The organism is Streptomyces cinnamoneus (genome assembly GCF_014650495.1).
In the GTDB taxonomy this organism is placed as follows: Bacteria; Actinomycetota; Actinomycetes; order Streptomycetales; family Streptomycetaceae; genus Streptomyces; species Streptomyces cinnamoneus.
On sequence record NZ_BMVB01000006.1, the window covers coordinates 170835 to 286177 of the forward strand.

The window sequence follows — 115343 nt, forward strand, 5'->3', positions numbered from 1 at the left end:
CGTGGCGGCCGGACCGGTCCTGAGCGCGATCGTGACCACCCTGTACGAGCGGATTCCCGGCAGCACCGCGGGGATCGACACCTGCGGCGTCCACCAGATCCGGGTCGTCGCCACGGCCGACGCCGAGGGCAACCCGGCGCCGGAGGGCGTCCACCAGGACGGGCACCACTACGTGGGCCAGGTCCTGATCCAGCGCGACAACGTCCGCGGAGCCGAATCGATCCTGTACGACCTGGAGCGCAGACCCGTCCACCGGGCCGTACTGAGGGAACCCTTCGAGACCATCCTGCTCGACGACCGGCGCGTGCTGCACGGCGTCACCCCGGTGACCCCGGCCGCGGATTCCCGCGCGGGAGTGCGCGACATGCTCCTCGTCGACTTCTTCCCCGGACCGCACCGCTAGACCGCACGCCCGGCAAGCCGGCCCGCGGCCACCCACCCCCACATGCCCTTCGGCCCGGTGACGAAAGGTGATCCGCCATGACCGCACTCCAGGGCGCCGCCCGGACCGGCTTCCGTCCGCTGTCCGGCCTGCACGCCACGACCTGCACCGTCGCCCCGGCGGCGGTACGCACCGAGCCGGCGCCCGGCCCCGCCGCCGTCAGCTCCTCCGCCCGTTCGTCCGCCCGCTCTCCGGTCCGTCCCCATCTGCTGCTGGTGGGCGGGAAGGACTCGGGTTTCGCGTCCCTCGCCGAGCTCGGCATCCGGATCACCCTCCTCCAGGAACGCGGCAACCTCACGGCACTCCAGGCCGAACGGGCCGACACCCTGATCGTCCACGACCGGGTCGACGCCAACCGCGCGGAGACCACCGCGGTCTTTCTCCACGAGCACGGTGCCGTCCCGTTCGACGCGGTGCTGTCCTTCGCGGAACAGCATCTGCTGACCGCCGCGCGCATCGGTGAGCGGCTCTCGCTCGTGCACAATCCGTTGCCCGCCGTGCGTGACAGCCGCGACAAGCTCCGCATGCGCGCCCTGCTGGACGAACACGGGCTGAGCAGCGTTGCCTACCGCGCCTGCGGCTCCCTCGCCGAGGCCACCGCGTTCCAGGATCGGCTGGGAGCGCCCGTCGTCCTCAAGCCCGCGGCCGGCTCCGGCAGCCGCGGCGTCTGCCTGGCCGACGGAGCCGACGGGCCCGACGGACTGGCCGCGGCCTGGGAGAAGGCATCGGCGGGAGGCGGCGCGGTCCTGGCCGAGGAGTACGTTCCCGGGCAGGAGGTGAGTGTCGAGACGCTCACGCTCGACGGCAAGCACGAGGTCCTGGCGGTCACGGAGAAGGCCACCACCGGGCCGCCCGCCTTCGTCGAGACCGGACATCAGCTGCCGGCGCGGCTCGCCCCCGCCGTCCAGGAGGCGGTGACGTCGGCGGTCACCGCGCTGCTCGATGCCCTGGGCCACCGGTGGGGGCCCGCGCACACCGAGTTCAGGATCCGCCGGGACGGCACGCCCGTCGTCATCGAGACCCAGACCCGCTTCGGCGGCGACCAGATCTGGCAGATGGTGGAGCTGGTGACGGGGGTGCGTCTCGCGGCGGCGACGGCCGCGGCGATGCTCGGTGTGGAGGGACCCGTCAGCACGGCCCCGCGCGCCGGGGCCGCGGCGATCCGCTTCTTCGCCCACGAGAACACCGTCGTCCGGGCGGTCGGCGGTGCCGAGGCGGCCCGCGCACTGCCGGGAGTGGTGACCGTGCAGCTCACCGCGCGAGCGGGCCAGGCACTGGGCCGGCTCGAAGGGTCCGGCAGCCGGCAGGGGTACGTGCTGGCGACCGGGGCGGACGGGAAGGAGGCCGCCGAGCGGGCGGAAGCGGCCCACAGGGCGGTCGGCTTCGTGGTGGACGCGTGAGGGGGCCGGGGCCACCGCCCTCACCACGGCGATGGTCTGTCACACCCTGGGTGAGACCTGGCAGTCGGCCGGCGGCCGGGAGATCGGTGACGCGCTGAGCCCGGGGGACGTCAGTCCTGCATCGACTGCAGGGCGAGGAGCACGGCGTCGGTGGAGTCGATGCGGGCGATCATCGGCAGGATGCGGGTGATCGCGAATTCCTGGTGCTCGGCGGAGAAAGTGCTGGTGGCGTCCTCGGTGACGACGACGTGGTAGCCGTGCTCGTAGGCGCAGCGGGCCGTTGACTCCACCGCCAGGTTGGTCGCGACACCGGTCAGCACGATCTCCTCGATGCCGCGGCGGCGCAGCTGGATGTCGAGTTCGGTGCCGGTGAAGGCGCCCCACTGCCGCTTGGTGATCAGCAGGTCGGTGGGGTGCGGCGCGAGCTCCGGGGCGAGTGCGGAGTACTCGGGGTGCAGAGCGGGCGGGTTGTGGGGAACGTCGGCGCGCGGCCGGAGCGCGGCACCGCCGTCGGGGCCGTGGGCGACGTTGACGAGGACGACCGGCAGGCCGGCGGCGCGGAAGGCGTGCGCCAGGCGGGCGCTGTTGTCCACGACGCGAGCGGCCGGGTGCGGCTGGAGCGGGAGGCCGAGGATGCCCTGCTGCACGTCGAGGACGACGAGGGCGGTTCGGGGGCTGAGGTCGGTGACCGGCATGGAAGGTGTCCTTTCCTGCGTGCGTGGGTGCGCACGCTCGGGTGGGGCCGGGCGGGTCAGTCGCGGGGTCCGGCGGGCTTGAGGTGCGCGGTGGTGGCGGCGTTCATGAGAAGTACGGCACTGATGCCGGTGAGCACGGCGGCCAGTACGTGGAGGCCACCGTCGTCGGCCTGCCCGCCGACGGCGATTCCCACGAGGGCGGACGCGAGGTTGGCTCCGACGTACTGGGCCGTGCGGTAGAGGCCGGAGGCGGTGCCGATCCGATCGGCCGGTGCGGTGCGGTACATCAGCGTCTGGTTGCCGAGGCTGTTGAAGCCGTTGGGCAGGCCGAGCACGGCGGCGATGACGAGCACCACCCACAGGGGCACGCCCGAGCCGATCAGGCCGAGGGCACCGCTGCCCAGGCACAGGGCGGCGGACCCGGTGATCAGTACGGCCCGCAGGCCACGGTCCACGATCCGGGTGGCGCCCATGGTGGTGAGGAAGCCCAGGAGGGCGACGGGCAGCATGACCAGCCCGGACTGGGACTCGGTCAGCCCCCGCCCCTGCTGGAGCCACTGGGGCAGGGCATAGGTGACGGAGTAGAAGACGACGTAGGTGGCCGCACAGCGGACGTACGTCGCGGCCAGCGGCCGGTTGCGGCCGATCATGCGCAGGTCCACGAAGGGCCGGACGGCACGCAGCTCACGGACGACGAGCGCGGCGGTCAGCACGACGAAGACGGCGAGCGCCCACCACCGGGGACGGTCCGGCAGCGAGAGCAGGAACAGCATCAGCCCGCACAGCTCGCCCACGAACAGGGCCATGCCTGCGAGGTCGAGCTCGCGGAGGGCGGCGACGACGCCACCGTGCCGCACCGGCCGGTCGGCGGGCAGCCACGCGAGCGCCATCACCATGGCCGCGAGTGCCAACGGGACGTTGACCCAGAAGATGGCGCGCCAGTCCGCGTACTCCACGAGCAGGCCGCCGAGCGGCGGGCCGAGCGCGACGGCCACCTGGGAGGCGGCGGAGATGACGCCGAGCCCGCCGGTGGGCACGGCACTCGGGCCGGTGTGTTCGGTGGCCCGGGCACGCAGCATCGACATGCCGGCCGGATACGCGGCGGAGGTGCCGATGCCGAGCAGGACCCGGGAGGCGATCAGCCAGCCGAGGCCGGGGGCGAAGGGCGCGGCGCCGGCCGCCGTGAGCACCAGGCCCAGGCCGAGGAGGAAGACGCGGCGGGCGCCGAAGGCGTCCGCCAGCCGGCCCATGGTGGGCTGGGCCACGGCGGTGGCCAGGTACAGCCCGGACACCAGCCAGATCACCTCGGACCCGGCGTGGAACGCCTTCCGGAGGGAGAGCAACGCCACGGCGATCATCGAGGAGTTGAGCGCGTTGAGCAGCGTGCCCAAGGCGATCGGGGCGAGGAAGCCGAGCGGTGTGCGGACGCGGTCCGTGGCTTCGGTCGCGTTCCGCGCTGTTGGTAACGCCACGGCGCCTCCTGGGGTCTCCTAGGTTTCGGACAGCAGGTCCAGCAGTTTGTTCGCGGCCGCGAGCACGTCCCGCTCGACCGGTGTCAGCCGCCGGGCAATGGCCTGGGCCAGCCACTCGTCGCGCGTCCTGCGGTCGTCCTGCACCAGGCGGCGGCCCTCGTCGGTGATCTCGACGACGACCTGCCGCCCGTCCTGGGGGTGCGGGCGACGGGTGAGGAGGCCGCGCTCCTCCAGGGAGGCGAGCTGCCGGGTCAGGGACTGCGGCTGCACGCCTTCGAAGGCGGCGAGGTCCTTGGGGCTGAGCGGCCCCAGCCGGTCCAGCCGGCTCAGCACGGACGTGCTCGTCAGGCCCAGGCCGTGTGCGGGGCGTTCCTGGCGCATGCGCCGGGCCAGGGCGGACACGCTGTCGCGGGTCCGCCCGGCCAGGTCGGTGAGGTCGGGTGTCTCGTCCATGAACGAAGCCTAGCTTATAAGCACAGCTTCCTATGCCGTCAAGCGACCACCCCACCCTTCCCTCGTAAAGTCACCACAAACCAAGGCACTTATGGAGAGTCGAGCGCACACCCCGGCGCGCATTTACTTCGCTTCGCTTATCACTATTGACCTGTCGATCGTGATCCACTACCGGTCCTCCGGCCCCTACGAAACCGTCACTTCCGCAATGCCCGTACGGGACGTGGCGCCGGAGTCGCCGTGCACCACCACCCGTACGTATCGGGCCGCACCGGCTACGGCGTCGCGCCAGTGCCGCCCGTCGGTGGACAGCTGGACGTCGTACGCATCCGGCGCCGGACCGTTCCACGTGGGGGTGACCTTGGTGACGCGTACGGCCTTGCCGAGGTCGGTGGTCAGGCTGCCGCCCGGCCCGTCGGGCACCCAGGCCGTGGCGGGGTTGCCGTCGACGGCGGCGGCCGCGTACATGCCGGGCTCCTCGGAGGAGGCGGTGACGGTGGTACAGCGGGCCAGGTTGTCCGTGGGGGCGAGGTCGGGGCGGCGCGTCTCCAGGACGGCCGGGGCGGCCTTGGTGAGGACGCGTTCGCCCTGCGGGGTGTCCAGGGTCATGGGCGCGCCGTCGGTGAGCCGCACGGTGGTGTCGTGGGCGCCGAGTTCGACGTCGTACGTGCGGCCCTGCCAGTGCAGCCCGCGCAGGGTGACGCCGCGGCCGAGCTGCGGCGGCAGCATCGGGTCGAGGCGGAGCCGGTCCTCGCGCATCCGCATGCCGGTCAGGCCGTTGGTGAAGATCTGCAGGAAGCCGCCCTTGCCCGTGAGGAAGTCGTGCGCGGGCGAGCCGGCCAGCGGGTCCTCGGCACCCGCCTTGGCGCCGCGGGCCTCCGAGAACAGGGCGAAGGGGCCGCGGACGAACGGCCTGATGGAGCGCTGCAGGTAGGTGTACGTGGAGCAGCCCGCCTCGCCCGTGCCGGCGGCGGCGATGGCGTGCACCGAGTCCGTCATGGCGGGGCCGTCGGGGTCGGTGCGCTGGGCGTAGTAGTCCAGGGTGCGGGCCGCGGCGTCCTTCGGCATCGGCCATTCCAGGGGGTACGTCAGCAGCACGGTGTCGGCCTGCTTGATCTTGCTGCCGCGGTAGCCGTCGTACTGCTGGAAGACCTGGTGTTCCGCGTCGTACGGGATCCTGATCCGGTCGGCGATCGCCGTCCACTCCCCCGGGGCGCGCTCGCCCAGCAGCTGCGCGGCACGGGTGGCGTTGCGCAGTGCGGTGACGGCGCCGGCGTTGGTGAAGACCGCGTCGTCGACGCCGTTGCTGTACTCGTCGGGGCCGGCGGTGTCCTTGATGGAGTAGCTGCCGTCCGCGTTGCGGCTGACCCTCCCGGCCCAGAACTCGGCTATGCCCCGTATGACCGGCCAGCCGCGCTCGCGCAGCCAGTGGGTGTCGCCGGTGGCGAGGTAGTACTGCCAGGTGGCGAGGGATATGTCCGACTGGAGGTGGATCTGGGTGCGGCAGTGGGGCGGGTCGACGCTGTGGCACTCCTGGGCGAGGTCGCCCTTGCTGCCGCTGTTCCAGGGGTAGAAGAGCCCCTGGTAGCCGAGCTTGCGGGCGTTCTCGCGGGCTCCTTCGAGGGTCCGGTAACGGTACTCGACGACGGTCCTGGCGAGGTCGGGCGAGGTGGCCAGGAGGGCCGGGTACATCCAGGTCTCTGCGTCCCAGAAGACGAGGCCCGCGTAGTTGTCGCTGGTCAGCCCGGCCGGGGCGATGCTGTTGGCGGCGCCTTCCCGGGTGCTGGACAGCAGCCCGTACCGGGCGGAGCGCACCCATGCCTGCAGCTCGCGCTGCCCCGGCACCTCGATGTCGGAGCGCCACATCCGGGCCCAGGCGGCGGTGTGGGCGCGCAGCAGCCCGTCCCAGCCGCGCCGGGCGGCGAACAGGGAGGCGGTGGTGGCGTCCTGGCGGGGCGCGTGCGAGGTGAGGGCGGTGTCGACGCCCACGTACTTGGTGAGTTCGTACGCCTGGCCCTTGCGGACGGGGAAGGTGAGGGACTGCCGGACGCTCAAGTCCTCGGCGGCCGACGCGCCTTGGGTCGTGGCCGGGCGAACGCCGCGCCCGGCGCGCAGGGTGGAGGCGACGGCGCCGTCGGTGTCCGTGCCGTCGGTGCGGAAGGTCACGTCCATGGTGCGGCCGTCCCGGCCGGACCCCGCGATCCGGTCACCGCCCCCGGTCTGCCGGATGCGCCGGGCGCCGCGCCCGTCGAGCAGATCGGTGACGGTGGCGTCGCCGCTCCAGCGCGGGGTCATGCTCAGCCGTACGGCGCCCGCGTGCGGATTGGTGCGGTCGGCCAGCACTTCGTAGACGAGGTCGGTCTTCCGTCCGTCGGCAGCGGTCCAGGTCAGGGAGGTCCGGACGATGCCGCAGTGCAGGAAGAGGGTTTGGCGATACCCGGATATTCGGCCCGGTTTCGTCAAAGAGTTGAACGTATCGCCGTGTTCGCCGCCGGTGCCGACGGTGAGGCCGGTCCAGGTGGGCAGGGCGGCGACGGCCTGCCGGTCCGCGGCGGTCTGCTGGTTGTGCGCGTAGAGCCCGGACACGAACGAACCGTCGTAGCTCGGAGTGAAGAGCGGCCACCCGGTCTTGGCGCCGCTGTCGGTGTAGCCGGCGCCGTTGGGTGGTATGCGCTGCCCCAGGTAGCCGTTGCCCACGTAGGCGTGGTGGGTGTCGTCCGTGGTGAGGCGGGCTGTTTCGAGTGTCCACCCGTCGCCCGTCCGGCAGTTGCCGGCGGGCGGGGCGGCGGCGGGGAGATGGTCGGCGGTGGGAGGTTGCGGTGCTGGCGCGGCGGCCGCGGGCGGTACCGAGGCGACGAGCGCGCCTGCGAGCAGCAGTGCGGACAGGCGGGTGGGACGCGGTCGCGCACCGGGAGAGTACGTCATTGTTCTCCGTCGGTCTGGATCTCCTGCGAGAGTCCCGCGACCCTAAATTTAGTGAACGGAAAACGTCAACAGCAGTTGCTGTTCATGCGACTTCCGAAGGCGACGATTCGACTGCGACGCACCAACCCCTTCCCAAGCCGGACATGCCTCGCATGACGGCCCTCCGCATGACGGCGGGCGCGGTGCGAAGATTCGCCACCGGGCGCCGGCCGTGTGCACCGTGGCCGGTGGCCACGGGAGGAGGACGAGCCGCCAGGCGCGGTCGCGCAGTCCCGCCGCGACGGCGGCGTCGACCACGCCGCGCAGGGGGTCCCGTTCGGCGGAATACCAGGCCGGCGTGTCCCGTACGCTCCGTGACGCCCCGGATCGCGGCGGACCACGGGCCCCGGGCGGTCTGCCCCGTCGTGGTGGAACCGCATCGGTGAGGCGCCCGTCGGCTCACCCGGGGCCGGCCTGGATCTCCGTCTCGATGCGGTGACGCACGCGGGCGGCAAGCCCGATGAGCGGATGCGAGCGAACTGCCGTGGGAGCAACGGGCGATGTGGAGAGATAGAAGGCCCGCAGGAGTCCGCGGTGGAAGCGGCCGATGAACTCCGCCCCGAGGCAGGGGCCCATGCCGGGGAGGCTGTTGATCACCTTGGCGTATTGGTGCTGGTGAAACCGGGCCTCGATGAGGGCGTCGATCTCGGCGATCTCCTCGTTGAGGGCGATCACCCCGTTCGCGAGGCGGGCCACCAGCGACGCGGCCGGCTTCTCGCCAGGCAGGGCGGTGTGCTGGCTCTGAGCCGCCTCGACCGCCGTCCGGGCCGGCTCAGCGACGCCTCTGACCTTGCAGGTCTTCAGCCAGGTCTCGATGCGCTTGGCGCCGGTGCGGCGGATCGCCGCCGGCGTCTGGTAGCAGGTCGGCAGCATGACAGGCCCCTGGTTGGTCAGCGTTGGCGCACGTTCGAGCGCAGGGAAGATCGCCAGCAGCTGGGCGCGGAGCCGATTGATCTGCCGGCCGCCGCCCACAGCACGTCCTCGGAGAGGGCCAGGACGTCGCCGTGAGGCCCGGCAACTCAGTTTCGTCGTTGAGGACTCGGCGCGAGAGCAGCCGTTCCCCTGCCGCGTCGATCACTACACAGTGGTGGTGTTCCTTGCCGATGTCCAACCCGGCCCAGATCTCGGGCACGGTCACTTCCGCCGGGCCGTCGTCACGTTCACCCTGCAGACGACCTCGCCGGCACTGTCCTACGAAGCGATCAAGTCGCGTATCCCCATCAGCGGTCAAGTCGTCGCGGGCCCCGGGCGGCCAAGTTTCGCGCGTCGCGGCGAAGCTGCACGCCGACCAGCCTGAGACCTACCCCGCACGCACCTGGGCAGCCTGGCTGTGCGGGGGAGCACGCCCCCGAGCGCTGGCGCAAAGTCCTGGCAGGGTTCGGCGCCACCGCGCGGTCCACTCGGGGCGGAGGCGACCGGGTTCCCTGGGATCGGGGAGGCAGCGGGGGTACGGCCAGGGCCTGTTGGGCCGAGTGAGCCAATGAGATGATCAAGAGGGAACTTACTTGGTTATGTAGGGGGTTGACCATGGCCACAGGTGCCGCGCTGCGTGGATATTTGTTGGAGGAGGCGCTGACCTGGCTCCTGAGGTCCTCGGGCTACCGCTTGCTCGTGCATGAGAGTCAGGATCCCGAGGAACTGGTGACCGACGGCAACACGCTTCGGGTGCGGGGCCGGGGCGCACTGCATCAGGTGGATGCGCTCGGGGAGTTCGCGTTCACGCCGGCGTTCTCGATGCCGGTGCGGCTGTTCCTGGAGGCGAAGTTCTACCAGGAGCGCTGCGGACTCGAGATCGTGCGCAACGCCCACGGTGTGGTGCACGACGTGAACGAGAACTTCATGATGCACGCTGGCAGAAGGCCGCGGCAGCGCTATCAGTACGCGTACGCCCTGTTCTCGACGAGTGGCTTCACGGCAGACGCCCAGAAGTACGCCTTGGCACACCAGATCTCGCTGGTGGATCTGTCGGGTGCCTCGTTCGCCTGGCTGCTCGGGGCGATCGGTACCACTGCGTGGACGCTGGAGCAGGCGCAGTTCCACCTCGGTGCGTCCGGGACGTTCCCGGTGACGTGGGTGCGTACGGAGCTGCGCAAGGAGCTGGGGACCTGGACTGCGTCTCCGGGGCTGCTACCGACGGCGGCGCCGGCGGACAGCAGATTCCGGGACGAGGCCGAGGCGGCCATCGCCGGCTTCGCAGCCGCGCTCCAGCAGAACAGCGGCGCTGAATTGCTTCTGGGCTTCCCGTCGGCGCCGTTCATCCTGCCTCTGGCCGTCAGCGACCACCTGGCGTTCACCACATACGCGGATGCCCAGCCCGACCATGCAGTGCGTATTCGGCGTCGTGGCAGCGGCGGCTCGGCGGAGTGGACGCTGTCGCCGTTGGCTGAGGAGGACGCGTACGAACTCGCCTTCAAGCTGCCGGAACAGGTGGAGGACTGGATCGGCGACATTGAGGGGAAGGAGCGGCATCGCACCCTGGAGGTGAAGGAGCAGTTTCTGTCCGCGATCACGATCTACCGTATGAACGGCGGTGGCGTGCGGGCGTATCAGCTGCGCTACGAGGCGAGCTCTCTCTCGCACTTCTGATCCCGGCACGAGAGAGATGTCGGCCTCCCCGAAGGGCGGGGAAGCCGACATCCATTTCAGACCGGCAGGTAGGGGCTGGGCTTGCCGTGCCAGCTGATGTTCAGCGCGTCACGGGCCCGGGTAGTCGCTACGAACAGCAGGGAACGGGCCTTGCGCTGCTCGCGCTCGTAGCGGGGCGGATCTTCAGTGCGGTAGCGGTCGATGACGTGGGTGCGGGGGATGATGCCGTCACTGGCGCCCACGATGGCGAGGCGCTGGTACTCCAGGCCTTTGAAGCGGTGCATCGTGCCGACGTGGACCTCACCGTCGCCCTTGGGACCTTCCTTGGTGAGTTCCGCACAGGTGATGCCGGCCTTGGTGACCAGGTAGTACATCGTCTGACTGACCATGTCGCGGTCGGCGACGCAGATGGCGATGTTGCCGCTCGGATCTCTGGGCGAGCCGTTCTCGTCCGTGGAGAGCTCCTCGCGCCACGTGGCCAGGGTGGCGGCGAGGCCGACGAGCTCGTCGTCCCAGGAGTCGTACGGCGTGAAGGCCGGGGCGGGGCCGTGAAGGACGGAACGGTATCCGGCAAGATTGTCGGTGCCGTCGTCCAGGTCGTCGTAGCTCACTCTCTGCCCGGTCTTCACGGGGTCGACCACGCGCAGGGCCTTGGTGAGGATCTCCTTGGTGGTGCGGTAGCTGAGGGTCAGGCGGGAGGAGCGGCCACGGATGTTGATGCCGAGGGCGCCGAGGGCCACCTGGTGGTCGTAGATGCGCTGGTGGGTATCGCCGGCGATGAACATGTCGTTGGGCAGGTCCGGGTCGGCCATGGCCCGGAGCATCTTCCAGTGCGCCGGGCTGAGGTCCTGGGCCTCGTCGACGACGATATGGCGGTAGCGGTAGTTGAGGTAGCGCATGCCGGAGCTGTTGTCGCGATGGATGAGGTCCTTGCCGCCCACCTCCTCCTTGTACTCGCGCCGGGCCCGGATCTTCGCGGCACGCTCCATCTCGAAGCGGGCCGCGCGCTCGGACGCCTGGCCCCAGGTCTCCACGCCGAGCTTGTCGAGACGGGCGGTGAACTGCTCGACGAGCTTCCAGATGTGGTTGCGCTCCGGTCGGGTCAGCGAGCGCCCTCGGCCTGCCCGGCGGGCCTGGAAGTAGGCGGAGCGGGTGGGAACGGACTGCCCCAGGATGACCTGTTCCCACTCTTCCAGGAGGAACTCGGGCTCCCAACGGCGGTCATCGAGTTCCGCGAGGAGCTGGCGCATCTCGTTCAGCGCCACGTGGTCGTAGACCCGCTGCCGGCCCCGGCCAGGTGCGGTGTTTTCGCCCAGGACGCGGGCGGCGAGCTGGTCGATGTGAGCGATCTCGACACGGGCGAGGAGCGCGGGATCGACCAGGGACGCCAGACGCAGGCGCAGGTCCGTCGTGAGGTTCTTGGTGAACGTGGTCAAGAGGATGGCCTTGTTACTACCGGGCGGCAGCTGCTCGGCCAGGTGCTTGACCCGGTGCAGGGCAACGATGGTCTTTCCGGTTCCAGGACCGCCTGAGACACGAGCAGGGCCGTTGTAGTGGCGGCGGACGATGCGTTCCTGCGTGGGGTGCAGGAACACCTTCCAGGCCCGGAAGTCCCCTTCATCGATGGCCGCCTGCACGGCCTCGTCGACCGCGGTGACCTTGGTACGGCTCAGGGCCGTGGCGAAGTCACCGAGATCGGGCTCGTGGCCGAGCTCGACGGGCTGGGTGATCTCCTTGCGGACCTCGTCGATGGGCATACCGGCGGCGAGGCCGTAGAGGACGTCCTTGGACAGCAGAGGGGCGCCCTCGACGAGCTGGTCCAGCTCGGCGCTGTCGGTGACGGCGAGGGCCAGCTCGATCAGCTGTTCGGCGACGCCCAGCTCACGCAGCTGGTCGGCGCTGTACGCGGCGAGCAGAGGAGAGATCTCCGCAGGCGGCGCGGGCATCGGTACGGGCTCGGCGGACGGCGCGGTCTGGTCCGGTTCGGCCGGGGTCAGGGTGATGCCGGCACGGCGCAGAGCGCTGTCGCCGACGACGGCGAGGTCGACGAACTCGATCTCGCCGGTGACCCGGTTGACCGCGACCTGGAGCTCTTCGTAGACATCCTTGCGGTGGCGGACGGCGATGACCAGCCAGCTCTCGGTGCCGTCCGTGTCCCGCCCGGCCGGGGTCAGCAGGGTGCGGTAGGAGTCGTTGACCCGCGCGGACCAGACGCGCGAGTCGCCCTTGAGTTTCTTCAGCTTCAGGCCGGGCTGGTTCGGATTGTTCCGGAAGACGTGGCAGAAGTCGTAGAACTGGGCCTTGACCGAGCGGTCGAGCTTGTACAGCTCCTGTTCGGCCTTGCGGTACAGGCTGAGCCGGGCGGTCATCGGGTGGTGCCTTCCGTGTCGGGGAGCTGTTCGAGCAGGGTGTCGAGGTGGACGAGCCATGCAGCGGCGGTCCGGACGGTCCAGCCGTGCTCGGCGTAGACAGCGTCGCGCCGCTGGGCCTCGATGTCCTCATCGCCTTGGTGGGCGGCGACGACGGCGATCTTGAGGCCGGGAGTCTCCCAGGCGAAGTCCGCCTGCCAACGGCTGCTTCCGAGTTCGAATCCGAAGACCGGAGCCTGCTTGCCGTGCTCGGCGAGCGTCTCGGCGAGGCGAAGGAGATCGGGTGCCTCGCCGGGGTCTTCGCGAAGGATCTCAAGGATGTCCTCGTCCCAGACCACGTCCCGGATGATCTGCCGGAGGGCGGCTTCGGCCGGCGAGTCGGCGCTCGGCTCGGAGGCCGCAGGCCGTACGGCAGGCGTGGGCATGGGCGAGGATGCAGGTGCGAGGGCGGCGGAGAGTGAGTCGAGTTCGCCCAGTCCACCGCAGACGTCGAGGACCTCGACCTCGAAGTCTGCGGCGCGGCTGGCGGCGAGCTGTACTCCGTCCCCTCCGGCGAGGGACAGGAACTGGGTGATGTTGGTCCAGTACAGCCAGGACCGCCACCGCAGCTTGTGTTCGTCGGTGTCGAGGACAGCGTCGCTGTCGTCGAGGACCGTCAGGGCGGTCCACCGCAGGTCGTCGGGGTCTGCGGCGTCCAGTGCGATCACGATCGGAAGGCCGTGCTCGTCCTGGGTGCGGAACACGTGGACCGGGCCGATGCCGCTACTGTCGGGTGCCACCGGCTTGTCGTCCCGTCGGCCGGCTCCGACGGCGCCGAGCTGTTCACGCAACGCGGCGACGAGCTCACTGCGCTTGTCCGTGGCGGCCACGGCGGTTGTGGCGGGAACGGCGGTGAGCCCAGTGACCAGGGCGCGCGCCCGGCGGGCCCAGCGGGTGGCATCAGGGTTGCGCAGATAGGCGATGAGCGTGTCGATCGGGTTGGCGAAGACGGCTTCGCCGAAGTGGGCACGGTTGCCCCCATACTGCTCATACGCGGCCTTGGCCTGCTCCTGAGCGGTGCCCCGGTACGGTGGCCAGACAGGCTTGGTACGGCTCGGCGGCTGTTCGAACAAGTCGATGTCGGCCCAGGTGATCTGGAAGACGACCTTTCCGTCGGCGCGGAGCCGGGTGCGCTGGGCCGCGTTCTTGGCGATGAGGTTGTGCTCCCGGCTGGCGTGGAAGCGGAAGCCTTCCAGATAGACGTGCACGCTCTGCACCGGACCGCCGACTCGGGTGAAGGTGAAGTCCGTTCTGGTGCCTTCGAGCTGCCGCTGGGCGGTCAGCCTCCAATGCATCACGCCCGAGCCGTCCGTGAATCGCAGATGCCCGCTGGCGTGGCCGTCCTCGTCCAGGGCCGCGTCGTCGGTGGCTTTCACCCAGTCCCGCAGGATGGCCAGGAAGCGGGCCTCCAAGTCGGATTCGACCTGGGCGTCCAGCCCGACCAGCCCGGTGTGCTCCACATCGCTGATGTCCCAGCCGTCCTCGCCGTCCCCCTTGAACAGCAGCGACTCCAGCATGCTGAGCGCCGCCTGTCGGGAGACGATGTCCTGGAACTGCTCGGGTGTGTAGCGGTGCAGGCAGCGGTGGCAGGCACGCCGCTGTTCTTCCGCGCACGGACATGCCTTGAGCTGTTCGTACGCCCGAGTGAGGGTGTCCCGGAAGGCGTGGCGGTCGGTGAGCCGGTCCAAATAGCCGGTGCCGCCCGGGAGAGAGTCGAAGAGCACCAGGAACCAGCGGCGCTCGCCGCTGTCTAGGTCCGGCATGGACGCCACCGTGGTGTCCAGGTGCTGTGGGTCGCCGCCGAAGTGCAGGTCGACACCGAGCCGCAGGGCGGCCCGGAAGGAGTGCACCCGTGCGTCCACGTCGGCCGTCGCGGCCGGGATGAGGATCCGCAGGGCCTCGGTCTGCAGCTGATGGGCGAGCAGCACCTGCTCCTGCGTGACGCCGTCCTTCTTGCCGCGGCGCAGCGGGCACCACGGGCGGTGGTGCTTGAGCTGGGGGGCACGGGCCGCTGCCGAATCCAGGGCATCGGCGTCGTGGTCGAAGACAGGACGGCCGTCCGCGCTCGCTGCACCGCAGGCCGTACACACATGGAACGGGTTCAGCCGGACCAGATGACCGGCGAAGTCGTCACGGGCGGGAGCGTCGTAGCGGACCGGCCCGACGTTGATCCGGCGGATCATCGCCGTGCGGCAGAAGTCCACGCCGAAGGTCTCGCGGTCGTGCCGCCAGGACTTCCCCCGCTCGATCGCCGCGACGGGAATGTCCACCGCGTCCACGACGGTGTAAGAGCGGCGATCGCGGTCGTCCTTGTCGTCGCGGATCCGGGCGTCCTCACGCTTGTCCCGCGACGTCACGGTGGCAGGCTCCACGACCTGGAACAGGCAGGAGCCGTCGTCGGCGATCTGGCTCGTCTTGCACCGGGGACACGGCGAGCGATCGGCGGTTGCGTTCTCAGTGCGTACGTACCCGCAGCCCGGGCACACCCTCCAGGTCTGCCACTCCTGGCGCCCGCCCGTCGACAGCTCCAGGCCGGTGACCTCGTGCCGGTAGCCGTTGACGTAGAAGGTGTTGCCCGGTGCCAGCTCTTGGATCGCGAGGCGGCGGGGACGCTCGTACGAGAGGGTCTCGGACGTGTACACCATCTTGCCCGTCTTCGGGTCGATGCCATCCTCGCCGTACAGCGTCGCCGACAGTGTCGTCGTCGAGTCGATGAGGGCGTAGTTCGGCAGCAGACCCAGGTCACACAAGGCGCTTTGCGCCGAGGCGTCACCCAGGTGGAGTAGTTGCCTGCCCACCCCCCGCCGCTCGGCGTCCAGCTCCGCCTTCTGACGGGCCTGGTCAGGGTCGCTGTCGTGGAGCTCGCCGTGGGCCTCGTCGATCTCGCGGAGCCGCGCCCGCAAGGCGTCCTCGGCACGCCGCCACTCGCGTTCCGCCCTCTCTACGGCGCTGCGCAGGCCGTGCGTCGCGTACGCCTCCAGGTCGGCCTTGGCCTGCTCGCTGATGCCGGTCGGGAACAGTCGCAGGAACCCCTTGACCAGTTCCTCGCCCTGGTCGAGGGCCAGCTCCACCAGATCGGTCAGATAGCCGGACGGGCCGAACAGGCGAGGCGCCTTGTACGGCAGTGGCCGCAGCACGATGCCGTCCGCGCGGACGAGGCGGCCGGCCGCGGCGAGGTCCAGCAGGTGCGCCAGGTACTGCCGTCGCAGGATCTCGATGGCCGACAGATAGGACCCGGGCGGCACGATCGTGCCCGCGATCAGGTCCTTCGGCCGCTCCAGGAAGTACAGGTCACGACGCCGCCGGTCGGGGATGGTCAGCAGGAAGGCATTGCCGGTACGGCGGCCGGCGCGGCCGACCTGCTGCGTGTAGGAGGCGGGGCGGCGTGGTAGCGCGGCCAGCACGACGGCGGACAGGTCGCCGATGTCGATACCCATCTCCAGCGTCGGCGTGCACGAGAGCACGTTGGGGTCCTTGAACCCGCCGCCGCGCTTGAACGCCTCCTCCACCTTCTCGCGCTGGTGCCGCGTCAGCATGCCCGTGTGCTCGGCGGTGACCACCTGATAGGTGCCCGCGCCGAGGTAGAGCCGGCGGTAGTAGTCGTCCCTGTAGTCACGGTCGCGGTGGTGTATCCCGAGACCCTCGGGCCGGTCACCGGCCACCAGGCGACCCCGGCGGCACCGGTAGGAGGGACAGGGCTGGTCGTGCCACTGGTCCAGCAGGGACGGGTGGACTGTCTGCTCCCAGAAGCACACCGGGCACCGCACATACGAGACCCGCACCTGCTCGTCGTCCAGCAGCCGGGCCTCGATGTTGCCGGGCTTGAGCCCGTACACCCGCACCGAGGTGTCGTTCGGGGTGCGCACCGATAGCAGTCCCATCGAGGCGAGCTCGGGCAGCAACCGGCTCCACAGCTCGGGCGCAAGCTCACGCGGCAGCTCCAGGCACCGCCCGGCCCACCGCTCGTACCAGGACAGCCGACCGGTCGCGAAATCGAACTCGCTGCCGTTCTTTGGCTGCCCGAGCAGGAAGACGGGGGCGGCGATGCCCTTCGGGAACGCCCGCATGCCCGGAGCCCGCTTGCCCCAGATGTAGTACCGGCTGGTGCCCGCCTCATCGACGTACTTGTCCAGCCACCGGTGCGCGACCGCACCGCGGGTACGAAGCCGCTCCAGGAAGATGCGTACGAACGCCAGATAGCGGGCGTCGTCCTGCGCCACCAACGGCAGCCCGTCCCGCACGCACTCCTCGTGCAGATGCTTGACCAGTGCGATCACGGCCGCCGGGTCGTCGATGCGGACCTGTGCGGCGGCTGTCCGGGTCAGCTCCAGCGTACGGCCGTTGCGGGACCGGAACCCGAACTCCATCAGCGCCTCGAACGCCAGCCTCTGGCCGACCAGTCGCCACGTCTTCAGGTCCCCACCTCGGCCCTGCCCGGACAGCAGCCGGTCCACGCCCTTGAATCCGTGCAGGTCCGGTGGCACCACTGCGGAGAGTGTGTCCTTGTCCGTCGTAGCAGCGACGACGTTCGCGATCAGGTCGTTCAGCGCGGTCGGTTCGTCGTGCCGCAAGTGGTCGGCGAGGAGGGCGCGGAGGGAGAAAGTGTACGAGCGGTTGGCGACGAATCCGGCCCGGTGCGCGGCATCCTGCACCGAGTCGTTGAACATCAACGTCTTGTCCTCGTGGAGCTCCTTGTCGAGCTCCCCGCCGGTGAACAGCTGAGTGATGGACGCCGCGGCCATCGCGGCGGCACCCGTACCGAGATAGCGGATCGCGTTGCGCTCACCGCAGGCCGGACACCAGTCCTCCTTGGCCGCGGTGTTCGCGGTCTCGCCGAAGTTCACTAACACGAACGCGGAGTCACGGGCCGCCAGTCGCGGCTCCTTGGTCTCCCGGTCGTAGTCGTTCAGCGGATCAGGCAGCCGCAGCCGCTTACGGGTGCCGTCCAGCACCATCAGCAGCCCGCCGGCACCCTGCGACGCGGCCGACCCTCCCTTGCCGCTGGTCGCGGTCAGCAGCGTGGCCCCGGAACCCTCCCGGGACTCCCGGTCCGTCGCGGCGATCAGGTTCCGCACCCGGGCCTTGTCCTGGCCGAGCGACGCCCGCCGGATCTTGTACGTGTCGAACTGGACGTCGTGATCGTCACTCTCCGGGGAGAACACCGCCCAGCCCGACCGCCCACAGTCACGACAGTAGATCGCCGGAAGGAACAGGTTCGCGCTCTGCCCCGACGTCGCCGTCGTCACCGGCGCCGCACGGCCGCTGTCGGCCGCGCTCGCGTCGGCCGTGCCGGCCGTGTCCCAGCGGAACTCCGCCTTCGGCCAAGGCAGTACACCGCGCAGCAGCCGCGATACCGAACGCGCCCACTGGTGCACCTCGACGTGTACGAAGGGCCGGGGCTCGGCGAGGGAGGAATCCGGGTCACGCGCGTACGACAGCAGCGCGGCGAACCGCGCCAGCGCTTCGGCCGCCTTCTCCGGCTGCCGCGCCACGGCCTGGGACCAGCCGGCCGCTCCCGCCCGCCACATCACGTCCAGCACCTCGGCGCTGGTCTTCACCCCGCCGCCGAGGGCATGCATCACCGCGCGAGTGAACAGATGCCGCTTGAGGTTCCCACCGAGCACGAAGGGATCGAGGTCACGGACGTCCGTCACCTTCTCGATCAGAGCCGACAGCGCCTCGTCGCTGGTCGCCGGATCGGGTAGCGCCAGCAGCTCGTCGGGCGTCGGCATCGGCTGCATGGTCAGCTCGCCGAGCGGGATGAACCCCTCGACCGTGAGCCGGTTCTCCCCGACGATGGAGTCCTTCGTGAACTCCGTGCCGAAGACGTGGGTCGCCACCTCCAGCAGCTGCGCCGTGCCGTCCTCGTCCGTACCGGAAGCGAGCGTCGCCGACGTTGCCACCGGGCAAATTCTCCCCAGCGGGCGGCCGTCCTCGGCCGCCCCCACGGCAGCGGCCAGCCGACGCAGCAGCATCCCGACGTCCGTGCCCTGAGCGCCGTCGTACGTGTGGAACTCGTCCACGACTACGTAGCGGATGTCCGACTCCCGCCACAGGGGAGCGTCGTCCGCACGCTGGAGGAGGAGGTCCAGCATCTTGTAGTTCGTTATCAGGATGTCCGGCGGGGACATTTGCATGTCCGAGCGGCGGGTTCGCACCTTCTCGTACTGCGTCGCCGCACGCTCACCGATGTACAGGCCGGCCGATAGCCTCCCCAGTTCGGCGTTCTCCGTGAGGAGCTCGTTGATGCGCTGCGCCTGGTCGGTGGCCAGGGCATTCATCGGGTAGAGGAAGACCGCCTTCACTCCGGTCTTGTCCGCGGCCCGCTCCCGACGGCAGTGGTCCAGCACGGGGTAGAGGAACGACTCGGTCTTTCCGGAACCGGTACCGGTGGTGACCAGCGTGGGTTGCGGGGTGTGGCCGTGCGCCGAGGTCAGCCGCGCGAACGCGACCGCCTGATGCGCGTACGGCTTGAAGCCCTCCCTCTGCCACTCGAGGTGCTTGCGCCACTCCTCGCCGGCCACGGTGAATGGTGTCCGGATCCGCAGATACGGGCCACGGAACATCCCCGACGTCTCGTCCCCGAGGAACCGGTGCAAGGCCTCACGCGCACCCTCGTCGGTGAGCGCGTACGTCGTCGACAGATACTGCAGCAGGCTCTCCTTGAGCCCGCGCGCCTGAAGCGTCGGCCTCACGGCTTCGGCACCTCCTGCTTCACCGGATCCCAGTCGCCACGGGCGATGGCTTCGTCGAGCCGCTTCTGGAAGTAAGCGTGTGCCGCGCGCATTTCCGCCTCGCGATCAGCCTTGTAGAACGGCGCGGTGTACCCCTCGGGCACGGGTGTGTTGGAGGGGTCCGCCTGGTACGCCTCGAACTGCGCCCAGCTTTCCTTCGTCTGTCGCTGTCCGATCGTGCGGGCGTTCCCCGCGATCTTCCAGCCCTCGGCGTCGAACCAGGTCACGGCCTCGTACTTCTGCAGCACGGGGAAGCGGCCTCGGTACGCGGCGATGAGCGCGTCGGCGTCCATGCCGAGCCAGACGGCTACCAGCGCGTCGATCTCGACCAGGGCGGAACGGCGGGCCCGCTCGGTGCGGAGAGGTGTGTCGGGTCGCCAGTCCGGGGTGACCTCGTGGAGGGACTGGAGGCCAGGCCAGTCGCATGCCCAAGGCTCGTAGGCGGGCCAGGTCGGGTCGTAGAGCTCGGTCCAGAGGTCAGCGTAAGCGCGGGTGAGGCAGTTGAGGCGGAGGGTACGGAGGAGGAGGGCGGAGGCGAGGGGGTGGTCGGCTGCCGGGGCAGGCATCGCGTTAGCTCGTCCGACGTCCAGGTGACCAGTGCCAGTGACACGCAGCAGGTAATCAACAGGAAGGCCAGCCCACATGCCAGCCTGGAGAGCGGTACTCCGGTTATCAAGAATCCACGCGCTCCGAACGACGTTCGTATGTGCAGTGCCAGGCGGAACCAGGGCAGGGTAGAGGCTTCGTTCAGTATCCGGAGCGATCATTTCACGCCAGGCAACCCTGTAAAAAGTTGCGGACCGCCTTCGGGCCCTCCGCGTCAACGCTGCGTCGACGCTTTCCTCGGATACCTGCTCCGAGGAGGTGCCTTGCGTACATGCAAGCTGTTCACGTGCTCTACTGATCGCGGTGTTGTTTGCCCGAAGCCGAGCGAGAGCTTGGTAGTCGATCCACCGCTCCTGATCGGCCAGATAGGCGGCTGTTCTACCGGGCACGCGAACGTACTCGGAGTCGGGTACGAAGTCGGCGGGCAGGGTCACTAGATTGGCGCCGTAGGGATCGTTGCTGTTCGCGTCGTGACGCTTGAAGATGGGTGTAGCAACACTGAGTTGGGTTCCCTTTAGGATTACCTGACGCCAGCGCTGAGGCTGGAACTTCACGCCAGTAGTAGGGTCCGGTCGGTTGTAATCGATTAGGTTATCCTTTTTTGCGCCACTCTCGTGATACCCCCTCGAGATCTGTGGTGATAGGTTGCCAAGCCGCACCGGGTAAGCCGCGAGAGCCTCGATTGCTGATGTTTCCCCTGTGCTGACCGGGAAGAGCAGACGGGCTTGTTCGAGTGGCTGGCTGGCCTCATCCAGTAGGCGCTGCCAGATGGAGAGCTGAGTGGTGTCGACCCGCACGACGCGAGCGTAGTGAGGACGCTCGTCAAACTCGCCGTTTCGGTATCGGACCCCTGGCACCTCACCCGAACCGTCATGGTCAGCGGAATATCGCAAGGCGTCCGCAGAGACCAGCCAGGACAAGTGATTGAAGGAGATTTCCCCTGGCTTTCCGTAGATGTGCACACCGAAATGCGCGGCATCGCCGACAGGCTTAGGGAAGAATCGCTGGCCAGCGTTGACGAAATCGCCGTGTACGCGTAGGCGGCCGTAGGCCGCCTCGCGGAGGCTGCCTTCTTTGTCTCCCGTGAAGTGGGTGTCCGGGTGAACCATCCCCACGGTTCCGTGAAGCGAGGAGTGCGCCCACACCTGGGACATGAAAGCCCGGTACAGGTCGGGCTGTGTTCCCGTGAGCAGTGGATACATCTGCGGCGAGCCGAACACAGCGACCTGGGCGGTGGTGTTGGTCAGCTCGCTGATCACGTATCGGTGAGCCTCAGCGCACTCAAGAACCTTCTGGCGCCGTTGCTTCTTCTCGGCAGCCGATGATTTGTCCTGCAGCTCGAACCACGGTTCGTGCTCGGCGAGCACAGCAGACTCGTTCCAGCGAGGGCGTACCCACGGCGGGTTGCCCACCTGGAGGTCGAAGCCACCGCCCCGAGCGAAGACCAGAGCGAACTCCAGCTCCCAGTGAAGGAAGCCCTGGTCCTCCGCGATATCGAGCACCTCTCGGAGCCACGGGAAGCGGTCCTCCGGGTTGCCAGCGTCCATTCCCATGAAGCTGGGCAGCGTCTCTTCGAAGCTCTTGAGCGCGTCGAGATCCTTGAAGCTGTCGATGAGCGTGCCCTCGGGCACGTCGGCCCTGCCGAGCATGGCCTCCACGAACTCCAGCCAGTCGTCCAAGTCCTTGAGCGGGACGATCGGCCGACGCTCCGGGGCCTTCGGCTTCAGTGCTGAGGTCTGGGTCCTTCCCCGCGGCCTGATCTGCTTGACTTCCACGACCGAGTCATCGGCGCTCAGTTCGAGGTCTTCGAAGCTGGTTTGCTCGGGACCGAAAGCGAACAGGGCCGTCGCCTCGACGTACCGCGGAGCAGGTGTGGGCGCGGGCACAGCGACCGGTCCCGGATCGGCTGGGGCCTCGGGGGGCTGCGCCACAAGCGCCGCACCGTCGAGCAGGCGGCTGAGGCTGTCCGCTCCCGTCACCTCCAATCGCGCCGCGTATTCCCCAGCCGTGCCGTCGAGCAGCCCGGCCTTGTCCACGGGCCAGAACCACAACGCGCACCAGGCGTCCATGATCTTCTTCAAACGCCAGTAGGGGGTGTCCGCGGCGTTGAAGAGGTCCTCGATGACCTGTTCCTTGGTGACGGCCTGGTCAGGACGGTGGAGGAAGGCATACTCCGGGTCGGTCGGGTCGGCGCCCCAGACCTCGATCCGGCGGGCGATCGCCTGCTCGGAGAGCTCCATGCGCTTGGCGACAAGCGACCAGAGGAGTTCGACGCGACGGGCGGCGTCCCGGAGCCGGGTGAACTGGGACACCGGCTCCTTCTTCGACTTGCCGACCTTGCCGCGCTTGGGGCGCTGAAGAATGCCCTTCTTCCAGGCGGCGAGCTGTTCGACACCCTCCTTCGCGAGCTCCTTCGCCTCTTTCGAGCCCGCGACCGCGGCCCACCCGGGGCTCGGCAGCAGGAACTGGTGGACCGCATCCTGGGGAAGCGGCTGGGGCTCGCCGTCCTTGAGGAAGGGCAGCAGGGTGGGGGCCAGGGCGCCCTTGGCCTTGAGCCATTCCTTGCCGGTGACGTCGTCGGCCGCGTAGACGGCGCGGCGGGCACCGATGAGGCTGTTGCCTCGGCGCAGGTGGAGGCCGAACCAGGGGGCTCGCATGCCGGGGTGCATGGTGTTGAGCCACAGGGACACCTCGGCGAGCTCGACGCCGGTGGCGTTGAGGTCGACGCCGTACGCATTGTGCAGAGCGATGTACGCCTTGGCCTTCTGCTTCTCGGTGAGGGCGTACGCGGTCGGGATGGCGACGCCCAGCTCGTCCTGCCTGCGGCGCAGATACTCCTCGGCGACCTGGTTGATCGCCTCGTTGAGGAAGGCGCCGGAGCCGAGGGCCGGCTCGCAGATCTTGTACTTGAGCAGTTCGGACGCGCGGGTCTTGATGATGTTGCCGTCGGCGTCGCGCTCCTGGTCGAGGCGGTGCTTGAGAGTGAGCTCGACCGTGACCTGGGTCAGCGACTCGGGCGTGTAGTACGAGGCGGAGGTCTCGCGGTCACGGCCGGCGAGGCGGTAGACGAAGGAGCCCTTCTCGTACTTCTTGACGCCGCGCAGGCCCTTGCGGGCGTCCTCCTCGTCGTAGTGGACGAGGGTCTTGTCGGGGTACTGGTCCTGCTTGTGGGAGGGGATGAGCCAGGAACCCTTCTCCGGGTCGCCGCCCTTGGCGACCTCGCACAGCTCCTCCTCGGCGATGATGCCGGTGTACGACATCAGGCCTTCGTAGACGGCACCGAGTTGGTTGATGCCGAGGTTGCGGTAGGAGATGAAGCCGCCCCGCTCGCCACGCTTGCCCTTCTTCATGGTGAGCAGGCGCAGCACCTCGTGCAGGGCGGCGTTGCGCAGCCGCAGGTCGAGCCAGCGCGGGGCGTCGTCCTCGTCGCTGCGGGGGTCGAGGACGCCCCTGCCGATGAGGCGTACCGAGCCGGGCTCGAAGAGTTCGCTGCGCAGGGGTTCGAAGCGCAGGCCACGGTCCTCGCTGCGGCGGGCAGCCTTGGCCTTGCGGGTCTCCTCGTCGTCGCCGGGCTGGTCGTCGTCGTCCTCGGTGCCGTACTCGCGGTGGCCGAAGTTGACCTTGTTGAAGAGGACGTCCAGGGATTCGTGCAGGTGGAAGCCGTTGCGGGCCTCCTCCTCGACGAGTTCCTCGTCGCGTTCGACGAGTTCGCGCAGGCGGGCCATGGAGTAGCCGGCCTCGTAGCTTCCGTCGTCGGCGGGGAGGATGCCGAGTTCGGGGCGGGCCTCGGCGTAGAGGAGGAACAGGATCCGGTAGAGGTAGCGGAGGGACTCGCGGGTGAGTTCCCGGGCGAAGGGGATCTTGGGGCTTTCGATGTCGGCCGGGGTGACGTTGTTCTTCGGCTCGGCCATCCGCGCGAGGACTTCGTTGGCGATGACCTCTACCGAGCGTTGGAGCCCGTGGCGCAGTTCGCCGGAGACGCCGGCGGCGTTGGCGCTGGATGACTTCAGCAGGGCATCGATGGCCCGGCTCTGGTCGTTCTCGCCGGGCCGGAGCATGTCCAGGCTGAACAGCGCGGCGATGATGGCGAGTTCGCCCTGCTGGGTGCGGTCGTTGCGTTCCAGGGCCGCGTCGAGGTTGACGGCGAGGTAGCGGCCTTCGTTCCAGGACTGGCGGTCGGCGAGGACGAGCACGCCGCCGCACAGCAACAGGACGAAGCGGGGGCGGGGCCCGCCGGCCTCGCCGAGCTCGCTCTGGAACAGCCAGGCCGCCAGGGCCGGGCCGGTCTCGTACGTCTCGCTCGCGCTGACCCAGAACGGGTGCAGCAGTCGGCCCGGTCCGGTCGCGTTGAGGGCGGCGTCGTTGTCGGCGGCCCAGCCGCAGTCCAGGGCTATGATCCCGTGGCCGTGGTAGGCCACAGGCAGGGAGTGGTCGCGTCCGGCGCGGTGGACGGTGATCTCGGTGGGAGTGGCCTCGAAGCCGAGGGCTTGCAGGACTGTCTGGTGCCACTCGGCGAGGCGCTTGCGCCACTCGAAGTTGTTGTGGGTGTTCGGCCGGACCTCGTCTCCTGCGTCGCGCACGGCGGCCTCGGCGAAGTAGCCACGCACGTCTTCGGAGAGGTAGGCGCCGCGCAGCGAGCGGAGCAGTTCCCGAGGTGTCTTCCGCGGGTCGTTCTCATCGCCTTCGCGCAGGGCCCAGGTGGCGAACAGACCCTTCTTCAGGTCAGTTCCGAGCTGCTCAGCGAAATAGTGCGCGGCGAAGTACTCACCGCGGTTGCTGAAGGAGTCGAAGTCGGTGCTCATCGGTCGGTGCCTCCTTCAGCGGCGTTGAGCGGTTCCAGGACGGCGAGCAGGCGCAGCATCGGCTCGCCCGTGGTCTGCAGGGACTTGAGAAGGCTCAGCCGCCTGCTGGCGCTGAGGTTCACTCCGCGTTTGCCCGTCCCGTCAGAGGAGAACAAGGCTTCCTGCTGCCAGTGCACGACGCGCTTGCGAGACGGGGCCAGGATCGCCTCGATCTCCTCGCCGTACGCCTCCCTCAGGTCCCGGAGGTGCTGTTCCGCCCTGTCGATGGCCGCGGGCACGAGCTCCGTCAGGCCGCCGAGGTCGTGCGGTACGGCGCGGCCGGGCATCGTCGGACCCACGCCGTAGTCCTCCAGGACCTCCGGGGTCAGAGGCGTCACCCGGAAGTCATTCGGGTCGCCGTAGACGGCCATCCACTCGACGATGGTGGGCCGGCCCAGCGCGTTGGAGCAGATGCCCTGCACCAGGAACGTCGGTGAGTCCACGGAGGCGGCGAGCACAGGGGCCTGATGACGGCCGACTTCGACGAGCACCTTGTCGGTCAGCCAGTCCAGGACCGGGTGGACGTCGGTGACGTAGGAGACGTTCGGCCACTGCGACTTGGACGACTCCCGCGCCGCCCTGAGACGCCGGTCTGCGAGGTCCTTGGAGAAGGTGATGCGCATCCGTCCCGGCTCGGCCTTCCGGGGCATGATCCGCTGTTCGTCGAGATACGACTTCGGCAGCGCCTTCAGCCGGTACAGCAGGTCGCGCGGAGGCTCGAACGCGATCGTGCCGTCGTCGTCGCGGCGCAGCGAGAGCTGGTCCTCGGGGTTGGGACGGCAGACCTGACGCAGTGCCTCGTCGAAGTAGTCAGCGGTGGACGAGAACAGGTGCGGCACGTACGCCCGCCGCACCTCGGGATGCTCCGGAACGGCGCCCACCTGGCCGAGCAGTCCGGAGAGGAACGCGGCGCCCCCTTGCTGGGACTGCTTGATGGACTCCTCGACGGTCCGGCCGGCGATCAGATCCTGGGTGAGGCGGTTCTCCTCCTCCTTGGCCCGGTACAGGCCGGTGACCGCCTCCACCGAGCCTTCGATCTTGTGCGCTTCCTCCTCGCGCTTCAGCAGTTTCTCGCCCACGAGGCGGTCGTCCAGCGTACGAGGCTCCCCGGTCGCCTCGTCCGTCCGCCAGGGGATGTTGCTGGTGAGGATCAGAGCCCGGAACTCAGGCTGATGCTCTTGGCCGTAGCGGTCGATACGGCCGTTGCGCTGCTCGATACGGATCAGGGACCACGGCAGATCGAAGTGGATCAGCCGGTGGCACTGCTGGTGGAGGTTCACGCCTTCGGAGGCGACGTCGCCGGTGAACAGGATACGAACGGGGTCGTCGCGTAACCCGAACTTCTCGACGATGGCCTGCTGCTCCTCGTCGCTGGTGGCGTCCCCGTGCATGACCTGCACCGCACCGCCGAAGGCCAGCCAAGGCTTGTTCTCGTCGGGGCCAGCACCGCGCCGGAAGCCGAGCGAGGCCGGAACCGTCTCCGCGAGCCACTTCAGCGTGGGTATGCGCTCGGAGAACACCACCACGCGGGTCTCCGAGCCGGGTCCGACGCCCATAATGCGCAGCTCGTCCAGGAGGGCCGTGAGCTTCGCCGAGTCCTCGTCCTGGATCTGCTCGGCCACGTCCCGGAGGTCCAGCAAGGCCGCGCGCTCCACCTGCCTCGCGGCCTCTCGAACCGCCGGGTCGACTGGTCGGGCCGTCCTCTGCCTGCTTTTCGTCGATTCGGCGGTCGGCTGCTTGTCCAGCGTTGCCAGGCGCGTCTTCACGGTCTCCAGCAGTGCCTTGTGTGAGGACAGGAAGGACTTCAGCAGCTGGTACGGGACCAGTTGGTGCCGGCTGACCGACGACTGGTCCGGATTGGCTGGGATCCAGCGCGTGGCGAGCTCCTGGAAGACAGCGAGCTCCTTCTCGCCGGCCGGTGCGTGGATCGGCTGGGAGGGCCCACGGTCCGCCCAGGCGCCCTTCAGCGAGTCGCGCACCTCCGCCGTCGTCTTCGTACGCCGGATGTAGAGGTGCTCGAGGTCCTTCACCTCGTATTTCGAGGGGTTGGCGATGGCCGCCTCGTCCAGCATCTTGATCAACTCGGCGAACGACTCGGCACGACCGTTGTGGGGAGTGGCCGACGCCAGCACCAGCGCGTCGGCCTTCCTGGCCAGCAGACGGGCAAGCTCGTTGTTCTTGGTGCCCCGGTTGACCAGATTGTGGGACTCGTCGATGACGACGGCGTCCCAGTTGGTGTGCTCCAAGTGGTGCGCGTAGACGTCGCTCTTGAGCGTGTCCACGGAGATGATCGCGCGCTTGAAGTACGCAAACGGGTTCCGGCCGGCCGGGATGTCCTGCTGGATACGCTGGATACCGGTGGAGTCCAGACGGACGAGCGGAATCGCGAAGCGGGTCCACAGCTCCCGCTGGAACTGCTCCAGCACATGCTGGGGGGTCACGACCAGGATTCGCTCCCCGCGCCCGCGCCGGATCAACTCGGCCAGCAGCACCCCGATCTCCAGGGTCTTGCCCAGGCCCACCACGTCGGCGATCAGGATCCGCGGCTGCGGGTTCTTCTCCAGCGACAGCGCCAGCTCGGCAGGCCGCAGCTGGTGCACCTGCTGGTCCATGAGGAACCCGTCGGCCAGCGCGAGCCCGTGCTCGGTCTGTGGCAGGAACGTCTTGCGCATCACCGCTTCAAGGAACAGGCGGCCCCGCCGGTGGTTGGGCGAGTCGTCCGGAACGAGTCGCGTCTCCCGCGGGTCCAGGACCTGGATCGCGTCGAGTCGGCTGTAGAAGACTGCGTCGGTACCTCGTACGAAAGACGAGATGCCGGTGGCCTCCACCATCCACCCGTCTGTGCCGACGTCCTTGGAGTTCCGGACGAGCCACAGCTCGTCACGGATCAGTACCTGGGATCCCGGGGCATAGCCGGCGGACCCACTGGTTCGCTGCGAGGCTGGAGCATGCTCCGGCTCCCAGGCGTCCCACACCGCATCGCCCTGGCCACCCACGGCTTCCGCCTCGACGCTCAACGTCCGCTCCGATCCATCACCAGCGGCCACCGACAGCCGCCCACACCCCACGCGCCTTCAAACAACGGACTACGCCGTCTGCGCGCCATTCCGACAAAGACTCTTACCCGGCACTGTCAGCGCAGCAGTCACAGAACAGGATCGGCGGCATACAACGCGCGCAGCTCGTCCGCAATCCGCTTCGACGCCGGATGCCGTCCCCTGGACGCGCCCACTTCCGGTGGGGCGTTCCGTCTCCCAGAACCCGGGGGTGGATCGGACACGAGAGCCTCAGGCTCTTGCGGCTCCGGCTCGGGTTCGTCGGCTTCGGCCTGTGTCACCCTCACAGGGTCGTCGAGCGGGCTCGCCGGTTCGTCGTCCCCACTACAGTCGGCCTGTTCGTGGATGAGCTTCTCGAGCGACACCGTCAACGGATCGCCAGGAGACGACGGATCCCGGCCACCCTTGGTGTGGGCGATCAGCGCGAGCCGGGCAGCTGCCGGTGTCACCCCGAAGTCGGAGAGGATCTCCGCGCACGCATCGGAGACCGCCTGCAGAGTCGGCCGCCCCTCCGGTGCGTGGGCCAGCATCGACTCCAACAGGGGCACCAGAGGCGCAGGCACACCAGAGAGATCGGGAGCGATCTCGGGATTGGTCACCTGCGCCGCAATCGCCTCCCAGCGCGATCCGTCGTACGGATAGTGGCGAGCTGTCGCGTACAGCAGGACCGTGCCCAGCGCATACACATCCGCTGCGGGGGACACCTGCGGATGGCCGCCGGCCTGCTCCGGCGGCATGCATCGGACGGTGCCGATGATCATGCCGCTGTGCGACAGCGTCTCCTGCGAGGCATCCATGAACGCGCCCAGCCCGAAGTCGATGATCATCGGGCCGTCATCGCCCAGGATGACGTTTTGCGGTTTCAGGTCCCGATGGAGCAACCCCGCGGCGTGGACTCCCGACAAGCCCTCGCCGAGCAGTGCCCCGAGGCTGGCCACCAGAGGCAGCGGAAGCGCACCGTCGCTGTCCACACAGGCCAGCAGGGTGCGCCCGGCCACGTACTCCATGGCCAGCCACGGCCGGTCTGCGTAAGGGTCCGCATCCAGGAAGCGGGCCACCCGGTTCGTGCCGATCACCGTGCGGGCGATCAGCGCCTCCTTCTCGAAGCGCGCACGCGTCAGCGGATCGAGCTTGTCGTTGCGGATCACCTTCACCGCGACCGGATCACCTGCCGGCGTGTAGGCGAGATAGACCTCACCCATCCCGCCCGAGCCGAGCTCCCGCGCCACCGTGTATCGGCCGACCCGCGTGGGTACCCCGCTCATCCGTACCGACTCACCTTTCCACCGCGCCGCGGCTCGATCGGCGCCCTTGTCCAGCAACACTCTAATCGGCCAAGAGATCAACCTGAGGAACTTTCAACCTGATCAGGACACTGGACAACATGTTGCTGTCCAAGTCGCCCGCGAGACATCGTGAGCGTGGGAGATCTAGCTCCGCGGCGAGGGCGACGCGGCCGTGGGACGGCGGGGGTTGACGGTGCGGGTCATCAACGCCACCGGCGCCGTCGTCACCGGCCTCGCCCTCGTCATCGTGCCGGCCACCACGTTCACCCAGGATGCCTGACTGGCCGTCACCGACCCGCGCGCACCCTGGGGCGAATCCCCGACATTCCCATGCCGGTCCTCACACGCGGCGCGGGCACCCCCACGGTGCTCGATCCAGCTGGGCCAGACCAGCGTGAGCGCGTGGCCTCGGCTCACGGCACACGGGTGCCCCGTCGGCCTGCCGTTCACAGTCACTCTTGGCTCCCAACGCACTCATCGCGCTCAGCAACCCCTCCTCGAAACTGATTGTTTGTCAGTAAAGTCAGCATTAGGCCAGCATCAGTACCGCCGGAGACCGTCGCCGACTCTGCCCAACACTCCCAGGAGCCCCGCATGAAAATGCTCATCAACGTCCCCGAGACCGTCGTCGCCGATGCCCTGCGGGGCATGGCCGCTGCGCATCCTGAGCTGGCCGTTGACGTCGAGCGGCGGGTCGTCGTGCGGCGGGATGCGCCCGTGGCCGGGAAGGTGGGGCTGGTATCCGGTGGGGGGTCGGGGCATGAGCCGTTGCACGGGGGGTTCGTGGGGGTGGGGATGCTGGATGCCGCGTGTCCCGGTGAGGTGTTCACCTCGCCCGTGCCCGATCAGATGGTGCGGGCCGCCGCGGCCGTCGACAGTGGCCGGGGCGTGCTGTTCATCGTCAAGAACTACACGGGCGACGTGCTCAACTTCAATATGGCCGCCGAGCTCGCCGAGGACGAGGGCATCCAGGTCGCCAGCGTTCTGGTCAACGACGACGTCGCCGTGACCGACAGTCTGTACACCGCCGGGCGGCGCGGCACCGGAGCCACGCTCTTCGTGGAGAAGATCGCGGGGGCGGCGGCCGAGGCGGGGGCTCCGCTGGAGCGGGTCGAGGCCGTCGCCCGGCGGGTGAACGATTCCTCGCGGAGCTTCGGCGTCGCGCTCGCCGCCTGTACGACCCCGGCCAAGGGCAGCCCCACCTTCGACCTGCCGGCCGGGGAGCTGGAGCTGGGCGTGGGCATCCACGGCGAGCCCGGCCGGGAGCGGCGGGCCATGATGACCTCCGGCGAGATCGCGGACTTCGCCGTCAACGCCGTGCTGGAGGACCTGCAGCCGAACGGGCCGGTGCTGGTCCTCGTCAACGGGGCCGGCGGAACGCCGCTGCTGGAGCTCTACGGCTTCACCGCCGAGGTGCACCGCGTGCTGCGCCAGCGCGGCGTGCCGGTCGCGCGTTCGCTCGTGGGCAATTACGTGACGTCCCTCGACATGGCGGGCGCCTCGGTCACGCTGTGCCGGGTCGACGACGAACTGCTGCGGCTGTACGACGCCCCCGTGCAGACCGCCGGGCTCCGCTGGGGGCGGTGACCACGGGCGAGGCTCCCGGCGCTGCGCGCTACGACCGGCCCCGGTCCGGCTCCGCGGCGTGCCACACCGTCGTGGCGTTGCAGAACTCCCGGATGCCGTGGCCCGCGAGTTCCCTGCCGTAGCCGGAGCGCTTCACGCCGCCGAAGGGCAGTGCAGGGTGGGAGGCCGTCATGCCGTTGAAGAAGACGCCGCCCGCTTCCATGTCCCGTACGAAGCGGCGCTGTTCGTCCTCGTCGCGGGTCCACACATTGGAACTGAGCCCGAACGGCGAGTCGTTGGCCACCTCGATCGCCTCGTCGAGGTCGCGCACGCGGTAGAGCACGGCCACGGGGCCGAACGCCTCCTCGTGGTGGATGCGCATGGCCGGGGTCACGTCGGCGAGGACGGTGGGTTCGTAGTACCAGCCCCTGGACAGATCCGCAGGGGCTGGCGGGCGGCGGGCGCCGCACAGGGCGGTCGCGCCGCGGCGCACGGCGTCGTCGACGAGTTCTTCCAGGTCCGCGCGGCCGCGTTCGGTGGCGAGCGGGCCGACGTCCGTGGACTCCTCCATCGGGTCGCCCACGGTCAGCCCCGTCATCAGGGCTGTGAAGCGCTCGGCGAAGGCGTCGTACACGTCGGCGTGCACGATGAAGCGCTTCGCCGCGATGCAGGACTGCCCGTTGTTCTGGACCCGGGCCGTCACGGCGGTCCGGATGGCGCGGGCCACGTCGGCCGAGGGCATCACCACGTAGGGGTCGCTGCCGCCCAGCTCCAGGACCGTCTTCTTCACCTCGTCGCCGGCGATCGCCGCGACCGAACGGCCCGCCGGTTCGCTGCCGGTGAGGGTCGCCGCGGCGATCCGCGGGTCGCGCAGCAGCGACTCCACGGCATCGGAGCCCACCAGCAGCGTCTGGAAGCAGCCCTCGGGGAAGCCCGCTCTGCGGAAGAGGTCCTCCAGGTAGAGCGCGGTCTGCGGCACGTTCGAGGCGTGCTTGAGCAGGCCGACGTTCCCCGCCATGAGGGCGGGCGCCGCGAAACGGACGACCTGCCAGAGGGGGAAGTTCCACGGCATGACGGCGAGGATCACGCCCAGCGGGCGGTAGTGGACGCGGGCGTACGAGGCCCCGGCGTCCTTGACCTCCGCTTCCGGGGGGTGCTCGTCGGCCAGGAGCCGCTCGGCGTTGCGGGCGTACCAGCGCATCGCCTTCGCGCACTTGGCGGCCTCCGCGCGGGCCGCGGCCAGCGGCTTTCCCATCTCGGTGGTCATGGTGCGGGCGATGTCGTCGCAGTCGTCGTCCAGGAGCTCGGCGGCGCGCAGGAGCAGCTGCGAGCGCTCGGCGAAGCCCGTGGTGCGGTGGTGCCGGAAGGCCGCCGCGGCCGCGGCCACACGGCGCTCGGTCTCCTCCGGGCCGAGCGCGTCGAAGGTCTTGAGCGTCTCGCCGTTCGCGGGGTTCACCGTTGCGATGGCCATGCCTCGACTCTGCGGTGCGGTGCCCGGTGGCGCAAGACGTGCGCGCGGTGCGCCGGCCCGGGCGGCGGGCGGGGCGGGGCGGCTCGCAGCCGGGAGGGGCAGCGCCGGGCTGCGACCGGGACGGCTCGCCGCCGACCGCCTTCCGTCACGCTCCGTGTGCCACGGGTCATCCTGGGCGGTCACCTGTGCGGCTCGCGCTCACCAGTGGTGGCGGACCGTGGCCTCCGGCAGGTCCAGGACCCGCAGGGGGCCGTTCCAGCCGTCCGGGCGCGGGCCGTCCAGCGCCTCCAGCCGGGACGTGCGGGAGCGGGCCGCGAGGTGCAGCAGCCCCAGCAGCCCGTCGCCGGAGAGGCGCTCGTGGCCCGCGGCCGTCCTGCCGGGCCCGGTCCAGCGACAGGCCAGGCCGACGATGAAGTAGGCGGGTGCCCCGCGGCGGGCCCGCCACAGGACCGCCTCGCCCGCTTCTTCCAGGGCCAGCACCTGCTCCATGTTGTCCAGGGTGAACTCGCCCAGCGGGAGCGGGCACAGCGTGACGGCGTGCACGCGGTAGCCGGCCGCCTCCAGTAGTTGCACGGCCTTGCGGGGCGTGGAGTAGCTGCCGATGGTGAGGCCCAGGTCGGTGCGCAGCGCGCGGCCGTGGCCGATGACGGCCGGAGCCCACTTCAGCCCGTCGTCGCCCCCGCTGATGGAGCGCCGCTGGGCGTCGGCTCGCAGGGTGAGCGGGACGTAGGGCGGGTTGCTGGTGACCACGAGCGGCCGGGGCAGCGGCAGGGGGGCGGTGGCCAGCAGCTCCTCGGTGGTCATGCGGGCGAAATCGCCCTGTGCCACGGTGACCCGGCCCTCGCCCGGGCGGTTGCCGTTGCGGGAGGCGGGCGAGGCGTAGTGCGCGCTCGCCCAGGCGACCGTCTGCGCGCCCGAGTCGATGCCGTGGACGCGGGCCGCCCCGGCGCGGGCCATGGCGGCGGCCGCCGCGCCGCTGCCCGACCCGAGGTCGAGGACGGAACCGCCGGGGGTCAGCAGGTCGCCCGCCACCCAGACCCCGGTCTCGGTGTCGGCGGGTTCGAAGAAGACCTGCGGGGAGGTGGGCGGAACGAAGTCGTCCCCGACGAGGTGTCGGTAGGACAGGACGCGGGAGACGTTCGGCATCGGGACCCCTGTCGTCAGTCGAAGTCAAAGTCGCAGTCGAAGTCGCAGTGGCAGTGGCAGTGGCAGTGGCAGTCGAAAACGGGCTCGGTGCGGGCCCGGCCCAGGCCCAGGCCCAGGCCCGAACGCGGTCGCGGTCGCGGCGTCAGCGGTGGAGGCCCGCCACCCACTCCAGCACCGCCATCGCGCTGGACAGCTTCATCGCCGCCTGGGTCCAGGCCAGCGACCGGGGACCGTCCAGGACGCGGCCCGCGACCTCGTCGCCGCGGTGGGCGGGCAGGTCGTGCATGAAGGAGGCCCGGGGCCAGCGGTCCAGCAGCGCCTCGTCGACGTGGAACGGGCGGAACGCCTCCCGCCAGCCGGGGTCGGGCTTGGCGGTGCCGGTGGTCTGCCAGCGGGTGGTGTAGACGACGTCCACGTTCCGGGGGGCGGCGGCGAGGCCGTGGATCTGCTCGACGACCGCGCCCACCGTGCCCGCCCGCCGCTCCGCCGTGCGCAGCTCGTCCGCGGGGACGCCGTACCCGACGGGGGTGGCGAAGGTGAGGTGGGCGCCGGGGACGGCGGCGAGGCCGTGGGCCAGGGCGACCGCGGTGTTGTTGCCCTCGCCCACGTAGAGCACGCGGATGCCGGTGAGGTCGCCGAAGGTGAGCGCGAGGGTGGCGAGGTCGCAGACGCCCTGGCTGGGGTGTTCCTCGGCGGCCATGGCGTTGACGACCGGCAGCCGGCCGTGGCGGGAGAGCCGGCGCAGCTCGTCGAGGGGGCCGGCGGTGCGGGCGACGAGGAGGTCGAGCATGGCGCCGAGGACCCGTCCGGTGTCGGGTATGGACTCGCCGGTGTTGAGCTGCAGGTCGCCGGGGCCGTAGGTGACCGGTACGGCGCCCAGCCGGACGGCGCCGACGGTGAAGGCGGTCCGGGTGCGGGTCGAGGTCCGGGTGAACAGCACGCCCGCCACCTGTCCGGCCAGCGGGCGGTCGTGGGCCGCCGGGTCGTGGAACAGCTCGACGGACCGGGCGGTGAGGCTCGTCATCAGCGGGGGTGGCAGCTCGGCCAGTGAGAACAGTCCGCGTTCCCGGCCGGGGCCGGGCGGGGTGTCGCCCATGAGACCTCACTCCTCGGTTCGTGGCGGGCCGGCGCCCGGCCGTACCGCGTGGCGGACCGGCTCCGGCCGGTTCGGGTCAGCGCAACAGTTCGGCGGTGGAGAAGGCTTCGCGGCCCCCGGGCACGTCCAGCACTCCGGTCTCCTCGAACAGCCGGACGGCGTGCCGGGAGGCGGTCCTGATGCCCTGGTCGACCCGGTCGGCCGGGTAGGAGTCCGCGACGACCGCGGCGACGTCGGCGGGGCCGAGCCCCGCGGCGGCCAGCGAGGCCCGTACCGGGCGCAGGTCGGGCAGCAGGCTGGAGCGGATGAGGCCCGGCAGGCAGCGGGCGATGCGGCCGCGCAGGGCGGCGGGCTGCTGGCCCCAGACCTCGCGGAAGAGCCCGGCGAAGAAGACGTGGTGGCGGCCCTCGTCGCGGGCGTGGTCGCGGACGGTGTCCCGTACGAGGGTGAGGACGCGGGGGTCCTTGGGCACGTCGTTGAGGATCGCCGTGATCAGCGTTTCGAAGACGACGACCTGCAGCAGCTGGGCGAGGCGGCCCGCGTCGGGCAGCGCGCCCTCCCCCACCGCGTCGAGCCGCGCGAGGAAGGGGGCGAAGTCGTAGGGGGCGGGGGCGATGCCGCTGGCGCGGGAGAGCTGGTCGATGACGTCGAGGCTGCACAGGGAGTGGTAGCCCTCGTCGACGTAGATGCGGTAGGCGTCGAGGCGGGTCGCGGTGCGGACGTCCAGGCCGCTGCGGCCGCCGGCGATGCGTTCCGTGACCCGGTTGACCACCCGGGTCTCGAACTGGGTGGTGAAGTCGAGGTAGTGGTAGAGGTGCCGGGCGAAGAGCGCTCTGCGGTGGGGGGCGGGCAGTGCGCGGACCCGCGGATGGTCGCCGTAGGGGACGAGGGCGGGCGGGAAGAACAGCTGTCCGGCGTCCAGTTCGTCACCGAGCCGGCGGCGTGGGCAGGTGCGTACGCCGGCGCGTTCGTCCCATTCGCGCCGGGGGTCGGCCGCGCTCATCGAAACCGTTCCTTCCCGTGGTCGTACGGGGCCGGGGCACCGCGGCCGGCCCAGGGGGCGGCGGCGCGCGCGCCGGGGTGGCGGGGCGGGTCGTGCACGGCGAGGATCTCCACGCCCCGTCCGACGTCCACGGGCACCAGGCTCTGGCGGTTCCGCCACGGCGCCGAGTAGACGGTGTCGAGGTAGCGGTCGGCGCCGTCCGGGCACAGGCATGCCGCGGCGGTGCGCCGGGGGGTGCCGCGGAAGAGCCGCAGAGCCGTGGCGATCAGCGCGCCGGAACTGCCGCCGACGCCGATGCCGGTGGCCCCCGCGAGCCACAGGCAGGCGCTGACCGCCTCCTGGGGGGTGATGCGGACGGTGGGCCGGTGGCCGCCGGGCAGGAAGGCCGAGGGGCGGCTCGCGCCGATGCCCGACAGCACGCGCCGGCCGGAGGCGCCGCCGAGGGCGGCCGAGCCGACGACGTCCACGCCGACCAGCTCCCAGTGCGGCCGGGCCGCCAGGGCGTAGTCGCGGAAGCCGGCCAGGGTGCCTCCGGTGGAGACGGCGATCAGGACGCTGACCGGGCCCTCGTGGATCTGCGCGCGTAGCTCGGGGGCGGTCTCCCGGACGTGCACGGCGGGGCTGGCCGGGTTGGCGTACTGGTTGGGCCAGACCAGGCGGGGCTGGGCGGCCAGCCGCCGCTCGATGTGGGCGAGCCTGCTGAGCAGGTAGCCGCCCGCGCCGTCCGGTTCGTCGACGGTGACCACCCGTCCGTCGAGCGCGCGTACGGCGTCGACGAGCGAGGCGCTGCTGCGGGGGTCCACGACGGCGGTGAACGGCACCCGGTGGGCCGCCGCCAGGGCGGCGAGCGCGAGGCCCAGATTGCCGGACGTGGACTCGATGATGCCGAACCGGGCGTCCACGCGGCCGGCGACGTCCTCCCAGAGGGCGAGGGCCGTCCTGCCCTTCACGGAACCGTGCGGGTTGTGCGACTCCAATTTGAGCCACAGGGTGGCGGGACGCCCGTCGACGGACAGCTGCAGGGCGACCACCGGGCTGGGCGGCACGGGAGATCCGTCTCCCGGGCGGTGCGTGCGGCCGTCCGCAAGGCCCACCAAGACGCCTCCCCGAGACTGCCCGGCACCGGCCCCTTTCGCCGACCGGGAATCCATGCTCCCGGACCTTCGAATCTATGGGCGCGTCCCTCCCTACTGCAAGGTAGTGAACGCGCCACCTTCCCCGGCCTTGCCCGGACCGACGGCCATGGCAGCCGCATCGCCGCAGGACCGTCCGCCCCCGAGGGGACGTCGGGGCCCGCCCGCCCGGCGGCCGGACGAACCGGCGGCCGGACGGGCGGTGCCGTCAGCGGGGAGGCTGGTCGGACGCCTCGTCACCCGCCCGGGCCGGGCCGGGCAGCCGGGCCGCGTCCTGCTGCCGGATCCCGTCGCTCGCGTTGGCCGTCGGCTCCAGTGCGGGCGTGGGGCGTTTGGGCGTCTTGCCCGGCGAGGGCGTCTTGCCCGGCGACGGGGTCTTCGGTGCGGCCGGGGTCACCGGGACGACGGGGGCCGCCGCCCGCTTGACGACGGACGAGCCCTGCCCGCCGCCCGTGCTGACCACGGGGCCCTCCGCCACCGGCGCACCGGACGGCACCGGTACGCCGGGCAGCATGCCGGCCCGGTACATCCAGGCCACCCCGCCCGCGGAGACCAGCCCCCAGCACAGGCAGCACAGCCAGGGCAGCCAGTACAGGTCGGCCTGCTTGCCGATGTCCATGGCCCGGCCGACCACGGCGTTGCCGCCGGTCGCCGCGATCCCGGAGAAGACGTAGAAGAGCCCGAAGTAGGTGCCGGTCAGGCTCTCGCGACCGAACTGCGGGATCAGCTCCATCGCCGTCGGGTGGGCGACCATGATGCCGAAGAAGAGCATCACCGATCCGATCACCATGACGAGGGTGCGCGCCAGCGCCTCGGCGGTGCTCCCCGGCGGCGCGGATCCGCACACGAGCAGCGGGGGCAGGAAGCTCACCCCCATGACGACGAGCCCGGAGCTCACCCAGCGGGTGCCGCCGCCGTTGCGTCCCAGGGCTCTGGTGATGCGCAGCTGGAACAGCATGTTGGCGATGGCGCCCGCCGCCAGCAGGACCCCTGCCGCGCCCTTCCAGCCGGAGGCGTCCAGTGCCCCTTCGGGCAGCAGCAGGTAGAGCTGGTTCTCCATGGTGAACATGCCCGTGGTGGCCAGGCAGAACAGCAGGAACCGGCGGTTGCAGCACGCCTCGCGCCAGTCGGCGAACACGGTGGCGGAGGGCCCGCGGGGCGGCGCCCCGTGCGTGGGCAGCACCATCGCCTGGGCGATGGTCAGCACGCCGAAGACGGCGGCGGCCACCACCGCGCAGAGCCGGAAGTCGGCGAGGAACAGCACGCTGCCCAGCAGGAGTCCGAGGAGTGAACCGGTGGTGGCGTAGACGTTGAGGAGCGCGAACGCCTCGGCCTTGCGGTCACCCGACTCCAGCGCCACGTAGGTGCGTACGGCCGGATAGAACAGGGCCGCCGCGAGTCCGGTGAGCACGGAGGCGCACAGCAGCAGCCACAGCGAACTGCCGAAGGCGAACAGGCCGAAGCCCACGGTGCGCAACGTGCACCCGGTGATGATGACCACGCGCGGGCCCAGCCGGTCGGCCGCGGAGCCGCCCAGGATGAACAGGCCCTGCTGGCTGAGATTCCGCGCTCCGAGCACCAGGCCGACAAGCGCGGCCGACATTCCCAGACCCTGTTCCAGGTATGCCGCAAGAAACGGCATCAGGAGATAGAACCCGATGTCGATTCCAAACTGGTTGAACAATAGCAATCGCAATGCGAGGGAGAAGTCGCGGGTCGCCCGAATGTTTCTCATGCGCGTTCCTGGATCCAGCCCGGGCAGGCGAGAACACCCTGGAACCAAGGGCGCGCCATACGACCGGGGGGTTTGACGGTGCGCCAAGCGGCAGGGACGGCAACTGGGGCGACCTCAGGCTTCTTCCTGATCAGAAGCCTGATCAAGGGTCAGAGCGCCCCGGTATCCAGCTCGTCGGCTCGCTTTTCCGTTCGCAGGAACGGCCGCACACGCTGACGTTTGAGTGGGCGGTCGATCATATGCTTTTGCGGTGCATCCTCACTGACCCCCGACTGCTCTCGGAAGATGAGCAGAGGACACTTTAGCAAAGCAACCTCTTTCCCAACAGTGCTGAGGAAGCCGTGCGGTATCACCGCAGGACTCTCACGATGGGCACCGAATTAATTCCGGTTATTTCTTCGAGCGCTGGAACGATCGTGCATACGAACGGGTCCGTGACGAACTGACCGAGTACGAACTGGCCGCTGACGAACTGACCCAGTACGAACTGGCCGGTGACGAACTGACCTCCGAGCGCCCCTCTTGTGCACCCCCGGGCGATACGCCGACGAAGCGACGGCGATGCGACGGCGCCCATGCCGAATCCGCTGCGGACGTCCCGTCAACCACCCCGATCGACAAGCCCCTTGGCCGCCGCCTGACACCACATCAGCCCTGCGCGACGGCCCGGTGGGCTCAGTCCTGGCCGAGGCCCTCGAACCAGGTGGGGGCCGCCCCCGACGCCGCCTGCTTGATGCGGGTCAGCGCGAAGTCCTCCAGCTCCGGCAGCGCGTCCGCCTCGAACCAGCCCACGTCCAGCGACTCGTCGTCGTTCACGCACGCCTCGCCGCCCACCGCGCGGGCGACGAAGCAGATGTCCATGAACTGGCAGATGTCGCCGTTGGGGTAGGTGACCGGCTTCAGGGCCTCGACCAGCAGGACCTTCTCCGCGACGCAGTGGACCGCCGTCTCCTCGAAGACCTCGCGCACGATCGCCGCGGCGGGCTGCTCGCCCGGCTCGGGGATGCCCCCGATGATCGACCACTGGCCGGTGTCGGAGCGACGGCCGAGCAGCACCCGGCCGGCGTCGTCGAGGACGACGGCGCTGACGCCGGGCATCCAGAGCAGCCGGTTGCCGGCTGTGGCGCGGAGGTCACGGAGGAAGTCGGGGATGGGCATGCGCCGAGCCTAACGGCGGTGCGAGGACGCCGTGACCCGGGCCGGGGTCAGGCGGACGCCGGGCGTCCGCCGAGCAGGCGGAGCCGGGCGCGGATGACGCGGACGGCCGCTTCGGCGTCGTCGACGGTGACCGTGAACGTCCGGCCGTCGCCGAGCCGCACCACGAGGCCCTCGCCGCGCCGCACGACGACGGCCGTGCCCTTCTCCGGGCGCCAGCGGTAGCCCCAGCCGCCCCACTGGCGGGGGGTGACCCGGGGAGCGAAGTCGGCGCCGACCACGTGCGTCAGCGGAATGCGGGTGCGCGGGACGCCGATGTGGCCGCAGCGGACCTCCAGGGTGTCCTTGTCGACCCGGACGGCGACGTGCACGAAGGCGAGGGTGCCGTAGAGCATGAGCAGACCCGCCGCCACACAGCCGACGACGGCCATCACCAGAGGGGCCGGCCCGGAGGTCCAGGAGCCGTCGACGGCCAGGTCGATGCCGAGGGCCAGACAGGCGGCGCCGGCGGCCGCCAGCACCCATTGCACGCGGTTGGTCGCGCGGCCCGTCCAGACGGCGGGGGTCGCCCCACCCGGCTGCTCGTCGCTCTCGGGGCTCCGTGAGCCCTCGTGACCCTGCGGGCCCTGGGAGTGGTCCCTCATACCGGGAAGCCTACTCACCTTCCGCCGCCCTGGCAGGAGTGCGCGCGGACGAACCCGGCAGGGGTGCGTCAGGGGCGCGCGGCGCCGACGGAGAGCAGCGAGCGGCCCTCGGCGTAGGCCAGCGCGGCGGACACCGGCTCCGTTTCCCGGCCGCTGAGCAGGACGGTGAGGCGGCCCGACGGCTCGGCGTCGGGGGCGGGCGCGGCACCGATGCGGCGCAGGGCCTGGGCGGCGACAGCCTCGGCCGAGCCGTACAGCTCGACGGGCGGGCCCGCGGGGTCCTCGACGGCGGCGCGGATGCGGTCGGCGACGAGCTCGTAGTGGGTGCAGCCCAGGACGACGCCGCGCACGGTGCGGGGCGTGGCGGCGGCGGCCGCCTTGACCGCGATCTCGATGGCGTCGGTGTCGGCCCGCTCCACGGCGTCGGCCAGGCCCGGGCAGGGCACCTCGGTCACGTCGACGCCGGAGGCGAAGTCGTGGATGAGACCGCGCTGGTAGGGACTGCCCGTGGTGGCCGGGGTGGCCCAGATGGCGACGGGGCCGCCGCCCGCCGCGGCGGGCTTGATGGCCGGAACGGTGCCGACGACGGGCAGGGCCGGCTCCAGCTCGGCGCGTATCGCCTCCAGTGCGTGCACGGAGGCGGTGTTGCAGGCGACGATCAGCGCGTCGGGGCGGTGTGCCGCGGCGGCGCGGGCGCAGGCCAGGGCGCGCTCGGTGACGTCCTCGGGAGTCCTGGGTCCCCACGGCATGGTGTCGGGGGCGGACGAGAGCACGATGTCGGCGTCGGGCCGCAGCCGGTGCACGGCGGCGGCAGCCGCCAGGAGGCCGATCCCGGAGTCCATGAGCGCGATCTTCACCCGGCCACTTTAGTCGATTTCGCCGATCCGGCCGTGCGGGTGCCCCGGGCGGGCGTCCGTGCGGCAGACTGCGACGGGTGAGCGCGCTGACGTGGATCACCGCCTTTTCCCTCCTGGCCTGGGGCTGGCTGCTGCTGGGGCAGGGCTTCTTCTGGCGCACGGACGTGCGGCTCCCTGACCGCGCCCCGCCCGGGGACTGGCCGGCGGTGGCGATCGTGGTGCCGGCCCGGGACGAGGCGGACGTACTGCCGCTGACCCTGCCGTCGCTGCTGGCCCAGGACTATCCGGGCCGGGCGGAGGTCTACCTCGTCGACGACGGCAGTACGGACGGTACGGGCGAACTGGCCCGAACCCTCGCGGACGCGTGCGGCGGACTGCCGCTGACCGTGGACTCCCCCGGGGAACCCGGCCCGGGCTGGACCGGCAAGCTGTGGGCGGTACGGCACGGCATGGCGCTCGCCCGGGCCCGTACGGACGCCGAGTACCTGCTGCTGACGGACGCGGACATCGCGCACGGCCCACAGAGCCTGCGGCACTTGGTGGCGGCCGCCCGCTCCCGGAAGCTGGACCTGGTGTCGCAGATGGCGCGGCTGCGGGTGGTGACCTTCTGGGAGCGGCTGATCGTCCCGGCCTTCGTGTACTTCTTCGCCCAGCTCTATCCCTTCCGCTGGGTCAACCGGCCGGGCGCCCGGACCGCGGCCGCCGCCGGCGGGTGCGTGCTGCTGCGCCGGGACGCCGCGGAGCGGGCCGGGGTGCCGGACCGCATCCGGCAGGCGGTCATCGACGACGTGTCGCTGGCGCGGGCCGTGCAGCGCTCCGGCGGCCGGATCTGGCTGGGGCTGGCGGAGCGGGTGGACAGCGTGCGGCCCTACCGGGGGCTCGGGCCCCTGTGGCGGATGGTCTCGCGCAGTGCCTACGCACAGCTGCTGCACCAGCCGCTGCTGCTGGCCGGGACGGTCGTGGGGCTGGCGGTGATCTATCTGGCGCCGCCGGTCGCCGTGGTGACGGGCCTGCTGTCCGGTGCCGCCGCGGTGTGGGTGCCGGGCGCGGTGGCGTGGGCGGTGATGGCGGGGACGTACCTGCCGATGCTGCGCTACTACCGGCAGCCGCCGTGGCAGGCGCTCCTGCTTCCGGTCACGGCCGTGCTCTACCTGCTGATGACGGTGGACTCGGCGGTGCAGCACTACCGGGGCCGGGGCGCGGCCTGGAAGGGGCGTACGTACGCACGCCCGGAGGCCGCGCCCTGAGGCCGCGGGTGCGGGGCGGTGGCCTCACTTGCGGGCGGGCGTCCACGTCAGGCCCCAGCCGTACGCCTCGTCGAGGGTGCGCTGGGGGCTGACGCCGCGGCGGGGCACGAGGTAGCGGGCCTCGCGCTGGACGACGAGGTCGCCGCCGTTGTTGGTGATGAGGGCCAGTGCGCAGACGTTGGAGGGCACCGTGCACTCGTCGAGGAGGAAGTCGACGGGGGCACCGCGCTGCGGCTGGAGGGTCACAGTGGCGTGCAGGCCGGCGAAGCTGGCGGCGCCCTCGTAGATGGTGACGAACACGAGGATGCGCCGGAAGGCGCCGGCGTGGTCGAGGTTGACCGTCAAGTTCTCGCCGGACTCCACCGCACCGGTGCGGTCGTCACCGTCGAGGTGGATGTAGGGCGGCCGGTGGAGCGAGCCGAAGGTGTTGCCGAGGGCCTGGACCACGCCCTTGGTGCCGTCGGTGAGTTCGAAGAGGGCGCCGAGGTCCAGGTCGAGGGCGGTGGGGCCGGCCATGGCCTGGCTCAGCCGCTGCCCCCAGCCGACGGCGGCCGGCCGCACCATCTGCCAGTTGAGGTTGACGCGCAGGGTGCCGGAGGTGCCGCCCTGCTTGGCCAGGGAGACGGCCGGGGCGGCCTTGGTGAGCGTGACCTTGACGGGCCGCGCGGGCGGCACGGGCCGGGGCTCCGGCGGCCGCGCCGCGGGCGTCCGGGAGGCCGGTGCCGCGGGGGCGGCGGGCCGGGGCGGTGGCGCGGGCGCAGTGGCGCGCGGCGGTGGCGCGGGGGCGGTGGCGCGCGGCGGTGGTGCGGGCGCGGGGTCGTCGACGGTGATGCCGTAGTCGGTCGCCAGCCCGTGGAGGCCGCTGCTGTACCCCTGCCCCACGGCCCGGAACTTCCACTGGCCCTGGCGCCGGTAGAGCTCGCCCAGGACGAAGGCTGTCTCGACGGTGGCGTCCCGGCTGTCGAACCGGGCGAGCTCGGCGCCGCCCGCCGCGTCCAGGACCCGGATGTGGAGCCCGGGCACCTGCCCGAAGACGGCCCCGTCGGCGGAGGCCGCGATCACGACGCTGCCGACGGCCGCTTCGAGGGCGCCGAGATCGACGGTGAGGGTCTCGCGCACGCCGGCGCCGTCGGAGCGCTTGCCCTCGTGGCGCACCGCGCCGGAGGGGTGCCGTGGCTGGTTGTAGAAGACGAAGTCCGCGTCGGAGCGGACCCTGCCCGAGGTCAGGAGCAGGGCCGAGGCGTCGACGTCGGGGACGCCGGGTCCCGTCCGCCAGCCGAGCTCGATCCGTACCACCTGCGCAGGAATCCGGACATTGGCGCCTTTCAGCATGCCCATGGACCACCCCTCCGTGCCGCTCCGAAATGAGCCGGTCTTTACACGATTCCGACGTACCTTGGCGACCGATTTTCCCGAGTTCGCTCGCATTGGTCGTCGACAACCCCCGCGAGCAGCGCAATCAACCGGTATACCGGGCTCCCCAACCGGCACACCATGGGCTTAACTTATGGGCTATGACCTCCCCCCGCAGCACCTACGGCGGCGGCTACTACGCCTCGTCCTCCTTCCCGGACACCCCCATCTACGACAGCCTCGTCGCCGAGCGGGGCACCCCGCAGATCGCGCCGATCCGGGTCTCGTCGCCGTACGACTTCGGCGGCGGCACGCCGCCCTCGTTCGGCGGCGGCAGCAACCTGCCCGCGCTGCCGGCCCTGCCCTCGGGCCCGTCCTCCCACCCGGGGCCGCAGGCCCCGCAGCCGGGCTACGCCGGCCAGGCGCCGCAGTACGGCCAGCAGGGCGGCGGGCTGCAGCAGGCCGCCGCGCCCTACATCCCGCAGCAGGCGTCGGCGCCGCGCGGCTACCCGGGCCCGCAGCAGCAGCGTCCGGCGGCCGGACCCCAGGGCCCCGGAGCGCCGGCGGGCTACGAGGCGATGCGGCCGGCCGCGCCGCGCCCCGCCTCGTACGACGAGCAGTACGGCAACCGTCCCTACCCGGAGCAGGGCGGCTACTGACGTCCGTCCCGGCCGGTCAATCGTCATATCCGGCTGGCAAAATGGCTGCATGTACAAGTCCGTGCTGACAGCCGTCCACTTCTATCCGGTCAAGTCGATGGCGGGGTGTGCGCCCGGTGAGGCGGCCGTGGAGCCGTGGGGGCTCGCCGGGGACCGGAGGTGGATGCTGGCCACGCCGGACGGCCGGTTCATCACCCAACGGCAGCAGCCGAGGCTGGCGTTGGCCTCGGCCGAGCCGCTCCCGGACGGTGGTGTGCGGCTCACCGCCCCGGGGCTCGCGCCGCTCGACGTCCCCGTGCCACCGCACGGGGACGAAGCCGGCACGACCCCGGTGGAGATCTTCGAGGACAAGGTCGAGGCGGTCCGTGCGGGCGCCGCGGCCGACGCGTGGCTGACCGCCTACCTGGGCACCGGGGCCCGGCTGCTGTACATGGACGACCCCGCGCGCCGCCGCCCGGCCGACCCGCGCTACGCGGCCCCCGGCGACACGGTCAGCTTCGCCGACGGCTATCCGCTGCTCCTCACCACGACCGCCTCGCTGCAGGAGCTCAACTCCCTGATCGCCGCGGGCGACCATCCCGGCGAGGGCCCGCTGCCCATGGACCGCTTCCGGCCCAACGTGGTGGTCGACGGCACCGAGCCCTGGGCCGAGGACGGCTGGCGCCGGGTGCGCATCGGCGAGGTCGCCTTCCGCGTCGTCAAGCCCTGCGGCCGCTGCGTCGTCACCACGACCGACCAGCGCACGGCCGAGCGCGGCAAGGAGCCGCTGCGCACGCTCGCCCGGCACCACCGGATCGGCAAGAAGCTGGTGTTCGGCCAGAACCTGATACCGGAGCACACCGGAGTGGTGCGGGTCGGGGACGCCTTCGAGGTCCTCGACTGACGTCCCGCCGTCAACGCGCCGCCCCGGCCGCCCTCCGCGAGGGGTGATTTTGCTCTCTCCGCCGCCTTCCTCCGCATGCGATGCCCTGTGTGAGGTATTTACGGACGCGTAGGGGGTGAGCACCATGCGCTCGACGGCGTTCGTATGGCGGTGGCGGCGCAATCCGCTGCGCCGCCGGACCGATGTCCTCGAAGCCTGGGCGGGGGTGGTGGCCCTGGTGCTGATGCTCCTCGTGGGACCGGCGGTCGGCTGGTTCACCGGCTCCCTCGCCCATGGGGCGCTGCAGGAGGCCGTCCACGCCCAGCACCGGCACCGGCACCTGGCGAGCGCCACCGTCGTCCGGTCGGTCTCCGGTGGTTCCGACGGCACGGACCACGAGTCCTCCGCCGGGCGCGAGGGCTACCGCAGGGTCCTGGCGCACTGGCGGGGGCGGGACGGGCGGGAGCACAGCGGTCTGGTGGCCGTCCGCCAGGCCGCGCGCCCCGGCGAGCGCTTCCCGCTGTGGACGGACGACCGGGGGGAGGTCGCCGGCCGTCCCATGGACGGTGCCACCGCCGGCGTCCACGCGGCCCTCGCCGGGCTGGGCTCGGCCGCCGCCGCGGCCGGCCTGGTGGAAGGGGTGCGCCGGCTGTTCGTCTGGCGACTCGTGCAACGGCGGTACGCCCGGTGGGACCGCGCGTGGGACCGGGCCGGGCACACCTGGGGCCGGGCGGACGCGGGCAGTTGACCACCGACGGGCAAGGAGCCGAGAGGTCAACTCCCGTGCCCCGCGCGCGCTACGGTGGGGCCGGCCGGTACTCATCCGTCCCGGATGCACACACACGTCGAGGTGGGGGCGCAGCAGCACCATGGCACAGGGCTCGGTCCACGTGACGCACACCGGCACGTCGCGCTGGCGGCGGCGCACGGGAGAGTACGACTCCCTCGCAGCGGCCCTGGAGGCGGCGGCCGACGGCGACGTGCTGTCCGTGGCGCCGGGCACGTACCGGGAGAACCTGGTCGTCTCCCGCGCCGTCACCCTGCGGGGCAGCGAGGGCGGCGCGCGGGGCTCGGTGCGGATCGCGCCGGCCGAGGGCGTGGCCGTGACGCTGCGGGGCCCGGCGGTCCTGCGGGACCTGTGGATCGAGGGTCATGACGCGACCGAGCCGGCGCTCCTCGTCGAGGGGGGTGCGGAGCCGGACCTGGCCGACCTGCGGGTGGTGACGCGCTCGGCCGCCGGCATCGAGGTGCGCGGCGGCGCCCGGCCGGCGGTGCGGCGCTGCACCGTCGACAATCCCGGGGGCATCGGCATCAGCGTGCTGGACGGTGCGGGCGGCGTCTTCGAGGAGTGCGAGGTGGTGGCGGCCGGGCAGGCGGGCGTCAGCGTGCGCGGCGGGGCCGAGCCGCGCCTGGAACGCTGCCGGGTGCACCACGCCCGGGGTGCGGGGTTGTCGCTGACCGGCGAGGGCAGCGCGCTGGAGGCGGTCGGCTGCGAGGTGTACGAGATCACGGGCACCGGTGTGCAGGTGGCGGGGCGCGCCACGGGCCGCCTCACGGACTGCCGGGTGCACCGCACGTCCGCGGACGGCGTGACGCTGGACACCGACGCGGTGCTGACGCTGGCCGACTGCGACATCCACGACGTCCCGGAGAACGCGGTCGACCTGCGCTCCCGCTCGGTGCTGACGATGACGCGCTCGGCCGTCCGGCGCTTCGGCCGCAACGGCCTGTCGGTGTGGGATCCGGGCACGCGGGTGGAGGCCGGCGAGTGCGAGATCCACGAGAGCACGGGCGACTACCCGGCGGTGTGGGTGAGCGACGGCGCGAGCGCCGCCCTCGCCTCCTGCCGGGTGCACGACGTGCCGGACGCGCTGTTCGTGCTGGACCGCGGTTCGCGCGCGGAGGTCTCGGACAGCGACCTGTCGCGGGTGCGGGGCACGGCCGTGTCGGTGAGCGGCGGGGCGACGGCCCGCCTGGCGGACTGCCGCATCCGCGAGGCCACCACCGGCGTCTGGTTCCGCGGCCACGGCAGCGGCGGCGCGCTGGCGGACTGTGCCGTGGACGCCACGTCGACCGGGGTGATCGTCACCAAGGGCGCGGACCCGGTCGTCGAGCGCTGCACGGTGACCTCGCCGGCGGAGGCCGGCTTCTACGTGTCGGCGGAGGGCCGCGGCACGTTCGACACCTGCCGGGTGACGGGCAGCGACGGCTACGGCTTCCACGTCATCGACGGCTGCCGGGCGACCTTGACGGGCTGCCGTACGGAGCGGTGTGCGCGCGGCGGCTACGCCTTCGCCGAGGAGGGTCCGGTCAGCCGCGGCTGCACGAGCGACGAGGGAGCGGTGCCGGGCTCCGCCACGCGCGCCGCGGCGCCGGTGGCCGCCGTGGCGACGGCCGACCGGCCCGTCACGCCGCCGTCGGCGGGGGTGCCGGGGCCACGTTCGCCCGGTGCCGGTGCGGCCGCGCCGCCGCCGGGCGAGGGGGCCGGGGAGGAGCGTTCCTCGTCGGCCGTGCTCGGTGAACTGGACGCGCTGGTGGGACTGGAGAGCGTCAAGCGCGAGGTGCGGGCCCTGACGGACATGATCGAGGTGGGGCGGCGGCGGCTGGAGGCGGGGCTCAAGGCCGCCTCCGTCCGCCGGCACCTGGTCTTCACCGGCTCGCCGGGTACGGGCAAGACGACCGTGGCCCGGCTGTACGGCGAGATCCTCGCCTCGCTGGGGGTGTTGCAGCGCGGTCACCTGGTGGAGGTCTCGCGCGTGGACCTGGTGGGCGAGCATATCGGGTCGACGGCCCTGCGCACCCAGGAGGCGTTCGACCGGGCGCGCGGCGGGGTCCTCTTCATCGACGAGGCGTACGCGCTGTGCCCGGAGGACTCCGGGCGCGACTTCGGCCGGGAGGCCATCGACACGCTGGTGAAGCTGATGGAGGACCACCGTGACGAGGTGGTGGTCATCGTCGCCGGCTACACCGCCGAGATGGAGCGCTTCCTGACCGTCAACCCCGGTGTGGCTTCGCGTTTCTCACGCACCATCACCTTCGGCGACTACGGGCCCGAGGAGCTGTTGCGCATCGTGCGGCAGCAGGCGGACGAGCACGAGTACCGCATCGGCGAGGGTGCGGCCGAGGCGCTGCTGCGCTACTTCGCGGCGATCCCGAAGGGTCCGGCGTTCGGCAACGGCCGTACCGCGCGGCAGACGTTCGAGGCGATGGTGGAGCGGCACGCGGGCCGGGTGGCGCAGCTGGCGGCGCCGAGCACCGACGATCTGAGTCTGCTGTATCCGGAGGATCTGCCCGAACTCCCGCCCGCCTGAACGGATCCGGCCACTGTCATACGTGCATGGGAGGATATGCCCGCGTGGTGAGCGGTGGCCGACCGGAAAGGACGGGCCGGGTGGGCGTCAACCAGAATCTCCTGGCGGAGCAGCGACGCGCCCTGATCCTCGACGAGATCAGACGGCGGGGCGGGGCGCGGGTCAACGAGCTGACGAGACGCCTGAACGTCTCGGACATGACGGTCCGTCGCGACCTGGACGCGCTGGCCCGGCAGGGCGTCGTGGAGAAGGTGCACGGTGGCGCGGTGCCGGTGGCGGAGGCGACCACGCACGAGCCGGGGTTCGAGGCAAAGTCGGCGCTGGAGCTCAGCGCCAAGCAGGACATCGCGCGGGCCGCGGCCCGCATGGCCGCTCGCGGGAGTGCGATAGCGCTGGCGGGCGGGACGACGGCCTTCGCCCTGGCCCACCAGTTGGTGGACATCCCGGATCTGACGGTCGTCACGAATTCGGTGCGGGTCGCCGATGTCTTCCACCACGCCCAGCGGTCGGTCACGGCGTCCGGCCCGGCGGCGCGGCCGGGCGCGGCGACGGTCGTGCTGACGGGCGGGGTGCGCACGCCCTCCGACACGCTGGTCGGGCCGGTCGCGGACGCGGCGATCCGGTCGCTCCACTTCGACGTGCTGTTCATCGGTGTGCACGGCATTTCGGTGGAGGCCGGCCTGTCGACGCCCAACCTCGCCGAGGCGGAGACGAACCGTCACTTCGTGCGGTCGGCCCGGCGGGTGGTGGTGCTGGCGGACCACACGAAGTGGGGCACGGTCGGGCTGAGTTCCTTCGCCGCCCTGGAGGAGGTCGACGCGCTGGTGACGGACGCCGGGCTGCCCACCAGGGCGCGTGCGGAGATCGCCGAGCGTCTGCCCGAACTGGTGGTGGCCGACGCCTCGGCGGACCCGGTGGACGTCCGGCGCTCCGCGGAGTGACGGCGCCCGGCCCGGTCAGCAGGGCCAGCGGCCGGTGGCCAGGAAGGCGCTGATGGCCATGGTGTACGGCGTGATGTCCAAGCCCTGTTCGGCGAGCCAGGCGTCGGAGTAGTACTTGTCGAGGTACCGCTCCCCGGGATCGCAGATGAGGGTGACGACGCTGCCCGGGCGCCCCTCGCCGACCATCTCGGCGACGATCTTCAGGGCGCTCCACAGGCCGGTGCCGGTGGAGCCGCCCGCCTTGCGGCCGATGGCCAGTTCCAGGGCGCGCACGGCCGCGACGCTCGCGGCGTCCGGGACTTTCATCATCCGGTCGATCGCACCCGGCACGAAGCTCGGCTCCATGCGCGGACGGCCGATGCCCTCGATGCGCGAGCCGCGGTCGTTGCGCGCGGCCGGGTCGTGGTCGCGCCAGCCCTCGAAGAAGCAGGAGTTCTCCGGGTCGGCGACGCAGACGCGGGTGTCGTACTGCATGTAGCGGATGTAGCGGGCGATGGTGGCCGACGTGCCGCCGGTGCCCGCGGTGGCCACGATCCAGGCGGGCACGGGGTACCGCTCCAGCCGGAGCTGGTGGTAGACCGACTCGGCGATGTTGTTGTTGCCGCGCCAGTCGGTGGCCCGTTCCGCGTAGGTGAACTGGTCGATGTAATGCCCGCCGGTGCGCCGGGCGAGGGCGGCCGCCTCCGCGTACACCGCCCGCGGGTCGTCCACGAAGTGGCAGCGCCCGCCGTGGAATTCGATCAGCCGGCACTTCTCCCTGCTCGTCGTGCGCGGCATGACGGCGATGAAGGGCACCCCGATCAGCTTGGCGAAGTACGCCTCGGAGACGGCGGTGGAGCCGCTGGACGCCTCGATGACGCACGCGTCGGGCCGGATCCAGCCGTTGCACAGCCCGTAGAGGAACAGCGACCGGGCCAGGCGGTGCTTGAGGCTGCCCGTCGGGTGGGTGGACTCGTCCTTGAAATACAGGTCGATGCCCCACTCGGGCGGCAGCGGGAAGCGCAGCAGGTGGGTGTCGGCGGAACGGTTCGCGTCCGCCTGGACCTTGCGGACCGCTTCCTTCAGCCAGGCCCGGTACGCCGGGTCGCTGCGGTCCACGTCCAGGGTGGGGAGGGGGGAGCCGCCCGGCGGCTTTGCCGCGCCGGCCGCCCCCGGGTGCGCTGTGGCGTTCACGCGCTGCTCCTCACGGTGCCGGTGGCCGGCCGGAGGCTGTCCGTCCGGTCGAATGCGGATCGCTTCTGATACGGATCATTCGGGTGTTTCGATCATAAAGGTGTACTGGTGCACCGGCCTGCTCGCGGGCAGACTGCGCACGAGAGGAGACCGTTCGGCCGGAGAGGCGGTGCGCCGTGGCGGAGCCGGAGTTCAGTGCGACCGGGGTGCGGATCGAACGATCCCGTCGCTCCCTCACCCGGGCCGGCCAGGTGAAGATCCACAACGGCAGGCTGGAGCTGCTGACCAGCTACGGCCGGGAAATCGACAGTGCGCCCGTGGGCTCGGTCCAGGCGAGCAAACCGTGGTTCTCGGCCGGGGACCGGGCACGGGCCACCGTCAACGGCAATCGCTACACCCTCACCCTGAGCGCTCCGGGGGCCGCCGCCGAGAACGGCGGAGCGGCTGCGGTCAACCGTTTCCTGGAGGTCGTGCGGTCGGCGCACGGAAGCACGCCGAAGCACTGAGGGGTGCAGGAGTTGCGAAGGTGGCCGCGAGAGTCGACGCTTTATGCGTACCGGCATCACTGAGGGTGGTCGGCGGTCACGCTACGGGCCAGCGGTCGTGCTGCGCTCCGGGACCCGCCGGCGGGGCCGGCGGCCGGGGGCCGCCGACCCGGAAAAGGCGCGTATCGCCACGCGTTTCCGCGTATCGCCACGTGTATCTGCGTCAGGCCAGCCCTACTTCCCAGGGAGTCGCAGCCGTGATCAGCCGAGTGAACAAGCACTGCACCGTAGAGCTCCAGGCTCTGCCGCCGCGGATCGGCCAGGTCCGCAGAATCGTATCTGCGCAGCTGCGCTACTGGCATCTCGATCCGCTCATCGACCTTGCGGCGCTCGGTGTCACCGAGCTGCTGACCAACGTCCACCAGCATGCGGAGCCGGACAAGCGCTGCACGGTCGAGATCGACTTCATGCTGGACCGGCTCACGGTCTCGGTGCGGGATCACGATCCGCGGCTGCCCACGGTCGGCGACGCGGCGGCCGACAGCACGCACGGCCGCGGCCTCGCCCTGGTGGCGGCGCTGAGTTCGAGCTGGGGCGTGCGGGAGCGCCACGACGGCGGCAAGGTCGTCTGGTTCACGCTGTCCGTCCCGCAGGCCACGCCCGCCGCGCCCCGGGCCGCGCGGAGCACGGAGACCGCCGTCACCTTCGACCGGCCTGCTCTCGGGCTGCCTCCCCTGGACGAACCGGCCTTCCGCAGCGCCCCGGTGAGGCTGCGTCCGGCGGCGCTGCAGACGCGCTCCCCCGTGCGGGCGGCCGTCCCCGGCTGACCGGGCGGCAAACCGGCGGGCCGGAGCGGCGCGCAGGGGCGGCACGGAAGGACGGCCGGGACGCACGGACCCGGCCGCGGCGGACGGGGGGCTGCGGCAGGGACGCCGCCTGCAGGGGCGTCGCGCCGGTTCAGCCCAGCGCCGCCAGCGGGTCGTCCAGGACCGGTTGCCAGGCCGCTTCGGCGGCCCCGATGAGGCTGTTGTGGTCGAGCGTGCCGGACAGGATCGGCACGCTGCCGCTGCGGCCCCACAGGCTGCGGTCCGCAACGACCGCGCGCAGCCGCTCGGGGTCGGCCTCCAGGAGCTCGCGGTGGAGGCCGCCGAGGACGATGCGGTCGGGGTTGAGGATGTTCACCAGCCCCGCCAGGCCGAGGCCGAGCCGGTCGACGACGAGTTCGGCCGCCTCCCGCACGGTGGGGTCGGCGTACTCCGAACGGAGCAGGTCGCGGGACTGCTGCAACAGGGAGACGGCCGGGCCGGGCTCGCGCCCGGCGGCGGTGAGGAAGGCCAGCGGATCCGTCTCCACGTCGAGGCAGCCGCGGCTTCCGCAGTGGCAGGGCATGCCCGCGGGGTTGACGGTGAGGTGCCCCACCTCCAGGGCCAGGCCGGAGCTGCCGCTGTGCACCCGGCCGTCGACGACGAGCGCGCCGCCGACGCCGCGGTGGCCGGTGGCCACGCAGAGCAGGTGCCGGGCCCCGCGGCCCGCGCCGTGGCGGTGCTCGGCGAGGGCGGCGAGGTTGACGTCGTTCCCCGCGACACCGGTGACGGGGGTGCCGCCCGGGCCGAGCACCCCCGACTTCGCGAGGGCCTCGGAGAACAGCTCCGCGACGGGGGCGCCCGTGGGCCAGGACAGGTGCAGCGGGTTCAGGGCCGTACCGTCGGGCTCGGCGACGGCCGACGGCACCGCGAGCCCCGCGCCCAGGCAGCGCCGCCGGGTCGCACGCAGCAGCTCCGCCCCGGCCTCGACCACGGCGTCGATGATGCGGGCGGGGTCCGCGGGCACGGTCATGCAGCCGGGGGCGGTGGCGACCATGCGGCCGCCGAGTCCGACGAGGGCGGCGCGGAAGCCGTCCGCGTGGATCTGCGCGGCGAGGACGACCGGCCCGTGCGGGGCGATGGAGAGCCCGTGGGACGGCCGGCCCTGGGAGCCGGCCGCCGCGATCGGGTGCGGGTCGACCTGGATCAGCCCCAGCGCCTCCAGCTCGGCGGCCACGGCGCCCGCGGTCGCGCGGGTCACCCCGAGTTCGGCGGTGAGCACGGCGCGCGTGGGGGCGCGTCCGGTGTGTACGAGCGCCAGGGCCGGGCCGAGGGCGCCCCGGCCACGCTCCAAACGTGTTGTCCGAGTCTGCGTCACGCCCCTATTCTGACTTTGTGCCGACGCTAAACAAAATACGGACGGCCCTGACCCGGGGCGGACATCCGGTTTCGGACAGTCCCGCGCTCCGCCGCCTCCGTACCGCCCTGACCCTCTTCTTCGCCCTGGACGGCTTCCTCTTCGCCGGCTGGGTGGTCCGCATTCCCGCCATCAAGGAACAGACCGGGGCCTCCGCGGGCGGCCTCGGCCTGGCGCTGCTCGGCGTGTCGGCCGGTGCGGTGGCCACCATGGTGGCCACCGGCCGGCTGTGCCGGCGCTTCGGCAGCCATCCGGTCACGGTCGCCGCCGCGGTCCTGATGTCGCTGGGCATCGCGCTGCCCCCGCTGACCCACTCCGCGCCGGCCCTCGGGCTGGTCCTGCTCGCCTTCGGCGCCGCCTACGGCGGCATCAACGTCGCCATGAACAGCGCGGCCGTCGACCTCGTCGCCGCGCTGCGCAGGCCGGTGATGCCCAGCTTCCACGCCGCGTTCAGCGTCGGCGGGATGCTGGGGGCGGGGCTCGGCGGGCTGCTCGCGGGCCAGCTGTCCGTCACCCGGCACCTGCTGCTCCTGACCGCGACCGGGCTCGTCGTCGCGGCGGTGGCCGGCCGTACCCTGCTCTCCCACCCCGCTCCCCGGCCGCCGGAGCGCCCGGCCCGCACCACGGCCCCTGACGGGAATCACCCGCAGGAGACACAGGCACCCGGCGGCGGGCGCGCGAGGGGGCGTGAGCGCCGCCTGGTCGCCGTGTTCGGCCTGATCGCCCTGTGCACGGCCTACGGCGAGGGGGCGCTCGCCGACTGGGGCGCGCTCCACCTCGAACAGGACCTCTCCGCCCGGCCGGGCCTCGCCGCCATCGGGTACTCCGTCTTCGCGCTCGCCATGACCGTCGGACGGCTGACCGGCACCGCCCTGCTGGAACGGCTGGGGCAGACGCGCGTGTTGGTGCTGGGCGGGGCCACGGCGGCGCTGGGCATGCTGGCCGGCTCGCTCGCCCCCACGGCCTGGGGCGCGCTCGCGGGCTTCGCGGTCACCGGCCTGGGACTGGCCAACATCTTCCCGGTCGCCATCGGCCGGGCGGGCGAGCTGGCCGGCCCCGGCGGCGTCGCCGCCGCGTCGACGTTCGGCTACGGCGGCATGCTGCTGGGCCCGCCCGCCATCGGCTTCGTCGCGGAGTGGTGCTCGCTGCCCGTGGCACTGACGACGGTCGCCGGGCTCGCGGCCACGGCGTCGCTGATCGCGTACGGGACGCGCCGGGCGGTCGTCCGGCACGGCTGAGCCCTTCCTCACGGTGTCAGTGGCCGCTGACACCATGGGGGTGGAAGGAAAGGGGCGGGTGATGAGGCCGGAGCGTGAACCGTGGTGGTGTGCGGGGCTGCGGTGGAGTACCGCGGGCCCGGCGCTGGTGTGGCGGCACCGCGGGCGCGGAGAGCGCCTCTCGCCGCTGCCGCCGGGCCGGGATCTGGCGTTCACCACGGGTGACCGGCGGCGGTGCGTGGGGGTGCGCAGGGGCGGCCGGCACACACCGTGCCCGGCCGGGGCCGAGGTGCCCGAAGCCGCCGTCTCCGCACAGTGCGCGGCGTGCGCCCGGCTGGACCGCTCGCACTCGGTGGCGGCCGACACCATGGCCGACGACCCGCGCCCGTACGACGTCTACCTGGCGTGGTTCGGCCCCGGGCTGGTCAAAGTGGGCATCACCGCCGCCGAGCGGGAGGGCGTGCGGCTGCTGGAGCAGGCGGCGTTGTCGTACGCCTTGCTCGGGCGCGGTCCGCTGATGGCGGCGCGCCGGGCGGAGGCGGTGCTGGGCGCAGCGCTCGCGGTGCCCGACCGCTTCCCGTACGCCGCCAAGCGGGCCGCCCGTTGCCCGCTGCCCCCGCAGGAGCGGAGGGCGGCGGAGCTGGCGGCGCTGCACGAGCGGGCACGGAGCCTCGCCGGTCTGCCGGAGTCACTGGAGGTCCGGGCGTTCGCGCCGGTGCACCACGATGCGGCGTTCCACCTGGAGCGGATCCGGCCGGGGTACGGCGTGGTCGAGCTCGCGGCCGGGTGCACGGTGGCGGGCCGGGTCGTGGCCGTGGCCGGACCCGACGTGTACGTGGAGACGACGGACGCCGGTCTCCTCCTCGTGGACGCCCGCCGATTGGCGGGCCGCCCGCTGCTGGCCGCCGCCCCGGACGCCCGGACGACGGCCGCGATACGCCCTGCCGAACCCCCACCACCCCCGGAACCGCTGTTCTGACTCCCCGGGGCTCCCGCTACCGGCACGCGACCGTGGCCGGGGGCCTTGCCCCCGGACGGCCCTGCCCGCCGGAAGCCCAGCGCCAGCGGCCGTTCGGCCGGCCCTGCCCGCCGAACGGCTGGCGCCGGGCCACGGACACCGGGCCGAAGCCCGGACTCCAGGGCCCGGGCACGGACTTGCCGGGGCCGGGGTGCGAACGCCGGGGCCGGGGTGCGGGTCGCGGGCCGGACGTCAGGGCCGCACGGACACGGCCACCGACGTCAGGGGCGACGTCAAGGCCGGGCCCGCTGCCCCTGCCGCCCGCGAGCTCAGCTCCGTCCGTGCCGGACAACGGAGCTGCGCCCGACGCCTGGACACCGGGCGGGGCCAACCGTCAGGCCCGCCGGGACGCGGGGCCGCCGGCACCGGGCGCGACCCCGAGGCCGCGCTCGGGCGCATCACACCCGAGAGCGCAGCTCTCCCCGGGCCGGACGGCCGGAATCGCGCCACGGGCGACCGGGCCGGAGCCCGGAGTCCAGGACCCGGCACGGACGTGAAGGGCCGGACGCCGGAGCCGGGCGGCGGACCGGGCGTCAGGAGCGGCGGTCCATGGACGTCAGGACGCGGCGGGCCACCGGGTGGGTGCGGACGATCTCGGCGAGCGTCGTGGAGCCGCGCGTGATGCGCGCGAAGGCGTGCCACGCGGGGCGGAAACCGGTGACCGCGGCGTGTATGAGGCCGGGGCGGCGCTCGAAGAGCGTCAGCATCCGGCGGCCCACGCCCATCTCCACGCCCAGCCCGGCCTTGATGGCGAAGGCGTAGTTGAGGGCCTGGCGGCGTGCGTCGACCGCGTCCTGCGCCTCGGCGATGCGGACGGCCCACTCCCCCGCCAGGCGCCCCGAGCGCAGGGCGAAGGAGATGCCCTCCCGCGTCCAGGGCTCCAGGAGCCCGGCCGCGTCGCCGCACACGATGACGCGGCCGCGGGAGAGCGGGGAGTCGTCGGACCGGCAGCGGGTGAGGTGGCCGGAGGAGATGCTCGGCTCGAAGCCGGCCAGGCCCAGGCGGGCGATGAAGTCCTCCAGGTAGCGCTTGGTGGCGGCGCCCTCGCCGCGCGCCGAGATCACGCCGACCGTCAGGGTGTCGCCCTTGGGGAAGACCCAGCCGTAACTGCCGGGGATCGGGCCCCAGTCGAGGTGCACCCGGCCGGCCCAGTCCTCGGCGACGGTGGGCGGCACCGGGATCTCGGCCTCCAGGCCGAGGTCCACCTGCTCCAGCTTCACTCCGACGTGTGCCCCTATGCGCCCGGCGCTGCCGTCCGCACCGACGACCGCCCGGGCGAGGACCGTGCTGCCGTCGCCCAGGACGACGGCCACCGTGCGCCGGTCGGGAACGGCCGGGCCGTGCTGCTCGACGCGCGCGACGGTCACGCCCGTGCGCACCTCGGCGCCGGCGGCCCTGGCCGCCTCGACCAGACCGGCGTCGAACTCCGGCCGGTTGATGAGCCCGAAGAGCATCCGCCGGGACCGGCGGGTGCGCGTCAGCTTCCCGTTGAGGGAGAAGGTGACGGCGTGCACGCGGTCGCGCAGCGGCAGTTCGAAGCCGGGCGGCAGGGCGTCGCGCGAGGGGCCGATGATGCCGCCTCCGCAGGTCTTGTAGCGGGGCAGTTCGGCCTTCTCCAGGAGCAGCACACGGCGGCCCGCGACGGCCGCCGCGTGGGCGGCCGAGGCCCCGGCGGGCCCGGCGCCCACCACCACGACGTCCCACACCGGCCCGCTCTCCCCCGCCACGTCCCGGCCCGCTTCCCGGGCTGCGTTGTCGCTGCTCACCTGTGCTTCTACTCCCGCTCGATCACCGGCTACCGCTACCGCCCGCATCCTAAGGCCCACCGTGCGGCGGCTCGCCCCTGGGAAGTCCCGGACGGACCACCGGCGGATGCGGGAGCGAGGCATGGCAGGATCAGTGACGCAATCGCCCGTACGTACGGACATAACGCCGCGCCCACAAGGAGCGTTCCATGGAGACGTCCCCGATCCGCCTGCCGGAACCCGCCGCGCTCGCGACGACCGTCGCCTCGCTGCAGTCCCGCGCCCGGACCGAGCTGGCCGAGCTGGTGGCCTTCAAATCGGTCGCGGACGAGGCGCAGTTCCCCAAGGCCGAGTGCGAGGCGGCCGCCGGCTGGGTGGCCGACGCGCTGCGCGCCGAGGGTTTCGTGGACGTGGCCCTGCTCGACACCCCCGACGGCACGCAGTCCGTCTACGGCTACCTCCCCGGCCCCGAGGGCGCCCCGACGGTGCTGCTGTACGCGCACTACGACGTGCAGCCGCCGCTGGACGAGGCCGCCTGGGTCTCGCCGCCGTTCGAGCTGACCGAGCGCGACGGCCGCTGGTACGGGCGGGGCGCCGCCGACTGCAAGGGCGGCTTCGTCATGCACCTCACCGCCCTGCGGGCGCTCAAGGAGCACGGCGGGGTCCCCGTCAACGTCAAGGTGATCGTCGAGGGCTCGGAGGAGCAGGGCACCGGCGGGCTCCAGGACTACGCCGAGGCGCACCCGGAGCTGCTCGCGGCCGACGCGATCGTCATCGGCGACGCCGGCAACTTCCGGCTCGGCCTGCCCACCGTGACGGCGACGCTGCGCGGCATGACCCTGGTCCGGGTCCAGGTGGACACCCTGGAGGGCAACCTCCACTCGGGCATGTTCGGCGGTGCCGCACCCGACGCGCTGGCGGCGCTGATCCGCGTCCTCGACTCGCTGCGCGCCGAGGACGGCTCGACCACCGTGGACGGTCTGGATGCGGACGGCACCTGGGAGGGGCTGCAGTACCCCGAGGAGGACTTCCGTTCGGACGCGAAGGTCCTGGACGGCGTCTCGCTGATCGGTTCCGGCACCGTCGCCGACCGTCTCTGGGCCCGCCCGGCCGTCACCGTGCTGGGCATCGACTGCCCGCCGGTCGTGGGCGCCACCCCGTCGGTGCACGCGAGCGCCCGGGCGCTGATCAGCCTGCGGGTCCCGCCGGGCACGGACGCCGCCGAGGCGACGAAGCTGCTGACCGCGCACCTGGAGTCGGCGACGCCCTGGAACGCCCGTGTGACGACGGAACAGGTCGGTCAGGGCCAGCCGTTCCAGGCCGACACCACCAGCCCCGCCTACGCGTCGATGGCCGAGGCGATGCGCATCGCGTACCCGGGCGAGGAGATGCAGACCGCGGGCATGGGCGGCTCGATCCCGCTGTGCAACACCCTGGCCGCGCTCTACCCCGCCACGGAGATCCTGCTGATCGGCCTGAGCGAGCCGGAGGCGCAGATCCACGCGGTGAACGAGAGCGTCTCGCCCGAGGAGCTGGAGCGCCTCTCCCTGACCGAGGCGCTCTTCCTCGCCACCTACGCACAGAGCAAGAGCAACGGCTGAGCGGGCGCGGGAAGTAGCCCGAGGAGGCGGGGGCCCGCCGGGTCACCCCACGGGAACCCCCGCCTCCAGGGTGAGCGGCCGCCCCTGTTCCCGGGCCCGCAGCGCCCACCGCAGGCGGCTGAGCCGCACCGGCGGCAGCATCGTGGCGGCCTCGTCCTCCGTCACGAACCGCCACCCCCGCAGCTCCGCGCCCGGCAGCAGCAGCCGTTCCGCGTCGCCCGAGGTCAGCCGGCCGCCGTCGAAGAGGAAGCGCAGGCCGCCGAAGCCGGGCGGCTTGGGCGGCTCCCAGTCGACGACCAGCAGCCGGGGCACCGCGCTCAGGTGGATGCCGATCTCCTCGGCGACCTCGCGCACGCCCGCCCGCGCGGGAGGTTCGCCCGGCTCGACGACGCCGCCCGGGAACTCCCAGCCGGGCTTGTACGTGGGGTCCACGAGCAGCACCCGGTCGTGCTCGTCGAAGAGCAGCACCCCCGAGGCGACCGTCTCGGCCGTGGGCTCGGGGGTCTGGACGATCGGGCAGAAGCCGGCGGTGCCGTTGCGCACGGCCTCGGCGACCCGTTCGGCCGTCTCACGCGGCGTCAGACGGCCGTTGTCGACGACGAGCGCGTCTCCGCGCAGCCAGGTCAGCGCCTCGCGGTAGGGGGCGATGTGGTCGCGGGACCACCGGCGGACGGCCTCGTTGCGCTGCGGGTCGGCCGGGTCCTCCACCCGGCCCTCTATGCGCGACCGCAGGATCGTTTCATCCGCGGTGAGCACCACGTGCCGCACCGGGATCCGCCGGGACGCCAGGGCCCCGAAGATCTCGTCCCGGTACTCCTGGCGCAGCAGGGTCATCGGCACGATGAGCACCCCGCCCAGCTCGGCGAGGAGCGCCGCCGCGGTGTCCGCGACCATCCGCCGCCAGACGGGCAGGTCCTGGAAGTCGGAGACCTCGCTCAGTCTCTTGGGCGGCAGCAGGTGCCGCAGCGCCCCGCCGGTCACCTCGGGGTCGTAGAGGTTGCTGCCCGGGATGAGCTCGGCCAGTTCCTTCGCCGTGCTGGTCTTGCCCCCACTGAACGCACCGTTCAGCCAGACGATCACGGTTCCCCCTTCTCCGTAGCCCCCGGTGACGTGCCCCGAACACAGTGCCCGCACCACCTTGCCACGCAAACGTGTGCGAGCGGGATGGGGCACCCTCCGGCCACGGGCCCGCGTCAGCGTCCCCGGGCCCGCCCCCACAGCCCGAGCTCCTGCGCCGCGGCGGCGGCCGCCCCCACCAGGCCCGCGTCGGAGCCCAGCAGGGCGGGCAACACGTCCACGCCCGCGGTGAAGGACAGCGCCGCGTAGTCGCGAAGGCGCTCGCGCAGGGGGGCGAAGAGCACCTCTCCGGCGCCCGCGACACCGCCGCCGATGACGGCCACCTCGATCTCGACGAGCGCCGCCGTCGCCGCGATGCCCGCGGCCAGCGCCTGGGCGGCGCGGGCGAAGGAGGCGAGCGCGGCGGGGTCGCCCGCACGCGCGGCCGCGGCGACGGCCGCCGCGCTGCCGTCCCCGTCCGGCCCGGGGCGCCAGCCCGTCTCCCGGGCGCGGCGGGCGATGTTCGGCCCGCTCGCGAGGCGTTCCACGCAACCCCGGGCACCGCAGGGGCACGGATCGCCGTCGAGGTCGACGCTGATGTGCCCGATGTGGCCCGCGTTGCCCGTGGGGCCGGGATGAAGGCGGCCGTCGAGGACGAGCCCGCCGCCGACGCCCGTGGAGACCACCATGCACAGCGCGTCGGTCCGCCCGCGCGCGGCACCCTGCCAGTGTTCGGCGGCCGTCATCGCGACCCCGTCCCCCACCAGGACCACCGGCCGGCCGGCCGAGCGCCGCTGCACCTCGTGGACGAGCGGAAACGCCCGCCAGCCGGGGATGTTGACCGGGCTGACGGTGCCCCGCGCGGCGTCGACCGGCCCCGCGCTGCCGATGCCGACGGCCCGTACGCGCGGCCAGTGGGCGCTGCCGAGCAGCTCGTCGAGGACGGCCGCCACCGCCGCCATCACGCGCGCGCCGTCCTCCCCGGCCGGGGTCGGCCGCCGGGAGCGGACGAGCAGCCGGCCGCCGTCGTCCACCAGCGCCCCCGCAATCTTGGTTCCGCCGATGTCGAGGGCGGCGACGAGGTCGCCGGATCCGGTGTGCACGGTGAGGGTCTCTCCTGGTCCGGGGGTGTGCGAGGGGGTGGTCGGGGAGCTCAGTCTCCACCCGGGCTGACAACGTTGTCCAGGCTCTATGCTCGACCTCACCTCCCCCGCCCGGAGGCTCCCGCGCAGGAAGGACGAGCACCCGTGACCGGCACCGGCGACGACCCCGGCGGGACCGCCCGCGGCGGCCCGCAGCCCCGCTACGGCGGACGCCCGACGATGAAGGACGTCGCGGCCCGCGCCGGGGTGGGCCTGAAGACCGTCTCACGGGTCGTCAACGGCGAACCGGGCGTCACCCAGGACACCGAACGGCGCGTGCGGGACGCGATCGCGGCCCTCGGCTTCCGCCGCAACGACAGCGCCCGCATCCTGCGCAAGGGCCGCACCGCCTCGGTCGGTCTGGTCCTGGAGGACCTCGCCGACCCCTTCTACGCGCCCCTGAACCGGGCCGTGGAGGAGGTGGCGCGCGCCCACGGCGCCCTGCTCATCAACGGCTCCAGCGCGGAGGACGCCGACCGGGAGCGGGAGCTGGCGCTGGCCTTCTGCGCCCGCCGCGTCGACGGCCTGATCGTCATCCCGGCGGGCGACGACCACCGCTACCTCGAACCCGAGATGGCGGCCGGCATCGCCACCGTCTTCGCCGACCGCCCGGCCGGGCGGATATCCGCCGACGCGGTGCTCTCCGACAGCTTCGGCGGCGCCCGCGAGGGCGTGGCCCATCTGATCGCCCACGGCCACCGCCGCATCGGCTTCCTCGGCGACCGCCCCCGCATCCACACCGCCGCCGAGCGGCTGCGCGGCTACCGTGCCGCGATGGCCGGTGCCGGCCTGCCCGTGGACGAGCGCTGGGTGTCGCTCGGCCCCACCGGCCCCGAGCGGGTCCGGGCGGAGGCGGAGCGCCTGCTCACCGGCCCGGAGCCGGTGACCGCCCTGTTCACGGGGAACAACCGCGTGACCGTCACGGCGGTCCGCGTCATCGCCGGCCTGCCCCGGCCGGTCGCCCTCGTCGGCTTCGACGACCTCGAACTGGCCGACCTCCTCTCCCCCGGCATCACCGTGATCGCCCAGGACCCGGCCCGGCTCGGCCGTACGGCCGCGGAGCTGCTGTTCCGTCGGCTGGAGGGCGCCGGGGACGCCCCGCGCCGCGTGGAGCTGCCGACGCGCCTCATCCCCCGCGGCTCGGGCGAACTCCCGCCCGTCACGGGCTAGACCGCCGCGACCGAAGGGCACCACTCCCGTTCACAGGGGTGCGCGGCGGTCCCAGGCCCACGCCGCGATGCCGACCCGGTTGCGGACTTCCAGCTTGCGTTGGATGTGGGCGATGTGGGTCTTCACGGTGCCCGGCGAGATGAAGAGCTCGGCGCCGATCTCGACGTTGGTCAGTCCTTTCGCGACCAAGTGGGCGATCTCCGTTTCGCGTTCCGTCAGCGCCGCCGTCCGTGACCCGCGTCCCGGGTCACGGAGCCGCCGCAGCAGCCGCACGGTCACCGAGGGACTGATCAGCGTGTCCCCTGCCATCGCCGCCCGGACCGCCTCGACCAGCAGCGCGGGGCCCGACCTCTTGAGCAAAAAGCCGCAGGCGCCGTGACGGAGTGCGGTGTGGACGTATTCGTCGAGGTCGAACGTCGTCACGACCACGACCCGTGTGGGGGCTTCGACGTCCGGTCCGGCCAGCGCACGGGTGACCTCCAGACCGTCCATCTTCGGCATGCGGATGTCGGCGAGCACGACATCGGGCTTCAGCTTCCCCGCCAGTTCGACGGCCTGCCGCCCGTCCGCGGCTTCGCCGACGACCTCCATGTCCGGTTGGGAATCCAGGATCAGCCGGAAGCCGATGCGGACGGCCTGCTGGTCGTCGGCGAGAAGTATGCGGGTGGTCATGATCGGCACGGTAGCGGAGGAATCTCTGCCGATCGGCAGATGTGCCTGCCCGCGGCAGCCGGAAGGCTGAAGGCCGTACCGCGAGAAGGGACGTGAACATGGCCGGACCGGCAATCGCCGAGCGGAAGATCGAGGACACGCCGACCGGGTGCCAGTGGTGGTCCCGCTGGCCGGACCGGGCGGGCTACTTCGCCGCGCTCTGGTCCCTGCTCTACGGAGCCGCCGGGTTGTACTGGGCGTTGGGGGGCGACGGATACCCCTTCGCCCGCGTGGTCGACGACCGCTCTGCGGCCTCCCTGCTCGAACCGAGCCGGGCGGATGGGGTGGGGCCCGTGATCGCCGCAGTGGGCGCGGCCGGTGTCGTCGCCGGGGTCCTGATGGCACGCGGGTGGGGCACCCCCCGGGCCCGCACCTGGATGCTGGGCTTCGGCTGGGCGTCGGCCTGCACCTTCGCCTTCTTGATACCCGACTATTCGCTGCTCGGGCTTCTGGTCTTCTCCCCGCTGCTCGTGGTGTTCGCCTTCACCGGTGTCCCGGGGCCGCAGGACGGCCTCGGTGACGTCCTCTACTGGCACCGGGGAAACTTGATCATCGTGTTCGTCGGCGGTCTGTTGTGGGCGGTCGCCACCCTCGCCTACCAGCTCCGCACGAAGGGCCTGTGCGTCTCCTGCGGTCGCGGCGGCCGCACGGCGTCGTGGACAGCGCCGGAGGCGACGCTGCGGTGGGGCCGCTGGGCCGTCTTCACGGCCACGGCGTCGTCCGTCCCCTACGACGTCACCAGACTGGCCTGGTACTTCGGCTGGCCGCTGGGAATCACCGAGGACTTCCTCCAGGAGATGCAGAACACCCCGCCCATGCTGGAGATAGGACTCGGCCTGGGCCTCGCCTCGACGGCCGGCGGTCTGCTCACCCATGGCCTGATCAGTCGTTGGGGTGAGATCTGGCCACGATGGGTGTGGTGGAAGGCGGGCAAGCGGATCCACCCGGCGACGGCGATCGTCCCCGCGGGCGTGGTCGCGCTGGTGCTCATTCCCGCCGGTCTGATGAACATCCGCCACATCGACACCGAGATGTGGGCCACCAATGGGCCGGGCGTCTTCTGGGCCGTCTGGGGCCTGGCTCTGGGCGCGGCGACCTTCGGGTACTGGCTCCGCCGCCGCGGGCGTTGCTCCCGCTGCGGGCGACACTGAATCAGTCCTCGGCCGCGCCGAGCGGGAAGGCCGCCCGCACCCGCCATCCGCACCCGTGCGGCCCGGCGGTGAACGAGCCACCCACTGCCTCCACGCGCTCGGCCAGCCCGACCAGTCCCAAGCCGCCCCGCCGGCCATCACCGCTCCACGGCCGGTCCTGCCCGGAGTCAGGGTCCTCACGCCCGGAGTCGGTCACCGTGACCACCAGCTCCGGCCCGGCGCCGCGGACCGTGACCCGCACGCTCGCCGCCCCCGGGGCGTGCCGCCGTACGTTGGTGAGCGACTCGACGACGACGCGGTGCGCGGTCCCCGCCGCCTCGCGCGGCACCCGGGCCGACTCGCTCGGCGAAAGCTCCAGGTCCAGTCCGGCCTCCATCGTCCCCGAGGCCCGGAAGCGGTCCACGGTCCCTCGGATGTCGTCGAGCCCGTACGCACCGGGCCGGTCGTCGGCATCACCCAGCATGTGGACCGTGCGGTCCATGGCTCCCAGCGCCTGCTGCCCCGCCTCCTCGATCCGCCGCAGCAGCGGCAGGACCTGCTCCGGCTGCCGCTCGAAGACGACCTGAGCCGCCTGCGCGAGGGTCACGATCCCCGACACGTCGTGCGCGACGAAGTCGTGCAGGTCCCGTGCAAGTTCGAGCCTCTGTGCCCGCCGGGCCTCCTGCACGCTACGGACGCGCCGCTCGTGCAGCACGTACAGATACCGGCCGACCGCGCCCGAGGTCAGGGGCAGCAGCGCCAGGAACGCGCATTGCCCCACGGCCTCCAGGAAGCCGTGGTACGCATGCCCCCGCAGAATGACGGTGGCCCCCGCGGCGGTCAGCAGGGCTCCCAGCGGTGCCGCCCGGTGAACCGGCAGGAGCCGTGCCACGACGAACACCAGCCCGGCCAGGGCGACGCACTCGACCATCATCAGGGCACCGGCGGGAGACCCTTCCTCCACCGTCCACCCGCCGTAGCTCGCCAGCGTGCCGCCGCCGGACGCCAGGGCCGCCCCGGCCGCCGCCCGGAGGATGCCCTGCTGCCCCGTCGGCCACAGCCCGAGGCCCACCAGCACGGCGACGAGGGCCACCGGCACGCTGACGGCCACGGACCATCCCTCGGCGAAGCCGATGACGGCCCCGGCAACCACCGTGGCCGCCGGGACGGCTCCGCCCAGGACATGGCCCGCAGCCGTCGGTCTCCTCATCCGGGGGAGTCTAGGCCGAGGACCCGACGGGCGTCCCCATCAGGCCGGACCGCCGCTCGCGACCCCCGCCCCCGGGCGTCCCGCCAGCCGGTCGAGCGCGGCGCGGCCCAGGCCCGTGAGGCCGGTGACCTCCTCGGGGTCCACAGCGCCGCAGTCGAGTCCGCGCAGCAGATAGCCGCTCAGGGCCCGGGCGGTGGCCGGCTCGTCCAGCACCGCGCCCGGGGTGCGGGCCGTGTAGGCGGCGAGACGGGCGGCGGCCTGCTCCAGGCCCTCGCGGTAGAAGGCGTAGACGGCGGCGTAGCGGCTGGGCAGGTGGCCCGGGTGCATGTCCCAGCCCTGGTAGTAGGCGCGGGCCAGGGAGCGGCGCACGAGGGCGTGGTGCAGGCGCCACGCCCGGTGGACCTGCTCCGTCGTGCCGACGGGCAGCACGTTGGTCGAGCCGTCCGAGAGGCGTACGCCGGTGCCGGCCGCCGCCGCCTGCATGACGGCCTTGGCGTGGTCGGCCACGGGGTGGTCGGGCGACTGGTGGGCGGCGGCCACGCCGCAGGCGGCGCTGTAGTCGAAGGTGCCGTAGTGGAGCGCGGTGACGCGCCCCTCCCCCGCGTCGATGAGCCGGGCGACCGTGGCCCGGCCGTCGGCGCCGAGGACCGACTGGGTGGTCTCGATCTGTATCTCGAACCCGAGGCGCCCGGCCGGCAGCCCGTGCGCCTCCTCGAACTCCTCGGCCAGTCGCACCATGGCCGTCACCTGCGCGGGGTACGTCACCTTGGGCAGGGTGAGGACGAGTCCGTCCGGCGGCCCGCCCGCTTCCATCAGGCCGGTGAGGAAGACGTCGAGGGTCCGTATCCCCCGGTCGCGGACGGCCGCCTCCATGCACTTGATGCGGATGCCCCGGTACGGGGCCGCCGTGGCGCCACCGGGCCCCCCGGCCAGCAGCCGGGCCGCCCGGGCCGCTGCGGCGTCCTCCTCGGCGTCCGGGCGCACGCCGTAGCCGTCCTCGAAGTCGATGCGGAGGTCCTCCACGGGCTCGCGCTCCAGCTTGGCCCGGACGCGCTCGTACACCGGCGCGGCGAGTGCGTCCGGCAGACCGAGGACGGCGGCGAACGACGCCGCGTCGGGGGCGTGTTCGTCGAGGGCGGCGAGGGCCCTGTCGCCCCAGGCGCGGACGGTGCCGGCCGAGGCGGCGTCGGCGGGGACGTAGACGGTGTGCACGGGCTGCCGCGTGCCCGGGTCGCCCGGATAGCGGCGGGCGAGCTCGGCGTCGACGTGGGCGAGGGAGGCGCCGATGCGCCGGCTCACCGCCCGGGTGAAGGTCGTTGCGATCGCCGGCTGCTTCCCCATGGCACCCCTCCGCGCTTCCGCTTCCCGGAATCGACCATCCGTGCAGCGAAGTTAGCCAGGCATCCGGGAGGGGTCAACACCGTCAGAAGTAGTCCCGCACGACGTGCTCGGCCGCCCGGTGCTCGGCGGTGGCCGGGTCGAGCTCACTGAGCGACAGCAGGTCGGTGTCGTCACGCAGGAGGTCCTCCCACGCCCCGGCCATCTTCTCCTGCTGCTCGCGCGTCAGCTGCTGGACGTCCTCCCGGCTGGCCGGGCTCAGCGCGTGGAGGAACCGCGCCACGGTGTCGGTCTGATCAGTCTCCATGGGGACATCTCTTCCAGCGGCCGGCTCGGACGGACACCTGGGGCCCGGTCAAGGTCACCCGTACGGACGCGCGCGGGCCCCGCGTCCCGGCCTCGGGGGCCGGGGCGCGGGGCCCGGTGCGTGGCGGGGATCAGCCCTTGCGGGACGTGATCTCCTCCGTCAGCTGCGGGACGACCTGGAAGAGGTCGCCGACGACGCCGTAGTCGACGAGCTCGAAGATCGGGGCCTCGGCGTCCTTGTTGATGGCGACGATGGTCTTCGAGGTCTGCATGCCGGCGCGGTGCTGGATGGCACCGGAGATGCCGGCCGCGATGTAGAGCTGCGGCGAGACGGACTTGCCGGTCTGGCCGACCTGGTTGGTGTGCGGGTACCAGCCGGCGTCGACGGCGGCGCGGGAGGCGCCGACGGCAGCACCGAGGGAGTCGGCCAGGGACTCGATGAGCGGGAAGTTCTCGGCACCGTTGACGCCGCGGCCGCCGGAGACCACGATCGCGGCCTCGGTCAGCTCCGGGCGGCCGGTGGACTCGCGCGGGGTGCGGGAGACGACCTTGGTGCCGGTGGCCTGCTCGCCGAAGGCGACGGCCAGCTGCTCGACGGTGCCGGCGGCCGGGGCGGCCTCCGGGGCGGCGGAGTTCGGCTTGACGGTGATGACCGGGGTGCCCTTGGTGACGCGGGACTTGGTGGAGTACGAGGCCGCGAAGACGGACTGCGTGGCCACCGGGCCCTCGTCGCCGGCCTCCAGGTCGACGGCGTCGGTGATGATGCCGGAGCCGATGCGGACCGCGAGGCGGGCCGCGATCTCCTTGCCCTCCGCGGAGGAGGGGACGAGCACGGCGGCCGGCGAGACGGCCTTGTACGCGGCCTCCAGCGCGTCCACCTTCGGCACGACGAGGTAGTCGGCGAACTCGGGCGCGTCGGCGGCGAGGACCTTGACCGCGCCGTACTCGGCGAGCGTGGCGGCGGCGGTGTCCGCGCCGGCACCCAGGTGCACGGCGACGGGCTCGCCGATGCGGCGGGCGAGGGTCAGCAGCTCAAGGGTGGGCTTGCGGACGGCGCCGTCCACGTGGTCGACGTAGACGAGGACTTCAGCCATGGATCTGCACTCCTGCGGGAATTGCGAGGGCGGTTGAGAGGCGTTCGGGCGTCAGGGGTTCAGCCGGAGCGGAGCTCTAGATGAACTTCTGGCCCGCGAGGAACTCGGCGAGCTGCTTGCCGCCCTCGCCCTCGTCCTTGACGATCGTGCCGGCCGTGCGGGCCGGGCGCTCGGCGGCCTCGTCGACCGCGGTCCAGGCGCCGTCCAGACCGACCTCGTCGGCCTCGATGCCGAGGTCGGAGAGGTCCAGGGACTGCACCGGCTTCTTCTTGGCGGCCATGATGCCCTTGAAGGACGGGTAGCGGGCCTCGCCGGACTGGTCGGTGACGGACACGACGGCCGGGAGGGCGGCCTCCAGCTGCTCGCTGGCGGCGTCGCCGTCACGGCGGCCGGTCACCTTGCCGTCCTCGACCTTGACCTCGGAGAGCAGGGTCACCTGCGGCACGCCCAGGCGCTCGGCGAGCATCGCCGGGACCACGCCCATGCCGCCGTCGGTGGAGGCCATGCCGGAGATGACCAGGTCGTAGCCGACGTGCTCCAGGGCCTTGGCGAGCACCAGCGAGGTGCCCAGCGCGTCGGTGCCGTGCAGGTCGTCGTCCTCGACGTGGACGGCCTTGTCGGCGCCCATGGACAGCGCCTTGCGCAGCGCGTCCTTGGCGTCCTCGGGGCCGACCGTCAGGACGGTGATCTCCGCGTCGTCGGCGTCCTCGGCGATCTGCAGCGCCTGCTCGACCGCGTACTCGTCGAGCTCCGAGAGCAGGCCGTCCACGTCGTCGCGGTCGACGGTCAGGTCTTCGGCGAAGTGCCGGTCGCCGGTGGCGTCGGGCACGTACTTCACACAGACAACGATCCTCAAGCTCACGCCGGCTCTCCTACTGCATCGTCTCTATCAAAGCTGCCTTCGCAGGCAGCATAGGCGCCTGGTGGGGCGGATCCCGGTCGGTCCGGGCTTCGCCCCGACCGGAATGTTACTCGTCAGTACATCGAGGGTGTTCGCTGAACGCAAGGCCGGTCGACTGTGATCTGCCCAACGCGGCGCGGGGGGATGTATCAGTCGCGCAATCCGTTGAAGCGGCCCTGGTGGTACAGGAGCGGCCGGCCGTCACCAGCGGGGTCCCCGGCGACCACTTCGGCGAGGACCAGGCGGTGGTCGCCGGCGGGCACGCGGGCCACCACCCGGCAGACCAGCCACGCCAGCACACCGTCCAGCACCGGCACTCCGTGGGGTCCGGCGCTCCAGCGGGTGGGCGGGGCGAAGCGGTCGGCGCCGCTGCGCGCGAAGGTGGCGGCCAGCTCCTGCTGGTGCTCGCCGAGTATGTGCACCCCCACGTGCTCGGCCTCGGCCAGCACGGGCCAGCTGGAGGAGCCGGTGCCGACGCCGAAGGAGACGAGCGGGGGCTCCGCGGCCACCGAGGTCAGGGAGGTCGCGGTGAAGCCGGCCGGGCGGGCGCCCTGTGCCGTGATCACGGCGACGCCGGCGGCGTGCCGGCGGAAGACGGAGCGCAGCAGGTCGGGCGTGGCGGGGCGGTGTGCGGCGAGGTCGGGCGAGGCCGTCATGGAAGGTCCTTCTGCCGGAGGGCCGAGCTGCCGGGGCGGCGAGCCGGGAGCGGAACGGTGCGGGTGCTCACGGGCTCGGACAGCGCGCGCCGGCGACTCGCACGGGGTTCACGTGCGCGCATCCACGGAGAAGCAGGTCGGGCCACATAGCGTCACACTGACGATTCGGAGTGTGCAGCGTCAAGGGACACCGCTGATCTGGGAGGTGGATCACGGCCCGCACGGCCGTCACGGCCCGTCAGAGTGCCGCGCCCAGCGCGGCGATGACGTCGGCCCGGCGCGGCTGCCCGGCGGCGCGGCGCACGATGCGCCCCTCCGCGTCCAGGACGAGGGTGGTGGGGGTGGCGCTGATGTCCAGGGCGCGCACGAGCTCCAGCCGCGCCTCGGCGTCGATCTCGACGTGGGTGACGCCCTCGACCATCGCGGCGACGTCCGCGAGCACGCGGCGGGTGGCCGCACAGGGCCGGCAGAAAGCGCTGGAGAAGTGGACCAGCGTGGCCCGCGCACCGAGCTCCCCGCCGATCTCGGCGGCGCCCAGCCGCGCGCCCGTGCCGCCCCTCACGTCGTCCCGCCCGGCCCCGCCATCGTCCCGCACGGGCACGACCGCCCCCTTTCGTCCATGTCCGGTCTCTTCCCGAAGCACCGGGGGAACCGCGAAAATTTCCCGACGTGACAAGGATCTCCCGGCCCGGGGGCCCTCCCGGCTGGCCCCCGGCCCGGGCATTCAGGCACGATCTGGCGGAAGCCGGCACCCTACGGCTGCGTAACTTCGCCACCCCCTGCATCTCACTTCAGCCGGGAGCACCCTCCCCCAGGCCGGAAGGACCTTCCCGACATGGCAGAGCTCGTCTACCCACCGGTGATCGGTGTAGCCCGCACCATGTTCAAGGCGCTGGACCTGCGCTTCGACATCCAGGGCACCGAGCACATCCCCCAGCGGGGCGGGGCGGTGCTGGTGAGCAACCACATCGGGTACCTCGACTTCGTCTTCTGCGGCCTGGCGGCCCGGCCCGCCAAGCGGCTGGTGCGCTTCATGGCGAAGGACTCGGTGTTCCGGCACAAGGTGTCCGGGCCCCTGATGCGGGCGATGAAGCACATCCCCGTGGACCGCGCGGCGGGCATGGACGCCTACCGCCACGCCCTGTCCGCCCTGCGGTCGGGCGAGGTCATCGGCGTGTTCCCGGAGGCCACGATCTCCACGTCCTTCACGCTGAAGAACTTCAAGTCCGGCGCCGCGCGGCTGGCGCAGGAGGCCGGGGTGCCGCTGGTGCCGATGGCGCTGTGGGGCACCCAGCGGCTGTGGACCAAGGGGCAGAAGCGCAACCTGCGCCGGGAGCACATCCCCGTGGCCATACGTGTGGGTGAGCCGCTGACGCCGGAGGCGGGCGAGTCCGCCGAGAAGGTCACCGAGCGGCTGCGCTCCCGGGTGCAGGGCCTGCTGGAGTCGGCCCAGCGCGCCTACCCCGTGCGCACCGAGGGGCCGGGCGACAGCTGGTGGATCCCGGCGCACCTGGGCGGCACGGCCCCGGCACCGGCCGAGGCCGGGGGCCGCTGACCCGGCGCCGGTACGCAGAACGCAGGAGAGCCCCTGGCCGCGCAGTGCGTGGCCAGGGGCTCCTTTGCGTCCGTACGTCCGTACGTCGGCCGCGGGTGCGGCTGCCGGGCGGTGTCCGGCCTAGCGGTGCGCCATCTCCTCGGCGACGGCCGCCGTGAAGGCGTCCACGTCGGCCTCGGTGGTGTCGAAGGAGCACATCCAGCGGACGTCGCCGGCCGCCTCGTCCCAGAAGTAGAAGCGGTAGCGCTTCCGCAGGCGCTCGGAGACGTCGTGCGGCAGCCGGGCGAAGACGGCGTTGGACTGCACCGGGTGGAGGATCTCGACGCCCTCGACACCCCGTACGCCCTCGGCCAGCCGCGCCGCCATGGCGTTGGCGTGCGACGCGCTGCGCAGCCACAGGTCGCCCGAGAGCAGCGCCTCGAACTGCACCGAGACGAAGCGCATCTTCGATGCGAGCTGCATCGACATCTTGCGCAGGTGCTTCATCGCCCTGACCGCGTCCGGATTCAGGACGACGACGCACTCGCCGAAGACCATGCCGTTCTTGGTGCCGCCGAAGGAGAGCAGATCCACTCCGGCGTCGGTGGTGAAGGCCCGCAGCGGCACACCCAGCGCGGCCGCGGCGTTGGCGATGCGCGCGCCGTCCAGGTGGACCTTCATGCCCCGCTCGTGGGCGTGGTCGCAGATCTCGCGGATCTCCTCGGGCGTGTAGCAGGTGCCCAGCTCGGTGGTCTGCGCGATCGAGACGACCTGCGGCTGGGCGCGGTGCTCGTCCTCCCAGCCGAACGCCTCGCGGTCGATCAGCTCGGGGGTGAGCTTGCCGTGCTCGGTGGGCACGTGCAGCAGCTTCAGCCCGCCGACGCGCTCGGGCGCGCCGCACTCGTCAATGTTGATGTGCGCGGAGGAGGCGCAGATCACCGCGCCCCACCGCTCGGTCGCGGCCTGCAGGGCGACGACGTTGGCGCCCGTGCCGTTGAAGACCGGGAACGCCTCGGCGGTCGGCCCGAAGTGGGCCCGCATCACGTCCTGGAGGTGGGCGGTGTAGTCGTCCTCGCCGTACGCGACCTGGTGTCCGCCGTTGGCGAGGGCGAGCGCCGCGAGGATCTCGGGGTGCGCGCCCGCGTAGTTGTCGCTGGCGAACCCGCGCACGGCGGGGTCGTGGCGGCGCTGCGCGTCGGTCGCTGCCGAAGGCGTCTCGGTCAGGTTTGCGGGGTGAGCCACAGACGGGTTCCGTTCACTTCCTGGGCGGGCTTCTCCCAGACGCCGACGATGGCCTGGGCCAGGTCCTTGGCGTCCGTGAATCCCGCGAACTTCGCGTTGGGGCGTTCGGCGCGCATCGCGTCATGCACCAGCGCCTTGATCACCAATATGGTGGCGGCGGCCGGCGGGACGTCGTCACCCCCGGTCTTGCGGAAGGAGTCCGCGAGGGCCAGCGTCCACGCCTCGGCGGCGGCCTTGGAGGCGGAGTAGGCGGCGTTGCCCGCGGTGGGCTTGCTCGCGCCGGCCGCGCTGATCAGCACGTAGCGGCCGTTGCCGCTGCGGGCCAGCGGGCCCTCGAAGGCCAGCGAGGTGTGCTGGACGGTGCGGATGAGCAGCTTCTCCAGCAGCTCCCAGTCGGCCAGGTCCGTCTCGGCGAAGGTCGCCGAGCCGCGCCAGCCGCCCACCAGGTGGACCAGGCCGTCGATGCGGCCGAATTCCTTCTCCGTGCGGTCGGCCCAGGCGCGGGTGGCGTCCAGGTCGAGCAGGTCCACGGTGTCGCCGGTGACGGTCGCACCGCCGTGGGCGTAGCGGGCCGCGTCCACGGCCTCGGCGAGGCGTGCCGCGTCGGCGTCCGAGGCGACGACCGTCGCCCCGGCCTCCGCCAGCTGCAGCAGGGCCGCCCGGCCCGCCGGGCCGGCCGCTCCGGCCACCGCCACGACGGCGCCCTCCAGCGGGCCGTTGCCGTTCGTCGGAGTGCTCATGGTCGTCGCCTCCCTCTCCTGCTGCTCGCTCACGCCGCCACCCGCTCCATGTCCGCCGCGGTGATTCCCTTGGTCGATGCGACCACACCGCGCAGCTTCTTGGCGAGGGCCTCGTAGAACATGCTGAGCGGGAACTCGTCCGGAAGCACGTCGTCCACCAGCTTGCGCGGCGGGAGTGCGAGGTCGAGGGCGTCGGGGCCCTTGGCCCACACGGATCCGGGGTGCGGGGCGAGGTAGGTCGAGACGAGGTCGTAGGCGGCGAACCAGTGGACGAGCTTGGGGCGGTCGATGCCGTCGCGGTAGAGCTTCTCGATCTCGCCGCACAGCTGGTTGGTGACCTGCGGGGCACGCTCCCAGTCGATGTGCAGAGTGTTGTCCGTCCAGCGTACGACGTCGTGCTTGTGCAGGTAGGAGAAGAGCAGCTGGCCGCCGAGGCCGTCGTAGTTGCGGACGCGCTCGCCGGTGATCGGGAAGCGGAACATCCGGTCGAACAGAACGGCGAACTGCACGTCACGGGCCTGGGCGTAGCCGTCGGCCTCCAGCTTCACGGCCTCCTTGAAGGCGGTGAGGTCGCAGCGCAGCTCCTCCAGGCCGTACATCCAGAACGGCTGCCGCTGCTTGATCATGAAGGGGTCGAAGGGCAGGTCACCGTGGCTGTGGGTGCGGTCGTGGACCATGTCCCACAGGACGAACGCCTGCTGGCAGCGCTCCTGGTCGCCGATCATGTCGGCGATGTCGGCGGGGAGGTCCAGGCGGAGGGTCTCCACAGCGGCCTCGGTGATGCGGCGGAAGCGGGCCGCCTCGCGGTCGCAGAAGATGCCGCCCCAGGTGAAGCGCTCGGGGGCCTCGCGGACGGCGATGGTCTCGGGGAAGAGCACCGCGGAGTTGGTGTCGTAGCCCGCCGTGAAGTCCTCGAAGGTGATGCCGAGGAAGAGCGGGTTGTCGTAGCGGGTGCGCTCCAGCTCCGCGAGCCACTCCGGCCACACCATGCGCAGGACGACGGCCTCGAAGTTGCGGTCGGGGTTGCCGTTCTGGGTGTACATGGGGAAGAGCACGAGGTGCTGGCGGCCGTCGGCGCGCTCGGCAGCGGGCTGGAAGGCCAGCAGGGAGTCCAGGAAGTCCGGCACCCCGAAGCCCGTGTCGGCCCAGCGGCGCAGGTCGGCGACGAGGGCCGTGTGGTAGGCGGCGTCGTGCGGCAGGAGGGGCGAGAGCCGCTCGACGGCGGCTATGACCGTCTCGACCCGGGCGCGGACGTCGTCGCCCGGTGGCGCGCCCTCGGCCGTGAGGTCGATGGAGCCGTCGGCGGACTGCCACGGCCGGATCGCCTCCACGGCGCCCTTGAGCTCGGCCCAGGCCGGGTGCTCCACCACACGATCGACAGACAAAATGTCGGTTTTCACTGCTGTCGACGTAAGAATTTCCGTCACGACTGCCCCTCCTCGGGAGAACCTGGCGTTAAGACACCGTATCCATGCGGGGTTCTTCACCTCAAGGGGTTGAGCGATAAATTATCCTGCCGAGGCCCTGCCGTACAGACGTTTTTCCTGTCGGTCTGCGCCATACGGGGGAGCCGGCCCGACCGATCGCCACACACGGCACTCCCGCCCCGGCGGTGAGAGGCGATTTCCAGCCAGTTCCGGGCGGCGCGGCCCGGCCCGTCGGCCGGACCGTCGGCCGGGCCCGCTCCTGGGCCCGGCGTTCCCGCTCCAGGTGTTCATGAAGCAGCAACAACCTTCCATCATTCGGACGGTTCGCGGTCATGACCTGGACAGATCATCGCGCGCGCTGCCAGTCTCCCGCCATGCCCGTCGCCAACCAGCCCAGACGCCTGGCCGCGACCCTCGCGGTCCTCCTCGCCGCCGCCGTCGGCTGCGCCCCGCAGGACGACACCGACACCGCGCAGCCGCCCCGCACGCCCGGCGCCAAGGCCGCCGCCTGCGCCAAGGGGCAGCTCGCCACCCGGACCGCCGGAAAGCTCACGGTGGGTACGGACAAGCCCGCCTACGCCCCCTGGTTCCAGGACGACGCCCCCGCGAACGGCAAGGGCTTCGAGTCGGCCGTGGCGTACGCCGTCGCCGACCGGCTCGGCTACGCCCGCTCCGACGTGGTCTGGCAGACGGTGCCCTTCAACACCTCCGTCGCCCCCGGCGCGAAGAAGTTCGACTTCGACATCAACCAGATCTCCATCAGCGACGAGCGCCGCCGGGCCGTCGACTTCTCCTCCGGTTACTACGACGTGCGGCAGGCCGTCATCGCGCTCAAGGACTCCGACGCCGCCAAGGCGACCTCGGTCGCCGGGCTCCGGCACGCCCGTCTCGGCGCCCAGGTGGGCACCACCAGCCTCGACGTCGTGGGCGACCTGATCAAGCCCGACCGGCGGCCGGCGGTCTTCCAGAAGAACGACTACGCCAAGACGGCCCTGAAGAACGGCCAGGTCGACGCGATCGTGGTCGACCTCCCGACCGCCTTCTACATCACCTCCGCCGAGGTGCCGGAGGCGAGGATCGTCGGCCAGTTCGACCCGAAGGACGTGAAGGGGGCCGGCGGGGGCAGGGCCGAGCAGTTCGGGCTCGTCCTCGACAAGGGCAGCCGCCTCACCGGCTGCGTCAGCGACGCCGTCGACGCGCTGCGCAAGGACGGCACGCTCGGCCGGCTGGAGAAGCAGTGGCTGTCCGACACCGCCGGCGCACCGGTGCTCTCATGACGGCCAAGGACGCGACGCCGCAGCCGGCCGGCACACCGCGGCCGCAGGACGCGCCGCCGCGCCTGCCCGACGCGCGCAAGCCGCCGGGCAACGCGCGCAGGCCACCGGCGGACGCCGCGGCGGACGACGGCTACACGCCGTCCGCGCGGCGCATCGAGCGCGAGGCGTTCAAGCGCGCCCGGTCCCGCCGGGCCACGGCGGTCGCGGCCGTGAGCACCCTGGTCACCGGCGTCGTGCTCTTCCTCGTCGTGGTCAACTCGCCCGGCTGGGCGCGCACCCGCGAGACGTTCTTCAGCCCGCACTACGCCCGTGAGGCCCTGCCGGAGATCCTCGACGGGCTCTGGCTCAACGTCCGGCTGCTCCTCGTGTGCGGCGCGGCCGTGCTCGTCCTCGGCATGCTGATCGCCGTCGCCCGCACCCTGCGCGGCCCGGTGTTCTTCCCCCTGCGGGCGCTCGCCACCGCCTACACCGACTTCTTCCGCGGGCTGCCCCTCATCATCTGCCTGCTGATGGTGGTCTTCGGCATCCCCGCCCTGCGGCTGCAGGGCGTGACGACCGACCCGGTGCTGCTCGGCGGCACGGCCCTGGTGCTCACCTACTCCGCCTACGTCGCCGAGGTCTTCCGGGCCGGCATCGAGTCGGTCCACCCCAGCCAGCGCGCCGCCGCCCGGTCGCTGGGGCTCGGCAACGGGCAGACCCTGCGCTTCGTGGTGCTGCCGCAGGCCGTGCGGCGGGTCGTGCCGCCGCTCCTCAACGACCTGGTCTCCCTCCAGAAGGACACCGGGCTGGTCTCCATCGCGGGAGCGGTCGACGCCGTCTACGCGGCACAGATCACCGCGAGCAAGAGCTTCAACTACACCCCGTACGTCGTGGCCGGACTGATCTTCGTGGCGCTCACCGTCCCCATGACGCGGTTCACCGACTCGGTCACCGCGCGGATGGACCGCCGCCGGGCCCAGGGAGGGATCGTATGAGCGAGCAGCCGGTGCTGCGCCTGGAAGCGGTGCGCAAGACCTTCGGGGGCACGGTCGTCCTGCGGGACGTGGACCTGGAGGTCGCCCCGCACACCGTCACCGCGCTGATCGGCGCGTCCGGGTCCGGCAAGTCGACGCTGCTGCGGTGCGCGAACCTGCTGGAGGAGATCGACGACGGCGCGATCTTCCTGGACGGCGAGGAGATCACCGACCCGCGCACCGACCCGGACGCCGTGCGCCGCCGCATCGGCGTCGTCTTCCAGGCGTACAACCTCTTCCCGCACATGACCGTGCTGGACAACATCACCCTCGCCCCGCGGCGGGTGCACGGGGTGCCGCGCGCGGAGGCCGAGGAGCGGGCGCACGAGCTGCTGGGGCGGCTGGGCCTGGGGGGCAGGGCCGGCGAGTACCCGGACCGGCTCAGCGGCGGCCAGCAGCAGCGCGTGGCGATCGTCCGCGCGCTGGCGGCACGCCCCCGGCTGCTGCTGCTCGACGAGATCACCGCGGCCCTCGACCCGGAGCTGGTCGGGGAGGTGCTGAACGTCGTGCGCGACCTGAAGGACGAGGGCATGACCATGGTCCTGGCCACGCACGAGATGGGCTTCGCCCGCGACGTCGCCGACCAGGTGTGCTTCCTGGACGGCGGCGTGGTGCTGGAGCGCGGCACGCCGGCCGAGGTCTTCGGCGATCCGCAGCAGGACCGCACGCGGCACTTCCTGCGGCGGCTGGTGGAGGCGGGCAGGCTCTAGCCGGCCAGATCCTTGACGAGAAGCTCGAACTCCAGGTCGTCGCGCTGCGGGATGCCGAACCGCTCGTCGCCGTAGGGGAACGGGCTCATCTGCCCGGTGCGCCGGTAGCCGCGCCGTTCGTACCAGGCGATGAGCTCGGCACGCTGCCTGATCACGGTCATGTGCATCGCGGTGGCGCCCCACTCGGCGCGGGCCGTCCGCTCGGCCTCCGCCATGACGCGCTTGCCCAGGCCACCGCCCTGGGCCTCGGGACGGACCGCGAACATGCCGAAGTAGACGTGGTCACCGCGGTGTTCGAGGTGACAGCAGGCGATCGGCTCGCCGTCGCGCTCGACCACCAGCAGCCGGCTGCCGGCGTCGGCGACCAGGGCCGCGACCCCCTCGGCATCGGTGCGCTGCCCCTCCAGGAGATCGGCCTCGGTCGTCCAGCCGGCGCGGCTGGCGTCGCCGCGGTAGGCCGACTCGACCAGCGCGACCAGGGCCGGCACATCGGCCGGGGAAGCGTGCCGGAAGGCCGGCTCCGTCCGGCGGCCGGTGGTGGTCTCCATGTGCTCCGGGTCCTCTCTCCGTGCGGTTTCGTGCGCACGTACGACCCTAACGGAGGAGGTGTGCGTACAGTCGCGGGCATGGTGCACGTACTGAGCAGCAGGGTGTTGCTGAGGCCGACGGACCCGGAGCGGTCGCGGGAGTTCTACGGCGGGAAGCTGGGACTCGCGGTCTACCGGGAGTTCGGCACAGGCCCCGAGCGCGGGGTCGTCTACTTCCTGGGCGGCGGCTTCCTGGAGGTCTCCGGCCGGTCCTCGACGCCACCGGGGCCGGGGCTGGAGTTGTGGTTCCAGGTCGCGGACGCGGCCGGTGCGCACGCGGAGTTCCTGCGCCACGGCGTGGAGGTGCTGGAGCCGCCGGAGAAGAAGCCCTGGGGGCTGATCGAGATGTGGATCGCCGATCCCGACGGCGTGCGCATCGCGGTGGTGGAGGTGCCCGAGGGGCATCCGATGCGGTACCGGCCGGGCATCTGACGCGGCGGCCCGCGCCTTTGGGGCGCCGTGCCCCGGACCCGCACGGCCGTGCTCCCGCGCTGCGCCGGAGCACGGCCGGCCGGGTACGTGCTCCCCCTCGTGCGCCCGTGCGCTCCCGTGCGATGCCGCTGGCGTGGGCATCCTCCGGGGGTGGATGCGCTCCGGGGAGGTGTGCCGTGCACGGACCGCCGCTGGTCGGCTGGCTGCTGGTCGCGCTCTGCACGGCGACCGGCGCGTACTGCCTAGTCAGCACGCGGGCCGGCGCAGCGGGGGAGCGCCGGGCCGCGGCGGGCGATGCCCTGATGGGGCTCGGCATGGCCGCGATGGCCGTGCCGGCCGCCGCCCTGGACACCCGGCCCTGGGGGCAGGGCCTGCTCGCCCTGGTCTTCGCCGGGGCCGGGGTGCGCACGTTGATGGCGGCCCGCCGGCAGCCGGAGGCCCATCACATGCATCACGCGGTGGGGGCGTTCGCCATGGTCTACATGGCCCTGGCGATGGCGGGTTCGCCCGCGGCCGTCCACGCGGGGCATGCCGCGGCGGCCCGGGAGCCGGCCGGAGTCCCGCTGCTCACGGGCGTGTTGCTGGCGTACTTCGCGGTGTACGTCGTGCGGGGTGCGGCCGGCATGGTCCCCGCGGCGGCGGCCCCGGGCGGCGAGGCCGCATGGCAGGGGCGCGGGCGGCGGGGCCGGCCCGAGCTGACGCACGCGTGCCGGCTGTCCATGGGCATCGGGATGCTGACGATGCTCCTCACCATGTGAGCGAATCCCGGCCCGCGTGCGATGCGTCACTTCGTGCACGGGAACGTACCGGGCGCGCCGCCGCACTCATAGGCTGCTGACCATGATGGTCCCGCTCGCGCTGCTGGCCCTCGCTGTCCTGGTCGCGGCCATGGCCCCGCGCCTGCTGACCCGTGCCGACTGGCCCGGTCGTGAACCCGTCCTGGCCCTGTGGGTGTGGCAGTGCGTCGTGGGCGCCGTCCTGCTGTGCTGCGGGCTCGCGATGGCGCTGAGCGCCGCGGCCGCCTGGGAGGCCGTGCGCGGCAACGTCTTCGCCCCCGCCCCGCACGGCGTCGTCGAGGCGTACGCGCTGACCGCCTACGGCTCGTGGGCGGCTCCCCTGGCCGTCGCCCTCGCGGCGGGCGGCCTCTGGACAGCGGCGATGCTCACCCGCGAGATCCGCGACGCCCGGGCCCGGCGCCGCCGTCGCCGCGCCGACCTGCTCGTCCGCTCGCCGCGCCTGCCCGGCGAGGAGCGCGGCGCGGAGCCGCTGGTGGTCCTGGAGGGCGAACAGCCGGACGCCTGGGTGCTGCGGGGCGGCGGCGCTCCCCAACTCGTCATCACCACCGCGGCGTTGCGCCGCCTGAAGGGCTTCCAGCTGGACGCGGTGCTGGCGCACGAGCAGGGGCACGCCCGGGCCCGCCACGACTGGCTGCTGCACTGCTCGGCGGCGCTGGCGAACGGCTTCCCGCAGGTGCCGGTGTTCGCCGCCTTCCGTGACCAGGTCCACCACCTGGTCGAGCTGGCGGCCGACGACTGCGCCTCCCGCCGCTTCGGCCGCCTGACGACCGCCCTCGCCCTCGTCGAACTGAACGAGGACCGCGGGGTGTTCGGCCCGTACCCCTCCCCGCTGTCCCGGGTCCCGGACCGCGTCCACCGGCTGCTGACCCCCGCACCCCGCCTCCCGGCGGCCCGCCGCCTGCGTCTGACGGCCACGGCGGCGCTGGTTCCGGTCGTCCCGCTGCTGGTGACCTTCGTCCCGGGGCTGCGGGCCCTCGGCGGCTGACCGGACGCGGCCGGCGGCGCGGGCCGGGGCGTGGTCGCCGGCCTTCTGACACGGCAGAGTGCTGTCATGAGCAACCTCGATCTTCACCCGGCACCGGCTCTGTGCGGCGGCCGGCACGACGTCACCGCCCGCCCCGTGCGCGAGCTGCTGCCCGCCAAGGACGTCCGGCTCGGCGAGTCCACGATGGTGCGCCGGCTGCTGCCGAGCCTCGGCCGCCGCATGGTGGGCGCATGGGCCTTCGTCGACCACTACGGCCCCGACGACATCGCCGACGAGCCCGGCATGCAGGTGCCCCCGCACCCGCACATGGGGCTGCAGACCGTCAGCTGGCTGCACGCGGGAGAGGTGCTGCACCGCGACAGTCTCGGCAGCCTGCAGACGGTGCGCCCGGGTGAGCTGGGCCTGATGACGGCGGGGCGGGCCATCAGCCACTCGGAGGAGTCGCCGCGCGGGCACGCCCCCCTGCTGCACGGGGCGCAGCTGTGGGTGGCGCTGCCGGACGCGCACCGGCACACCGCCCCGATGTGGGAGCACCACGCCGAACTGCCGCGGGTGACGGGCGGCGGCGGCATCCGTGCCACCGTCCTGATGGGCGAGCTGGACGGCGCGCTCTCCCCCGCGACCGCGTTCACGCCGATCGTCGGCGCGGACGTCACGCTGCCCGCGGGCTGCGACGGGCGGCTGCCCGTGCGGCCGGACTTCGAGTACGCGGCGCTGACCATGTCCGGTGAGGCGGAGGTCGACGGGGTGCGGCTGGCGCCGGGGGCGATGCTCTACCTCGGCTGCGGGCGGTCCGAACTCCCGCTGCGGGCCGATGTGGACAGCGCGTTCATGCTGCTGGGCGGCGAGCCCTTCGAGGAACGGATCGTCATGTGGTGGAACTTCGTGGGGCGCACCGGCGAGGAGATCGCCGAGGCGCGGGAGGCGTGGACGGCCGGGGAGCGCTTCGGCGCGGTGCACGGCTACGAGGGCGACCGGCTGCCCGCTCCCACCCTCCCGCCGGTGCCGTTGAAGCCGCGCGGCCGGGTGCGCTGACCCGGGGGCACCGCCCGCGCGCGGGAAGGGGGGTGAGGCGGACGGTGGTGTCCGCCTCACCCCGGGGGACGACGGGGCCGCCGGTCAGCGGAGGCGGACCCCCGCGTCGCCGAACTCGGTGGTGACCGCGGCGACCAGCACGTCCAGGATGCCGTTGATCTCCTCCGCGGTCCGTGCGGGCTCGCTGTTGAAGGTGATCAGGTAGGTGATGGACCGCTCGCCGGGCGCCGCCTTCCCGGGCACGAAGACGTCCACGACCCGGAGCGTGCGGAGCCAGTCGGGTGCCGCGGCCCGCATGACGGCGAGGATCTCCTCGGAGGTCACCGTGCGGGGCGTCACGAAGTCCAGCATCCGCTCGACCGGCGGGTCCTCCCGGAACGGCGGCAGGACGGCCGGGCGGTCCTCGTACTCCCACTCCTCGACGGCGAGTTCGAGGTAGCAGGGTCGCTTGCCTCCGAGGCCGGCGCGGCGGCGGACGTCCGGGTGCACCTCGCCCAGCACTCCGGCCGGCCGGTCGCCGAGGAGGATCCGGGCGCTGCGGTGGGGGTGCAGGGAGTCCGCCAGTGGGTGTTCCGGCGGCAGCGGCACGAAGCGGACGTCGGCCCGGCACCGGAGGGCGATCTCCTCGACGGCCCCGCGCAGGAAGAAGAAGTCCATCTCCGGGGCCTTGTCCGACCAGCGCATCGGGTCCGAGCTGCCCAGGGCCAGGGCCCACACCACGGGCCTCTCGTGGCAGAGACCGTTGTCGGCCTCCGGCGAGGGCTCGAAGACCCGGGTGGCCTCGAACAGCCGGATCTGGTCCTGCTTGAACCGGAGGTTGGCGGCGGCGGCCGCGACCGCCTGGGCGAGGCAGTTGTTCTTGAGCATCGAGTAGCGGCGGTCCTCGGCGTTGCCGATCCGCACGTGCGGGGCCAGCGGGTGGTCCCCGGCGGGGGCGAGCAGCTTGAGCGTGTCGCGGCCGTAGAAGCCCTCGGTGAAGGTCTCGTAGAAGCCGAGGCCGACGAGCGTGTCGCCGATGGTCCGGAGCAGGGTCTCGCGGCGGGTCGGCAACGCGCCGGTGCCGGCCGGCAGTGCGGTGCCGGGCAGTTCGTCGAAGCCGATGTGGCGGGCCAGCTCCTCGTAGAGGTCCTCCGGCTCCTTGACGTCCCAGATCCGGGTGCCGGGTACCTGGAACACGCCCGGTTCCTGCTGGCGGAAGCCGTAGTCGGCGAGCCGGTCGGCCATGTCGTCCAGGGTGAGGCCGAGGCCGAGGAAGCGGGCGCAGTCCGCCGCGTCGATCGCGACGGTGGGCAGCGGGCCGGCCCACCTGACCGGCTCGGCGGTGTCGCCGTCCCGTACGGCGGCTCCCGCGTTCTCCAGGAGTGCCACCGCCCGGCCGGCGCCGGCCAGCGGGGCGGTCGGGTCGCTGCCCCGCTCGTACCGCTGCGAGGCGGGGGTGGACAGCCCGAGCGCCCCGGCCGCCAGCCGGACGGACACCGGGTCGTAGGCGGCGGACTCCAGCAGCACCCGCCGGGTCGTCGCGCTGACGGCGGCCTCCGTGCCGCCCACCACGCCCGCGACGGCCAGCAGCTTCTCGCGGTCGGCGACGACCAGCGTGCCGGCGGTCAGCTCCCGGGGGTCCTCCCCCGCGTTCAGGCGGATGGCCTCTCCGGGCCGGCTCTCCCGGACGACCACCGGACCGGCGACCAGGTCGGCGTCGAAGGCGTGGACCGGCTGGCCGGTCTCCAGGCCGGCGGCCTGGGCTGCGTCCACGACGGTGAGACCGGTCGACAGACCTGCCGTCGCGAGCCGTTCGAGGGTGTCGGCGGGCAGCGCGGCGCCCGGGTCGGTCACGGTCAGCGGGGTGAGGGTGTAGGCCAGGCAGCGCCCGGACTCGACGGTCACCGCCGGGGCCTCTGCGGAGGTCGTCAGGCGGGTGGCCGGGAGGCCGGTGCGGGGCAGCCCCAGCCGGGCGGCCAGCTCGTCGGCGACGCCGGCGTAGCTGCGGTGGTCGCCCCGGTTGGCGAGGAACTCCAGGGTCACCACGGTCTGCGGGCCGTCGGTCTCCATGCCCTTGACTTCGAGGCCCGAGGCGTCCAGGGCATCGCGGAGGGCCGGAACGTCCTCGGGGAGGCCGGGCACGAAGGCACGCAGTCCGGCGAGAGTCAGCTTCATGCCGTCATTCCTCGGTGCAGGTGGCTCAGTTGGCGCTGGTCGGAGGCGTAGAGGGGGCGGACCTTGGTGATGCCCAGCAGCTGGGCCGTCATCCGGGTGGTGCCCCAGCCGAACGCGATGCCGCGGATGCCGTCCCGGTCGTAGCCGAACTCCCGCAGGACCGCGGGGTGGATCATGCCGGCGCCGATGATGGTGACCCAGCCGACCCGGTGGCACGCCTCGCAGCCGTCGCCGCCGCAGTTGGTGCAGGCGATGTCCAGGCCGATCGAGGGCTCGGTGTAGGGGTAGTACTTGGGCTTGAACCGCAGTTTGATGTCCTCGCCGTAGAGCGCGCGGGCCACGAAGGACAGCAGCTCCTTGAGGTGGCCGAGGGTCAGTCCGGGCTCCAGCCAGAAGCCCTCCAGCTGGTGGAACATGGCGAGATGGGTGGCGTCCACGGCCTCGTTGCGGTAGACGCGGCCGGCCGCGGCGACCTTGACCGGGAGTTCGGGGCGGCTGCCGAGCACCCTGGCCTGGACGGTCGTGGTGTGTGAGCGCAGCAGCCTCCCCCCGTCCAGCCAGAACGTGTCCTGCATGTCGCGGGCGGGGTGGTGTTGCGGGATGTTGAGGGCGTCGAAGTTGTGGTAGGCGTCCTCGACTTCGGGGCCCTCGGCACGCTCGAAGCCCAGCCGGCGGAGGACGGCCAGGCACCGCTCCTCGACGTCGGTGAGCGGATGCCAGGCTCCGCGCCGGGGCGCCTGGCCGGGCAGGGTGACGTCGATCCACTCGTCCCGCAGCCGCTCGGCGGTCTCGGCCCGGCGGGCGGTCTCGATCGCCTGTCCGATCTGCTGTTCCAGCGCCTGGGACAGCTGGTTGAGGCGTCCGGCGTACTCCCGGCGTTCCTGCTCCGGGAGTTGCGGCAGCAGGCGGAACTCCTCCTTGAGGACGCTGCGCCGGCCGAGGAACCGGGTGCGTATCTCCTCAAGGGCGGTGGTGTCCGACGCGTCGGCCAGTTCCTTGTGGAACTGCTCGCGCAGTTGCTCCAGGTCCGTCAATCTAGGTGCTCCGTTCTGGGCGGCCGGCCGGGACGGACACGGTCCGTCCCGATCTTCGCCGCCTGCCTATGGTCCGTCAACTTCCGTTTACTGCCGGTGAATGCATCAGATCATGCACGGCGTCGGCCGGAGGACCGTCGAGCCGAAGCTCGGACTCCGGCGCACCGCGTCCCCATCGATGCGCAGGCCCGGCAGGCGCCGGTCGAGCTCCTGCAGCAGCGTGGTGATCTGGCGCCGGGCCAGCACACCGCCGATGCAGTAGTGGCCGCCGCGGCCGAAGGCGAGGTGCGGGACCGGGCCGCGCCGGGCGTCGTAGGTGCCGGCCCGGGGGAACTGCTCCTCGTCCCGGTTGGCCGAGGCGAGCAGCAGCACCACGCGGTCGCCGGCCCGGATGGTCCGGCCGCCGACCCGCAGGGAGGCGCGGGCCTGGCGCGGGGCGAAGTGGAACGGCGGGTCGAAGCGCAGCGCCTCCTCGACCGCGTGCTCGTAGGGGAGCCGGCCCGCGCGGAGGTCGTGCAGCTGGTCCGGGGCCGCGTGCAGGGCGGTGACGGCCACGCCGGCGGCGGTGCTGACCGGTTCGACGCCCCCGGTGAGGAGTTGGGCGAAGGTCGCGGCCGCGTCCGCCGGGGTGAGCTCTCCCGTGGTCACGCCGGGACCGAGCGTCCGGGCGAGCAGGCCCTGCCCGCGGGGCAGGACGGTGCCGCCGACGTACGAGGTCAGCGCGGCGACGGCCTCGCCGGCCGCCCCGGCGACCGTGGGCGCGGGCTCGGCGGCGGCCAGGTAGGCCATCAGCGTGTCGGACCAGCCCGACACCTCCGCCCGTTCCTCCGCCGCGATGCCCAGCAGATCGCAGACCACGTCCAGCGCGAACGGGCGGGCCAGGTCCTCGATCAGGTCGCCGGCCGGGTCGGCGCTCACGGCGAAGGCGGCGACGGCGCGCTCGGCGTGCCGCTGCAGCGAGGGCGCGAGCGCGGCCACGGCCGCCGGGGTGAAGGACCGCTGCAGGCAGGTGCGGATCCGCACCTGGTGCGGCGGGTCGGAGAAGACCATCCAGCGGGCGAAGAAGTCCTCCACCGTGCGGTACACGGCGCGTTCGGCCGGGGGCAGGGAGGCGATCAGGGCGTCACCGGTGGGTGCGCCGAGCCGGGGGTCGGTGAGCAGGTCGTGGACGTCGCGGTAGCGGGCGACGTACCAGGAGCCGGTGGGCTCGTTCCAGTGCACGGGATCGTGCGCCCGGAGCCCGGCGAAGAACGGGTACGGGTCGGCCAGCGTCGCCGGGTCGAGGATCTCCTCGGCCCGCAAAAGCGGTGCGGTGGACGTCATCGAAGGCTTCCCCCCTGCCCGTGGCCGACGGCTCGGTGCCGCGGCGCCGACGCCATTACAACGCGCTGAGTCACAATCAGTCAACTTCCTTAGTCACAGGCAGCGAATCGGCGAGCTCCTCGAGTGCCGACACGAACGCGTCGGCCCACCGGCGGACCGTTCCGGGACGGAACAGGTCGGTGCTGTACTCGAACCAGAACCGGATGCCCTCCGGCCCGGGTTCGGCCCGCAGGTAGAGCTCGGTGCGGGCCACACCCGCGCTGACGACCCCGCTCACCTCGGTCGTGAGGCCGGGCAGGTCCACCGCCGGCCAGTCGGCGTCGGCCACGGTCAGCATCACCGCATCGAGCCGGTTCGGGCTGCGGTCCGCTCCGGCGGTCACGGCGGTCACTTCGTCCCAGGCCAGCGCCTGGTGTTCGAGCGCGCTGAACAGCGTGTGCGTCGTGCGGGCCAGCGCGGCGTCGAACGGGGCCTGCGGGTCGGCCGTCAGCCGGAGCGGCACCGGACCGCCGAACATCCCGACGGTGTGCCGGTGTTCCGCGTGCAGGCGGTTGGCGCTGGACAACGCGAGGACCAGGTCCGGCTGGTCGCAGAGTCCGCCGAGCCAGCGGGCACACACCGTGGCCAGCAGCGCGGCCAGGGTGCTGCCCCGCTCAGCCGCCAGCCGCCGCAGCCGGTCCGCCGGGCCGGCCGACAGCGCCGTGCCCACCACCGCTCCCCGCCCGGAGAGTTCGGCGGGCCGGGGGAAGTCGCACGGCAGCCGGGGGCCGTCGGGCTCCCCGGCGAGTTCCGCCCGCCAGAACCGCTCCAGCCCGGCGCGGGCCGCGCCGGAGGTCTGCCGGGTCCGCCAGGCCACGTAGTCGGGGTATTGCACGGACGGCTCGGGCAGCGCCGGCCCGGTGCCCTCGCGTACCGCCGCGTAGAGCGCCGGGAGTTCCGTCAGCAGCAGCCCCATGGACCAGCCGTCCACGATCAGATGATGAAACGTCAGCACGAGGACCCACGAGTCGCCGCCGAGGTGTCCGAGCCCGGCGCGCCACAACGGCGCCCGGTCCAGGGCGAACGGCCGGTCGGCCAGGCTCCGGCACCAGGCGTCCGCCTCCTGCGGGCCGACGCTCTCCACCCGGAGCTCCGGGTGCACTCCGGCCAGGATCTGCTGACGCGGCCCCTCGTCGGTCTCGGTGATCCGGCTGCGCAGGGCGTCGTGCCGCCGGGCCAGCAGCCCGAGGGCGCCGGCCAGGGCGTCCGGATCGAGCTCCCCGGTCAGGTCCAGCCGGACGCTCGCGTTGCAGACCTCCGGCCGCGGATGCTGCAGGTGGCGACGCCACAACCGGTGCTGCACACCGGCGAGCCCGACGGTGCGCTCGACGGGCGGCGGCACGCGGCGGGCCAGGGCCCGGACGGTCGGCTGCCGGAAGAACGCCGGGAGCGTGCAGTCCAGGCCGAGTTCGTCCCGGAGCCGGTCGAGCAACCGGACCGCACTCAGCGAGTGCCCGCCGACGGAGAAGAAGGACCGGTCGACCGGCACGGAGCCGACACCCAGTTCCTCGCACCAGAGGGCGTGCACGGCGTGTTCGGCGGCGGTCAGCGGCTCGGCGCCCTCCTCGGCCGCGGCCCAGTCGGGCTCCGGCAGGGCGTGCCGGTCGTGCTTGCCGGCGGCGTTGAGCGGCAGCCGGTCCAGGCGGACCCAGGCGCTGGGGACGAACTGGCCCGGCAGCTGCGCGGTCAGCTGCGCAACTATCTCCGCCGTCGCGATGCCCGGGGCGAGCTCCAGATAGCCGACCAGGCGCGGCTCTCCGCCCGGCCCGGTGCGGACCACCACCTCGGCGTCGCGCACCCCGGGCAGGGCGAGCAGCGTCCGCCGGGTCTCGGCCGGCTCGACCCGGACCCCTCTGATCTTCACCTGCTCGTCGCGGCGGCCCAGGTACTGCAGCTCGCCGTCGGCCGTCCAGCGTCCCAGGTCCCCCGTGCGGTAGAGCCGGGTGCCGGGCGCCAGCGGGTCGGCGACGAACGCGGCGGCACTCTCCCGGGGCCGGCCCAGGTAGCCCAGGGCCGGTGCGGCGCCACCGGCGTGGATCTCGCCCACCGCGCCGAGCGGCACCCGCCGCCCGGCCGCGTCCAGCAGCCGTACCGCGACGCCTGCCACCGGCCGTCCGATGGCCGGGGCGTCGTCCTGCGGGTCCACCCGGTGCGAGGTGACCATCATGGACGCCTCGGTCGGGCCGTAGTCGTTGTAGAGGGCGCAGTGCGGATGCGCCGCCAGGAAGCGGCGCAGCGCGGGGGTGGGCTGCAGCCGCTCGCCGACCGAGACCAGCTCGCGCAGACCGGGCAGTCCGGGCTCGGCGTCCATGAGGTGGGCCAGGGCGCTCGCGGTGAGGCAGAGCCGCTGGACGCCGTGCTCGCGTACGGCGGCGGCGACGGCGTGGGCGTCGTACCGCGCCTCCTCGGGCAGCAGCACCAGGGCCGCGCCGGAACCCAGGGTGGTGAAGATCTCGAAGAGACTGAGGTCGAAGCCGGCGGAGGCCCACTGAAGGGTGCGCAGCCGCGGACGGCTGTCGTGGAACCAGCGGAGCAGGTTGACCGGTCCCCGGTGCGGCAGGAGCACGCCCTTGGGACGGCCGGTGGAGCCGGAGGTGTAGAGGCACAGCGCCGGGTCCTCCGCGTCGCCGGGACTGTCGGCGGGGGCGGCCGGGCCGGCCGCGGTGGGCTCGGCGTCCGGGTCGAGCACCCGGAGTCCGGGGACGGCGGCGCGCAGCCCCTCCGGTTCCGCCGCGGCGGTGGTGACCAGCAGCGCCGCCCCGCTGTCCGTCAGCATGTGCGCCAGCCGGGCGGTGGGCTGGGCGGGGTCCAGCGGCAGCAGGACGCCGCCGGCCTTGAGCACGGCGAGCACCGCCGCCACCGCGGGCACTCCGCGGGGCAGGCACAGGGCGACCACCGCCCCGGCGACCCCGGTCCCGGCCCGCAGCCGGGCGGCGAGGCCCTCCGCGGCCAGGTCGAGCTCGCCGTAGGTGACCGTGTGCCCGGCGTCGACCACCGCCTGCGCCCCGGGCGTGCGGCGGGCCTGCCGCTCGAACGCGTGGTGCAGCAGCTCGTCGGAGGCGGCGGCCGGGCGGCTCTCCAGCCCGTCCAGGACGCGGGCCTCGGGGGCGGGCGGTGCGGTGAGGGCGGACAGCCGGCGGCCGGCCGGGTCCTCGGCGCCGGCCTCCAGCACCTGCTCGACGTAGTCCAGGATCCGGCGCACCGTCGCCTCCTCGAACAGCGCGGCGTCGTAGTGGGCCAGGCAGTGCAGCAGGCCGTCGCGGTACGACAGGCACAGGCTGAGGTCGAACGGTGCCCGTCCGCTGGGGAGATCGACGGTCTCGCCGCGCAGCGCGCCCGCCTCGAAGCGGGTCCCGGCTTCGGCCTCGTACTCGACCATGACCTGGAACAGCGGGTTCCGGCCGGTGCCGCGCTCCGGGTTGACCGCCCGTACCAGTTCGTCGAAGGGCATCGCCCGGTCGTACGCCTCGGCGCTGACCGTCCTGACCCGGCCCAGCAATTCGGCGAAGGTCGGGTCCCCGGCCAGGTCGAGGCGCAGGGGGACGGTGTCCACGAAGAAGCCGATCGTCCCCTCGCAGTCGGCGGGGCGGTTCGCCACCGCCGTGCCGAGCACCAGGTCGTCCTGACCGGCGAACCTGGCCAGCACGGTGCCGATCGCGGCCAGGACGGCCATGAAGGGCGTCACCGCCTGCTGGCGGCCGACGTCGCGCAGGGCCTGCCGGGTGACGGGCTTGAACGCACGGGAGAGCCAGGCGCCGGCCGGGGCGCGGTGCGACCGCGGCCGGTCCGTGGGCAGTTCCAGCGCCGGTGCGTCCGCGAGCTGCCGGCGCCAGTAGGCGAGCCGGGCCGGGTCGGCGGGTTCCCCTGACGGCACGTGCCCGGAGGGCAACGCGGGCAGGGGCGCGGGCGGGTGCGGTCCCCCGCGCAGGTGGCCGGCCAGTTCCTGTCCCAGGATGTGCAGCGAGGCGGCGTCGAACACCAGGTGGTGGGTCAGGAGCAGCAGCACGTGCCGGTCGGCGGAGAACCTGAGCAACCGGGCCCGGACCAGGGGCGCCCGGGTGAGGTCCAGCGGCTCGGCGCGGAGCCCGGCCAGGTGCCCGGCCACCGCCTCCTCCTCGGACCGGCCCGTGCAGTCCACCAGCGGGCAGTCCAGTACGACCCCGGTCTGCACCTCCTGCCGGGGCTCCCCGTCCCGTTCCCGGAACGCGGTGCGCAGCGCCGGCTGCCGCCGCACCACCAGGTCCAGGGCCGAGCGCAGTGCTCCCGGGTCCAGCGGGCCGTCCAGCCGGATCGCCCGTGGCTCCAGGTAGTCGCCGCTCCCCGGGTCGAGTTGCTCGATGAACCACACCCCGCGTTGCGCGGGCGTCAGCGGCAGGGTGGCCTCGGCCCGGCGCTCCGCAGGGCCGGTGCCGGGGAGGAAGCGGCGGCGCAGTTCGTCGAGCCGGACCAGCCCGTCGAGCACCTGCTCGCGGCCCAGGCCGAAGTCGACGAAGCTCGCGATCTCGTTCACGCCGGCGGCCAGCAGGCGTTCGACCACCGGGGCGCAGCCGTCCACGGTGCCGATCAGCGCACGGCCGTCGCAGTACTGCTCGTAGGCGCGGTGCAGGAGGAAGTCCAGGTCCTCGGGCGGTGTGTGCTCCAGGTCGGCCGCCAGCCCGAGGCTGTTGGCGAACTGGCCGAGCAGTGCCATCGAGGATCGCAGGTAGGCGCAGAAGGGGGCGCGCGCATCGGCCCGGGCCTGTTCCTGGTCGGTGCCGAGGTAGGTGTGGAGCAGCACCACCACCCGTCCGGCGTCCGGGTCCAGGCCGGCCTCGGCCCGGGTGCGCCGGTAGAGCGCGATGTTCTCGGCGACCTGCTCCACGGACTGCGACATGAGGTTCGTGACGACCCCCAGTCCGTTCCGGGCGGCGGCGCGGTAGCTGTCCGGGTTCTGCGCGACCGCGACGAACAGCGGGGGCTGCGGCTGAATGGGCCGGGGGTACAGCGCGACGTCGACCGGCTTGCCGTCGCCCGACGTGGTGCCGACCGACGCGCCCGACCACAGGGCCCGCACCGTGTCCAGCCGGTCGTACATCAGCTCCCGGTGCCGGCCGAAGTTCTCCGGGGCGAGGGCGAAGTCCCGTGCGTGCCAGCCGGATGCCACGCAGAGCCCGGCCCGGCCGTCCGAGAGGTTGTCCACCACGGACCACTCCTCCGCCACCCGGATCGGGTGGTGCAGCGGCAGGACGACCGAGCCCGCGTGCAGCCGGATCCGGGAGGTGCGGGTGGCGAGTGCGGCGGCCAGCACCGAGGGGTTGGGGAAGAGGGCGCCGAAGGAGTGGAAGTGGCGTTCGGGCAGCCAGACGGTGTGGAAGCCGTGCTGGTCGGCGTACGTGGTGGCGTCCAGGATCAGGTCGTACTTGTTCCGGCTCTCGTGCTCGGGGTAGTCACCGAAGAAGTAGAGGCTGAAGTCGCAGCCGCCGGTGGCCGGGGCGGTCCCGGGCAGGGCGCGCGGCCCCGCGACGCGCGGCGGGGCGAGTGGGGCGGGCGGGACGGGATCTGCTGCGGCCGGTCCGGCCGTCCGCCCGGGCCGCAGCGCAGCGGCCAGCTTGCGGGGCGTGTCGAGGGACCCGAACAGGTCGCGCAGCGGCACCTGGGCGCCGAATTCCGTCGCCAGCTCGCGGCCCATCGCGGCGAGCGTGAGCGAGTCCGCGCCGAGCCGGACGAACGCGGTGTCGGCCGTCACCTCCGCGACCGGGCAGCCGAGGTGGCGCGCCGTGAGGGCGAGGAGCTGTTCCAGGACCGGGGCGGGTGCCTGTGTCCCGGCCGGCCGGAGCGGGGTTTCCCCGCTCGTCCGGGGGGCCACGGGCTCCGGCCGGTCGGAGGGCTGCGGAACGGAGGAAGCCGGGACGGGGGACGTCGGGACGGGGGACTTCGGAGCAGAGAGATCCGGAGAGGAGAGGCCCGGGGAGGAGAGGTCCGGAGCGGAGAGATCCGGAGCGGAGAGGCCCGGAGCGGAGAGATCCGGAGCGGAGAGGCCCGGAGCGGAGAGATCCGGAGCGGGGGCGTCCTGCGGGGAGGGTGGTGCCGGGGACGGCTGGGGTTCCGCGGGGTAGGGGAAGTCCGTCCGCTGGAACGGGTAGCGCGGCAGGGGCTCGGGCGGCAGCGCGCCGTCGCGCGGAAGGTCGAGCGGAGCGCCCAGGCAGTACAACTCCGCCTGGGCCAGCGCGTCCCCCGAGTCGGCCGGGAGACCGCGGCGCTGCGACGCGATCCACGGCCGCCCGCCCGTGGTCCTCGGGCCCAGCCCGCTCAGCACCTCGTCCGGCCCGATCGTCAGGTAGCTCCGGCAGCCCGCGGCCTCCAGCGAGACCAGCAGATCCCGGAACCGGACCGGGCCGCGGAGCTGCGCCGTCAGGTAGTCCGGCCCGACGACCGCCCCCGGTGGCAGGACCGTCCCGTCCAGACCGCAGGCGAGCGGCGTCCGGATCGGGAGGTAGGTGAACTCTTCCGCGGCGCGGCGGAATGCGGACAGCACCGGATCGAGCGTGGCCGAATGGAACGCCCGGTCCACCGGCAGTCTCCGCCAGGCCACGCCCTCGGCGTCGAGCAGTGCCGTGGCGCGCTCCACGTCCTCGGCCCGGCCGGAGAGCACCTGGCTGTCGGCTGCATTCTCGGCCGCGAGAGCGAGACCGGTCAGGGCGGCGATCCGCTCGGCCGGGGCACGGCCGGCCCGCACGGCGAGCATGGCGCCGGGCTCGGTGTCCTGCATCAGCCGTCCGCGCAGCGTGGTCAGCCGCATCCCGGTCGCGGTGCTGATGCCGCCCGCGGCCCACAGCGCGGCGTACTCCCCGAGGCTGTGCCCCAGCAGGTGACCGGGCTGCAGGCCGCGGCTGCGCCACAGTTCGGTGGCGGCCGTCTGGGCGGCGAACAGTGCGGGCTGGGCCAGTTCGGTGGGCAGCGGGCCGTCCGGCGCGGTGTCCAGCCGTGCGAGCAGCCCGGTTCCGGTGAGCCGCCGGTACTCCTCGTCGCACTCCGCCAGGAGAGGTCCGGCAACGGAATGCGTCTGCAGGAGGGCCAGCAGCGGCCTGGGGTCGGAGCCCTGACCGGAGTAGGCGAAGGCCGGCGGGCCGAAGCCCTCCGGCGGGACGCTGCCGGCGTGGCCGCCGGTGGTGGTGCCGCTGCGCTGCCACGCGCCGAGCGCCTCGGCGAGTTCGGTCGCGGTCCGGCCGGTCACGGCGAGCCGGTGGGGGTGCCGGGGGCGGCGGGCGAGTTCGGCGGCCACGGCGGCGGGCGGGGCCTGCGGCCGGTCGGCCAGCCACCCGGACACCTCCGCGGCCAGGGCGCGCAGCGCCTCGGGGTGCCCGGCCGACAGCGCCAGCACGGAGGCCCGGCCGACGGGCCCGGGGTCCGGCACGGCAGTGGCGGGCGCCTCTTCCAGGACGACGAAGGCGTTGGTGCCGCCCACGCCGAGTGCGCTCACTCCGGCGCGCCGGGGTTCGGGCCCGGCCGGCCAGGGGCGGGTGCGGGTGGCGAGGACGAACGGGGTGCCGGCCGGGTCGACGGCCGGGTGGGCCGTGGTCAGGCCGGGCGTTCGGACCAGCGTGCGGTGGCGCAGCATCAGCACGGTCTTGATCAGGCCGGCCATGCCGGCGCAGGTGTCGAGGTGTCCGAGGTTCGCCTTGACCGACCCGAGGGTGCAGAAGGCCGTTTGGCCCGTGGGGCTGCGCAGGGCGTCCGTGAGGGCGGCGAACTCGACCGGGTCGCCCAGCGGCGTGCCGGTGCCGTGCGCCTCCAGATGGCCGATGCTGTCGGCGGACACGCCTGCGCGGGCGAGGGCCTGCCGCACGGCCTCCGTCTGCCCTGCGACGCCGGGCGCAGTGAAGCCGATCTTGGCCGCCCCGTCGTTGTTGACCGCCGAGCCCATGATCACCGCATGCACCCGGTCGCCGTCCGCCAGCGCCCGCTGCAGCGGTTTGAGCAGCACCACGGCGACGCCGTTGCCGCCGACCGTGCCGTCCGCGGCGGCGTCGAAGGGGCGGCAGCTGCCGCTCGGTGACAACACGCTGCCCGGGTGCAGCCGGTATCCGGAGTGCTGCGGCAGGTGCACCGCCGCCGCGCCCGCCAGCGCCAGGTCGGCATCGCCGTTCACCAGCGCCTGTGCGGCGAGGTGGACCGCCACCAGCGAGGACGAACAGGCCGTCTGGACGCCGACCGCCGGGCCGCGCAGGTTCAGCCGGTAGGCGACGCGGGAGGCGAGGAAGTCCGGGAGCGTGCCCAGCGAGGACTGCATGGCCAGCCCCAGGTCGGCGGGCGGCCGGCCCGGGCCGGTCTGGTAGTCGTACAGATTCATGCCGGCCGCCGCGAACACGCCGATCCGCTCGTGCCGGGCGGCATCGGCGTAGCCGCCCTCCTCCAGCGCGTGGTGGCTGCACTCCAGGAACAGCCGGTGGGCGGGGTGGGTGAGTGCCGCCTCGTGCGGGCTGATGCCGAAGAACCGGTGGTCGAAGCCGGTGACCTCGTCCAGCACTCCGCCGAAGGGCCGCAGTTCGGGATCCGCGGCCTCCTCGGGCGAAAGGCCGGCCGCGGCCAGCTCGGCGGCGCCGAAGGTGGAGATGCGGGAGGTTCCGTCGCGCAGGTCGGCCCAGAAGCCCTCCTCGTCCGAGGCGCCGGGGAAGCGGAAGGCCATGCCGATCACGGCGACCCGCCGGTCCGTCGCCCCGGGCGTGCGCGCTTCGGGTCGTTCCGGTTGTTCCGGTTGTTCCGTGGTGCCGCCGTACCCGTCGAGTGCGGCGGCCAGGGACGTGACGGTGGGGTGCCCGAAGAGCAGGGTCCGGGGGAAGGTGCAGGTCAGGGCGCGCTCCAGTGTGACGTGCAGCCGGATCAACGACACCGAGGTCAGCCCCAGTTCGTGGAAGGGCGTCGTGTCGAGCGGGCCCCGGTGGGCGGGCGCACCGGGCAGTTCGGCGAGGATCTCGCGGACCGACCGGCGAACCACCTCCAGCGTGCGCTGCGGCGGGAGCGTCGGGGAGGACGGAAGCGTCGCCTCCGGCTCGTGGTGCGCAGGTGCCGCCTCCGGCTCGTGCCGCGGATCCGTCCGGCCGGAGGAGAGCAGACGGTCCCGGGCGGCGCGGCGGAGCACCTTGCCGCTGGAGGTGCGGGGGAAGGCCTCGGCCGCCACCGGGACCACGGTCCCCGCGGTCAGATGCAGCCGGGCGAACAGCACCCGGCGGATCTCCCGCGCCGTCTCCCCGGTATCGCGTCCGGTGCCGTCGGGTGCGAACAGCAGCCCCAGGGTCTCGGTGCCGTGCTGCGCGCTGGGCAGGCCGCAGGCCGCCACCGCGCCGGCCAGCACGCCCTCGACGGAGGCCGCGACCTCCTCGATCTCATGGCAGAGGTGGTTGTGACCGTTGAGAATCACGATGTCCTTGCTGCGTCCGGTCACCACGAGCTCGCCGTCCTTGAGGAAACCCAGGTCTCCGGTGTCCAGCCAGCTGCGGGGCGCCCAGTCGCCCGTGGGAAAGGCCCGTTCGTCGGCGGCCTCGTCGTCGACGTAGCCCGGGGTCACCCGCGCCGAGCTGACCTGGAGCGTGCCGATCCGCCCCTCGGGCAGGACCGCACCCCGTGCGTCGACGATCCGCAGGGCGGCGCCCGGGGCCGGGCGTCCGACCGAGACGAAGTCCAGGCACGCGCCGTCCGGAACGTCCGGCCCGGCGTACTCCACGTCGCCCGCCAGGCTCGCCCTGCGGATCCGGTGGACGCTGCCCGGGCCGCCGAACCGGCCCATGGTGATCCCGGTGCAGGTCTCCGCCATGCCCCAGGCGGGTACGAAGCAGTCGCCGGCCAGCCCGAAGCGGGCGGCCTCCTCCAGGAACCCGCGGACCAGCCCGGGGCCGATCTGCTCACCGCCGCTGACCAGGGTGCGTACGGCGGAGAGGTCCCAGTCGGCCTCCGGACGCCCGGCCAGTGCCCTGCGGACCAGCTGGTAGCCGAACGCGGGGGCCCAGGAGTGGTTGACCCGGTACCGGTCCATCAGGTCGAGCCAGCGCAGCGGGTCGGCCAGCACCAGATCGGTGGGCACGTGGATCTGGGTGGCCCCGGTGAAGAGCGGCAGCAGGTGGTAGAGCAGCAACGCCCCGCTGTGGTCGGCCGGAAGCCAGTTCAGGGTCACCTCGCCGGGCTGCCAGCCGAGCAGCCGCTGCGAGCCGTGGCCGAATTCGGCGAGCCCCCGGTGCGTCAGCCGGGCGGCCTTCGCGGTGCCGGTGCTGCCGGAGGAGAGCATCAGCAGGGCCGTGTCGTCGCCCTCCGGCCGGTGCGGCTCGGTTCCGTGGTCCTCGACCAGGGTGCCGGGATCGACGGCGCGTACGCCGGCCTCGGCGAGTGCGGGGATCCCGTCGGCGCCCGACAGTACCGTCGGACGGCCGAGCCGCTGCCAGGCGGTGACGAACCTGCCCTCCCCCGCCTTCGGCTGGGCGTCCACCGGTTCGCTGATCGCCAACGGCTGGATCCCGCCGAGCAGGCAGGCCCACAGGGCGGGGAAGAAACCGGCCGGGGGCAGGCCGACGAGGACGGCCCGGTCCCCGGGGGCGAGGCCCTGCCGGCGGAGCCCGGTGAGCATCCGGCCCGCGAGGTCGAGCAGCTCCGGGTAGCGGACCGCGTGGGCCTCGCCGTGCCGGTCCAGGGTCACCAGCTCGGCCGAGGGGAAGCGTTCGGCCGCCCGCCGCAGCAGGTCGGGCAGCGTGCGCGGATCGGCGGCGGTGAGATCGACGGGTTCGCCATGGCACAGCGCGAGTGGTGTCCGGCTCATCGGGTCCCTCTTGTTCGGGCGTGTTCGGACCAGGGAACGCTGATGACAACACGACTTGACTGAGTGAGTCAACGATCAACCCGCCTACGGCAGCCTCACACCGTATTTCTCAGGCACTATGCGCCCAAACTCTGTGACTATGATCGTTGACTGATCGACTGACACCTCAGTACGTTGACCTCGCCAGTCCGAGAGTCGGGGAGACCTGTGATGGCTGATCCGCGGCGCCTGCCGGGCGCCTACTGGCGGTTCCTGGGCGGCGAGACGTGTTCCGCTCTGGGCTCCGCCTTCACCGCGTTCGCGTTACCGCTGCTGGTCTACCGGAGCACCGGTTCGGCCGTGCTGCTCGGCGGCGCGCTCGCTGCGGCGTACCTGCCCTACCTGCTCTTCGGGCTGGTGATCGGCGCGGTCGCCGACCGGGTCGACCGCCGCTGGATGCTCGTCGGCACCAACCTCGCCTCGGCCGCGGTGCTGGCGGCACTGCCCGCCCTCGCGGCGGTCGGCAGGCTGCACACGGCGGAGCTGTACCTGACGTCCTTCCTCCTGACCACGCTGCGGATCGGCTTCGACGCCGCGAGCATCGCGGCCGTGCCCCGCCTGGTCGACGGCGCCGGACTCGTGCGGGCCAACGGCCTGCTGGAGGCCGGGGATTCGGCGATGGCCGTGCTCGGCCCCGCGCTCGCCGGGGTGCTGGTCACGGTGATGCCGCTCCAGGAGCTGGTGCTGCTGGACGCCGGCTCGTACCTGGTGTCGGCCGCCGTGATCCTCTCGCTGCCGCAGATCAGCGGTGCCTCCGGCGACAGGGCGGGCGCTGACCGGCGCGCCCCGCAGGGCGTGCTCTCCCGGCTGTCGGGCGACATCCGGGAAGGGCTGCGCTACGTCCTGGCCGAGCCCGTGCTGCGCTCGCTGGCGGCGATGCTGCTGCTGGTCAACCTGGTCCAGGCGACGGCCGTCGCCCAGCTGGTGCTGCTGGCCAAGAGCGCCTTCGGCGCCGACGACGGGCAGCTCGGCTGGCTGTTCGGCTGCGGCGGGGCGGGTGCCGTCGCCGCTTCGCTGGCGGCCGGCCGGATCTCCGACCGGCTGCCGTTCGGCGCGCTCACCCTCGGCTCGGTGGCCGGGGTCGGGGTGTGCACCGCGGCACTGGGACTGACCGGCCACTACCCGCTGGCGGTCGGCGCCTGGGCGGTGGCCTCCGGGCTGGGGGTGCTCTTCAACATCGCCACCATGAGCCTGCGTCAGGCGACCGTGCCCGAGGAACTGCTCGGCCGGGTGCTGACCGCCTCGGGGGTGCTCGCCAAGTGCGCCGTCCCGCTGGGCGCCCTCGGCGGCGGTGCGGTGGTCGCGCAGGTCGGCCGCCCCGGTCCGGTCTACGTCGTGATCGGCTCGCTGCTCGTCCTCCTCGGCCTCGTCTTCGTCCGCTCGCCGCTCGGCCGGGCGCGCCGCCCGGCCGCCGTGCCGTCCGGCGCGGTCCGCTGACGGCCTCCTCCCACCACATCTTCTGGGGATCTCCTGTGCACATAGTCTTCTGCAAGTGGGACCGGCCGATGCTGCGCATCCTGCTGGCCCGCGGTGCGGCGGTCCATCTCGTCCTGGACGACTACGACTGGGCCCTCGGGCCCGATCCGGAGCTGCTGGCCCGGGCGGCCTCGGTCCACCGCGTCGGGCACTTCGACTCGATCGACGAACTGAGCGCGGTGGCGGTCGATCTGCTGCTGTCCGGGGCGCCGGTCGAGAAGGTCGCCGGCTTCACCGAGTTCAGCCAGTTCGGGGCCGGTCACCTCGCCCATCTGCTCGGTCTCGACAGCCCCTCCCCCGGGTCGGCGGCCGCCACCCGGGACAAGCGGCTGATGAAGCTGCGGGCGGCCGAGGCCGGCTGGCGCCACGCCCGGTTCCGCAGCCTGCCCACCGCCGGCCCGGCGGAGACGGATCCGCAGGCGCTGGTCGCCGAGCTCGGTCTCCCCCTGGTGGTCAAGCCGGTGACGGGCATGGGCACGTTGTCGACCGCGAAGGCGGAGACCGCGGACGAGCTGCGGACGCTCCTCGACGGCCGCCGCGCGCTCGCCCCCGAACTCGGCTCCCGGCAGCTGCTGGTGGAGGAGTTCGTGGCCGGCCGCGAGTACCACGTCGACGCCGTGTGGCGGGACGGCGAGCCGTGGTTCCTGCGGATCAGCCGCTACCTCGAACCCCGGCTGTCGCTGGCCGGGGCGGGCCGGCGCAACGGCGCGGTGATCGTGCCCAGGGAGGACGACCCGCAGCTGTACGCCTGGGTCGAGGAACGGCACCGGGCGCTCAACAAGGTGCTCGGGCTCGGCTCCGGCGTGACCCACCTGGAGATGTTCCGCGACCCGGAGGGCGGCGAGCCGGTGTTCTCGGAGATCGCCTCGCGGCCGGCCGGGGCCTTCGCCCCGGAGGCGCTCAGCGCCCATCTCGGCGTGGACTTCCGCGAGGTCTGGGCCGAGGAGCTGACCGGCGGCAGCGGTCGGTCGCTCGCCTTCGGCCCGCCCCCGCACCGCTACATCGGCTGGCTCAATCTCGCGCCTCCCACGGCGGGAGTGCTGACCGAGCTGCCCGACGAGGAGGCCCTGCGGGCCGACCCGGCGATCCTGGACTGGGAGTTCGTCCACCGGACCGGCGACCGCGTCGACCCGGACCACCCGTCCGCCTGGTGCGTGCTGCTGGTGGTCGGCGCGGCGACGGCAGCCGGCTTCGAGTCCGCCGTCGAGCGCATCGAGCGCCAGTACCGCTGCGCGGCGGTACGGGAGGAAGAGCGATGACGGACGCCATGACGGACCTCGCACACGGTCGCCGCGAACGGCTGGACCGGCTGGGCCGGGACTTCCTGGACCACTTCACGCAGGCCGCCGGGTTCACCCTCCTGGACCCCGAGCCGGCGATCCCGCACCACGACCGCACGATCCTGTTCACCAACTCCGCGGTGGTGCCGTTCAAGCCGTTCCTGCTGGGCGAGTCGGCCCTGCCGGCCCCCGGGGTGGCGGTGCGTCAGCCCTGCGTCCGGGTCCACAACCTCGACGAGGTGTTCGAAGAGGGCTTCGCCACCGAATTCGTGCTGCAGTTCGAGATGCTGGGGGTGCTGGCGCCCGCTGCCCGGGCCCGCGCGCTGGCCGCAGCGGTGGCCGGGTACCTCACCACCACGCTCGGGCTCGACGGGCCGTCGGTCGCCTTCAAGGCCGCCCACGACGACACCGACCTCTGTGCGGCCTGGGAGGCCGGCTGGACCGGGCCGGCCCTCCTCGACACCGAGGAGCGCGACTACTACCGGTGGGGCTTCGGCCACCCCCGGCTCAGCGGCCGGGGAGCCACCGTCGCCGTCCGCCAGGCCGACGGGCACTTCCGCGACCTCGGCAACCTGATCGCGTTCGAGCGGGACGGCGAGGTCGCCGGGTACGGCTTCGGCATCGGCCTGGAGACCCTCGCGGCCTGCCTCGACAACAGCCCATGGGTGCTGGACTGCACGCCCGCCGGCGCGGTCGTCGGGGCCCGCAACGCCGAGGAGGCCAAGCTCGCCGACCTGCTCGGGCTGCTCGTCAGGCTCTACGCGGCCGGCGTGCGGACCTCCTCACGGGCGCAGGGACACGTGCTGCGCCGGGCGGTGTCCGCCACCGCCCGGCTCGCCGCCGGACTGGGGCTCGACCAGGCCCGGCTGCTGCACCGGCTGGCCGTGGTGGCGGCGGCCGACGCCCCCGGACGGGACGTCCTCGGCCCGGCCGGGCCGGACCTGGAGCGGTACCGTCCGCGCGAGGACAGCCGGCACGTCCACGACCTGTCCTTCTGGTGCGCCGACGGCACCGACCCGGACGCCCTCTCCGCCGCCGCGGCACAGGTCGCGCTTCCCGGCGTGCACCGGATCAGCGCCTCGGTGAAGGACGTCTGGCACGGCGGGCGCACGTCGGTCACCCTCTCCGTCGCCCTGGACCTGCCGCCCTCGGCCGACAAGCCCGAGGCCAAGCAGGCGCTGCGCGCACTGGCCGCCCGGCTGGGCGAGCGCTGCGGAACCGAGCTGCGGGGGGAGATCCGATGAGCTCCCCCCAGCAGCCGGCGGCGGCCGCCGCCGGCACCGAACAGCGCGACTTCTGGTTCTTCCAGCGCATGACCGGCGATCCGGCCGGCTACCACATCGCCGGAACGGCCCCCCTGACCGGAGCCCTGGACCCGGAGCGACTGCGCCGGGCGCTGACCGAGGTGACGGCGAGCCACGCCCAGCTGCGCTGCTCGTTCCATCACGACGGCGGCGAACCGCGCGTCCTGGTGCACCCCGCCGCGGCGGCGCGGCCGGAATTCGAGGTCCACGAGGCGGCCGGGGCCGTCGACCCGGAGGCGTTCCTCCTGGAACGTGCCCGCCGCCCGTTCGACCTCGGGAGCCCGTGCCAGCTGCGCGCGGTACTGCTGAGACACGCACCGGACCGCCACGACCTGCTGCTCGCCTCGCACCATCTGGTGCTCGACGGTGCCGCGCTGGCGCAGCTGCTGCACGAGAGCCTCAGCCGCTACGCAGGCGCACCGCCCGTCGCCGTCGCCCCGTACGCCGAGTACGTCGGCCGCCAGCTGCAACGCCGCCTGCGGGACGGCGGGAAGGCCGCCGCCCACTGGCGGCGGGCGTTCGACGGCCGGACCCGGCCGCTGGAGCTGCTCGCGCAACCTGCCGCGGGCGCCGGCTCCGCCGGCCGGCCCGGCGCCGTCGGATCCTTCACCGTCGGACCGGAACTGCGGGCCTCGCTCGCCGACCGCTGCCGGCGCGAGCGGGTGTCCCTCTTCACCGGATTCCTCGCCGCCCTCGCCCTGGTGGTCCACGAGCGGGGCGGTGCGGCCCACCAAGTGGTGGGGATGCCGCTGGACCAGCGCGACACGGCCGATGCGGAACTCGGCAACTACACCACGGTGCTGCCCGTCCACCTGCCCGACGCGGCCGCGGCGGGAACCGGGCTGCTGCAGGCCACCCAGGCCGTCCTGCTCGACACCGTCGGGCACTGCGCCACCTCGCTGCTCGATCTGCTGCCGCTCGTCGCCGACGCGCAACCCACCCGGGACGACGGCGCGCCGACCGTGCCGTGGCGGGTCATGGTCACCGCCGTCCGCTCCCGTCCTCCCGAGCAGTACGGGGAGCTGCGGGCCGGGGTGCTGCGCCCGATCAGCACCGGCGCCAAGAACGGGCTCGGCATCACCTTCGTCGACGACGGCACGCAGGTGACGCTGCACCTCAGCCATCCCGGCAACACCACGCTCACAGGGCGCTTCGGCGAGGAGCTCCTGGCCGCGCTCGGCCGGGTCGCCGAGGGCGTTCCCGCCCTCGCGGCGCAGGCCCCGGTGACGGACGCGGGCCGGTCCCCCGCCGCGCCGTCGCCGGTGGCCGAGGTGGTCCAAGCCGTCATCGAGCAGGTGCTCGGCGCACCGCTCGGCCCGGACGACGACTTCTTCCGGGCGGGCGGCAACTCGATCGGCGTGAGCACGGTACTGGCCCAGATCCGGCGGCGCTTCGGCGTCCGGGTACTGGTCCGCGAGTTCTTCCAGGCGCCCACACCCGCGGCGCTCACCCGACGCGTACAGGAACTGCACGACCCGAGAGACGAGGAGCCCCCCGTGGCCGACACCGACATCCACCGGACGCCACCGGAGCCGGCCGCGACCGGCTCCGCAGCACCCCCCGGCCTGCCCGGCCCGGCCGGACCGGCCCAGGTGGCCGAGGTCGTCGACACCGTCATCGAGCAGGTGCTCGGCGCACCGCTCGGACCGGAAGAGGACTTCTTCCACGCGGGCGGCAACTCGATCGGCGTGAACGCCGTACTGGCCGAGATCCGGCGGCGCTTCGGCGTCCAGGTGCTGGTCCGCGAGTTCTTCCGCGCCCCCACACCCGCGGCGCTCACCCGGCGCGTACAGGAACTGCAGCATTCGGAAAGCAAGGAGTCCTGAGGTGTCCGACACCGAATTCACCAAGACCCAGCCGACGGCGACGGCGATCGTGGCGGAGGCCCTGGGAGTGCCGCCAAAGGCCCTGGACGGAGCGGCGTTCGCCCGGCTCGGCGGCAGCTCGCTGCAGGCGGCACGGGCGGCCCACCGGATCCGCCGCGGCGCGCGGCGGGCCGCGGACGCGGTGGGGCTGCTGACCACCTCCGATCTGGGCGGGTACCTCGCCGGCCTCGCCCCGGTCGCCGCCGATGCCCCCGCGGCGCCGGTGGCGCCGCCGGCGCCGGGCGCGCTCGTCCCGCTCTCCTGGCAGCAGCAGCTGATCTGGTACCAGTCGCTCCTGGACCCGGAGTTCACCGGATACCACTTCAGCGCCCTCTTCCACTTCACCCGGGCACCGGAGCCGGCGGCGCTGGACGACGTCTTCCGCGCCGTGCTGGACCGGTTCCCGTTGTTCCGGACCAGGATCGTCACCGTCGACGGCCTGCCGCACCAGGTGGCGGGGGACGCCGGAGCGGCCGACGCCCCGCGCGTCGCCGTGGTGGACCTGGACGTGCAGGGGCCCGCACCGCGCGAGCTCGCCCGGGCGGCCGGCGCCGATCGGCCCTTCGACCTGGCCACCGGACCGCTGGTGCGCTGGACCCTGGTCCGGCTGCCCGGCGGGCGGGCCACGCTCGTCCACACCGAGCACCATCTGGTCCACGACGGCGTCTCGTTCAGCCGGCTGGTCGACAGCCTGGCCGAGGACCTGCCCGGCCGGCAGGAGGTGGACCACGGGTACTTCCGGTACGCGGCGAGCCCCCGGCCCGACACCGCCGCCGAGGTGTCCGCGCTGGCCTCCGCCTGCGCGGACGTCGCCCCGCTCGTCCTCGCGTCCCCGGCCGGCCCCTCGGACGGAGCGGAGGAGGGCGAGGACCACTTCCTGCGGCTGCCGGTGCCCGGGCAGCTGCTGGCGGCCGCCCGCCGGACCGCGCAGGAGGCCGGACTGTCCCTGTTCACCGTGCTCTTCGGCGCCTTCGCCGGAGCCGTCGGCGAGGCGGGCGGCGTGCCCTCCGGGCGGGAGTACCTGATCGGCACGGCCGTCGCCAACCGGCCCCCCGAGCACCAGGAGACGGTCGGGATGTTCGTCTCCACCGTGCCCGTGCGCTGCCGCCGGGACGAGGACGCCCCGCCCGCGGAGCGGCTGCGGGCGGCGGCCGAGGCGCTGCGGGAGGCCGGGACCCGGTCCGACCTGCCGGTGTCCGACCTGGTGCGGGCGCTGCGCGCCGTGCCGGGGGCCACCGTGCGGGAACCACTGGCCGTCGCCTTCAGCCTGCACGAGCAGCCGAGGCAGGAACTGGTCCTGGCGGGCGAACGCGCCCGGGTCGAGCTCGGCGTCTTCCACGGCGCGGCCAAGTTCCCCGTGAACGTGGTGGTGCTCGCCAACGAAGCCGCCGGGACGGTCGAGCTGCTGATCGAGGGCCGCCGCACCGAGGTGCCGGAGGACCTGCTCTGGCGGCTGTGGAGCGGATTCGTCGATCACCTGAGGGCACTGCTGAGCAGCCCCGTCGCCGCACCGGAGCCCCGCGCCGTGCCCGCCCGGGACGTGGTGGACGCCGTGCGCGCCGCCGCGCTCGACCGGCCCGGCGCCCCGGCGATCAGCGACGAGCAGGGCGAGCTGACCTACGCCGCCCTGGCCGCGACCGGTGACCGGGTGGCCGGCGGCCTCGCCCCGCACTGCGGGGCCGGGTCGACGGTCGCGTTGCTCGGCGAGGCGTCGGTGCGGTTCTTCGCAGCGGTCTACGGAGTGCTGCGCGCCGGCAGCGGCTACGTACCGCTCGACCAGTACCAGCCCGTGGACCGGCTCGCCCTGATGCTGCAGAACTCCGGCTGCGACCTGCTGATCGACCTGACGGGACCGGATCACGGCACGGTGGCGGACGAGCTGGCCGAACGGCTGCCGGAGCTGCGCACCGTCCGCTGGGAGTCGCTCCTCGCGGACGGCGCGCCGGACAGGGGGCTGGACGGGGGCGATGCCGTGCCGCCGCCGGGACCCGAGGTCGCCTACACCCTGTTCACCTCCGGCACCACGGGCGCCCCGAAGGGCGTCCAGGTCAGCCGGGGCTCGCTGGCCCTGCTGGCGGACTGGGCCCGTACCGAACTGGCCCTGGAGCCCGGCAGCGTGGTCGCCCAGATCGCCAGCATCGGCTTCGACGCGTCGGTCTGGGAGGTGTGGCCCACGCTGACCGCCGGCGGGCAGCTGCGGATCGCACCGTACGAAGCCCGCGTGGACCCGCAGTTGCTCGCCGACTGGCTGGAGCGCCGACGGGTGGAGGTCGCCTTCGCCCCCACCCCGGTCGCCGAGATGCTGATGGAGCTCCCCCTGCCGGAGAGCCTGCGGGTGCTCACAGCCGGCGGCGACCGGCTGCACCCCGTCCCGTCCGGGCTCGGCTGCCAGGTGCTGAACGTCTACGGCCCCACCGAGTGCACGGTGGTGGCCAGCGCGGCCTGGATCAAGGCCGGGGCGACGGAGACGCCGTCGATCGGTGCGGTGCTTCCCTTCAACACCCACCGCCTGGTGGACTGCTCCGGCCGGCCGGTGGCCGACGGCCGGGAGGGCGAGCTGTGGATCGGCGGCGGCGGGCTGGCGCTCGGTTACCTCGGCCTGCCGGCCGAGACGGCGACCCGGTTCGTCCCCGATCCCCACTCCGCGACCGGCGAGCCGGTCTACCGGACGGGCGACATCGTGCGCCGCAGGCCGGACGGCGGCCTGGACTTCCTCGGCCGCCGCGACCGGCAGGTCAAGATCTCCGGCGTACGGATCGAGCCCGCCGAGGTGGAGGCCACCGTGCTGCGCGTGCCGGGCGTCCAGCAGGCCGTGGTCACGGCGGACCGGGTGGGCGGCGTCCAGCGGCTCCGGCTCTTCGTCGTGCCCGCCGCCGGCGCCGACCGGAGCGCGCTGCGGCGGGAGATCCGGCGGCAGCTGCCGGCCTACCTGCACGGCAGCGTGGTCGAGTTCACGGCCTCGCTGCCGCTGAACCGGAACGGAAAGGTGGATCTCCGGATGCTGACCGCACGACCCGTCGTGGAGCCGGAACAGCCCGCGCTGGCGCTGGCGCACACCGTCCTGCCGGACGGCGACCTCGACGCGCCCTGGTTCGAGCTCAGCGCCTCCTCGCTCGACGCGGCCCGGCTGGTTAGCCGGCTCGGTCAGGAACTGGGCCTGCCCGCCGTGCTGAAGGAGTTGCTGACGGCCGACTCCGTCGAGACGTACCTGCTCGGTCTGACCGCCGCTCCCCCGGCCGACGCCCCCGCCGCCTGCGCGCCCCCGTCCCCCGCTCCCGCGGTGGCCGCACCGGCCCCGGTGGTGGCCGCACCCGCGCCCGCCGCGGAGCTCCGTCCGCCGGCGGGCCGCCCGGAGGCACCGGCCGCCACCGCGGCGTGCACGGTGCTCTGGCCGTCCCTGGCCGCGCTGGCCGACCGGGACAAGCTGACGCTGGCGCACCGGCTGCTGGACGACCTGCTCACGTCCTGACGCCCGCGGACGAACGAAGGTCCCGCCTGCTCCCGGAGCAGGCGGGACCTTCGCCGTGGTGCGGTCAGGCCACGGCCGGGCCGAGCAGGGTCACCTCGGTCCCGCCGAGCCGCGCCGCGACGCCGTTGGGCAGGGTGAGGATGGGATTGGTGTGGCCGAACTCCAGGTCGGCCAGGACCGGCACGCCCAGCCGGGCCAGGCAGTCCAGCGCGGCCTCGTGGAAGGCGTGCCGGTCGTCCTCGCTCCAGCCCAGCGGGCGGCCGAAGACCACTCCGGCGACCTCGTCCAGCAGCCCGGAGTTGCTCAGGTGCCAGAGGTCGGCGTCGGCGGTGGCCGGTGAGTAGGGCGGCTCGGACGGCTCCAGGAAGAGCAGGCGCCCGCGGGTGTCCGGCTGCCACGGCGTACCGATCAGGTGCCGCAGCGAGGGCAGGCAGGCGGCCAGCACCGGTCCCTCGGCCGTACCGGGGACGAGCACGGTGCGCGGGGGCGCGGCCGAGCGGTCCCGGGGCCGCTGCTCCCGCTCGCGGCGGGCGAAGTCGAGGTCGACCACCTGGTACGGGAGCACCGGGCACGGTCCGGCCGGCGCGGGTGTGCCCGCCACGCGCAGGAAGTGCTCCACGGTCTCCGGGTAGGGGGCCGGCAGCTCGCCGAACTGCGGGATGAGCGCCGGCCCGTAGAAGGTGACCAGCCCGGTGCGGGCGTGTACGGCCGACAGCAGCACGGTCGCGTCCGAGTATCCGCACAGCACCTTGGGGTTGGCCGCGATGAGGTCCAGGTCGAGACCGGGCAGCAGCTGCGCGGAGTGGTCGCCGCCGATGGTGTAGAGCACGCCGCGGACCGCCGGGTCGGCGAAGGCGGCGTGCAGGTCGTCCAGGCGCTGCTCGACGGTGCCGGCGGTCCAGCGCCGGCGGCCGAGGGCGTGCGGCATGGTCGTGGTCCGGAAGCCGAGTGCGCGCAGCGCGGCCAGGCCGCGCCCGACCTCGGCGGGGAGCGAGGCCGCGGCCGGGCAGGCGGGGGACACGACTGCGATGGTGTCCCCCGGCCGGAGCGCCGGGGGCAGCAGGAGGGTGTCGGCGGGCCGGGGCATCAGATGTCCCCGCGGACGCCGCCGGACACGGCGCGGGATCCGGCGGCCGGCCGCCAGCGGGGCCCGTCCGGCCCGGTGACCCGGCCGGGGTCGTGGCGGTGCAGCAGGGCGGCGCCGAGCACGCTGGCCCGGTCGCGCGGATCGCAGCGGACCGCGTCGACCTCCACCAGGTACACCTCCAGGGCGGCGAACGGCCTTCCGTCCGGCAGGGTCGCCGAGGCCCGTACCTCGTCGAAGTCCGGCCAGCGGGCGGTGTTCAGCCGGTGCAGCGTCCGTTCGCAGAACGCTTCCTTGAGCTTCTCGTCCTGGTTGCCGATCAGGACGGACTCCAGGATGGAGACCACCCGGAAGAACTCGACCGGGAGCAGCCCCCACGGGTCCTGCGGGCCCGTGGTCCGCCCGCGGTCGTCGTAGAGGACGATCCGCAGTTGCTCCCAGGTCTCCGGGACACGGTAGTTGAACATGTTGTAGGCACAGAAGGGCCAGCGGTTGCGGTCCCGCACGGTGTGCCACAGCTGTGCGCCCAGGTAGGCGGTGGCAGTGCCGAGGATGACTGCGGGTAGATGCCTGGTACGGAACATGGGGTTCCTTTCCGGATAGCTTGTCAAACACATGAGTCAAGCCAACGCGTGCAGCTCTGCCCACCATAATCGCTGCACAGACGGCCATTTGGCGAGGTCTCCGACGATCACATCGACCAAGTTGACCATCAAGTGTTGACACTTGAGTCATAGACTGTTGTCATCTTTACCGGAACGGGATCACTCCTCGTCATCCCGCAGCCCCAAGACACCCTCGGAGGGACCATCGTGACCGTGACCGTGGACGAGATCGTCCAGAAGCCCTACGTGCAGCTGCTGGCCATGCTGGGCGAGTCCAACCTCCCGCCCGGCGGCCTGGCGACCGTCCACGACCTGGCTCTGCACCTGCACCTGCGCCCCGGCGTGAAGGCCCTCCACGCGGGCTGCAACGCCGGCTTCCTCAGCCGTGAGCTCGCCCGCCGCACCGGCGCCTCCCTCCTGGGCATCGACATCTCGCCGGACATGGCGGAAGCCGCCAACCTCCGGGCCAAGCAGGAGGGCCTGGACCACCTGGTCCGCTACGAGCAGCAGGACACCCGCGAGCTGCCCTACGCCGACGGCGAGTTCGACGTCGTCCTGTCGGGCGGTGCGATGGCCTTCGTCCGTGACCACCGGCGGGCCGTCGACGAGCAGATCCGCGTCACCAAGACCTTCGGTCTCCTCGGCGACGTGCAGTTCTACTACCGCAAGCAGCCTCCCCAGGAGCTGCTCGACCGGGTCTCCGAGGTCATCGAGGTGCCCGTCCCGCAGTACAGCCGCGAGTACTGGCTCGACCTGTACGACACCCCGCAGCTGCAGCCCTACTGGCGCACCGACGCCGACGCCGCGTGGCGCACGGACGAGGAGGTCGAGGCGTACAGCCGCGCCATGGTGGAGCGTTGCGCGCAGGGCTGGTCGGAGGCGGCCCGGGAAGCGCTGTTCGAGCGGTTCCAGCACATCTTCGGTTCGTTCAACGAGAACATGAAGTACCTCGGCTACACCACCTACGTGTACCGCAAGGTCGACGCGGGGAGCGAGCCCGCCCTGTTCCTGTGACGGCCGCACCGGGCCCACCCGCCCCGGCATCCGCGCTGCACGAGCAGCTCCTGGGCCGGCTGCAGGAGATGGCCCTCGCCCAGCCCGACGCGCCGGAACGCCTGGCCATGTGCCGGTTCACCACCGGCATGGCGGTGCTCAGGACCGTCTGGCACCTGCCCCCCGGCTCGTTCTTCGCAGAGTACGCGCCGCTGCTCGACCAGGCCGAGCAGCAGGACGCACCGCGCCGCGTGCTGGCGCCCGCGGCCTACGAACTGCTGCGTGCGGTGACGACGCTCAGCGTCGGCGCGTGGACCCTGGGCGTCGACAGCCCGGCGGTCCGCGCGCTCGCCAACCTCTCGTTCTGGGCGCTGCAGCAGTACGTGGTCGAGTTCCACGAGGACCTGTGGAGCTACAACAGCCACCTCAACCTGTTCCTCGCCGCGCTCTCCCTCACGCCGCCCGGCCGCGACCGCCGGGTGGACTCCGCGCTGCTGCTCGCCCTGCAGGCGTACTACGCGATGGTGTACCTGCAGTCCGGGGTGTCCAAGTTCGTCGGGGCCGGCCGCCGGTGGGCGGACGGCCGCACCCTGCGCGCCGCCTGGGGAGAGCTCGGCACACCGCTGGGCAAGTGGCTGGCCCGCCGTGACCTGCGGCTCAGCGGGGCGCTCAGCGCCCTCACCCTTCTCTTCGAACTGGGCTTCGCGCCGGCGCTGGTGGCCGCCTGGCCGCAACGCGCCCTGCTCGGCGGCGCCTCTGCGGCCTTCCACCTCGCGGTCAAGGCGACGATGGGCATCTCGTTCTGGCACCTGTCCTGGTTCGCCGCGCCGCTCTTCTCCGCACCACCCGCCCTCGGCCGCCGCCTGGCGTCCGCCCTCTACCAGCCCCCACCTTTCGTCCGGCAAGGAGAACCGTGTCCCAAGAACTGATCGCAGGGCAGCTCCAGCTGCGCCCGCCGCAGAGCTGGCAGGAGCCCGACACGCACTACCTGACGGTCCTCAAGGACCCGTGGTACCGCCACCTCGTCGAGCTCACCGACCTCTTCCACACCGCCACCGTGGACTTCTGGCGCGCCCGCGGCGGCCGCGCCGCGTACCTCCCGATCACCACCGGCTCCATCTCCAGCCCCATGGGCCGGGGCAGCGACTCCACCCCCGTCAAGGTCCGGCTGGAGGGGGTGGACACCTACCTGGCGGACTCCATGCAGTTCCTGCTGGAGCTGAGCAGCCGGCTCACCGACGGGCCGAGCTACTACGTGATGCCGTCCTTCCGCGGCGAGCCCGCCGACCAGACCCATCTCTGCCAGTTCTTCCACAGCGAGGCGGAGCTGCCGGGCGGCCTGGACGAGGTCGTCGAGACCGTGCAGGCGTACCTGCGCCACCTCGCCGGGGTGTTCCTGGTGCAGGCCGGCGATCTGGTGGCCCGGTTCGCGGGCGGCACCGATCACCTGTACGCGCTGCTGCGCGACGACGCCTTCCGCCGGATCCGCTTCGACGACGCCGTCGAGCTGCTGGGCAACGACCCCGCCTACGTCCACGAGCAGTTTCCCGGCTGCCGTTCGCTCACGCGCGCCGGTGAGCGCCGGCTGATGGACGAGCTGGGCCAGTTCACCTGGGTGACGCACATGGACCACCTCTCGGTCCCCTTCTACCAGGCGTTCGACCCGGACGACCGGGACAAGGCGGTCTGCGCCGACCTGCTGTTCGGTGTGGGAGAGACGGTCGGCTGCGGCGAACGGCACGCCACCGCCGAGCAGTTGCGCGAGGCCCTGGCACTGCACGAGGTCGACGAGTCGGACTACGCCTGGTACCTGCGCATGCGCGAGGAGACCCCGCTGCGCACCGCCGGGTTCGGGATGGGCGTCGAGCGGTTCATGCTGTGGCTGACCGGCCACGACGAGATACGCGACCTGCCGCTGTTGCTGCGCTTCAACGGCCGCCAGATCAATCCCTGACATGACCGAGACGACTCCGGCACCCACCACGGTGGGCGCCCGCGACGAGCGGGCCGACCGGCTGCGCGAGCGGCTGGTGGGCCTCGCCCGTGGGGAAATCACCGGCATCGCCGGGATGGACCTGGGCCTGGACTACCGGGACGGCAGCCTCCGGCTGCGCGGTCACCGCGCCGACGATCTGCTGGACCGCTACGGCTCCCCGCTGCTGGTCTTCGACGCGGAGCGCGTGCGCTCCAACGCCCGGGCGCTGCGCGAGGCGTTCGGGCGGCACTTCTCCGACGTACGGCTCTGCTACGCCATGAAGGCGTGCTACGTGGGGCCGGTGCTGCGCACCCTGCTGGAGGAGGGTGTCGGCCTGGAGACGATGAGCGACCTCGAACTGCAGCTGGCACAGGCCCACGGCGCACGCGGCCCGGACCTGTGCAGCAACGGGATCGGCCGCAGCGACGCGTACAACCGGCGGACCGCCGCGGCCTCGCCGTTCCTGACCGTGGTCGACGCCGAATCGGACGTGGCCGCCCTGGAGCGGGCCGTGTCCGGGCCGGACCGGCTGCCGGTGGCCGTGCGGGTCACCCCGCCCTCCCGGGACTCCGGCCTGTTCGACCGCTCCGGTTCGAAGCTCGGCGCCGACCACTCCGGCGGCAGCTTCGACCGGGTCCTGCAGCGTTGCCTGGCCTCCGACCGGCTGCAGGTGGCGGGCCTGCACGCCCACCAGCTGACCCACTGCGCGGACCTGGAGCAGTTCCGCTCGGCAGTGCGGGCGCTGGCGGCGGTCGCGGTCGACGCCGAGCACCGCTACGGCATCCGGTTCACGTACGTGGACATCGGCGGAGGGCTGGAGAGCAGGTTCCTGTTCGAGCGTGCAGGGGCCCGGATCGAGGACTTCGCGGCCGCAGCGGCAAAGGAGCTGGCGGTCCTGGGGCACGAGGTCACGCTGGTGCTGGAGCCCGGGCGCTGGCTGGTCGCCGACGCCGCGACGGTGCTCTGCACCGTCTCCGGGGTCAAGCACAACAGCGGCCGGGAGTGGGTCATCGCCGACGCCGGGGCGTCCCTGCTGATCCCCCTGCCCGAGCTGGTCTACCACCCCCTGCCGGTCCGCCTGGACGGGCGCCCGTGGCGCCCGACGGCGGTGGGGGACCAGACCTGCGACGCCCAGAACGTGCTCTGCCAGGACGCCGAACTGCCGCCGCTGGAGACCGGCGACCGGCTGGCGCTGCTCAACTGCGGTGCCTATACGACGGTCTTCTCCTCGGCCTGGGGACACCGCCTGCCCACCACGCTGCTGGTGGACGGCGACCGTCCGCCGGAGGTGGTCTTCGGCCCGGAGCAGCAGTCCGCCTTCTGGCAGGCGCTGCACGGGGTGGACCTGACCTTCTGAACCACCTTTGCGCACATCTGAACCACCTTTGCGCACAGTCGAGTCCGGCCGGTCCCCCCGCGGGGGGACCGGCCGGACTCGTCTGTGCGCTCAGTCCGTCAGCAGCACGGTCAGCGTGGTGGCCTCGTACACGCCGTCGATCAGCTGCAGGAACACGGCCTCGTGCTCGTCCGGCACCACCTCGGGCGAGGCGAGGTCCACCGTCCAGTCGAACGCGCGGTGCCGGTGCGGCGGCAGTGCCTCGGCGCGGCTCCAGCCCTCCGGCAGCTCCGCGAAGCTGCCCGCCACGAACGCGAAGCCCACGGCGCCGTGCGCCTCCTGCCCGGCGGGGTTGACCACCCGCCGGTGCAGCGGGGCCGGGGTCCCCCGCCCTGCCCGGACCTCGTACGCGCCGTGCTGTCCGGGGTCCGCGATCTCCCCGGTGGACCACTGCAGGCTCCCGCAGCGCCGGCACTGCACGCACTGCACCCGCAGCTCGGGTTCCACCCGGTGCTGGAGGCGCATCAGCACCGCGCGGTCCTTGCGGCAGCCGGGGCAGGTGAGCGGTTCGGCGGACACCTGGCGCAGGGCCGCGAGGGTGCCGTCGGTGTACTGCCACCAACTCCGGTGCACCTGGTCGACCAGCTCCTTCATCAGATCGGCCTGCAGCCCGGTGAGTTCGGCGGCGAGTGCCGCGCTCTCCCCGGCCGTGACGCCGCGCAGCTGTTCGCGGGTCGCACTGCGGACCCGGGCGCGCAGCTCCGTCATCCGTGCCCGGTCGGGTTCGATGCCCAGCCAGTGCAGCCTGTCCAGCCGGGGCAGGACGGTGCCGTTCCAGTACGCCAGCCGGTCCAGCAGGGCCGGATCCGCCGGGGCCAGCCCCGTGACGGCGACGTCGGCGAGCCGGGCCGGTGCGCGGCGTGCGGCGGGGGGCCGTGCCGGCGGGGTGGCGAAGGTGAGGGCCGGATCGCCGAACAGGCCGAACCGGGCCAGTTCGCCGGTCGTGCGCTGGGCGTGGACGTTCAGCCGCTCGACCACCTCGCCGAGCGGCAGGCCCTCGGCGACCCCGGCCTCGAAGTCGTCCTTGGACACGCCTTGCGCGGCGTGCACCCCGACCGGGCCCACCACGGCGACGGAGATGCCGGAGAGGAAGCCGAGCCCCAGATTGACCTCGGTCGGGAAGGCGTTGTTGCCCAGGGCCACCGCGGAGCAGCTCTGGACGAACACCAGGCTGGCGTTGACGTCCGCCGCGGACAGCCGGGCCTCGTCGTCCAGGTCGGTGCGGAAGCATCCGCCGCCTCGGAGGCAGGAGGGGACGCGGTCGCCGTCCTCGACGAGGGGCAGCAGCCCGTCCCGGTGGTCGGAGCGGCCGCAGATGATCCCGTCCGGCAGGTGTGCGCAGCACTCGCGGCCGTGCGAGCGCACCACCAGGCTCTTGAAGGCGTCCCGGGTCAGCGGCGTGAGCTCGTCGAAGCCCACTGCATCGGCGGTCGCGGCGTCCGACTCCGAGGGGTGGGTGACCTTGAAGCGCCCGGTGGTGCCCAGCGCCCCGAGGGTCAGCGTGCGGTAGACCAGGCTCGTCAGCGCGGAGGCGTCACGGGCGGTCAGCACGCCGGCCCGGGGCGCGAGGCCGCCCGGCCAGTCGCCGAGGGCGGACAGGTCCCCGGCGAGGCCCACCACGGCCACCAGTGTGTCCCGGTGGGCGGCCAGCGCACCGGGCAGCTCCCACACCTCCAGGTACTGGTGGGGGCGTCCGGTGGCGGCGGCCAGGAGGTGCCCGGCCGCGAGGGCGGCCCGGCTGCCGGCGGAGAGCACCACGCCGGGGCGGGGCTCGGGCGTGACGGCCGGCAGGTCGGTCACGCCCCGGCTGGCCAGGAGCTCCTGATAGCGGGTCACACTGGGGCCGGCCAGGAGAGGAAACGGCCGGCCGGGGGTCCACGAGCCCACTTGGCCGTGGAATTCTTCGAGGTCGGTGTGGACGATGGCGCCGGTCTGGGTCAGGGGCATGGAGTACCTCTAGATCGGTCCGGCTCGTCGGCTGCGGGGCGCGGCTGCGGGCGGCGGTGGCCGGCACCGGCCGGAGGAGGTGTCCGCCTCTCGGGGCGGGCGGCAGCCTCGGAGCTTCGGATAACGAGATGTGCTCATCGACAGGCCACGCGGACGGCTGGAGAGAGAGCCGATGGCGGCGTTCCCCGATATCGGGGGAATCGCCGCGTGTCCGATATTCACTGCGGCTTCTGCCGCGTCATGGCCGCATTATTATCCGGCGTCTTCTCAGTGCCCGTCAATTGCCTACCGGCGGATACCCCGGACGTTCCTCCGTGCCGGGCCCGGCCCGCGGGTCGCGTGCCGGGCCCGCACCACCGGCCTCAGGCGCGCGGGGGCTCCGGGAGGCGGTGGCCGTGGCAGTGCAGTGCCTGCCGGAAGGCCAGCGCGGCCGGGCCGTGCTCACCGGCCCGGTGCAGCGCCGTGGCCAGCTCGCCCCAGGCGCCGGCGGCGCGCCGCCCGGTGGTCGCTCCCGCCAGCGCCTCGGCGGCCTGCTTCCGTGCGTCCCCGGCGGCCCGGGCCGCCTCGGTGCCGCCACGGCCGGCCCGGGCCTCGGCGAGCAGCAGCAGGGCCCGGGCCCGCTCCGGCCCGGCCTCGGGCGGCAGCTCGGCGAGGGCGCGTTCGGCCAGCTCACAGGCGGCGGCGTCATCGCCGAGCAGGAGTTCTGCGCGGGCGGCCGCGGTCGCGTGGGCGGCGCGGTCCCCGGGCCGGCCGTGCTCGGCGAGCGGAGCCGCCGCCTCGGCCAGTACGGTCCGGGCGCCGGCCGCGTCGGGGACGTCCAGGCCGAGCAGCACCTCGGCGTGGAGGACGCGCAGCCGCCCGGCCACCCGTTCGTTCTCCCCGGCCGGGCCGGCTTCCAGTGCCCGCTGGATCAGCGGCAGGGCATCGGCGGAGTTGCCGCTCTCGTGCGCGGCGAGGCCGGCGCTCCAGTACGCGGCGCTGAGCGCCTTCGGCGTGCCGACCGCCTCGGCGCGCCGGATCGCGGTGCCGGTGAGCTGCTGGGCGCGCTGGACGTCCCCGCGTTCGCAGTAGAGGGCGGCAAGGGAGGCCAGGAGCTCCACCCCGACCTGGGTGGGGACCAGCTTGAGCTGCTGCATCTCGGTCAGGACGCCCTCGGCGAGGGTGATCGCGTAGTCGAGGTCGCCCAGTTCGTGGTAGCAGCGGCAGAGCGCGACCACGACGGCGAGCCGGGAGACCCGGCCCTGGGACTGTGCGGCCGAGGTCCGCAGGTGCTCGTACCGGTCGACGGCGTCGGCGAGCCTGCCGGCGCGCTCCAGGGACTGGGCGATGCCGAGTTCGGCGGCGAGCCTGATGTCCTGCAGGTCCGCGCCGGAGGCCCGGTCCTGTACGGCCTCGTAGCGGTGCAGGGCGGCCTCGGGCGAGCCGTCGCGGTCCAGGGACGCCTCGGCGAAGCGGAGTTCGACCTCCAGCTCGCCGCGGTCGGCGCGGTCCAGGCAGTTGAGG

Annotated in this window: 78 protein-coding genes and 1 pseudogene (2 of these 79 cut by a window edge); 34 read left to right on the forward strand and 45 right to left on the reverse strand. The window is 72.9% G+C overall.

Going from position 1 to position 115343, the window contains the following annotated elements; genetic code table 11:
- Both IE182_RS11305 and IE182_RS11310 read left to right on the forward strand, forming a co-directional pair.
- Positions 1-403, forward strand: the 3' portion of a protein-coding gene (locus IE182_RS11305; RefSeq protein WP_190109595.1) for a 2OG-Fe dioxygenase family protein. The gene continues 305 nt to the left of window position 1, outside the view; the window shows 403 of its 708 coding nt (coding positions 306-708); its start codon lies beyond the left edge, outside the window; it ends in the stop codon at positions 401-403.
- 77 nt (positions 404-480) lie between these two features.
- Positions 481-1842, forward strand: a complete 1362-nt coding sequence (locus IE182_RS11310) for an ATP-grasp domain-containing protein (protein WP_190109596.1) — start codon at positions 481-483, stop codon at positions 1840-1842.
- Positions 1843-1952: 110 nt separating this feature from the next.
- Here IE182_RS11310 and IE182_RS11315 read toward each other — a convergent pair whose 3' ends face one another.
- From IE182_RS11315 to IE182_RS11335, 5 genes and pseudogenes are all read right to left on the reverse strand, one after another.
- A complete protein-coding gene (locus tag IE182_RS11315; protein WP_190109597.1) occupies positions 1953-2537 on the reverse strand; it encodes an isochorismatase family protein in 585 nt (194 codons plus the stop codon).
- Between the two features lie 56 nt (positions 2538-2593).
- A complete protein-coding gene (locus tag IE182_RS11320) occupies positions 2594-4009 on the reverse strand; it encodes an MFS transporter (RefSeq protein ID WP_229844736.1) in 1416 nt (471 codons plus the stop codon).
- 18 nt (positions 4010-4027) lie between these two features.
- Positions 4028-4462, reverse strand: a complete 435-nt coding sequence (locus IE182_RS11325; protein WP_190109598.1) for a MarR family winged helix-turn-helix transcriptional regulator — start codon at positions 4460-4462, stop codon at positions 4028-4030.
- 186 nt (positions 4463-4648) lie between these two features.
- Positions 4649-7387, reverse strand: a complete 2739-nt coding sequence (locus IE182_RS11330; protein WP_190109599.1) for a discoidin domain-containing protein — start codon at positions 7385-7387, stop codon at positions 4649-4651.
- Positions 7388-7930: 543 nt separating this feature from the next.
- Positions 7931-8558: pseudogene (locus IE182_RS11335) on the reverse strand (IS110 family transposase); the annotation flags it as partial.
- A 395-nt stretch (positions 8559-8953) separates the two neighbouring features.
- On the opposite strand from IE182_RS11335, the gene IE182_RS11340 reads away from it, so the two are divergent.
- On the forward strand, positions 8954-10012 hold the full coding sequence (locus IE182_RS11340; protein WP_190109600.1) for a PDDEXK family nuclease: 1059 nt from the start codon (positions 8954-8956) through the stop codon (positions 10010-10012).
- A 56-nt stretch (positions 10013-10068) separates the two neighbouring features.
- Here IE182_RS11340 and IE182_RS11345 read toward each other — a convergent pair whose 3' ends face one another.
- From IE182_RS11345 to IE182_RS11365, 5 genes are all read right to left on the reverse strand, one after another.
- Positions 10069-12381 (reverse strand): UvrD-helicase domain-containing protein, encoded by a 2313-nt coding sequence (locus tag IE182_RS11345; protein WP_190109601.1) that lies wholly within the window; start codon positions 12379-12381, stop codon positions 10069-10071.
- Positions 12378-19115, reverse strand: coding sequence for a DEAD/DEAH box helicase family protein (locus IE182_RS11350; RefSeq protein WP_190109602.1), 6738 nt, complete (start codon positions 19113-19115; stop codon positions 12378-12380). The genes IE182_RS11345 and IE182_RS11350 overlap by 4 nt, the downstream gene beginning before the upstream one ends.
- A complete protein-coding gene (locus IE182_RS11355) occupies positions 19112-24562 on the reverse strand; it encodes a hypothetical protein (protein ID WP_190109603.1) in 5451 nt (1816 codons plus the stop codon). Before IE182_RS11355 ends, IE182_RS11350 begins: the two co-directional genes overlap by 4 nt.
- Positions 24559-27432 (reverse strand): SNF2-related protein, encoded by a 2874-nt coding sequence (locus IE182_RS11360; RefSeq protein WP_229844737.1) that lies wholly within the window; start codon positions 27430-27432, stop codon positions 24559-24561. The genes IE182_RS11355 and IE182_RS11360 overlap by 4 nt, the downstream gene beginning before the upstream one ends.
- 314 nt (positions 27433-27746) lie before the next feature.
- A complete protein-coding gene (locus tag IE182_RS11365) occupies positions 27747-28922 on the reverse strand; it encodes a serine/threonine-protein kinase (protein ID WP_190109604.1) in 1176 nt (391 codons plus the stop codon).
- 615 nt (positions 28923-29537) lie between these two features.
- Between IE182_RS11365 and dhaK the strand changes: the two genes are divergently transcribed.
- Positions 29538-30530: a dihydroxyacetone kinase subunit DhaK gene (dhaK, locus tag IE182_RS11370; protein ID WP_190109605.1), complete on the forward strand. Its 993-nt coding sequence runs from the start codon at positions 29538-29540 to the stop codon at positions 30528-30530.
- 28 nt (positions 30531-30558) lie between these two features.
- Here dhaK and IE182_RS11375 read toward each other — a convergent pair whose 3' ends face one another.
- The 9 genes from IE182_RS11375 to IE182_RS11415 all read right to left on the reverse strand — a co-directional run bounded on the left by IE182_RS11375 (position 30559) and on the right by IE182_RS11415 (position 40749).
- Complete coding sequence (locus IE182_RS11375) at positions 30559-31980, reverse strand: NADP-dependent succinic semialdehyde dehydrogenase (RefSeq protein ID WP_190109606.1); 1422 nt, start codon at positions 31978-31980, stop codon at positions 30559-30561.
- 198 nt (positions 31981-32178) lie between these two features.
- Positions 32179-33126: a methyltransferase domain-containing protein gene (locus IE182_RS11380; RefSeq protein WP_190109607.1), complete on the reverse strand. Its 948-nt coding sequence runs from the start codon at positions 33124-33126 to the stop codon at positions 32179-32181.
- Between the two features lie 142 nt (positions 33127-33268).
- Positions 33269-34222, reverse strand: coding sequence for an ornithine carbamoyltransferase (locus IE182_RS11385; protein ID WP_190109608.1), 954 nt, complete (start codon positions 34220-34222; stop codon positions 33269-33271).
- Between the two features lie 76 nt (positions 34223-34298).
- Positions 34299-35225: a diiron oxygenase gene (locus IE182_RS11390; RefSeq protein WP_190109609.1), complete on the reverse strand. Its 927-nt coding sequence runs from the start codon at positions 35223-35225 to the stop codon at positions 34299-34301.
- Positions 35222-36271, reverse strand: coding sequence for a pyridoxal-phosphate dependent enzyme (locus tag IE182_RS11395; RefSeq protein ID WP_190109610.1), 1050 nt, complete (start codon positions 36269-36271; stop codon positions 35222-35224). Before IE182_RS11395 ends, IE182_RS11390 begins: the two co-directional genes overlap by 4 nt.
- Before the next feature lie 295 nt (positions 36272-36566).
- Positions 36567-38093 carry an MFS transporter gene (locus IE182_RS11400; protein WP_190109611.1) on the reverse strand — a complete coding sequence of 509 codons (1527 nt, stop codon included), beginning with the start codon at positions 38091-38093 and terminating at the stop codon, positions 36567-36569.
- Positions 38094-38768: 675 nt separating this feature from the next.
- Positions 38769-39251, reverse strand: a complete 483-nt coding sequence (locus tag IE182_RS11405) for an NUDIX hydrolase (protein ID WP_190109612.1) — start codon at positions 39249-39251, stop codon at positions 38769-38771.
- A gap of 47 nt (positions 39252-39298) precedes the next feature.
- Positions 39299-39892: a hypothetical protein gene (locus IE182_RS11410; protein WP_190109613.1), complete on the reverse strand. Its 594-nt coding sequence runs from the start codon at positions 39890-39892 to the stop codon at positions 39299-39301.
- Positions 39893-39960: 68 nt separating this feature from the next.
- The gene (locus IE182_RS11415) at positions 39961-40749 is read right to left on the reverse strand and encodes a glutamate racemase (protein ID WP_190109614.1); all 789 of its coding nucleotides are present in this window, start codon (positions 40747-40749) and stop codon (positions 39961-39963) included.
- Positions 40750-40835: 86 nt separating this feature from the next.
- Here IE182_RS11415 and IE182_RS11420 point away from each other — a divergent pair, with 86 nt between their 5' ends.
- Entirely contained in the window at positions 40836-41996 is a 1161-nt protein-coding gene (locus IE182_RS11420) for a glycosyltransferase (protein WP_190109744.1), read from the forward strand.
- A gap of 24 nt (positions 41997-42020) precedes the next feature.
- Here the strand turns inward: IE182_RS11420 and IE182_RS11425 are convergent, their stop codons facing one another.
- The gene (locus tag IE182_RS11425; RefSeq protein ID WP_190109745.1) at positions 42021-43328 is read right to left on the reverse strand and encodes a TerD family protein; all 1308 of its coding nucleotides are present in this window, start codon (positions 43326-43328) and stop codon (positions 42021-42023) included.
- A gap of 182 nt (positions 43329-43510) precedes the next feature.
- On the opposite strand from IE182_RS11425, the gene IE182_RS11430 reads away from it, so the two are divergent.
- The 5 genes from IE182_RS11430 (at position 43511) to IE182_RS11450 (ending at position 49122) form a co-directional block, all read left to right on the forward strand.
- On the forward strand, positions 43511-44008 hold the full coding sequence (locus IE182_RS11430; RefSeq protein WP_190109615.1) for a DUF6643 family protein: 498 nt from the start codon (positions 43511-43513) through the stop codon (positions 44006-44008).
- A gap of 49 nt (positions 44009-44057) precedes the next feature.
- A complete protein-coding gene (locus tag IE182_RS11435) occupies positions 44058-44891 on the forward strand; it encodes an MOSC domain-containing protein (protein WP_190109616.1) in 834 nt (277 codons plus the stop codon).
- 124 nt (positions 44892-45015) lie between these two features.
- Positions 45016-45618 (forward strand): Rv1733c family protein, encoded by a 603-nt coding sequence (locus tag IE182_RS11440; protein WP_190109746.1) that lies wholly within the window; start codon positions 45016-45018, stop codon positions 45616-45618.
- 121 nt (positions 45619-45739) lie between these two features.
- Entirely contained in the window at positions 45740-48181 is a 2442-nt protein-coding gene (locus IE182_RS11445; protein ID WP_190109617.1) for a right-handed parallel beta-helix repeat-containing protein, read from the forward strand.
- A gap of 80 nt (positions 48182-48261) precedes the next feature.
- The gene (locus tag IE182_RS11450) at positions 48262-49122 is read left to right on the forward strand and encodes a DeoR/GlpR family DNA-binding transcription regulator (RefSeq protein WP_190109618.1); all 861 of its coding nucleotides are present in this window, start codon (positions 48262-48264) and stop codon (positions 49120-49122) included.
- A gap of 15 nt (positions 49123-49137) precedes the next feature.
- Here the strand turns inward: IE182_RS11450 and cds1 are convergent, their stop codons facing one another.
- The gene (gene cds1, locus IE182_RS11455; RefSeq protein WP_308432106.1) at positions 49138-50226 is read right to left on the reverse strand and encodes an L-cysteine desulfhydrase Cds1; all 1089 of its coding nucleotides are present in this window, start codon (positions 50224-50226) and stop codon (positions 49138-49140) included.
- Between the two features lie 245 nt (positions 50227-50471).
- On the opposite strand from cds1, the gene IE182_RS11460 reads away from it, so the two are divergent.
- Both IE182_RS11460 and IE182_RS11465 read left to right on the forward strand, forming a co-directional pair.
- On the forward strand, positions 50472-50801 hold the full coding sequence (locus tag IE182_RS11460; protein WP_190109620.1) for a hypothetical protein: 330 nt from the start codon (positions 50472-50474) through the stop codon (positions 50799-50801).
- A 236-nt stretch (positions 50802-51037) separates the two neighbouring features.
- Positions 51038-51607 carry an ATP-binding protein gene (locus tag IE182_RS11465; RefSeq protein ID WP_190109621.1) on the forward strand — a complete coding sequence of 190 codons (570 nt, stop codon included), beginning with the start codon at positions 51038-51040 and terminating at the stop codon, positions 51605-51607.
- Between the two features lie 130 nt (positions 51608-51737).
- Here IE182_RS11465 and IE182_RS11470 read toward each other — a convergent pair whose 3' ends face one another.
- Positions 51738-52961, reverse strand: a complete 1224-nt coding sequence (locus tag IE182_RS11470; RefSeq protein WP_190109622.1) for an ROK family protein — start codon at positions 52959-52961, stop codon at positions 51738-51740.
- Positions 52962-52978: 17 nt separating this feature from the next.
- Here IE182_RS11470 and IE182_RS11475 point away from each other — a divergent pair, with 17 nt between their 5' ends.
- Both IE182_RS11475 and IE182_RS11480 read left to right on the forward strand, forming a co-directional pair.
- Positions 52979-54238, forward strand: a complete 1260-nt coding sequence (locus IE182_RS11475) for an MFS transporter (protein ID WP_190109623.1) — start codon at positions 52979-52981, stop codon at positions 54236-54238.
- Positions 54239-54299: 61 nt separating this feature from the next.
- Positions 54300-55196 (forward strand): DUF2797 domain-containing protein, encoded by an 897-nt coding sequence (locus tag IE182_RS11480; protein ID WP_190109624.1) that lies wholly within the window; start codon positions 54300-54302, stop codon positions 55194-55196.
- Positions 55197-55768: 572 nt separating this feature from the next.
- Here IE182_RS11480 and IE182_RS11485 read toward each other — a convergent pair.
- Complete coding sequence (locus IE182_RS11485) at positions 55769-57001, reverse strand: geranylgeranyl reductase family protein (RefSeq protein ID WP_190109625.1); 1233 nt, start codon at positions 56999-57001, stop codon at positions 55769-55771.
- Between the two features lie 188 nt (positions 57002-57189).
- On the opposite strand from IE182_RS11485, the gene IE182_RS11490 reads away from it, so the two are divergent.
- Positions 57190-58581, forward strand: coding sequence for a dipeptidase (locus IE182_RS11490; protein WP_190109626.1), 1392 nt, complete (start codon positions 57190-57192; stop codon positions 58579-58581).
- 42 nt (positions 58582-58623) lie between these two features.
- On the opposite strand, the gene IE182_RS11495 is transcribed toward IE182_RS11490, so the two are convergent.
- Positions 58624-59661 (reverse strand): NUDIX hydrolase, encoded by a 1038-nt coding sequence (locus IE182_RS11495; RefSeq protein ID WP_190109627.1) that lies wholly within the window; start codon positions 59659-59661, stop codon positions 58624-58626.
- A gap of 113 nt (positions 59662-59774) precedes the next feature.
- Positions 59775-60740 (reverse strand): ROK family protein, encoded by a 966-nt coding sequence (locus IE182_RS11500; RefSeq protein WP_190109628.1) that lies wholly within the window; start codon positions 60738-60740, stop codon positions 59775-59777.
- 219 nt (positions 60741-60959) lie between these two features.
- Here IE182_RS11500 and IE182_RS11505 point away from each other — a divergent pair, with 219 nt between their 5' ends.
- A complete protein-coding gene (locus tag IE182_RS11505) occupies positions 60960-61949 on the forward strand; it encodes a LacI family DNA-binding transcriptional regulator (protein ID WP_190109747.1) in 990 nt (329 codons plus the stop codon).
- A gap of 30 nt (positions 61950-61979) precedes the next feature.
- On the opposite strand, the gene IE182_RS11510 is transcribed toward IE182_RS11505, so the two are convergent.
- Complete coding sequence (locus IE182_RS11510) at positions 61980-62621, reverse strand: response regulator (RefSeq protein WP_190109629.1); 642 nt, start codon at positions 62619-62621, stop codon at positions 61980-61982.
- A 98-nt stretch (positions 62622-62719) separates the two neighbouring features.
- Between IE182_RS11510 and IE182_RS11515 the strand changes: the two genes are divergently transcribed.
- Positions 62720-63811: an NYN domain-containing protein gene (locus IE182_RS11515; RefSeq protein WP_229844738.1), complete on the forward strand. Its 1092-nt coding sequence runs from the start codon at positions 62720-62722 to the stop codon at positions 63809-63811.
- A 1-nt stretch (position 63812) separates the two neighbouring features.
- Here IE182_RS11515 and IE182_RS11520 read toward each other — a convergent pair whose 3' ends face one another.
- From IE182_RS11520 to IE182_RS11550, 7 genes are all read right to left on the reverse strand, one after another.
- Entirely contained in the window at positions 63813-65000 is a 1188-nt protein-coding gene (locus tag IE182_RS11520; RefSeq protein WP_190109630.1) for a sensor histidine kinase, read from the reverse strand.
- A 39-nt stretch (positions 65001-65039) separates the two neighbouring features.
- The gene (locus tag IE182_RS11525) at positions 65040-66341 is read right to left on the reverse strand and encodes a DUF6986 family protein (protein WP_190109631.1); all 1302 of its coding nucleotides are present in this window, start codon (positions 66339-66341) and stop codon (positions 65040-65042) included.
- A gap of 82 nt (positions 66342-66423) precedes the next feature.
- A complete protein-coding gene (locus tag IE182_RS11530; protein WP_190109632.1) occupies positions 66424-66645 on the reverse strand; it encodes a hypothetical protein in 222 nt (73 codons plus the stop codon).
- A 130-nt stretch (positions 66646-66775) separates the two neighbouring features.
- Positions 66776-67738, reverse strand: a complete 963-nt coding sequence (locus tag IE182_RS11535) for an electron transfer flavoprotein subunit alpha/FixB family protein (protein ID WP_190109633.1) — start codon at positions 67736-67738, stop codon at positions 66776-66778.
- Positions 67739-67814: 76 nt separating this feature from the next.
- Complete coding sequence (locus IE182_RS11540; RefSeq protein WP_190109634.1) at positions 67815-68600, reverse strand: electron transfer flavoprotein subunit beta/FixA family protein; 786 nt, start codon at positions 68598-68600, stop codon at positions 67815-67817.
- Between the two features lie 188 nt (positions 68601-68788).
- Positions 68789-69295: a flavin reductase family protein gene (locus tag IE182_RS11545; protein WP_190109635.1), complete on the reverse strand. Its 507-nt coding sequence runs from the start codon at positions 69293-69295 to the stop codon at positions 68789-68791.
- Between the two features lie 238 nt (positions 69296-69533).
- Complete coding sequence (locus IE182_RS11550) at positions 69534-69896, reverse strand: TlpA family protein disulfide reductase (RefSeq protein WP_229844739.1); 363 nt, start codon at positions 69894-69896, stop codon at positions 69534-69536.
- Positions 69897-70130: 234 nt separating this feature from the next.
- Here IE182_RS11550 and IE182_RS11555 point away from each other — a divergent pair, with 234 nt between their 5' ends.
- Positions 70131-70850: a lysophospholipid acyltransferase family protein gene (locus IE182_RS11555; protein WP_190109637.1), complete on the forward strand. Its 720-nt coding sequence runs from the start codon at positions 70131-70133 to the stop codon at positions 70848-70850.
- Between the two features lie 120 nt (positions 70851-70970).
- On the opposite strand, the gene IE182_RS11560 is transcribed toward IE182_RS11555, so the two are convergent.
- Genes IE182_RS11560 through IE182_RS11570 form a run of 3 tightly spaced genes read right to left on the reverse strand, consistent with a single transcriptional unit; the run spans position 70971 to position 74238 of the window.
- On the reverse strand, positions 70971-72071 hold the full coding sequence (locus IE182_RS11560) for a threonine aldolase family protein (protein ID WP_229844740.1): 1101 nt from the start codon (positions 72069-72071) through the stop codon (positions 70971-70973).
- On the reverse strand, positions 72050-72811 hold the full coding sequence (locus IE182_RS11565) for an SDR family NAD(P)-dependent oxidoreductase (RefSeq protein WP_190109638.1): 762 nt from the start codon (positions 72809-72811) through the stop codon (positions 72050-72052). The genes IE182_RS11560 and IE182_RS11565 overlap by 22 nt, the downstream gene beginning before the upstream one ends.
- A 29-nt stretch (positions 72812-72840) precedes the next feature.
- The gene (locus tag IE182_RS11570; RefSeq protein ID WP_190109639.1) at positions 72841-74238 is read right to left on the reverse strand and encodes a DUF6421 family protein; all 1398 of its coding nucleotides are present in this window, start codon (positions 74236-74238) and stop codon (positions 72841-72843) included.
- 374 nt (positions 74239-74612) lie between these two features.
- Between IE182_RS11570 and IE182_RS11575 the strand changes: the two genes are divergently transcribed.
- From IE182_RS11575 to IE182_RS11585, 3 genes are read left to right on the forward strand one after another with little or no spacing between them, the layout of a single operon-like run.
- A complete protein-coding gene (locus IE182_RS11575) occupies positions 74613-75515 on the forward strand; it encodes an ABC transporter substrate-binding protein (protein WP_190109640.1) in 903 nt (300 codons plus the stop codon).
- Positions 75512-76489 (forward strand): amino acid ABC transporter permease, encoded by a 978-nt coding sequence (locus IE182_RS11580; RefSeq protein ID WP_190109641.1) that lies wholly within the window; start codon positions 75512-75514, stop codon positions 76487-76489. The genes IE182_RS11575 and IE182_RS11580 overlap by 4 nt, the downstream gene beginning before the upstream one ends.
- Entirely contained in the window at positions 76486-77238 is a 753-nt protein-coding gene (locus tag IE182_RS11585) for an amino acid ABC transporter ATP-binding protein (RefSeq protein WP_190109642.1), read from the forward strand. The genes IE182_RS11580 and IE182_RS11585 overlap by 4 nt, the downstream gene beginning before the upstream one ends.
- On the opposite strand, the gene IE182_RS11590 is transcribed toward IE182_RS11585, so the two are convergent.
- On the reverse strand, positions 77235-77786 hold the full coding sequence (locus IE182_RS11590; RefSeq protein ID WP_190109643.1) for a GNAT family N-acetyltransferase: 552 nt from the start codon (positions 77784-77786) through the stop codon (positions 77235-77237). The genes IE182_RS11585 and IE182_RS11590 overlap by 4 nt on opposite strands.
- Before the next feature lie 78 nt (positions 77787-77864).
- Between IE182_RS11590 and IE182_RS11595 the strand changes: the two genes are divergently transcribed.
- The 4 genes from IE182_RS11595 (at position 77865) to IE182_RS11610 (ending at position 81074) form a co-directional block, all read left to right on the forward strand.
- Positions 77865-78257, forward strand: coding sequence for a VOC family protein (locus IE182_RS11595; protein WP_190109644.1), 393 nt, complete (start codon positions 77865-77867; stop codon positions 78255-78257).
- Positions 78258-78433: 176 nt separating this feature from the next.
- Positions 78434-79015 carry a DUF5134 domain-containing protein gene (locus IE182_RS11600; protein ID WP_190109645.1) on the forward strand — a complete coding sequence of 194 codons (582 nt, stop codon included), beginning with the start codon at positions 78434-78436 and terminating at the stop codon, positions 79013-79015.
- Positions 79016-79097: 82 nt separating this feature from the next.
- A complete protein-coding gene (locus tag IE182_RS11605; protein WP_190109646.1) occupies positions 79098-80039 on the forward strand; it encodes a M56 family metallopeptidase in 942 nt (313 codons plus the stop codon).
- 66 nt (positions 80040-80105) lie between these two features.
- Positions 80106-81074: a pirin family protein gene (locus IE182_RS11610; protein ID WP_190109647.1), complete on the forward strand. Its 969-nt coding sequence runs from the start codon at positions 80106-80108 to the stop codon at positions 81072-81074.
- Positions 81075-81158: 84 nt separating this feature from the next.
- Here the strand turns inward: IE182_RS11610 and IE182_RS11615 are convergent, their stop codons facing one another.
- The 4 genes from IE182_RS11615 to IE182_RS11630 form a co-directional block, all read right to left on the reverse strand.
- Positions 81159-83228: a phenylalanine--tRNA ligase subunit beta gene (locus IE182_RS11615; RefSeq protein ID WP_190109648.1), complete on the reverse strand. Its 2070-nt coding sequence runs from the start codon at positions 83226-83228 to the stop codon at positions 81159-81161.
- Complete coding sequence (pheS, locus tag IE182_RS11620; RefSeq protein WP_190109649.1) at positions 83225-84262, reverse strand: phenylalanine--tRNA ligase subunit alpha; 1038 nt, start codon at positions 84260-84262, stop codon at positions 83225-83227. The genes IE182_RS11615 and pheS overlap by 4 nt, the downstream gene beginning before the upstream one ends.
- A gap of 105 nt (positions 84263-84367) precedes the next feature.
- The gene (locus IE182_RS11625) at positions 84368-85585 is read right to left on the reverse strand and encodes a cytochrome P450 (RefSeq protein WP_190109650.1); all 1218 of its coding nucleotides are present in this window, start codon (positions 85583-85585) and stop codon (positions 84368-84370) included.
- A 76-nt stretch (positions 85586-85661) separates the two neighbouring features.
- Positions 85662-96407 (reverse strand): non-ribosomal peptide synthetase/type I polyketide synthase, encoded by a 10746-nt coding sequence (locus IE182_RS11630; RefSeq protein ID WP_190109651.1) that lies wholly within the window; start codon positions 96405-96407, stop codon positions 85662-85664.
- 210 nt (positions 96408-96617) lie between these two features.
- Between IE182_RS11630 and IE182_RS11635 the strand changes: the two genes are divergently transcribed.
- The 5 genes from IE182_RS11635 to IE182_RS11655 are packed head-to-tail and all read left to right on the forward strand — an operon-like array spanning position 96618 to position 105840.
- A complete protein-coding gene (locus tag IE182_RS11635) occupies positions 96618-97883 on the forward strand; it encodes an MFS transporter (RefSeq protein WP_190109652.1) in 1266 nt (421 codons plus the stop codon).
- 35 nt (positions 97884-97918) lie between these two features.
- Positions 97919-99181: an ATP-grasp domain-containing protein gene (locus IE182_RS11640; protein ID WP_190109653.1), complete on the forward strand. Its 1263-nt coding sequence runs from the start codon at positions 97919-97921 to the stop codon at positions 99179-99181.
- Positions 99178-100446 (forward strand): alanine--tRNA ligase-related protein, encoded by a 1269-nt coding sequence (locus IE182_RS11645; protein WP_190109654.1) that lies wholly within the window; start codon positions 99178-99180, stop codon positions 100444-100446. Before IE182_RS11640 ends, IE182_RS11645 begins: the two co-directional genes overlap by 4 nt.
- Positions 100443-102332 carry a condensation domain-containing protein gene (locus IE182_RS11650; RefSeq protein ID WP_190109655.1) on the forward strand — a complete coding sequence of 630 codons (1890 nt, stop codon included), beginning with the start codon at positions 100443-100445 and terminating at the stop codon, positions 102330-102332. Before IE182_RS11645 ends, IE182_RS11650 begins: the two co-directional genes overlap by 4 nt.
- Before the next feature lies 1 nt (position 102333).
- Positions 102334-105840 carry an amino acid adenylation domain-containing protein gene (locus tag IE182_RS11655; protein WP_190109656.1) on the forward strand — a complete coding sequence of 1169 codons (3507 nt, stop codon included), beginning with the start codon at positions 102334-102336 and terminating at the stop codon, positions 105838-105840.
- A 64-nt stretch (positions 105841-105904) separates the two neighbouring features.
- On the opposite strand, the gene IE182_RS11660 is transcribed toward IE182_RS11655, so the two are convergent.
- Positions 105905-106927, reverse strand: a complete 1023-nt coding sequence (locus tag IE182_RS11660) for a S66 peptidase family protein (protein WP_190109657.1) — start codon at positions 106925-106927, stop codon at positions 105905-105907.
- Positions 106927-107508, reverse strand: coding sequence for a hypothetical protein (locus IE182_RS11665; protein WP_190109658.1), 582 nt, complete (start codon positions 107506-107508; stop codon positions 106927-106929). Before IE182_RS11665 ends, IE182_RS11660 begins: the two co-directional genes overlap by 1 nt.
- 228 nt (positions 107509-107736) lie before the next feature.
- Between IE182_RS11665 and IE182_RS11670 the strand changes: the two genes are divergently transcribed.
- Genes IE182_RS11670 through IE182_RS11685 form a run of 4 tightly spaced genes read left to right on the forward strand, consistent with a single transcriptional unit; the run spans position 107737 to position 111854 of the window.
- Entirely contained in the window at positions 107737-108543 is an 807-nt protein-coding gene (locus IE182_RS11670; protein ID WP_190109659.1) for a class I SAM-dependent methyltransferase, read from the forward strand.
- Positions 108540-109451: an HTTM domain-containing protein gene (locus tag IE182_RS11675; protein WP_190109660.1), complete on the forward strand. Its 912-nt coding sequence runs from the start codon at positions 108540-108542 to the stop codon at positions 109449-109451. Before IE182_RS11670 ends, IE182_RS11675 begins: the two co-directional genes overlap by 4 nt.
- Positions 109436-110476, forward strand: a complete 1041-nt coding sequence (locus IE182_RS11680; protein WP_190109661.1) for an amino acid--tRNA ligase-related protein — start codon at positions 109436-109438, stop codon at positions 110474-110476. The genes IE182_RS11675 and IE182_RS11680 overlap by 16 nt, the downstream gene beginning before the upstream one ends.
- A gap of 1 nt (position 110477) precedes the next feature.
- On the forward strand, positions 110478-111854 hold the full coding sequence (locus IE182_RS11685; protein ID WP_190109662.1) for a diaminopimelate decarboxylase family protein: 1377 nt from the start codon (positions 110478-110480) through the stop codon (positions 111852-111854).
- Between the two features lie 90 nt (positions 111855-111944).
- Here IE182_RS11685 and IE182_RS11690 read toward each other — a convergent pair whose 3' ends face one another.
- Positions 111945-113840, reverse strand: coding sequence for a hypothetical protein (locus tag IE182_RS11690; protein ID WP_190109663.1), 1896 nt, complete (start codon positions 113838-113840; stop codon positions 111945-111947).
- A gap of 362 nt (positions 113841-114202) precedes the next feature.
- A protein-coding gene (locus tag IE182_RS11695) for a helix-turn-helix domain-containing protein (RefSeq protein WP_190109664.1) crosses the window boundary here: on the reverse strand, positions 114203-115343 show its 3' portion. 191 nt of this gene lie beyond the right edge of the window; the window shows 1141 of its 1332 coding nt (coding positions 192-1332); its start codon lies off the right edge, out of view; it ends in the stop codon at positions 114203-114205.

Coding starts and splice junctions, on each gene's coding strand:
- IE182_RS11310 (WP_190109596.1), top strand. CDS start 481: ATGACCGCACTCCAGGGCGCCGCCCGGACCGGCTTCCGTCCGCTGTCC.
- IE182_RS11315 (WP_190109597.1), bottom strand. CDS start 2,537: ATGCCGGTCACCGACCTCAGCCCCCGAACCGCCCTCGTCGTCCTCGAC.
- IE182_RS11325 (WP_190109598.1), bottom strand. CDS start 4,462: ATGGACGAGACACCCGACCTCACCGACCTGGCCGGGCGGACCCGCGAC.
- IE182_RS11330 (WP_190109599.1), bottom strand. CDS start 7,387: ATGACGTACTCTCCCGGTGCGCGACCGCGTCCCACCCGCCTGTCCGCA.
- IE182_RS11340 (WP_190109600.1), top strand. CDS start 8,954: ATGGCCACAGGTGCCGCGCTGCGTGGATATTTGTTGGAGGAGGCGCTG.
- IE182_RS11345 (WP_190109601.1), bottom strand. CDS start 12,381: ATGACCGCCCGGCTCAGCCTGTACCGCAAGGCCGAACAGGAGCTGTAC.
- IE182_RS11355 (WP_190109603.1), bottom strand. CDS start 24,562: ATGAGCACCGACTTCGACTCCTTCAGCAACCGCGGTGAGTACTTCGCC.
- IE182_RS11360 (WP_229844737.1), bottom strand. CDS start 27,432: ATGGTGGAGGCCACCGGCATCTCGTCTTTCGTACGAGGTACCGACGCA.
- IE182_RS11365 (WP_190109604.1), bottom strand. CDS start 28,922: ATGAGCGGGGTACCCACGCGGGTCGGCCGATACACGGTGGCGCGGGAG.
- dhaK (WP_190109605.1), top strand. CDS start 29,538: ATGAAAATGCTCATCAACGTCCCCGAGACCGTCGTCGCCGATGCCCTG.
- IE182_RS11375 (WP_190109606.1), bottom strand. CDS start 31,980: ATGGCCATCGCAACGGTGAACCCCGCGAACGGCGAGACGCTCAAGACC.
- IE182_RS11380 (WP_190109607.1), bottom strand. CDS start 33,126: ATGCCGAACGTCTCCCGCGTCCTGTCCTACCGACACCTCGTCGGGGAC.
- IE182_RS11385 (WP_190109608.1), bottom strand. CDS start 34,222: ATGGGCGACACCCCGCCCGGCCCCGGCCGGGAACGCGGACTGTTCTCA.
- IE182_RS11390 (WP_190109609.1), bottom strand. CDS start 35,225: ATGAGCGCGGCCGACCCCCGGCGCGAATGGGACGAACGCGCCGGCGTA.
- IE182_RS11400 (WP_190109611.1), bottom strand. CDS start 38,093: ATGAGAAACATTCGGGCGACCCGCGACTTCTCCCTCGCATTGCGATTG.
- IE182_RS11405 (WP_190109612.1), bottom strand. CDS start 39,251: ATGCCCATCCCCGACTTCCTCCGTGACCTCCGCGCCACAGCCGGCAAC.
- IE182_RS11410 (WP_190109613.1), bottom strand. CDS start 39,892: ATGAGGGACCACTCCCAGGGCCCGCAGGGTCACGAGGGCTCACGGAGC.
- IE182_RS11425 (WP_190109745.1), bottom strand. CDS start 43,328: ATGCTGAAAGGCGCCAATGTCCGGATTCCTGCGCAGGTGGTACGGATC.
- IE182_RS11430 (WP_190109615.1), top strand. CDS start 43,511: ATGACCTCCCCCCGCAGCACCTACGGCGGCGGCTACTACGCCTCGTCC.
- IE182_RS11435 (WP_190109616.1), top strand. CDS start 44,058: ATGTACAAGTCCGTGCTGACAGCCGTCCACTTCTATCCGGTCAAGTCG.
- IE182_RS11440 (WP_190109746.1), top strand. CDS start 45,016: ATGCGCTCGACGGCGTTCGTATGGCGGTGGCGGCGCAATCCGCTGCGC.
- IE182_RS11445 (WP_190109617.1), top strand. CDS start 45,740: ATGGCACAGGGCTCGGTCCACGTGACGCACACCGGCACGTCGCGCTGG.
- IE182_RS11480 (WP_190109624.1), top strand. CDS start 54,300: ATGAGGCCGGAGCGTGAACCGTGGTGGTGTGCGGGGCTGCGGTGGAGT.
- IE182_RS11490 (WP_190109626.1), top strand. CDS start 57,190: ATGGAGACGTCCCCGATCCGCCTGCCGGAACCCGCCGCGCTCGCGACG.
- IE182_RS11505 (WP_190109747.1), top strand. CDS start 60,960: ATGAAGGACGTCGCGGCCCGCGCCGGGGTGGGCCTGAAGACCGTCTCA.
- IE182_RS11510 (WP_190109629.1), bottom strand. CDS start 62,621: ATGACCACCCGCATACTTCTCGCCGACGACCAGCAGGCCGTCCGCATC.
- IE182_RS11515 (WP_229844738.1), top strand. CDS start 62,720: ATGGCCGGACCGGCAATCGCCGAGCGGAAGATCGAGGACACGCCGACC.
- IE182_RS11520 (WP_190109630.1), bottom strand. CDS start 65,000: ATGAGGAGACCGACGGCTGCGGGCCATGTCCTGGGCGGAGCCGTCCCG.
- IE182_RS11525 (WP_190109631.1), bottom strand. CDS start 66,341: ATGGGGAAGCAGCCGGCGATCGCAACGACCTTCACCCGGGCGGTGAGC.
- IE182_RS11530 (WP_190109632.1), bottom strand. CDS start 66,645: ATGGAGACTGATCAGACCGACACCGTGGCGCGGTTCCTCCACGCGCTG.
- IE182_RS11535 (WP_190109633.1), bottom strand. CDS start 67,738: ATGGCTGAAGTCCTCGTCTACGTCGACCACGTGGACGGCGCCGTCCGC.
- IE182_RS11545 (WP_190109635.1), bottom strand. CDS start 69,295: ATGACGGCCTCGCCCGACCTCGCCGCACACCGCCCCGCCACGCCCGAC.
- IE182_RS11555 (WP_190109637.1), top strand. CDS start 70,131: ATGGCAGAGCTCGTCTACCCACCGGTGATCGGTGTAGCCCGCACCATG.
- IE182_RS11565 (WP_190109638.1), bottom strand. CDS start 72,811: ATGAGCACTCCGACGAACGGCAACGGCCCGCTGGAGGGCGCCGTCGTG.
- IE182_RS11575 (WP_190109640.1), top strand. CDS start 74,613: ATGCCCGTCGCCAACCAGCCCAGACGCCTGGCCGCGACCCTCGCGGTC.
- IE182_RS11580 (WP_190109641.1), top strand. CDS start 75,512: ATGACGGCCAAGGACGCGACGCCGCAGCCGGCCGGCACACCGCGGCCG.
- IE182_RS11585 (WP_190109642.1), top strand. CDS start 76,486: ATGAGCGAGCAGCCGGTGCTGCGCCTGGAAGCGGTGCGCAAGACCTTC.
- IE182_RS11590 (WP_190109643.1), bottom strand. CDS start 77,786: ATGGAGACCACCACCGGCCGCCGGACGGAGCCGGCCTTCCGGCACGCT.
- IE182_RS11595 (WP_190109644.1), top strand. CDS start 77,865: ATGGTGCACGTACTGAGCAGCAGGGTGTTGCTGAGGCCGACGGACCCG.
- IE182_RS11605 (WP_190109646.1), top strand. CDS start 79,098: ATGATGGTCCCGCTCGCGCTGCTGGCCCTCGCTGTCCTGGTCGCGGCC.
- IE182_RS11610 (WP_190109647.1), top strand. CDS start 80,106: ATGAGCAACCTCGATCTTCACCCGGCACCGGCTCTGTGCGGCGGCCGG.
- IE182_RS11615 (WP_190109648.1), bottom strand. CDS start 83,228: ATGAAGCTGACTCTCGCCGGACTGCGTGCCTTCGTGCCCGGCCTCCCC.
- IE182_RS11625 (WP_190109650.1), bottom strand. CDS start 85,585: ATGACGTCCACCGCACCGCTTTTGCGGGCCGAGGAGATCCTCGACCCG.
- IE182_RS11630 (WP_190109651.1), bottom strand. CDS start 96,407: ATGAGCCGGACACCACTCGCGCTGTGCCATGGCGAACCCGTCGATCTC.
- IE182_RS11635 (WP_190109652.1), top strand. CDS start 96,618: ATGGCTGATCCGCGGCGCCTGCCGGGCGCCTACTGGCGGTTCCTGGGC.
- IE182_RS11645 (WP_190109654.1), top strand. CDS start 99,178: ATGACGGACGCCATGACGGACCTCGCACACGGTCGCCGCGAACGGCTG.
- IE182_RS11650 (WP_190109655.1), top strand. CDS start 100,443: ATGAGCTCCCCCCAGCAGCCGGCGGCGGCCGCCGCCGGCACCGAACAG.
- IE182_RS11660 (WP_190109657.1), bottom strand. CDS start 106,927: ATGCCCCGGCCCGCCGACACCCTCCTGCTGCCCCCGGCGCTCCGGCCG.
- IE182_RS11665 (WP_190109658.1), bottom strand. CDS start 107,508: ATGTTCCGTACCAGGCATCTACCCGCAGTCATCCTCGGCACTGCCACC.
- IE182_RS11685 (WP_190109662.1), top strand. CDS start 110,478: ATGACCGAGACGACTCCGGCACCCACCACGGTGGGCGCCCGCGACGAG.
- IE182_RS11690 (WP_190109663.1), bottom strand. CDS start 113,840: ATGCCCCTGACCCAGACCGGCGCCATCGTCCACACCGACCTCGAAGAA.